This is a genomic window from Streptomyces viridiviolaceus (assembly GCF_014650995.1).
GTDB classification, from domain to species: Bacteria; Actinomycetota; Actinomycetes; order Streptomycetales; family Streptomycetaceae; genus Streptomyces; species Streptomyces viridiviolaceus.
In genome coordinates this window covers 1-113077 of the sequence record NZ_BMWA01000014.1, presented here as the reverse complement: position 1 = coordinate 113077, position 113077 = coordinate 1, and the positions used below count along the sequence as shown (strand labels likewise).

General features: G+C 71.4%; 107 protein-coding genes and 6 pseudogenes (1 of these 113 cut by a window edge). 59 read left to right on the top strand and 54 right to left on the bottom strand.

The features are described from left to right. The 4 genes in view from IE260_RS21710 to IE260_RS21695 are tightly spaced (at most 26 nt apart) and all read left to right on the top strand, a layout consistent with a single transcriptional unit that may run on beyond the window. Positions 1 to 11: the end of an extracellular solute-binding protein gene (locus tag IE260_RS21710; protein WP_189874371.1), read on the top strand. 1663 nt of this gene lie to the left of the window's left edge; only the last 11 of its 1674 coding nucleotides appear in the window; its start codon lies beyond the left edge, outside the window; the stop codon is at positions 9 to 11. Then, a complete protein-coding gene (locus IE260_RS21705; protein WP_189874369.1) occupies positions 8 to 1474 on the top strand; it encodes a M1 family metallopeptidase in 1467 nt (488 codons plus the stop codon). The genes IE260_RS21710 and IE260_RS21705 overlap by 4 nt, the downstream gene beginning before the upstream one ends. Beyond that, on the top strand, positions 1471 to 3681 hold the full coding sequence (locus IE260_RS21700; RefSeq protein WP_189874367.1) for a right-handed parallel beta-helix repeat-containing protein: 2211 nt from the start codon (positions 1471 to 1473) through the stop codon (positions 3679 to 3681). Before IE260_RS21705 ends, IE260_RS21700 begins: the two co-directional genes overlap by 4 nt. A gap of 26 nt (positions 3682 to 3707) precedes the next feature. Further along, positions 3708 to 4916, top strand: coding sequence for a Gfo/Idh/MocA family protein (locus IE260_RS21695; RefSeq protein WP_189874365.1), 1209 nt, complete (start codon positions 3708 to 3710; stop codon positions 4914 to 4916). On the opposite strand, the gene IE260_RS21690 is transcribed toward IE260_RS21695, so the two are convergent. Continuing rightward, positions 4891 to 5466: a helix-turn-helix transcriptional regulator gene (locus IE260_RS21690; RefSeq protein WP_229881064.1), complete on the bottom strand. Its 576-nt coding sequence runs from the start codon at positions 5464 to 5466 to the stop codon at positions 4891 to 4893. The genes IE260_RS21695 and IE260_RS21690 overlap by 26 nt on opposite strands. On the opposite strand from IE260_RS21690, the gene IE260_RS41750 reads away from it, so the two are divergent. Then, a complete protein-coding gene (locus IE260_RS41750; protein ID WP_229881061.1) occupies positions 5347 to 6033 on the top strand; it encodes a LysR family substrate-binding domain-containing protein in 687 nt (228 codons plus the stop codon). The two genes, IE260_RS21690 and IE260_RS41750, sit on opposite strands and share 120 nt — an antisense overlap. Positions 6034 to 6129: 96 nt before the next feature. Here the strand turns inward: IE260_RS41750 and IE260_RS21675 are convergent, their stop codons facing one another. The 6 genes from IE260_RS21675 to IE260_RS21650 all read right to left on the bottom strand — a co-directional run bounded on the left by IE260_RS21675 (position 6130) and on the right by IE260_RS21650 (position 12059). Continuing rightward, on the bottom strand, positions 6130 to 7059 hold the full coding sequence (locus IE260_RS21675; protein ID WP_189874361.1) for a GNAT family N-acetyltransferase: 930 nt from the start codon (positions 7057 to 7059) through the stop codon (positions 6130 to 6132). Positions 7060 to 7337: 278 nt separating this feature from the next. Next, a complete protein-coding gene (locus IE260_RS21670) occupies positions 7338 to 8411 on the bottom strand; it encodes an ACP S-malonyltransferase (protein ID WP_189874359.1) in 1074 nt (357 codons plus the stop codon). Then, entirely contained in the window at positions 8408 to 9628 is a 1221-nt protein-coding gene (locus IE260_RS21665) for a beta-ketoacyl-[acyl-carrier-protein] synthase family protein (protein ID WP_189874588.1), read from the bottom strand. Before IE260_RS21665 ends, IE260_RS21670 begins: the two co-directional genes overlap by 4 nt. Before the next feature lie 59 nt (positions 9629 to 9687). After that, positions 9688 to 9966, bottom strand: coding sequence for an acyl carrier protein (locus tag IE260_RS21660; protein ID WP_189874357.1), 279 nt, complete (start codon positions 9964 to 9966; stop codon positions 9688 to 9690). A gap of 329 nt (positions 9967 to 10295) precedes the next feature. Beyond that, positions 10296 to 11240, bottom strand: coding sequence for a zinc-binding dehydrogenase (locus IE260_RS21655; RefSeq protein WP_229881011.1), 945 nt, complete (start codon positions 11238 to 11240; stop codon positions 10296 to 10298). 171 nt (positions 11241 to 11411) lie between these two features. Beyond that, entirely contained in the window at positions 11412 to 12059 is a 648-nt protein-coding gene (locus IE260_RS21650) for a TetR/AcrR family transcriptional regulator (protein ID WP_189874355.1), read from the bottom strand. A 147-nt stretch (positions 12060 to 12206) separates the two neighbouring features. On the opposite strand from IE260_RS21650, the gene IE260_RS21645 reads away from it, so the two are divergent. Then, the gene (locus tag IE260_RS21645; RefSeq protein WP_189874353.1) at positions 12207 to 12572 is read left to right on the top strand and encodes a hypothetical protein; all 366 of its coding nucleotides are present in this window, start codon (positions 12207 to 12209) and stop codon (positions 12570 to 12572) included. A 65-nt stretch (positions 12573 to 12637) separates the two neighbouring features. Next, positions 12638 to 13285, top strand: a pseudogene (locus tag IE260_RS21640) (SRPBCC family protein). Here the strand turns inward: IE260_RS21640 and IE260_RS21635 are convergent. Next, positions 13274 to 13708: an NlpC/P60 family protein gene (locus IE260_RS21635; protein ID WP_189874351.1), complete on the bottom strand. Its 435-nt coding sequence runs from the start codon at positions 13706 to 13708 to the stop codon at positions 13274 to 13276. The pseudogene IE260_RS21640 and the gene IE260_RS21635 sit on opposite strands and share 12 nt — an antisense overlap. A gap of 62 nt (positions 13709 to 13770) precedes the next feature. Between IE260_RS21635 and IE260_RS21630 the strand changes: the two genes are divergently transcribed. From IE260_RS21630 to IE260_RS21620, 3 genes are all read left to right on the top strand, one after another. Further along, complete coding sequence (locus IE260_RS21630) at positions 13771 to 14211, top strand: GNAT family N-acetyltransferase (protein WP_189874349.1); 441 nt, start codon at positions 13771 to 13773, stop codon at positions 14209 to 14211. A gap of 276 nt (positions 14212 to 14487) precedes the next feature. Then, positions 14488 to 15138, top strand: coding sequence for a hypothetical protein (locus tag IE260_RS21625; RefSeq protein ID WP_189874347.1), 651 nt, complete (start codon positions 14488 to 14490; stop codon positions 15136 to 15138). Positions 15139 to 15976: 838 nt separating this feature from the next. Then, on the top strand, positions 15977 to 16819 hold the full coding sequence (locus IE260_RS21620; RefSeq protein ID WP_229881008.1) for a glycerophosphodiester phosphodiesterase: 843 nt from the start codon (positions 15977 to 15979) through the stop codon (positions 16817 to 16819). A 108-nt stretch (positions 16820 to 16927) separates the two neighbouring features. Here IE260_RS21620 and IE260_RS21615 read toward each other — a convergent pair whose 3' ends face one another. Both IE260_RS21615 and IE260_RS21610 read right to left on the bottom strand, forming a co-directional pair. Beyond that, entirely contained in the window at positions 16928 to 18415 is a 1488-nt protein-coding gene (locus IE260_RS21615) for a peptidoglycan D,D-transpeptidase FtsI family protein (RefSeq protein ID WP_189874343.1), read from the bottom strand. A 193-nt stretch (positions 18416 to 18608) separates the two neighbouring features. Continuing rightward, positions 18609 to 19034, bottom strand: coding sequence for a VOC family protein (locus IE260_RS21610; protein ID WP_189874341.1), 426 nt, complete (start codon positions 19032 to 19034; stop codon positions 18609 to 18611). A gap of 86 nt (positions 19035 to 19120) precedes the next feature. Between IE260_RS21610 and IE260_RS21605 the strand changes: the two are divergent. Beyond that, a pseudogene (locus tag IE260_RS21605) lies at positions 19121 to 19555 on the top strand (GNAT family N-acetyltransferase); the annotation flags it as partial. 75 nt (positions 19556 to 19630) lie between these two features. Continuing rightward, positions 19631 to 19999 (top strand): VOC family protein, encoded by a 369-nt coding sequence (locus IE260_RS21600; RefSeq protein WP_229881058.1) that lies wholly within the window; start codon positions 19631 to 19633, stop codon positions 19997 to 19999. A gap of 71 nt (positions 20000 to 20070) precedes the next feature. Here IE260_RS21600 and IE260_RS21595 read toward each other — a convergent pair whose 3' ends face one another. Then, positions 20071 to 20724: a maleylpyruvate isomerase N-terminal domain-containing protein gene (locus IE260_RS21595; protein WP_189874339.1), complete on the bottom strand. Its 654-nt coding sequence runs from the start codon at positions 20722 to 20724 to the stop codon at positions 20071 to 20073. 175 nt (positions 20725 to 20899) lie between these two features. On the opposite strand from IE260_RS21595, the gene IE260_RS21590 reads away from it, so the two are divergent. The 7 genes from IE260_RS21590 to IE260_RS21560 all read left to right on the top strand — a co-directional run bounded on the left by IE260_RS21590 (position 20900) and on the right by IE260_RS21560 (position 28232). Continuing rightward, complete coding sequence (locus IE260_RS21590; protein ID WP_189874337.1) at positions 20900 to 21997, top strand: hypothetical protein; 1098 nt, start codon at positions 20900 to 20902, stop codon at positions 21995 to 21997. Positions 21998 to 22355: 358 nt separating this feature from the next. Then, on the top strand, positions 22356 to 24134 hold the full coding sequence (locus IE260_RS21585) for a histidinol-phosphate aminotransferase family protein (protein WP_189874335.1): 1779 nt from the start codon (positions 22356 to 22358) through the stop codon (positions 24132 to 24134). After that, positions 24131 to 24934, top strand: coding sequence for a phosphatidate cytidylyltransferase (locus IE260_RS21580; protein ID WP_189874333.1), 804 nt, complete (start codon positions 24131 to 24133; stop codon positions 24932 to 24934). Before IE260_RS21585 ends, IE260_RS21580 begins: the two co-directional genes overlap by 4 nt. 65 nt (positions 24935 to 24999) lie before the next feature. Continuing rightward, on the top strand, positions 25000 to 25869 hold the full coding sequence (locus IE260_RS21575; RefSeq protein ID WP_189874331.1) for an SDR family oxidoreductase: 870 nt from the start codon (positions 25000 to 25002) through the stop codon (positions 25867 to 25869). 187 nt (positions 25870 to 26056) lie between these two features. Further along, positions 26057 to 26833, top strand: a complete 777-nt coding sequence (locus IE260_RS21570) for a sulfite exporter TauE/SafE family protein (protein WP_189874329.1) — start codon at positions 26057 to 26059, stop codon at positions 26831 to 26833. After that, the gene (locus IE260_RS21565; protein WP_189874327.1) at positions 26833 to 27783 is read left to right on the top strand and encodes an endonuclease/exonuclease/phosphatase family protein; all 951 of its coding nucleotides are present in this window, start codon (positions 26833 to 26835) and stop codon (positions 27781 to 27783) included. The genes IE260_RS21570 and IE260_RS21565 overlap by 1 nt, the downstream gene beginning before the upstream one ends. A 101-nt stretch (positions 27784 to 27884) precedes the next feature. Beyond that, complete coding sequence (locus tag IE260_RS21560; protein WP_189874325.1) at positions 27885 to 28232, top strand: DUF1330 domain-containing protein; 348 nt, start codon at positions 27885 to 27887, stop codon at positions 28230 to 28232. Between the two features lie 46 nt (positions 28233 to 28278). Here the strand turns inward: IE260_RS21560 and IE260_RS21555 are convergent, their stop codons facing one another. Beyond that, positions 28279 to 28872: a DinB family protein gene (locus IE260_RS21555; protein ID WP_189874323.1), complete on the bottom strand. Its 594-nt coding sequence runs from the start codon at positions 28870 to 28872 to the stop codon at positions 28279 to 28281. 133 nt (positions 28873 to 29005) lie between these two features. Beyond that, positions 29006 to 30076 (bottom strand): class I SAM-dependent methyltransferase, encoded by a 1071-nt coding sequence (locus tag IE260_RS21550; protein ID WP_189874321.1) that lies wholly within the window; start codon positions 30074 to 30076, stop codon positions 29006 to 29008. A gap of 278 nt (positions 30077 to 30354) precedes the next feature. Between IE260_RS21550 and IE260_RS21545 the strand changes: the two genes are divergently transcribed. Then, the gene (locus tag IE260_RS21545; protein ID WP_189874319.1) at positions 30355 to 31200 is read left to right on the top strand and encodes an MIP/aquaporin family protein; all 846 of its coding nucleotides are present in this window, start codon (positions 30355 to 30357) and stop codon (positions 31198 to 31200) included. Positions 31201 to 31233: 33 nt separating this feature from the next. Further along, entirely contained in the window at positions 31234 to 32751 is a 1518-nt protein-coding gene (gene glpK, locus IE260_RS21540) for a glycerol kinase GlpK (protein ID WP_189874317.1), read from the top strand. 19 nt (positions 32752 to 32770) lie between these two features. Here the strand turns inward: glpK and IE260_RS21535 are convergent, their stop codons facing one another. The 6 genes from IE260_RS21535 to ureA are packed head-to-tail and all read right to left on the bottom strand — an operon-like array spanning position 32771 to position 41209. Beyond that, a complete protein-coding gene (locus IE260_RS21535) occupies positions 32771 to 34201 on the bottom strand; it encodes an aminobutyraldehyde dehydrogenase (RefSeq protein ID WP_189874316.1) in 1431 nt (476 codons plus the stop codon). Then, positions 34194 to 35867 carry a thiamine pyrophosphate-dependent enzyme gene (locus IE260_RS21530; protein WP_189874314.1) on the bottom strand — a complete coding sequence of 558 codons (1674 nt, stop codon included), beginning with the start codon at positions 35865 to 35867 and terminating at the stop codon, positions 34194 to 34196. The genes IE260_RS21535 and IE260_RS21530 overlap by 8 nt, the downstream gene beginning before the upstream one ends. Beyond that, entirely contained in the window at positions 35864 to 37198 is a 1335-nt protein-coding gene (locus IE260_RS21525) for an MFS transporter (RefSeq protein ID WP_189874312.1), read from the bottom strand. The genes IE260_RS21530 and IE260_RS21525 overlap by 4 nt, the downstream gene beginning before the upstream one ends. Then, complete coding sequence (locus tag IE260_RS21520) at positions 37195 to 38913, bottom strand: amidohydrolase (protein ID WP_189874310.1); 1719 nt, start codon at positions 38911 to 38913, stop codon at positions 37195 to 37197. Before IE260_RS21520 ends, IE260_RS21525 begins: the two co-directional genes overlap by 4 nt. 14 nt (positions 38914 to 38927) lie before the next feature. Then, entirely contained in the window at positions 38928 to 40613 is a 1686-nt protein-coding gene (locus IE260_RS21515; protein WP_189874308.1) for an urease subunit alpha, read from the bottom strand. Beyond that, positions 40610 to 41209 carry an urease subunit gamma gene (gene ureA / locus IE260_RS21510; RefSeq protein ID WP_229881002.1) on the bottom strand — a complete coding sequence of 200 codons (600 nt, stop codon included), beginning with the start codon at positions 41207 to 41209 and terminating at the stop codon, positions 40610 to 40612. Before ureA ends, IE260_RS21515 begins: the two co-directional genes overlap by 4 nt. A 127-nt stretch (positions 41210 to 41336) precedes the next feature. Between ureA and IE260_RS21505 the strand changes: the two genes are divergently transcribed. Continuing rightward, entirely contained in the window at positions 41337 to 42563 is a 1227-nt protein-coding gene (locus IE260_RS21505) for a PucR family transcriptional regulator (protein WP_189874304.1), read from the top strand. A 47-nt stretch (positions 42564 to 42610) separates the two neighbouring features. Here IE260_RS21505 and IE260_RS21500 read toward each other — a convergent pair whose 3' ends face one another. From IE260_RS21500 to IE260_RS21490, 3 genes are read right to left on the bottom strand one after another with little or no spacing between them, the layout of a single operon-like run. Beyond that, on the bottom strand, positions 42611 to 43420 hold the full coding sequence (locus tag IE260_RS21500; protein WP_189874302.1) for an NmrA family NAD(P)-binding protein: 810 nt from the start codon (positions 43418 to 43420) through the stop codon (positions 42611 to 42613). Between the two features lie 53 nt (positions 43421 to 43473). Beyond that, positions 43474 to 43650, bottom strand: a complete 177-nt coding sequence (locus IE260_RS21495; protein ID WP_189874300.1) for a hypothetical protein — start codon at positions 43648 to 43650, stop codon at positions 43474 to 43476. Between the two features lie 10 nt (positions 43651 to 43660). Next, complete coding sequence (locus IE260_RS21490) at positions 43661 to 43837, bottom strand: hypothetical protein (RefSeq protein WP_189874298.1); 177 nt, start codon at positions 43835 to 43837, stop codon at positions 43661 to 43663. A 230-nt stretch (positions 43838 to 44067) separates the two neighbouring features. On the opposite strand from IE260_RS21490, the gene IE260_RS21485 reads away from it, so the two are divergent. Beyond that, positions 44068 to 44397 carry an antibiotic biosynthesis monooxygenase family protein gene (locus IE260_RS21485; protein ID WP_189874296.1) on the top strand — a complete coding sequence of 110 codons (330 nt, stop codon included), beginning with the start codon at positions 44068 to 44070 and terminating at the stop codon, positions 44395 to 44397. A gap of 160 nt (positions 44398 to 44557) precedes the next feature. Here the strand turns inward: IE260_RS21485 and IE260_RS21480 are convergent. After that, positions 44558 to 44944 (bottom strand): annotated as a pseudogene (locus IE260_RS21480) (IS701 family transposase); the annotation flags it as partial. A gap of 577 nt (positions 44945 to 45521) precedes the next feature. Here IE260_RS21480 and IE260_RS21475 point away from each other — a divergent pair. The 5 genes and pseudogenes from IE260_RS21475 to IE260_RS21455 all read left to right on the top strand — a co-directional run bounded on the left by IE260_RS21475 (position 45522) and on the right by IE260_RS21455 (position 50690). Then, a complete protein-coding gene (locus tag IE260_RS21475) occupies positions 45522 to 46937 on the top strand; it encodes a family 2B encapsulin nanocompartment shell protein (RefSeq protein ID WP_189874294.1) in 1416 nt (471 codons plus the stop codon). An 80-nt stretch (positions 46938 to 47017) separates the two neighbouring features. Next, entirely contained in the window at positions 47018 to 48331 is a 1314-nt protein-coding gene (tcp, locus tag IE260_RS21470; RefSeq protein WP_189874291.1) for a 2-methylisoborneol synthase, read from the top strand. Positions 48332 to 48346: 15 nt separating this feature from the next. Further along, a complete protein-coding gene (locus IE260_RS21465) occupies positions 48347 to 49222 on the top strand; it encodes a geranyl diphosphate 2-C-methyltransferase (protein ID WP_189874290.1) in 876 nt (291 codons plus the stop codon). Between the two features lie 1048 nt (positions 49223 to 50270). Continuing rightward, positions 50271 to 50459, top strand: a pseudogene (locus tag IE260_RS21460) (esterase); the annotation flags it as partial. Positions 50460 to 50522: 63 nt separating this feature from the next. Next, on the top strand, positions 50523 to 50690 hold the full coding sequence (locus IE260_RS21455; protein WP_189874288.1) for a hypothetical protein: 168 nt from the start codon (positions 50523 to 50525) through the stop codon (positions 50688 to 50690). A gap of 96 nt (positions 50691 to 50786) precedes the next feature. Here IE260_RS21455 and IE260_RS21450 read toward each other — a convergent pair whose 3' ends face one another. Together IE260_RS21450 and IE260_RS21445 are read right to left on the bottom strand one after the other, a co-directional pair. Further along, complete coding sequence (locus IE260_RS21450) at positions 50787 to 52478, bottom strand: amidohydrolase (protein ID WP_189874286.1); 1692 nt, start codon at positions 52476 to 52478, stop codon at positions 50787 to 50789. Positions 52479 to 52561: 83 nt separating this feature from the next. Further along, positions 52562 to 53980 carry a purine-cytosine permease family protein gene (locus tag IE260_RS21445; protein WP_189874284.1) on the bottom strand — a complete coding sequence of 473 codons (1419 nt, stop codon included), beginning with the start codon at positions 53978 to 53980 and terminating at the stop codon, positions 52562 to 52564. A gap of 168 nt (positions 53981 to 54148) precedes the next feature. On the opposite strand from IE260_RS21445, the gene IE260_RS21440 reads away from it, so the two are divergent. From IE260_RS21440 to IE260_RS21425, 4 genes are all read left to right on the top strand, one after another. Beyond that, complete coding sequence (locus tag IE260_RS21440) at positions 54149 to 54754, top strand: TetR family transcriptional regulator C-terminal domain-containing protein (protein ID WP_189874282.1); 606 nt, start codon at positions 54149 to 54151, stop codon at positions 54752 to 54754. Positions 54755 to 54835: 81 nt separating this feature from the next. After that, the gene (locus tag IE260_RS21435) at positions 54836 to 55465 is read left to right on the top strand and encodes a TetR/AcrR family transcriptional regulator (protein WP_189874280.1); all 630 of its coding nucleotides are present in this window, start codon (positions 54836 to 54838) and stop codon (positions 55463 to 55465) included. 22 nt (positions 55466 to 55487) lie between these two features. Then, positions 55488 to 56252 carry a glucose 1-dehydrogenase gene (locus tag IE260_RS21430; protein WP_189874278.1) on the top strand — a complete coding sequence of 255 codons (765 nt, stop codon included), beginning with the start codon at positions 55488 to 55490 and terminating at the stop codon, positions 56250 to 56252. 170 nt (positions 56253 to 56422) lie between these two features. Then, positions 56423 to 57094 (top strand): CBS domain-containing protein, encoded by a 672-nt coding sequence (locus tag IE260_RS21425; RefSeq protein ID WP_189874276.1) that lies wholly within the window; start codon positions 56423 to 56425, stop codon positions 57092 to 57094. A 43-nt stretch (positions 57095 to 57137) separates the two neighbouring features. On the opposite strand, the gene IE260_RS21420 is transcribed toward IE260_RS21425, so the two are convergent. Further along, positions 57138 to 57464 carry a sigma-70 family RNA polymerase sigma factor family protein gene (locus tag IE260_RS21420; protein WP_189874273.1) on the bottom strand — a complete coding sequence of 109 codons (327 nt, stop codon included), beginning with the start codon at positions 57462 to 57464 and terminating at the stop codon, positions 57138 to 57140. Here IE260_RS21420 and IE260_RS21415 point away from each other — a divergent pair. The 3 genes from IE260_RS21415 to IE260_RS41745 all read left to right on the top strand — a co-directional run bounded on the left by IE260_RS21415 (position 57435) and on the right by IE260_RS41745 (position 60640). After that, positions 57435 to 57701: an NAD(P)-dependent oxidoreductase gene (locus IE260_RS21415; protein ID WP_229881000.1), complete on the top strand. Its 267-nt coding sequence runs from the start codon at positions 57435 to 57437 to the stop codon at positions 57699 to 57701. The genes IE260_RS21420 and IE260_RS21415 overlap by 30 nt on opposite strands. Positions 57702 to 57897: 196 nt before the next feature. After that, positions 57898 to 59598 (top strand): amidohydrolase, encoded by a 1701-nt coding sequence (locus IE260_RS21410; protein ID WP_189874269.1) that lies wholly within the window; start codon positions 57898 to 57900, stop codon positions 59596 to 59598. A gap of 31 nt (positions 59599 to 59629) precedes the next feature. Further along, complete coding sequence (locus IE260_RS41745; RefSeq protein ID WP_229880996.1) at positions 59630 to 60640, top strand: helix-turn-helix transcriptional regulator; 1011 nt, start codon at positions 59630 to 59632, stop codon at positions 60638 to 60640. A 37-nt stretch (positions 60641 to 60677) separates the two neighbouring features. Here the strand turns inward: IE260_RS41745 and IE260_RS21395 are convergent, their stop codons facing one another. Beyond that, positions 60678 to 61484, bottom strand: a complete 807-nt coding sequence (locus IE260_RS21395; protein ID WP_189874267.1) for a DeoR/GlpR family DNA-binding transcription regulator — start codon at positions 61482 to 61484, stop codon at positions 60678 to 60680. A 301-nt stretch (positions 61485 to 61785) separates the two neighbouring features. Between IE260_RS21395 and IE260_RS21390 the strand changes: the two genes are divergently transcribed. From IE260_RS21390 to IE260_RS21350, 9 genes are all read left to right on the top strand, one after another. Further along, positions 61786 to 62859 (top strand): ABC transporter substrate-binding protein, encoded by a 1074-nt coding sequence (locus IE260_RS21390; protein ID WP_189874265.1) that lies wholly within the window; start codon positions 61786 to 61788, stop codon positions 62857 to 62859. A gap of 28 nt (positions 62860 to 62887) precedes the next feature. Continuing rightward, complete coding sequence (locus tag IE260_RS21385; protein WP_189874263.1) at positions 62888 to 63700, top strand: ATP-binding cassette domain-containing protein; 813 nt, start codon at positions 62888 to 62890, stop codon at positions 63698 to 63700. Beyond that, positions 63697 to 64947, top strand: a complete 1251-nt coding sequence (locus IE260_RS21380) for a sugar ABC transporter permease (RefSeq protein ID WP_189874261.1) — start codon at positions 63697 to 63699, stop codon at positions 64945 to 64947. Before IE260_RS21385 ends, IE260_RS21380 begins: the two co-directional genes overlap by 4 nt. A 5-nt stretch (positions 64948 to 64952) precedes the next feature. Then, entirely contained in the window at positions 64953 to 66452 is a 1500-nt protein-coding gene (locus tag IE260_RS21375; protein ID WP_189874259.1) for an FGGY-family carbohydrate kinase, read from the top strand. Further along, positions 66449 to 67936: an FGGY-family carbohydrate kinase gene (locus tag IE260_RS21370; RefSeq protein WP_189874257.1), complete on the top strand. Its 1488-nt coding sequence runs from the start codon at positions 66449 to 66451 to the stop codon at positions 67934 to 67936. Before IE260_RS21375 ends, IE260_RS21370 begins: the two co-directional genes overlap by 4 nt. Next, on the top strand, positions 67933 to 68568 hold the full coding sequence (locus IE260_RS21365) for a histidine phosphatase family protein (RefSeq protein WP_189874255.1): 636 nt from the start codon (positions 67933 to 67935) through the stop codon (positions 68566 to 68568). Before IE260_RS21370 ends, IE260_RS21365 begins: the two co-directional genes overlap by 4 nt. Further along, positions 68565 to 69599, top strand: a complete 1035-nt coding sequence (locus tag IE260_RS21360; protein WP_189874253.1) for a 2-hydroxyacid dehydrogenase — start codon at positions 68565 to 68567, stop codon at positions 69597 to 69599. The genes IE260_RS21365 and IE260_RS21360 overlap by 4 nt, the downstream gene beginning before the upstream one ends. Positions 69600 to 69995: 396 nt before the next feature. Beyond that, positions 69996 to 71111 carry a hypothetical protein gene (locus tag IE260_RS21355; protein WP_229881053.1) on the top strand — a complete coding sequence of 372 codons (1116 nt, stop codon included), beginning with the start codon at positions 69996 to 69998 and terminating at the stop codon, positions 71109 to 71111. 142 nt (positions 71112 to 71253) lie between these two features. Beyond that, positions 71254 to 72528 (top strand): SGNH/GDSL hydrolase family protein, encoded by a 1275-nt coding sequence (locus tag IE260_RS21350; protein WP_189874249.1) that lies wholly within the window; start codon positions 71254 to 71256, stop codon positions 72526 to 72528. Between the two features lie 100 nt (positions 72529 to 72628). On the opposite strand, the gene IE260_RS21345 is transcribed toward IE260_RS21350, so the two are convergent. The 7 genes from IE260_RS21345 to IE260_RS21315 all read right to left on the bottom strand — a co-directional run bounded on the left by IE260_RS21345 (position 72629) and on the right by IE260_RS21315 (position 80711). Continuing rightward, positions 72629 to 73822 carry an acyl-CoA dehydrogenase family protein gene (locus IE260_RS21345; RefSeq protein WP_189874247.1) on the bottom strand — a complete coding sequence of 398 codons (1194 nt, stop codon included), beginning with the start codon at positions 73820 to 73822 and terminating at the stop codon, positions 72629 to 72631. Between the two features lie 38 nt (positions 73823 to 73860). Continuing rightward, complete coding sequence (locus IE260_RS21340; protein WP_189874245.1) at positions 73861 to 75096, bottom strand: CaiB/BaiF CoA transferase family protein; 1236 nt, start codon at positions 75094 to 75096, stop codon at positions 73861 to 73863. Continuing rightward, the gene (locus IE260_RS21335) at positions 75089 to 76783 is read right to left on the bottom strand and encodes an acyl-CoA dehydrogenase family protein (protein WP_189874243.1); all 1695 of its coding nucleotides are present in this window, start codon (positions 76781 to 76783) and stop codon (positions 75089 to 75091) included. The genes IE260_RS21340 and IE260_RS21335 overlap by 8 nt, the downstream gene beginning before the upstream one ends. Positions 76784 to 76800: 17 nt before the next feature. Next, positions 76801 to 78216, bottom strand: coding sequence for an MFS transporter (locus tag IE260_RS21330; protein ID WP_189874241.1), 1416 nt, complete (start codon positions 78214 to 78216; stop codon positions 76801 to 76803). 170 nt (positions 78217 to 78386) lie between these two features. Continuing rightward, on the bottom strand, positions 78387 to 79313 hold the full coding sequence (locus tag IE260_RS21325; RefSeq protein WP_189874239.1) for a LysR family transcriptional regulator: 927 nt from the start codon (positions 79311 to 79313) through the stop codon (positions 78387 to 78389). Positions 79314 to 79347: 34 nt separating this feature from the next. Further along, positions 79348 to 79806, bottom strand: a complete 459-nt coding sequence (locus IE260_RS21320; RefSeq protein WP_189874237.1) for an SRPBCC family protein — start codon at positions 79804 to 79806, stop codon at positions 79348 to 79350. 305 nt (positions 79807 to 80111) lie between these two features. After that, positions 80112 to 80711, bottom strand: coding sequence for a DUF998 domain-containing protein (locus tag IE260_RS21315; RefSeq protein WP_189874235.1), 600 nt, complete (start codon positions 80709 to 80711; stop codon positions 80112 to 80114). A 163-nt stretch (positions 80712 to 80874) separates the two neighbouring features. On the opposite strand from IE260_RS21315, the gene IE260_RS21310 reads away from it, so the two are divergent. Next, positions 80875 to 81537, top strand: a complete 663-nt coding sequence (locus IE260_RS21310) for a phosphoribosyltransferase (RefSeq protein ID WP_189874233.1) — start codon at positions 80875 to 80877, stop codon at positions 81535 to 81537. Between the two features lie 173 nt (positions 81538 to 81710). Here the strand turns inward: IE260_RS21310 and IE260_RS21305 are convergent, their stop codons facing one another. Further along, positions 81711 to 82364, bottom strand: a complete 654-nt coding sequence (locus IE260_RS21305; RefSeq protein WP_189874231.1) for a dienelactone hydrolase family protein — start codon at positions 82362 to 82364, stop codon at positions 81711 to 81713. Between the two features lie 225 nt (positions 82365 to 82589). Between IE260_RS21305 and IE260_RS21300 the strand changes: the two genes are divergently transcribed. Both IE260_RS21300 and IE260_RS21295 read left to right on the top strand, forming a co-directional pair. Beyond that, a complete protein-coding gene (locus tag IE260_RS21300) occupies positions 82590 to 83468 on the top strand; it encodes an SDR family oxidoreductase (protein ID WP_229880994.1) in 879 nt (292 codons plus the stop codon). 63 nt (positions 83469 to 83531) lie between these two features. Then, complete coding sequence (locus IE260_RS21295; RefSeq protein WP_189874227.1) at positions 83532 to 83984, top strand: YbhB/YbcL family Raf kinase inhibitor-like protein; 453 nt, start codon at positions 83532 to 83534, stop codon at positions 83982 to 83984. 91 nt (positions 83985 to 84075) lie between these two features. On the opposite strand, the pseudogene IE260_RS21290 reads toward IE260_RS21295, so the two are convergent. Next, positions 84076 to 84837, bottom strand: a pseudogene (locus IE260_RS21290) (DMT family transporter); the annotation flags it as partial. Positions 84838 to 84939: 102 nt separating this feature from the next. On the opposite strand from IE260_RS21290, the gene IE260_RS21285 reads away from it, so the two are divergent. Then, the gene (locus IE260_RS21285; protein ID WP_229880992.1) at positions 84940 to 85518 is read left to right on the top strand and encodes a TetR/AcrR family transcriptional regulator; all 579 of its coding nucleotides are present in this window, start codon (positions 84940 to 84942) and stop codon (positions 85516 to 85518) included. Between the two features lie 27 nt (positions 85519 to 85545). Here IE260_RS21285 and IE260_RS21280 read toward each other — a convergent pair whose 3' ends face one another. The 7 genes from IE260_RS21280 to IE260_RS21250 form a co-directional block, all read right to left on the bottom strand. Continuing rightward, positions 85546 to 86196, bottom strand: coding sequence for a GntR family transcriptional regulator (locus tag IE260_RS21280; protein WP_189874225.1), 651 nt, complete (start codon positions 86194 to 86196; stop codon positions 85546 to 85548). A 174-nt stretch (positions 86197 to 86370) separates the two neighbouring features. Next, the gene (locus IE260_RS21275) at positions 86371 to 87096 is read right to left on the bottom strand and encodes an aspartate/glutamate racemase family protein (RefSeq protein WP_189874223.1); all 726 of its coding nucleotides are present in this window, start codon (positions 87094 to 87096) and stop codon (positions 86371 to 86373) included. A 23-nt stretch (positions 87097 to 87119) separates the two neighbouring features. Further along, on the bottom strand, positions 87120 to 88601 hold the full coding sequence (locus tag IE260_RS21270; protein WP_189874221.1) for an NCS1 family nucleobase:cation symporter-1: 1482 nt from the start codon (positions 88599 to 88601) through the stop codon (positions 87120 to 87122). A 260-nt stretch (positions 88602 to 88861) separates the two neighbouring features. Continuing rightward, a complete protein-coding gene (locus IE260_RS21265; protein ID WP_189874218.1) occupies positions 88862 to 90166 on the bottom strand; it encodes an amidohydrolase family protein in 1305 nt (434 codons plus the stop codon). A gap of 66 nt (positions 90167 to 90232) precedes the next feature. Continuing rightward, positions 90233 to 91513: an amidohydrolase family protein gene (locus tag IE260_RS21260; protein WP_189874216.1), complete on the bottom strand. Its 1281-nt coding sequence runs from the start codon at positions 91511 to 91513 to the stop codon at positions 90233 to 90235. Between the two features lie 242 nt (positions 91514 to 91755). Beyond that, positions 91756 to 92355 (bottom strand): carbonic anhydrase, encoded by a 600-nt coding sequence (locus IE260_RS21255; protein ID WP_189874214.1) that lies wholly within the window; start codon positions 92353 to 92355, stop codon positions 91756 to 91758. A gap of 114 nt (positions 92356 to 92469) precedes the next feature. Further along, positions 92470 to 93132, bottom strand: a complete 663-nt coding sequence (locus IE260_RS21250) for a TetR/AcrR family transcriptional regulator (RefSeq protein ID WP_189874212.1) — start codon at positions 93130 to 93132, stop codon at positions 92470 to 92472. Between the two features lie 88 nt (positions 93133 to 93220). Here IE260_RS21250 and IE260_RS21245 point away from each other — a divergent pair, with 88 nt between their 5' ends. The 6 genes from IE260_RS21245 to IE260_RS21220 all read left to right on the top strand — a co-directional run bounded on the left by IE260_RS21245 (position 93221) and on the right by IE260_RS21220 (position 99040). Continuing rightward, positions 93221 to 94654: a purine-cytosine permease family protein gene (locus IE260_RS21245; RefSeq protein WP_189874210.1), complete on the top strand. Its 1434-nt coding sequence runs from the start codon at positions 93221 to 93223 to the stop codon at positions 94652 to 94654. Beyond that, positions 94563 to 95267, top strand: a complete 705-nt coding sequence (locus tag IE260_RS21240) for an amidohydrolase family protein (protein ID WP_308434681.1) — start codon at positions 94563 to 94565, stop codon at positions 95265 to 95267. Before IE260_RS21245 ends, IE260_RS21240 begins: the two co-directional genes overlap by 92 nt. Continuing rightward, positions 95267 to 96367 (top strand): C45 family autoproteolytic acyltransferase/hydrolase, encoded by a 1101-nt coding sequence (locus tag IE260_RS21235; RefSeq protein WP_189874206.1) that lies wholly within the window; start codon positions 95267 to 95269, stop codon positions 96365 to 96367. Before IE260_RS21240 ends, IE260_RS21235 begins: the two co-directional genes overlap by 1 nt. Before the next feature lie 119 nt (positions 96368 to 96486). Next, the gene (locus tag IE260_RS21230) at positions 96487 to 97479 is read left to right on the top strand and encodes a GlxA family transcriptional regulator (RefSeq protein WP_189874204.1); all 993 of its coding nucleotides are present in this window, start codon (positions 96487 to 96489) and stop codon (positions 97477 to 97479) included. Positions 97480 to 97570: 91 nt separating this feature from the next. Further along, a complete protein-coding gene (locus tag IE260_RS21225) occupies positions 97571 to 98188 on the top strand; it encodes a cysteine hydrolase family protein (protein ID WP_189874202.1) in 618 nt (205 codons plus the stop codon). A 318-nt stretch (positions 98189 to 98506) separates the two neighbouring features. Further along, on the top strand, positions 98507 to 99040 hold the full coding sequence (locus tag IE260_RS21220) for an SMI1/KNR4 family protein (RefSeq protein ID WP_189874200.1): 534 nt from the start codon (positions 98507 to 98509) through the stop codon (positions 99038 to 99040). 445 nt (positions 99041 to 99485) lie between these two features. Here IE260_RS21220 and IE260_RS21215 read toward each other — a convergent pair whose 3' ends face one another. Beyond that, positions 99486 to 100643 (bottom strand): FAD-dependent monooxygenase, encoded by a 1158-nt coding sequence (locus IE260_RS21215; protein ID WP_189874198.1) that lies wholly within the window; start codon positions 100641 to 100643, stop codon positions 99486 to 99488. An 85-nt stretch (positions 100644 to 100728) separates the two neighbouring features. On the opposite strand from IE260_RS21215, the gene IE260_RS21210 reads away from it, so the two are divergent. Then, on the top strand, positions 100729 to 101319 hold the full coding sequence (locus IE260_RS21210) for a TetR/AcrR family transcriptional regulator (RefSeq protein ID WP_189874196.1): 591 nt from the start codon (positions 100729 to 100731) through the stop codon (positions 101317 to 101319). 13 nt (positions 101320 to 101332) lie between these two features. On the opposite strand, the gene IE260_RS21205 is transcribed toward IE260_RS21210, so the two are convergent. Beyond that, entirely contained in the window at positions 101333 to 102592 is a 1260-nt protein-coding gene (locus IE260_RS21205; RefSeq protein ID WP_373303375.1) for an MFS transporter, read from the bottom strand. Between the two features lie 95 nt (positions 102593 to 102687). Here IE260_RS21205 and IE260_RS21200 point away from each other — a divergent pair, with 95 nt between their 5' ends. Both IE260_RS21200 and IE260_RS21195 read left to right on the top strand, forming a co-directional pair. Continuing rightward, positions 102688 to 103140: a winged helix-turn-helix transcriptional regulator gene (locus IE260_RS21200; RefSeq protein WP_189874194.1), complete on the top strand. Its 453-nt coding sequence runs from the start codon at positions 102688 to 102690 to the stop codon at positions 103138 to 103140. A gap of 151 nt (positions 103141 to 103291) precedes the next feature. Continuing rightward, a complete protein-coding gene (locus IE260_RS21195; RefSeq protein ID WP_189874192.1) occupies positions 103292 to 103894 on the top strand; it encodes a TetR/AcrR family transcriptional regulator in 603 nt (200 codons plus the stop codon). A 77-nt stretch (positions 103895 to 103971) separates the two neighbouring features. Here the strand turns inward: IE260_RS21195 and IE260_RS21190 are convergent, their stop codons facing one another. Together IE260_RS21190 and IE260_RS21185 are read right to left on the bottom strand one after the other, a co-directional pair. After that, complete coding sequence (locus tag IE260_RS21190; protein ID WP_229880990.1) at positions 103972 to 104283, bottom strand: hypothetical protein; 312 nt, start codon at positions 104281 to 104283, stop codon at positions 103972 to 103974. A gap of 51 nt (positions 104284 to 104334) precedes the next feature. Continuing rightward, positions 104335 to 105030 (bottom strand): SGNH/GDSL hydrolase family protein, encoded by a 696-nt coding sequence (locus tag IE260_RS21185; RefSeq protein ID WP_229880988.1) that lies wholly within the window; start codon positions 105028 to 105030, stop codon positions 104335 to 104337. A 128-nt stretch (positions 105031 to 105158) separates the two neighbouring features. Here IE260_RS21185 and IE260_RS21180 point away from each other — a divergent pair, with 128 nt between their 5' ends. After that, positions 105159 to 105851: a maleylpyruvate isomerase family mycothiol-dependent enzyme gene (locus IE260_RS21180; protein ID WP_189874190.1), complete on the top strand. Its 693-nt coding sequence runs from the start codon at positions 105159 to 105161 to the stop codon at positions 105849 to 105851. 220 nt (positions 105852 to 106071) lie between these two features. On the opposite strand, the gene IE260_RS21175 is transcribed toward IE260_RS21180, so the two are convergent. The 3 genes from IE260_RS21175 to IE260_RS21165 all read right to left on the bottom strand — a co-directional run bounded on the left by IE260_RS21175 (position 106072) and on the right by IE260_RS21165 (position 108053). Then, a complete protein-coding gene (locus tag IE260_RS21175) occupies positions 106072 to 106791 on the bottom strand; it encodes a leucine-rich repeat domain-containing protein (RefSeq protein ID WP_189874188.1) in 720 nt (239 codons plus the stop codon). Further along, entirely contained in the window at positions 106776 to 107207 is a 432-nt protein-coding gene (locus IE260_RS21170; protein WP_229880986.1) for an NAD(P)H-dependent oxidoreductase, read from the bottom strand. Before IE260_RS21170 ends, IE260_RS21175 begins: the two co-directional genes overlap by 16 nt. Before the next feature lie 420 nt (positions 107208 to 107627). Then, the gene (locus IE260_RS21165) at positions 107628 to 108053 is read right to left on the bottom strand and encodes a MarR family winged helix-turn-helix transcriptional regulator (protein WP_189874186.1); all 426 of its coding nucleotides are present in this window, start codon (positions 108051 to 108053) and stop codon (positions 107628 to 107630) included. 161 nt (positions 108054 to 108214) lie between these two features. On the opposite strand from IE260_RS21165, the gene eno reads away from it, so the two are divergent. Continuing rightward, a complete protein-coding gene (gene eno, locus IE260_RS21160) occupies positions 108215 to 109522 on the top strand; it encodes a phosphopyruvate hydratase (RefSeq protein WP_189874184.1) in 1308 nt (435 codons plus the stop codon). Positions 109523 to 109816: 294 nt separating this feature from the next. On the opposite strand, the gene IE260_RS21155 is transcribed toward eno, so the two are convergent. From IE260_RS21155 to IE260_RS21145, 4 genes and pseudogenes are all read right to left on the bottom strand, one after another. Continuing rightward, positions 109817 to 110161, bottom strand: coding sequence for a MerR family transcriptional regulator (locus tag IE260_RS21155; protein ID WP_189874182.1), 345 nt, complete (start codon positions 110159 to 110161; stop codon positions 109817 to 109819). 865 nt (positions 110162 to 111026) lie between these two features. Further along, positions 111027 to 111111, bottom strand: a pseudogene (locus IE260_RS41740) (IS21-like element helper ATPase IstB); the annotation flags it as partial. A 77-nt stretch (positions 111112 to 111188) separates the two neighbouring features. Continuing rightward, positions 111189 to 111722 carry a CbrC family protein gene (locus IE260_RS21150; protein WP_189874180.1) on the bottom strand — a complete coding sequence of 178 codons (534 nt, stop codon included), beginning with the start codon at positions 111720 to 111722 and terminating at the stop codon, positions 111189 to 111191. Positions 111723 to 112387: 665 nt separating this feature from the next. Next, positions 112388 to 112711, bottom strand: a complete 324-nt coding sequence (locus IE260_RS21145) for a hypothetical protein (protein WP_229880982.1) — start codon at positions 112709 to 112711, stop codon at positions 112388 to 112390. Positions 112712 to 113077: the final 366 nt, after the last annotated feature.

Here is a 113077-nt window from a genome sequence, read left to right as displayed (position 1 = left end):
GGAAGAAGTGACGACCCGCCGCTCCGCCCTCGGATTCTGCGGTGCCGCGGTCGCCGCAGCCGTGGCCGTGCCCCTGTTCGATCCACCCGCCGCCGCACACAGCTCCGGCTTCGACCCGGCCCCCGGCTCCGACGGCGTCGGCGATCCCCTCTTCCCGACCCTCGGCAACGGCGGCTACCAGATCGTCCACTACGACCTGACCTTCGACTTCACCCCGGTGACGTACGACTTCACCGCCGTCGTGCGGATGCACGCCAGGGCCACCCAGGACCTGTCCGCGTTCAACCTGGACACCGACGGCCACACCATCGACTCCGTCACGGTGAACGGCAGCCCCGCCACGTGGGCGATCGCACCCGGCAAGAGCGGTCAGGAACTCACCGTCACCCCGGCGTCCCCCCTGCGCGACGGCCGGCCCTTCACGATCGGGATCCACTACCACGGCAACGGCAAGGCGCCCCGGCTCGGCCTCACCGGCTGGAGGTTCGGCAGCGACGGCGGCTTCGCCTCCGCGGCCCAGTCCTCCCGCGCCGACACCTTCCTGCCCTGCAACGACACGCCCTCCGACAAGGCCACCTGGACCTTCCACATCAGTGCGCCCGAGGGCTTCGTCGCCACCGCCAACGGCGAACTGCTGCACAAGACCCCCGGCGCGAACGGCTCCACCGTCTGGCACTTCGGCCTGCGCGAGCGGATGGCGACCGAACTCATCGGCATCGCCGTCGTCAAGGGCACCTACCTGTACGGGACCAGCCACCGGGGGCTCCCGCTGCGGCACGTCGTCCCGCAGGGCCGGGAGGACGAGTACGCGCCCGTGGTCGCCCGCACCGCGGACCATCTGGCCTGGCTGGAGGCGAAGTTCGGCCGCTACCCGTTCTCCGTCTACGGCGTCCACATCTACGACGGGTACACCGACGCCCTGGAGAACCAGACGCTCTCCCTCTTCTCCACCAACTGGTTCAGACCGAACGCCAACGGCCGTCCGACGTACGAGAGCACCATGGTCCACGAGCTGGTCCACCAGTGGTTCGGCGACTCCGTCACCCCCGCGGACTGGCAGCGGGCGTGGCTCAACGAAGGCCCCGCCGTGTACTACGCCGCCCTGTACAGCGAGGAGCGCGGCTGGTCCGTGCTCACCGACAAGATGAAGGCGACCTACGGCAAGCTCGACGCGATCCGCGCCAAGGACGGCCCGCCCGGACTGCCCAAGGCCCTCGGCGGCACCAACATCTACGACGGCGGCGCGCTCGTCCTGTACGCCCTGCGCCGGCGGATCGGCGACCGCGCCTTCGACCGTGTCATGCGGATCTGGCCCGAACGGTTCAAGGACCGCAACGTCTCCAGCGAGGACTTCATCGCCCACACCGTCCACGTCGCCGGTGACCGGTCCCTCGACGGCTTCCTGCGCGACTGGCTCTTCGGAGCCGTCAATCCGCCCATGCCCGGGCACCCGGACTGGAGGGCCGACAGGTGAACCACGCGACGAAAGCCCTGCGGCTGACCGCCGCCGCCTGCGCGGCGGCCCTCGCCGCCCTGCTCACCGCGCCCGCGGCCCAGGCCGCCCCACAGCCCCGCACCCTGTACGCGTCCCCGGACGGCGGGGGCTCCTCCTGCACCGTCTCCCGGCCCTGCACCCTGAAAGGCGCCCGGGACACGGCCCGCGCCGAGACCGGCCGCGATGTCCGCGTACTTCTCGAGGACGGTACGTACGAGCTCACCCGACCGCTCCGGCTGGGCGCCGCCGACTCCGGTGCGCAGGGCCGCACGGTCACCTGGGCGGCGGCTCCCGGCGCCCGTCCCGTCCTGTCCGGCGGCCGGGCCGTCACCGGCTGGACGGAGAACAGCGACGGAACCTGGACCGCCGACGTTCCGGCCGGTGTCACACCGCGCCAGCTCTTCGTCGACGGACAGCGCGCCGTCCGCGCCCGCGGAGAGTCCTGCGCCCCCACTGTCTGCGACGCCACCGGAACCGGCATGACCGGGGCGAACGCCACCGGCATCGCCGAGTGGCAGCGCCCCACGGACGCCGAGGCCGTCATCCGGATCCGCTGGCGCAACTACCACTGCCGGATCGCCGGCGTCAGCGGCGACCTCCTGACCTTCGCCCGGCCCTGCTGGACCAACTCCTCCAGCGGCACCGGCCGTACCGGTCCCGCCTGGGACTCCACGACCGTCGACTCCACCCGCTACAGCGGGGTCGCCTTCTTCGAGAACGCGCGGGAACTGCTCGACGAACCGGGCGAGTTCGCCTGGAACTCCCACGAGCGCACCGTGACCTACCTGCCGCGCGAGGGCGAGGACATGCGGAGCGCCAGGGCCGTCACCCCGCACACGGAACAGCTCCTCGTCCTCGACCGCGCCCACGACATCACCGTCAGCGGAATCGGCTTCGCCCACGCCGCCTACCGTCAGCCCGACACCGACGAGGGCTACGCGGGCACCCAGGCCGGTCTCACCCTGACCGGCACCACCGGCCCCGTCGACCACGCGGGTCGCCATTACACGAAACCGACGGCCGCCGTCACCGTACGCGGCGGACAGCGCGTCCGTATCGACCGGGCGAGTTTCGGACGACTCGGCGGCGCAGGGGCGATCCTGGAAGCCGGCACCAAGGACAGCTCCGTGACCCGGTCGGCCTTCAGCGACCTGTCGTCGGGCGCGATCTACGTCGGAGACACCGAGCCACTGCCCGGGGAGGCACTCGCCGGCGAGCGGAACACGGTCGCGTACAACACCATCAGCCGCATCGGCGTCGAGTACACCGACTCCGTGGGCATCTGGGCGGGCTACGAGGCGGAACTCGCCGTCGAGCACAACACCCTCAGCCGGCTCCCGTACTCCGGGATCTCCATCGGCTGGGGCTGGAACCAGCCCGAGGCGCAGACCTCCGTCATGCGTGACAACAAGATCACCGCCAATCGGATCACCGACGTCATGGAGGTCGCCCACGAGCAGCACGACGGCGGCGCGATCTACACGCAGGGGGCACAGCCGGGAACCATCGTGTCGGAGAACTACGTCAACCGCTCCGCGTTCGGCAACACCGAGCGCGACGGCAACGGCGTCTACCTCGACGAGCAGTCCTCGCACATCCTCGTCGAGCGGAACGTCATCACCCGCATCGGCTACAAATGGGTGTCGAACTGGGCCGACTACGGCATCGAGAACACGGCCCGGTCCAACTGGACCGACACCGCGGCGCCGGCCCTCTCCGGCCGGGGCTCGGTCATGACGGACAACCTCACCGGCCTGGACCGGCTGCCCGCCGCGGCGCTCGCCGTCGCCGCCAGGGCCGGCGCCCACGGCGGCCCGGTCGAGCGGCTGCGCACCGACCTGGCCCGCACGGGCACGGCCACCCAGTCCTCGACCGACGGAACCGGCACCGCGGAACTGGCCCTGGACGGCGACACCACCACCGACACCCGCACCCTGTCCGAGCCCGGTGCCTGGTGGCAGGTCGATCTCGGCGCCACCCACCGGGTCCGCCGGATCGAGATCTGGAACAACTCCTCGATGACGACCGCCGACTTCGACGTCATCACGGACGACGAGACGATCCACGTCAGCGGAAAGTCACTGCGCCCGACGGTTGTGGACCTGGACAGCAGCACCCGCACCGTGAAGATCGCGGTGTCCGGAAGTGGACGCGTGGCCCTTTCCCACGTACTCGTCCACCCCTGACCAACCCACCGAGCGAAGGAAGACCCATGACCGACCTCCGTCTGGGCGTCCTCGGATACGGACTGCGCGGCTCGCTGGCCCGCACCGCCCACCGGCCCGGCTCCGGCGCCCGCGTCACCGCACTGGCGGAGCCGGATCCGCGCGCCCGTGCGGAGGCGGCCGTGGCCTTCCCCGAAGCGCTGCTGACCGCCGACCACCGCGAGGTGCTCGCGCACACCGGCATCGACGCGGTGCTGATCCTCACCCCTGACCACACCCACGCCGACCTGGCCTGTGAAGCGCTCCGCGCGGGCAAACCCGTCTTCGTCGAGAAGCCGCTCGACATCAGCGTCGAGCGCTGCGACACCATCCTGCGCACGGCGTACGAGACCGGTACCCGGCTCTACATCGGTCACAACATGCGTCACATGCCGGTCGTCCGGCTGATGCGCGACCTCGTGCGGCGCGGTGCGGTCGGCGAGGTCAAGACCGTCTGGATCCGGCACTTCGTCGGCTACGGCGGCGACTGGTACTTCAAGGACTGGCACGCCGAACGGCGGTACACCACAGGGCTGTTGCTGCAGAAGGCCGCCCATGACATCGACGTCCTGCACTGGCTGGCCGGCGGGTACGCGCGGGACGTACAGGCACTGGGCGACCTGATGGTGTACGGCGACAATCCGCACCGCCGCGAGCCCGGTGAGCCGAAGGCAGACGACTGGTACACCAAGGACGGCCACTGGCCGCCGCACACCCAGCGGTCGCTCAACCCCGTCATCGACGTGGAGGACGTCTCGCTCCTCAACATGCGCCTGGACAACGGGGTGCTGGCCGCCTACCAGCAGTGCCACTTCACGCCCGACTACTGGCGCAACTACACCGTGATCGGCGACGCGGGCCGGCTGGAGAACTTCGGTGACGGACCCGGCGGATGCGTCAAGGTCTGGAACGCCCGCCGCTCCGGCTACCGTCCGGAAGCGGACGAGGTGCACGGCATCCCGGCCGCCGAGGACGAGGCGGGCCATGGCGGAGCCGATCCGCTCCTGGTGGACGAGTTCCTGCGGTTCGTCCGGGAGGGCGGCCGCACGGACACCTCTCCGGTCGCGGCCCGCATGGCGGTCGCGGCGGGCGTCCGGGCCACGGCGTCCCTCCGCGACGGCGGCACGCCCCGCCGCGTACCTCCGCTGGACGCGGACCTGGCGGAGTACTTCGAACGCGGTCAGGTCCGGGTCAGCCGGCCGGCGACGCCTCCCTGAAGGTCGCGGCGAGTTCGCTGCGGGAGCGGATCCCGAGCTTGGCATAGACGTGCGTCAGGTGGTACTGCACCGTCTTGACCGAGATGAACAGCTCCAGCGCCGCCTGCTGATTGGTCGCCCCGGCGGCGACCAGTCGGGCCACAGCCTGCTCCTGCGGCGTGAGCCGGGCCATGCCGGGAGCGGCGCGGCTGAGCTGCAGTCCGCCGGCCTGCAGCTCCCGGTCGCAGCGCTCCACGTAGGTGCCGACGCCCAGGGTCGCGTAGGCGTCGCGGGCGTTCTTCAGGACGGTGTCGGCCTCACGCCGTTCACCGGCCCTGCGCAGGGTCTGGCCGTAGGCGGAATTGACCCGTGCCCGGTCGTAGGGAACACCGAGATGCTCACGCCCGCCCAGGAGTCCGCGCTGCTCGAGCGGCGCCTGGACGTGGGGGTTCTGCGCCCGCCGATCCGCCGGGAGGACATCGCCCCCCGCCTGCTCGCCGACGAGCCGCTGATCGTCGCCGCGCCGGAGGAGCACTGGCTCGCCGGGGCGGACACCGTCCGGGTCGAGCAGCTGCGGCACGAGGACTTCATCATGTACGGCGCCCCGCTCGGCTCCGTGGTCAACGACGCCGTCGTCCGCAGCTGTCTCGCGTCGGGTTTCCACCCGCACTGCGCGTACGAGGTCACCGAGACCTCGGCCGCCCTGGCCCTGGTGGCCGCCCGGCCTCGGCATCGCCGCTCACCGTGCCGCTGGTCCTGGCCTGGCGCGCGGACGACGAGTCACCGCTGCTGCGGAACGTGCTGCGGGTGCTGGAGCGGAACGACGTGTTTCCCGAAGGACTTGAAGGAGTGGCATGAAGATCGTGGACGACGGGACGACCATGACCGAAACCACCACCTTCGAGCAGGCCACCGCGGCTGCGTCCGGTGCCGCCGCCACCGAACAGTTCCGCAGCAAGCAGCGGACCGGGACCTCCGACGTCGGCACCGGGCGCGTGGACACCCTGGTCTCCGACCTCCAGCCCCGGGCGTTGTACGCCGCACTGTCCGCCCACCTGGTCGCCGCCGGTACCGGGGACGGGGCACGGAGGTCGTCGGCGGCGTCTCCGGCCGTCACACTCCCCGCGCCGAGCAGTGACAGCACGTGGTGGCCGTAGGCGACGCGGCAGGGGAAGCACGCGCCGTGGCGCAGCACTTCGGACGCGGCTTCGGCCCGTCGTCGAGCGGGAGGGCGTCAGGCGATCACGGCCTCCCAGGTGTCGACGGCGTAGTGGACCGTCATGCCGTGGCGCCCGTACAACCGGGGAGCACCGGTCGCGTTGGCCGTGTCGACGCCGAGGCCCACCGTGTCCCGCCCACGTGCGGCGAAGCCCGCGAAGGCGTGCCGGAGCAGGAAGCCGCCCAGGCCGCGGCCGCGGGCCTCGCGCAGGACGCCGACGCTGCGTATCCAGCCCATGGCCTCGCGGTCGTTCCGGGCCAGCAGGAACCCGGCGTCCCCCAGGTCGTCGGTCCCGGCGATCCACACCAGGGACCAGTCCAGCCCTTCGGCGTCGACGTCGCTCAGCCACCGGCGGTAGTCACGCGGCTGGAAGTCGAAGTGGTCGGCGAACGTCGCCTGGTACAGCTCGTGCACGCGGACGCGGTCCGCCTCGGTGGCGCAGGCCCGCACCCGCACGCCCGCCGGGGGCTCGGGCGGGAGGTCCTTCGCCGGGTCCAGGGGCCGGTGCAGCACGTGGTGGCGCCGGACGGTGCTCCAGCCCCGCGCGGCGAGGAGGGCGGTGTCGGTCGTGGGCCGGACGTTGAGGTGCAGGTGGACGACGGCCCGTTCGGCGCCGTTGTCCCGTGCCTTGGCCAGGGCACGGGTCTCCATCGCGGCGAGGAGGCGCAGCCCGGTCTGCTGGTGGTCGGGCAGCACGTAGTGGTCGATGTCGACGCGCTCCCCGCCGGACTCGTCCCACAACAGCCCGTACGCCACCAGCCGGTCCTCGTCGACGGCCACCCAGGAGTCGCGCCGCAGGTCGGTCTCCGGATGCTTCAGGTCGGCTTCGACGGTGTGCTGGTCGGTCTCGGGGCGGCCGATCTCGATCCGGTCGATCTCGTTGAGGAGTGCCGTGACGGCGGGAGCGTCGTCGAGGGTGGCCGGGCGCAGGAAGGCAGGGGACATGACGGCAGGGTCCGGGGCGCAGGCGGGCGCCCGCAACAGGTTTTCCGCGACCGGCTCGCCGTCCGCCCGCTCCCGCAAGGCGCGTTCCTCCCGTATGCGCTCACACGGCCGTGCACGGTGGCGCCGCGTCCTGGTTGCCGCGCAGGACGTGGTCGCGGCGGTCATGACCGGACGCGCCGCAGCCGGCCGCACACGGGCGGGCGACGGTGCGACGGCCGGCGGTGGCACCGGGACGCTGCCGATCGGTCGGGGTCGCCCGATGCGCGCTGTCGTACCGCTCAGTTGCCGCCGTCTGCGCCGGCCGGGCTGCGTGGCGCGGGGGCGGAACGCTGCCCGGGCATTACCGCGGCGGCGGCGCGCAGCGCGACCGTGAGCCGGTCGCGTATCCGCCGGACGTCGGCCGGTGTGCGCTGAGGAGCGGCGGCGGCGCAGGCGGGCAGGTTGGCCTTGGCCAGTGCGCTCAGCACGGCGCGCGGGCCGCTGTCGATGTAGGTGGTGAAGCCGGCCCCGTGCATCGCGTGCAGGGCCTGGCGGAAGTCCATGGGTTCGGCGAGATGGCAGACCGCGGCTGTGCGCAGTTGGGCCGGGGTGTGCGCGCGCCGGCCGGCGGCGGTGTACACGGCCAGGGCGGGCGGCTTGACCGGCTGCGCTCGCAGCAGGCTGCGGAAGGCTCGTTGGACGTCGGTGAGCAGTGGGTGGTGGTAGGCGGTGCGGCTGGTCAGGGGGGTGGCGCGGTGTCCGCGGGCATGAGCGCCGTGCCGGACGAGTGCCAGGTCGTCGTCAGGGCCCGCGAGGACGGTCTGCGTGGGAGCGTTGCGGGCTGCGATCCGTACCTGCGGTGTGCCGCAGGTACGGATCAGCCCTGCCGCTTGGTCGTCGGTCATGTCGACGGCCAGCAGACCGGCCGGGGGCAGCGCGGCCTCGCGCAGCAGCCGGTCACGGACGCCCAGGAGAGCGGCCCCCTGGTGCACGGTGATGACGCCGGCGACGGTGAGAGCGGCGAGGTCGCCCATGCTGTGCCCGAGGACGGCGTCGACGGGTGTGTGCGTGAGGGTGAGCAGCACGGTGGCGGAGGCGACGACACAGGAGTAGGTGGCGAGGTCGAAGGCGAGAGGGCTGGCGGACAAAAGTTCACCGGGGGCGGGCGCGCCGTCCTCCGTGAGCAGGCGGCTGACCGGTGGGACGGTGCTCACCGGGCCGGGGATGCGGGCGTCCACGGTCTGCAGCACCCCGCGGACAGCGGGGTGGTCGCGCAGGTGACGCAGTGCCCCGGGGACGTAGGCGCCCTGCCCCGGACACATCAGCACGGTGCGGGGTCCGCCTCCGCCGGGGACGGGCCTGTCGGGAGTCATGACGTACTGGTGAGGACGAGCGCGACGTTGTGTCCGCCGAAGCCCACACTCGTGCTGAGGGCCGCCAAGGGGCCGGAGGGCAGCGGTTCGGGTCCGGGCCCGACGACGTTCAGGTCGATGTCCGGGTCGAGGCGGTCGAGGCTGCGGACCGGGGGCGCTGTTCTCTCCTTCACCGCAAGGACGGTGGTGATGGCCTCGATGGCTCCCGCGGCACCCAGTGTGTGGCCGAGAGCGGCTTTGGGCGCGCTGACCGCCACGTTCTTCAGCGCGTCACCGAACACCTGGTGAAGGGCCTGCGCTTCGGTGAGGTCCCCGACGGGTGTGGAGGTGGCGTGGGCGTTGATGTGCTGGATCTCCTCCGGCAGGAGCCCGGCGTCGCGCAGGGCGGCGCTGACCGCAGCGGCACAGCCCGTTCCGCCCGGGGCGGGCTGCGCCACGTGGTGGCTGTCGTTGGTGATGCCCGCGCCCGTCAGTCGACCGTGGACGCGGGCCCCCCGCGCTGCGGCGTGCTCCACGCTTTCGAGCACCAGGATCCCGGCGCCCTCTCCCATCACGAAGCCGTCCCGGGCCTCGTCGAACGGCCTGGACGCCCGCTGGGGGTCGTCATAGTGCCGGGACAGCGCCCGCAACCGGGCGAACCCGGCGAGGGCGAGCGGGTGCAGGGCCGCCTCGGTGCCGCCCGCGACCACGACGTCGGCACGCCCCTGACGGATCATGTCGAGGGCCTGGGCGACGGCCTCGGCACCGGAGGCGCAGGCGCTGACCGGGGCGTGGACCCCGGCTCGCGCACCGACCAGCAGGCCCACTTCGGCGGCGGAGTGGTTGGGCAGCATGACCGGAATGGCACGCGGGCTGACCCGGCCGACGCCCCCGGTCTCCAGCCGCCTGTTCTGCTCCAGGATGCTGGTAAGTCCGCCCAGTCCCACTCCCACCACCACGGCAAACCTGGAGCCGCCCTCGGTGCGGGCAGGCTCCTCCCCCAGGCCGGCGTCCCGCAGCGCTTCGCTTGCGGCGACCAGCGCGAACTGCGCCGAGCGATCGCAGTGCGAGGCCTTCGCGGCCGACAGGACCGTGCCGGGGTCCACCGCCGCCGGCGCCGCCAGATACACCTGCGCGGGGCCCTCGGGGGCGCCGAAGTCGATTCTGCGGACTCCGCAGCCGCCTGCCAGCAGGGCCCGCCACGTGGTCCGCACGTCGCCGCCGAGCGCCGTCGTCATCCCCAGTCCGGTGACGGCGACGGCGTGTGCGCGGGCGGAGCCGGACCGCCGGCTCGAGCTCACGGCGCTTCACCGGCGGGGGCAGGGGCGGCTGCGGCGAGGTGGGCGGCGATCTGACGGACCGTCGTGAGCTGCGCCGCCTCCTCCTCCGGGACCTGGATCTGCCAGCGGTCCTCGATCGCGGCGACCAGTTCCAGGAAGGCCAGCGAGTCCACGCCGAGGTCGTCCTTGAGCGAGGAGTCGGGTTCGACCTCCTCGACGGTCAGGTCCTCGACCGTGGCGGCCAGCAGCTCGCGCAACTCGTCGAGCAGTTGGCGTTCGTCCGCGTGAGACGGCATGGAAGGTTCCTCCTTGGTTCGCCCACAGCGCGCCGGGGCAACGGGCCGGCACACGGCTCTTCCGGATGCGCCGGCTGAAGCAGCGCACCGGCACCGTGCCGGATGCACGCCGTCAGCCTTTCCTCGCATCCGGCACCGCACGCGTCACGTGGGGAGGAGGGCGAAGCGTGGGGAGCACCTGGGGGGCGCCAGTCGGCCGGTCACAGCATCAGCACGCGTACAAGCGCCCCACCCGGGACCGAGGGTTCGCCCCCTCCGCGGCGCACGGCCTTGTCAGCCGTGGTTCGCCCTGCCTCTGCCACCGCGGAATCACCGAGGGACACGAACTCCTAGGAGGGGGAGACCTCGAGCACGGCCTTGCCGGAGACGCGGCGACCGCGCAGGGCGTCGGCGGCCTCGTCGAAGCGTTCCCAGGACCCCTGCCAACCGATCTCCACGGCCAGGTCCCCCTGGGCGGCCAGCTCGGTCAGCACGGCCAGATCGGCACCGGCGGGGCTGTCGATGACGAAGGAGGTCAGCGACTTGGCGGGGCCGACGGTGGCGTACGGCGGGAACACGGCCGGCTCCCCGGAGGTCCAGCCGACGCTCTGGACGCTGCCGCCGGGGGCGAGCAGATTCCACGCGGCGACCAACTGCGGTCCCCCGACGCCGTCGACGACGATGTCGACGGCCTCCTCCAGCCCGTCCAGCCCGATCAGCACCTCGTCGGCACCGATCTCCCCGAGTCCCTCGCCGCGGGCGGCCGAGCCGACGGAGGCGATCACATGGGCGCCGGCCCGCGCCGCCAACTGGACGGCGAACCGGCCGACACCGCCCGAGGCACCGGTGATCAGCACTCGCTTGCCCGCGTCGAGCCCGGCGTTGCGCAGCGACCGCAGCGCGGCGACACCGGCCACGGGCAGACCGACCGCCCGCGCCGGCTCGAGTTCCTTCGGCACTTCGGCGAGCGCGGACACGGGGACCGCGACCCGCTCCGCGAACGCCCCCGAGGTGAGCGCCACGACCCGGCTGCCGACGGCCGGGCCGCTCCCGTCGGCGGCGGCCCGCACCACGACTCCGACGGCGTCCGACCCGAGCACCGCTCCGGCCGGAACCCGCCCGGACCGGGCGTCGTTGAGGTCGCCGTAGTTCAGCGACACGTGCGTCACGTCCACCAGTACCTCGCCCGAACCGGCCTCGGGCTCGGGCACCTGTGACAGGCGGACCGCGTCGGGCGCGGACGGATCGACGACAAGGGCCCGGACGGGCATGGCTTCCCCCTCGACTGGCGACACACGGCAACACCTTGCTCCAGCCATGATCAACAACAAGCCCGCCCGGCGGAAGCCTGCCCTGCGCTTCTCCACAAGCGGACGGTGCGTGCCTCACTCCCCGACGACCTCGGACAGGGGCTTTGCGACGAGGGCGTGGGCGAGCGACAGTCGAGCCCGCCCGGCCATCCGTGCTCAGTGCGCCAGCAGATCGTCCAGTTCGGCCGCGAAGAGCAGAGCGGGGTCGAAGCCCATCCCGGTGAAGTGGCCGGCGAGTTCCAGGGACAGGACACCGTGCAGCCGGGTCCAGAAGCGCAGGGCCCGGTGCAGGACCGCGGGCGGGGCGGGGTGGCCGTCCGCCCAGTCGCGGTGATCCGCGAGGTGCGCGTCGAACGGCGTCGCGGGACTGTCCGGGGGCAGCTTGGCGCAGGCGTCGAGCAGGGTCGCCATGGTCTCGGACGAGATGCGCGTGATGTCGTCGGGCGCGTGGTAGCCCGGGACCGGGGTGCCGTAGATGAGGAGATAACGCTGGGGGTCCTCCAGCGCCCAGGCACGCAGGGTGTGCGCCAGTACGGCCAGGTCGGCCCCTTCGGCGAAGGCCGAGTGGAGACGGTCGGCGAGGCTCCGGTACGCGTCCCTGATGAGCTCGGTGATCAGCTCGTCGCGGCCGGCGTAATAGCGGTAGAGCGCGGGCCCGCTCATACCCATCCGCTTGGCGATCGCGTTGAGGGACAGCGCGGACGCTCCCGCCGTGGCGATCTGCTCCCAGGCGTGTTCCTTGATCTCCGCGCGCACCTGAGTGCGATAGCGCTCCCGCGGGGTCTGCGCGTCCGACTTCGCCATGGCCCACCGCCTTCCCGGCCCACCCGGGTACATCGTCAAAGTTCCGTTAGAAGTTATCACGCAGCCCATTGACCTCTCGACCCGCGAACCGCTATATCTTCTAACGAAAGAAGGAGGTTATAAACGCACCGTCGGTCAAGGGGCTTCATGACCAGCACAGTCGTGACACACCGCACCCGCACGGGCCGGCCCGTTCCACGGTCGGTGACCGTCGCCTCCTGGACGGTCCCCGTCATGGTGGTCGGCCAGTTCGCTCTCGTCGCCGCCCTCCCGGTCGGGATCGCGCCGGCCGGCGCTCTGCGTCACGTCCACGACCGGGCGGTGCGCGGGGCGGCCACCCTGCTCGCCGTCAGCTACGCGGTCCCGCTCGTCGTGTGGGTGACGCGGCCCGACGGGGCGCAGAGCCTGTCGAAGGACATGCACCCCGCGCTCGCCGGACTGATCGTCGCCGCGTCCGCCGCACTCGTCGTCACGATCCACCGCACCCGCGCCCGGAGCCGTGCCGCGCGATGACGCGATACGCATCCGGCACCCGACGGGCGAGCGACGCTCTCCCGGCAACCGACAAGGGGAACCCCATGCCCGGCATCCACAGCACCGGCATCCGCGCCTCCCTCTTCACCGTCCCGCTCGTCGCCGTCGGCCTCCTCGGCACCGCCGTGGCGCCCGCCGGGGCCACCGCCTCCCACCCCCGCCGAGTCCCTGACGTGCCGCGGGAAAGGCGTCGACCCCGAGGCGCGAGTCCGCCACAGGACCGAGACCGTCATCCACGCGCCGCTGAGGACCGTGTGGAAGCTGCAGACCGACGTGGAGCGCCGGCCGTCCTGGCAGGCGCACGTCGCAGCCGTCCACCGCCTCGACCACGGGCCTTTCCGGCAGGGCTCGGCGTTCCGGTGGACGACCCCGGTCCCCCCAACCCCGCGACGCCCGCCACCGGCCTGGACATCACCTCGACCGTCCGGCAGCTCGAGCAGCGCTCCTGCATCCGCTGGACCGGCCCCGCGGTCGGAGAAGGACTGCGCATCGACGGCGTCCACGTGTGGACCTTCACCAAGGTCGAGGGCGGCGTCCGCGTGGGCACCGAGGAGACCCACACCGGCGACCAGGTCGATGCGGACGTGCCCACCGCGACCGAGATCCTCGCCCAGGGTCTTCGAGCCTGGCTGCGCGACCTCAAGGACGCCGCCGAAGCCCGCGGCGACGTCGGTGGCTCATCACGTGGGTGACCGGCGGACGATCACCCGCTTGATGCCGATCAGGACCCGGTAGCGCTGCCGTGCGGCGAACTGCGTCATCGTCCAGACTGCCGGGCGCCCTGCCTCCGCGCACAGGTGCAGCACCCTTCCTTCGCCCACCCAGACCCCGACGTGAGCGCCGTAGGCGTCGTCGGTGGCGTTGAACAGCAGTAGGTCCAGGGGCTGGGCAGGCGAAACACGGATCGTGGCCCGGGTGTCCGCCCAGAGGTCGCTCGAACGCAACGGCGGCGGAGCCAGGCCGAAGTGCCGGAGCACCTCGTAGGCGAACAGCTGGCAGTTCGCCCCCGCCTCGACGCCGGGCCGATCGGCTACGGCCGGCGACCCCGGATACCGGCGGCCCGCGTAGGGAACGGTCCAGAAGGCGGCCGGCAGTTGGTCCAGCACCGGATCCATGGCCCCATCATGCCCGGCCCGGCGAGCTTGACGTCCATGACGTACTCGGGTCTTCTACTGCGATGCCCGAGCTTCGCATCCAACAGCCCGACGACGACGTCACTTTCAGGGACTGGCAGCACGTCCACAACGTGATCATCCCCACGCACCACCTGTCCCTGGAGGAGATACGGGAACGCGCACGGCGCCACCACCTGGAAGTCGCGTACCAGGGCGACGTCCTCGTCGGCTGCAGTACCGTGCGCCCTCCGTCGGACGACGCCCTGACGGCCACGGTGATCGCCCGCGTGCTCGGCCCTCACCGCGGGCGGGGGTTCGGCGAGGAGTTGTACTCACGCGGACTCGCCCGGGCACGGGAGCTGGGCGCCGAGGTGATCGAAACGGTGGTGCTGTCCTCCAACGAGGACGGCCTGCGGTTCGCCCTCAAGCACGGGTTCGTCGAGATCGACCGGTACGTGCTGCCCGGGGAGAGCATTCCCTGGATCGATCTGCGCCGTTCGTAGCCGCGGTCCGCGAAGAGCTCGCGCGGGCCCTCGCTCGGCGATGCGCCAACCGCGGTGGTGCGGGCCGGAGCCCGGGTACGCCGGGTGCTCGGCACCGGGCCGACCAGGGGTGAAGCCCTGGTCGGCCCGGCGGCGGTAGCGGCTCATCGTCCGAGGACACGAGCCATTCTGGGAACGGACCTTGCCGCCGGGAGAGACGCGGAAGCGCCGTTCACAGACGGGGAACTCACTGGACCGGCACCGACACTGTCTGCAGAGGCAGCGTGACCTGCTCGGGTGCAACTGTCGGGGTCACGGTGCCCGGGGCCATCCCAGCCGGAGCGGTTCCACCAGGAGCGGTTCCACCAGGAGCGGTCCCACCAGGAGCGGTCCCACCAGGAGCGGTCCCACCAGGAGCCGTTCCACCAGGAGCGGTCCCACCCGGAGCCGTTCCACCCGGAGCGGTCCCACCCGGAGCCGTTCCACCCGGAGCGGTCCCACCCGGAGCCGTTCCACCCGGAGCCGTTCCACCCGGAGCCGTTCCACCCGGAGCGGTCCCACCCGGAGCGGTCCCACCCGGAGCCGTTCCACCAGGAGCCGTTCCACCCGGAGCGGTCCCACCCGGAGCCGTTCCACCCGGAGCCGTTCCACCCGGAGCGGTCCCACCCGGAGCGGTCCCACCCGGAGCGGTCCCACCCGGAGCCGTTCCACCAGGAGCCGTTCCACCAGGAGCGGTCCCACCCGGAGCCGTTCCACCAGGAGCCGTTCCACCAGGAGCGGTCCCACCCGGAGCCGTTCCACCAGGAGCCGTTCCACCAGGAGCCGTTCCACCCGGAGCCGTTCCACCCGGAGCCGTTCCACCCGGAGCCGTTCCACCCGGAGCGGTGCCGGCAGGAGCCGTACCGGCCCCCTGACCGCTTTCCTGGCTCGTCGGGCCGCCGGCCGTGATGTTCGAGCCGATGACGGTCGAACCGATGATGTTGTTGATGTTGTTCACTGTCTGATTCGAGATCTGGGTGATCTGCGTCGGCGGCAGGCCGGCTGCCCGCGCCTGCGCCTGGGCCGCCGCTACGCCTGCTGCCCTCGCCTGCTCAGGGCTGGCACCCCTGGCGGCTGCCGCCTGCGCTGCATTCGTTCCGGCGGCCACGGCGGTGGCTGCTGCGTTGCCTCCGGCCGCTGTCGCTTGTGTTGCGCCGGTGCAAGCCACAGAGCCTACGGAGACGGGCCCCGATGCGGGTACCGCCGTGGCCACGACACGACCGTCCGCTGTAGTGGTCACAGTCGTCCCCGTGGGAGAAAGCATGAGCGTCTGATTGGGGGGAAAGTTGGCGCCCGTCAGAGTGCCCCCTGCAACCTCACAGGTCTGGACCGGGACGGCGGAAGCCGGCGCGACGGCCATCCCGGCCGCCCCTCCCACCAGCGCAACTGTCACGGCGGCGCTCCGTGCGATCTTGCCTCTCATGGGTTCCTCCTCCTCGGCACTGCGCTTGTGTCTCCGGGACATCCTGGGCAGCCGGGCATCACCGCGGCGTTGCCCTGGCGTGACGCCGCCGTGCCGGGAGGGGGCGGAGTGTCCGGCCGAGCCGCTCTCGTCGGGGCACCACGTCGCCCGCACGGGCGGAAACGGCGCGCATGCACGTAATCGCCCCTTCGGACACGGATGGCCGATTCACCGGTCCGCTCCACTGGCTGATTGGGGCGCCGCCAGACCGCGGCAGGTTTCCCGTAACCGCCGTGCGGCAGCCTTCCGGCAGTCATGGGAACCCGGGAGGCTGTAGTGAAGCATGTGAGCAAGAAGCGCGCCGGTGTGGTCGCGGCCGTGCTGAGCGGTCTGGCCCTGGCATTCACCTCGACGGTCGCGCATGCCGACGAGGGGCTGGACGTCATCGCGCACCGCGGATCGTCGGGCATGGCACCGGAGAACACCGCGGCGGCGATCGACCTCGCCGTCGATCAGCGGGCCGACTTCGTGGAGATCGACGTGCAGCGCACGAAGGACGGCAAACTGGTCAACTTCCACGACTGCACCATGGAGCGGACCACCGACGTCGAGGAGGTCTTCCCGAACCGCCCCAGTTACCGCGTCTCCGACTTCACCTGGGCCGAACTGCGCAGACTGGACGCCGGCTCCTGGTTCCACGACAACTTCGCCGGCGAACGGCTCATCACCGTCGACGACGTCATCTCGCACATCAGGAACACCGACACCGGACTGCTGGCCGAGATCAGTCCTTGCGGCCACTACGTGGGTATCGCGACCGATTTCGCGCAGAACCTGACGGGGAAGCCGCGCTACGTCCAGCGCGCCCTCGCCAGGGAGCAGCTCGCCGTCCAGTCCTTCCAGGTGGACGACGCCCAGGAGTTCCACGCACTGATGCCCGACGTCCCGATCGGTTTCCTGGACGCCGATCGCCCCACCGAGCAGGAGCTGGTCCAGCTCAGCCAGTGGGCGGACCAGGTGAACCCGCAGCACACGGTGACCGACCAGGCCCTGGTCGACCGCGTGCACGAACTGGGCATGGACATCAACGTCTGGACGGTCGACGAGCCCGGTGCCATGCGCAGGATGGCGGGCCTGGGTGTCGACGGAATCATCACCGACTTCCCCCAGTCCCTCACCCAGCGCTGACCCGCGCCGACGCGGTGGGCCCCGGGACCGGATCCCGGGGCCCGCCGCGTCGGGCGTGGAGTCGACCGTGCGGCGGTGCGTCGTCCCCACGCGCCGCCGGTGCCCGGCTCATCGCTGCAGGACTGCCTGCATGACGCTGCGCGCGATGGGTGCTCCGAGCCGGCCGCCGGAGATGTCCTCGCGGGAGATGTCCATGTCGGTCGGGTCGATGAAGACGGCCACGGCGACCGAGGACCCGTCCTGCTTCTTGCCGTAGGAGACGAACCATCCGTACGGCACCTGCTCGGCCACGTCGACGCCACGCTGGGCGGTGCCGGTCTTGCCGCCGACCGTGATGCCGTCGATCTGTGCGCGGCGTGCGCTGCCTTCCTTGGCGGTGAACTCCATCATCTGCTGGACCTTCTGAGCGGTGGCGGCGGAGACCGCCTGGCTCATCACAGCGGGTTCGGTCTTGTCCAGGGTGCTGAGGTCCGGGCCGCGGATCTCGTCGACGACATAGGGCTGCATCAGCTTTCCGTCGTTGGCCAGCGCGGCGGTGACCATGGCCATCTGCATGGGAGTACTGGTGAGGCTGCCCTGTCCCATACCGGTCAGCGCGGTCCCCGGCTTGTCGAGGTCCTGCGGGTAGAGGCTCTTCGTGGCGAGCAGGTCGCCGAAGTCTTCCGAGTAGACGTCGTCGTTGAAGCCGAACTTCTCCGCCGTCTCCCGCAGCCTGTCCTGACCCAGTTCTGCCGCGGCATCGAGGAAGACGTTGTTGCACGAGTACTGCATCGCCGTCTTCATCGACGCCTTGCTGCAGACCGCGTCGCCGGCCTCACTGCCGATCTTGTTGGTGGACTGCGGCAGGGGGTAGGGAGAGACGGCCTTGGTCGGTGCGTCGACGTCGGTGACGATCCCGTGCTCCAGCGCGGCCGCCGCGGTGAGGATCTTGAAGGTGGACCCCGGAGGATAGGTCTCCCGCAGCGGGCGGTTGGCCAGCGGCTTGCGCTTGTCCTTGTCCATCGCGACGAACTTGTCGGACTCCTTGAACGTGTTGCCCGCGAACACCGACGGATCGTAGGAGGGCGCCGACACCAGGGCCAGCACCTTCCCGGTCCTCGGGTCCAGGGCGACCACGGCCCCCCGTGCGCCCTTCAGATCGGTCAGCCCGTCGTAGGCGGCCTTCTGCGCCTTGGGATCGATGGTCGTGACCACCGATCCGGGACGCCGTCCCTCGCCGGTGACCACGTCGGCGAACCGCTGGAAGGCCAGCCGGTCGTCCTGTCCGGTCAGGATGCCGTCGTAGGTCCGTTCCAGCAGCGTCATGCCCTGCGCCTGCGAGGCGTACCCCGTCACGGGCGCGTACATGGGCCCGTTGACGTAGGTCCGCTTGTACTTGAGGTCCGTGCTGGACGCCTCGGCAGAGCCGGTGATCGCCCGGCCGCCCACGATGATGTCCCCGCGGGGGGCGGCGAACCGCTCGATCTGAACCCGTCGGTTGTTCTGGTCGGTGGAGAGTTCCGGGGCCTGGAAGTGCTGCAGCCAGTTCGCGCGCAGCAGCAGGCCGAGCATCAGCAGCCCGCAGAAGATCGCCACAGCCCTCAGCGGCCTGTTCACCGGCGTCCTCCGCCAACGCACGCAGACTCAGCGATCTTGACGGGCAAGCCCTCGGGTCTGCCGAGTCCGGCGGATATGGAGATACGTCGTCGCAACATGGGGACACCCTAGCCAACCACGGAACTCCGCCGTCGCCACGGGGAGTTGCGGTCCCCGTCGCCCGCGGCGTGGCGCCGCGCCGGGCGCCGCCCGTTCAGACGACGGGCTGGCCGATGCCCAGCAGGTTTCCCTCGCTGTCGCGGAACCAGGCGCCGCGCTCGCCCCGAGCGCCCTTGCTCGGGTAGTTCCCGTCGATCTCCGCGATCCCGTCCTTCGTCCGCAGCCCCGGCATGTCGACTTCCTCGAAGACCACACCGCGCGCTTTGAGTTCCGCCACGACGGTCTCGATGTCCTCGACCTCCCAGGCCATCTGAGTGAAGGTGCCGGGCGAGGCTCCCGCCGATCGGAACAACGCGAAGTCCACACCTCCGCACCGGTAGAGCAGCCCACCGGGCCGTTCATCGACCGGCTCCAGGCCCAGCCGTTCGGAGTAGAAACGCCGCGCCCGGACCAGGTCCTGGGCCGGAAGCCTGGTGGCAGTACGTGCCCGGGCCAGCAAGCCCCTGTGATCCGCATGCATGGCCCCACTATGCCGTGATCGGTGGCCGCAGAGGCGGAGGCAACCCGCGCGCACGCCCGAAGAGCCTGCCCGGTAGCGTAGCGATCATGGTGGACTGGGACACCCGACCGGCCTCGGCCGCAGACGTCGAGGCGGTGGCCGAGCTGCGCGCCGTGGTGCTGCGGGCGGATCTGGAGCGTCTCGGCCGGTACGACGAGCAGCGCGTGCGGCAACGGCTGCGCGACGGCTTCGATCCGGCGTGCACCAGGGTGATCGAGGTCGGCGGCGCGTTCGCCGGCTGCGTGGCTCTGCGACCGGCCGGGGACGCCCACTGGCTGGAGCACTTCTACCTGGCCCCGCACGTGCAGGGCAGCGGGATCGGCTCGGGCGTGCTGCGCTCGCTGCTGGAGCGGTGCGACCGCGACGGCGTACTGGTCCGTCTGAACGTGCTGCGGGGCAGCCCGGCCCGGCGGCTGTACGAGCGGCACGGGTTCACGCTGGAGTCGGAGGACCCGGTGGACGTGTTCATGGTGCGCGAACCGTCCCGCGAGCAGCGGAACAGCCGGGCTGGCCAGGGTGTGCCATCGTCGCAGGCCACCGAACGACCCGGAGGGGGCGTGCCCCTGCGGATGAAGTTGACCGCGGTCACACTCGACTGCCCTGATCCGCCGGCCCTGGCGGCGTTCTACCAGCAGGCCACCGGCCTCGAGCCCCATCCGGAGTCGGACACCGACTTCGCCGGCCTCAGCCGCGGGGACGGACTCTTCATCGGCTTCCAGCGTGTCGACGACTACCGGGCTCCCCGCTGGCCGGACCAGACCGTCCCCCAGCAGTTCCACCTCGACTTCGCGGTCGAGGACCTGGACGAGGCCGAGACCCGGCTGCTGGAACTGGGCGCGGTCAAGCCGGAGCACCAGCCGGGTGGGGACAGGTGGCGGGTCTTCACCGATCCGGCTGGGCATCCCTTCTGCGTGGTCAAGGGCTGACGGCCTTGCGCCGCTCCGCTGCGAGGCGGCGTACCGGAGACCGCGCCGGCCCTTCGGGAACAGACGGACCTTCAGCCGAGGACGAACGGGAGCCTCGCCGCCAATTCACCCAGTTCGGCCGTCTCCGTTTCGGCCGGGGCACGACGTCCGGTGCCGATCAGCAGAGCGTCCTGGTCGGAGAACGAGGGGGGAAACGCTGCGCCGGCGATCTTCTCCAGCAGTTCGCGTGACCGGGCGAGCCCCTCGGCGGGCGGCTCCGCCGCGTCCGGGAGGTGCGCGATCAGGTCGAGGTGGTGCAGCGTCCACTCCAGGACGTACGCGGTGAGGTAGTCGCCCGCGGTCAGCACCTCGTCGCGGGTACCGACCCGGAGTTCGGGATCCGCGAGTCCGGCGGCCCGCCCGGCGGCGGATCCGACGTCGTCGAGGTGGAACTTGAGCAGCCAGGGTTCTTCGTAGGCGGCGGCCAGGCGGACGGTCAGCGCGTCGAGCGGGTCGTCGCCGGCCGGGGGCTCGACGATGTCCCAGTACGTCACAGCGTCCCGTGTCGGTTCCGTCGCCGCGGGGGTGACCAGTGTGATCAGGACGTCCTGGGCGTCGATGATCAGGTGGCACACCAGGTCCCGCACGAGCCAGCCGGTGCAGCCGGACGGCCGTGTGAAGTCCTCGTCGGCGAGCTCGGCGACCGCTGTGCGCAACGCCGCCCAAGAGCGTGAGAAGAGATCCACGGCCGCAAGCTAACAACAACTGGCTCGCAGAGCGACCGACTTCGCCCCGCCGCCACGGGTTCCGCTGCTTCAAGGGGCGGCCCTGATCAGGGCCTCCCGAACTGTGTGATGATGCACAGACAAGCGACGGGGCCCTGGGGAGGGGCCTGGTCCGAGGGAAGGGACGGGAGCACACGTGGGCAAGGGCGGGGCGTCCATTCCGGACGAGGAGTGGGAGCGCTTCCTGCGGGAGTCCGAGGCCGGGGCTCAGGGCGCGCCCGAGGAGCCGTCGGCGCGCGCTCGGATGGTGGCGCGGCGGCTGCAGGAGGAGACCGGCCGGCCGGAGCCGTGGCGGGCTCACCAGCCGGCGCGGCGACGAAGGGGCAAGGGCTGGTACGCGGTCGGTCTGCTGGTGGCGCTCGCCTTGGTGGTCGTGGCCCTGGATCCCGGGCGGGTGGCCGACTGGTTCGGAGGCGGGGGCGGCGAGGGCGCGCAGGCGGCCACGGAGTCGCAACGTCCGGGCCAGGCGCCGCCGACGGAGGCGGCAGTCCTGCTTCCCACGGTGGAACAACCGTTCAGGGGCTCGCCTGCCGCACGATGGGGCGACGGGACGGCGGGGATCGGCCTGCCCGAGGCCAGGGCGACCGGCTGGATGAGCAAGGCACAGGTCGCGCAGGCGCTCGATCGGACCCGGGACTTCCTGGCCGCGTCCAGTCTGGATGCCGGTGTGCTGCGCGGGGAGCGACCGCGGGCGGCGATCGCGCTCATCAACCCGCATCAGCGGGATGTCCAGGACTACCTGGCGACCGCGTTTCGCGCGCCCAGCCGGGAGAACGATCCGCTGCTGCTGTTCAGCCGGTTCGACAGCACGAAGGTGCGTCTGGTCGGGGACGTGGTCAAGGCACGGGGACGGGTCACGTACGAGGAAGGTGACCGCGGTGCGGTCGAGGTGACCAGCGATGTCACCTACGTCTATCCGGTCGTACGCGCCGCGGCGGGGAGCGACGAGGTGGTGCGCACCATCGTGCGCCGCGAGATCGTGATGAGCTGGGACCACCCGGCGAAGGTGGTCATCGAGCCGGGGACCTTCTCCCTCGTCTCCTACAAGATGGACACCACCAACGGCGGCTGCGACACCGTCACCGGTTACCTCACCCCAGAGTTCGGCGCCGAGCGCGCGGCCGCGCCCCCGGGGGACGGCCCCGAGGTCGACCCGTACGACCGGAGCAAGTCGATGGACGCGCGCATGCGCGAGGCCGGCGATGCGGGGTGCGGGAGGGCCACACGGTCGTGAGCTGGGGTGGCTCGGGCACCCACTCATTGACGTGGTCGGTGGTCGGCATCGCCGGGCCGGGCCCACAGCCCGGCGAACGGCCGGCTGAACGACAGTCCGCCCGAGACACGGCGGCGCCTGTCCGCGAGCCGTATGAACTCGTACCGCTGCAGCGCCTTCGCGGACGAGACCGCGCCGGCTGTACCGGACCCGGGTCCAGGACCGGAGTTGCGTGCCGGCGCCCGGCACGCCGCAGCACGCGAGGGGACGGCCCCGCCTGAGTACGCGTACTCATGTCGGTTGTGTCGCCCGGCTCTGACGCGCCCGGCCCGTGTTCCGCACGATGAGACCGCCCCACCCCGCGTCGGAAGAGGAACCCATGGGCCGTGACCTGCAGCTGCGCGCTGCCACTGCGGAGGATCTGGAATGGATCCACGAACTGCGTCACCGGGTCTACGCCCGGGAGTTGGGGCAGCACGCGCCGGATCCGTCCGGGCGGCTGTACGACGGGCTGGACGGCGGCAACGTCTATCTGGTCGCGGCGCGCGGCGCGGCCCGGATCGGCTTCGTCAGCCTGACTCCGCCCTGGCTGGGGCGGTACGCGCTGGACAAGTACCTGACCCGCGGCGAGCTGCCGTTGCTGGACGAGGGTGACCTGTTCGAGGTGCGCATCCTCACCGTCGAGCCGCGCTGGCGGGCCACCGCGGCGGCCCCGTTGCTGATGTACGCGGCGCTGCGCTGGATCGCCGCCCGGGGTGGCCGGCGGGTGGTGGCGATGGGGCGCACCGAGCTGCTCACCATGTACCGGGCCGCCGGCCTGCGCCCGGTCGGTCGCACCGTGCACAGCGGGGCGTTGACGTTCGAGGTGCTGACCGGCGGCGTGACCGAGCTGACGGAGGTCACGCTGGACCGCTACCGCACCACGTTGGAACGCCTGCGGTCCGCGGTCGACTGGCGGCTGGACGCGGCGTTCTTCCCCCGGCCCGACGGCTGCGAGCACGGTGGTGCCTCGTTCACCGCCGTCGGCACGGACTTCCGCAGCCTGCACCGGCGCCGTCAGGTGGTCGCGGCCGATGTGCTGGACGCCTGGTTCCCGCCGGCTCCGGGGGTGCGTGCCGTGCTCGCGGAGGATCCGGCGTGGGCCGCCCGGACCTCGCCGCCGGCCGGGGCCGAGGGCCTGCTGGCGGAGATCGCCACGGCTCGGGCGCTGCCGGCGGAGGCGCTCGCGGTGGGCGCGGGTTCGTCCGACCTGATCTTCAGGGCGTTCGGCCGGTGGCTGACGCCGGACAGCAGGGTGCTTCTCACAGACCCGGGCTACGGCGAGTACGCCCACGTCACGGAGAGGGTGATCGGTTGCCGGGTGGACCGGTTCCGGTTGCGCCGCGACGACGGCTGGCGGATCGATCCGGACCGGCTGTCCGCTGCCGTCGGGTCCGGTCGCTACGACCTCGTGGTGGTGGTGAACCCGAACAACCCGACCGGACGCCACGCGCCGGCCCAGGAGCTGCGCTCCGTGATCGCCGCCGCACCGGCTCGTACCCGGTGGTGGGTGGACGAGGCGTACCTGGGCTATGTCGACCTGGCCGAGTCGCTCGCCGGCCTCGCCACGGTCGACCCGCGGGTGGTGGTCTGCAGCTCGCTGTCGAAGATGTACGCGCTGTCCGGCATGCGGGCCGCCTACCTGGTGGCCGAGCCGGCCACCGCGGGGCGGCTGCGCCGGTGGACGCCGCCCTGGCCGGTCAGTCTCCCGGCGCAGCTGGCCGCGGTGGCAGCGCTGCGCGACCCGGCGTACTACGGCGACCGCTGGCTTCGCACCCACGCGCTGCGCCGGCAACTGGCCGCCGATCTGGCGGAGCTGGACGAGTCCATCGCGGTCGACGAGGCCGTGGCGAACTTCCTCACCGTGACCCTGCCGTCCGGCGGACCGAGTGCCGCACAGCTGGTGAACGAGTGCCGCCGCCACGACGTCTACCTGCGCGACCTGTCACCGTTGTCGCCGGAGTACCAGGGGCGCACCGTACGCATCGCGGTGAAGGACACCGACGAGAACGCGCGCATCGTGGCCGCCTGCCGGGCTGCCCTGGACGCGCTGCGGCCGCGTACGGTCCCGCTCGTCCCGATGTCCGAGGGCGTGCCGGCCGCGGGAGCCGCTGGGTGATCACCGTGGCTTCTCTGGCGCCCTACCTCGGTGGGGCGCTGGCGCTGGGCGGCGTCGCGGTGGCGGCGTCCCGGCGCCGCGAGCTGCTGATCCGCTGGTGCGCGTGGGCGGTCGGAGTGCCACTGGTCACCGGCGCGTTCTGGCTGGGCCGGCCGGGCACCGCGGCCGTCGCCGTCGTGGTCGGGGTGATCGCGGTGCTGGAGTTCGGCGGGCTGATGCTGCTGGGCTGGGTGGACCGGGTGGTACTGGCGGCGGCGGTGGCAGGCGTGGTGCTGGCCGCGTGGCTGGCGCCCGGACAGGTGCTCCGGGTCCTCGCGATCGGGGCGCTGGCGGTGGCCGCGGTGCCGCTCCTGGCCGGTGACGCCGAGCATGGCCTGCGCCGGCTCGGCGCCGGCCTGCTCGGGCTGGCCTGGCTGAGTGTGCTGGCCGCGCTGGTGGTGCTCGGGGCGAGCGCGCTCGCGCTGTTCGTGGCGGTCTCGATCGCCGACATCGTGGCGTACTTCGCCGGACGAGGGCTGGGCGGGCCACGGCTGTCGCCGCTGTCACCGGCCAAGCGGTGGAGCGGGACCCTGGCCGGGGCCGCGGCCGGCGTCGGTGTGCTCGCCGTGCTGTCCGCGCTGAGCTGGCCGACGGCGGTGGCGGTGGCGGTCGGTGGCCCGGCCGGCGACCTGCTCGAATCCATGGTCAAGAGAGGTGCGCAGGCCAAGGACGCCGGCCACTGGCTGCCCGGGTCCGGCGGTCTGCTGGACCGCATCGACTCGCTGCTCATCGCGCTGGCCGTCCTGCTCGTCCTGCGCTGAGGCGTACGGCTGCCGCCCGGGTCTTGCGGACAGAAGCTGACCGCGAGGCTTCCTACGGTGGTGCCATGACTCAGACGCAGAAGATTCTCGTCACCGGCGCCACCGGCACCGTCGGCCGCCAGGTCGTCGCGGAACTGCTCGCCCGCGGCCACGACGTCCGCGCCCTCACCCGGGATGCGGCAAGGGCCGTCTTCCCGGACGGCGTCGAGGTCGTCGAGGGCGATCTCACGGAACCCGACAGCCTGGCCCCGGCTCTTGAGGGCGTCACCGGCCTCCATCTGATCACCTTCGGCGGGGCCTACTTCGCGCCGCTGGAGACCGGCCCGCGGATCCTGGAGCTGGCCCGCGCGGCCGGCGTACGCCGGGTCACCGTGCTGCACGGTGGCGGACCGTCCCTGCTGGAAGACGCCGTGCGTGCCGACGCGGGCGTGGACTGGACCGTACTCATGCCGGTCGAGTTCATGGCCAACTCCCTCGAATGGGCGGAGCGGATCGCGGCCTCGGACGAGGTCGGCGAGCCGTTCGTCTCCCGGCTGAGCGCCATGGTGCACGAGGGCGACATCGGGGCCGTCGCCGCGGTCGCGCTCACCGAGGAGGGACACGGGGGCCGGGAGTACGTCATCACGGGCCCCGAGCTGCTCACCGTCGCCGACAAGGTGGCGACGATCGCTGCCGCCCGGGGCCGGGACATCGCCCTGGTCGAGCTGACCGAGGAGCAGGCCGTCGCGCAGTGGCGGGCGGCCGGGCACCCGGAGGACGTGATCGGCTTCCTGCTCGAGGCGTACGGGAACACTCCCGAGGTGGGCCGCACGGTCGTCGACACCGTCCAGAAGGTCACCGGCCGCCCGGCGCGCACGTACGCCCGGTGGGCTGCGGAGCATGCGGACGCCTTCGTCGCGCAAGCCCCCGTCGTCGCGGCACGGTCCACCACGTAGCCCGCAGGCCGGACGCGGACGAACCCGCAGCAGGCGCAGGGGACTTCGCGTCCGGCCCCCGACGGGGCCTGCGATGACGTGTCCGCCGGAAGCAACCCCTGTCGACGGACGCGCGCGTCCATCGTGCATGATCGGTGAAGCCCCTCGACCTTCAGGGCGGGGAGGCCTCTCACCAACCGTGAAGGAGATGGCTTTGCCCATCTGGGAGTCACTGGCGGTCTTCGCCGCCGGAGTCGGCGCCGGCACCATCAACACGATCGTCGGCTCGGGGACGCTGATCACGTTCCCGGTGCTGCTCGCCACCGGTCTGCCACCGGTGACCGCGACGGTGTCCAACGCCCTCGGACTGATCCCGGGTTCCGTCAGCGGAGCCATAGGCTACCGGGAGGAACTCAAGGGCCAGCGCCCCCTGGTCCTCAGGCTCGGCGTCGCCGCGGCGATCGGCGGACTCGCCGGTGCGGTACTGCTGCTCGCGCTCCCCGCGACCGCCTTCGAGACGATCGTGCCCGTCCTGGTCGGGCTCGCGCTGGTACTCGTCGTGCTCCAGCCCCGCATCTCCGCGGTCGTCCAGCGGCGCCGTCGACTCACGGGCACCGTCACCAAGACCGACGGCGGCCCCGTCCTCTTCGGCGGACTCCTGCTCGCCAGCGTCTACGGCGGCTACTTCACGGCGGCTCAGGGAATCATCTACCTCTCCCTGATGGGCATGCTGCTCGACGACACCCTGCAGCGCCTCAACGCGGTGAAGAACGTCCTCGCCGCCATCGTCAACAGCATCGCGGCGCTGTTCTTCCTCTTCGTCGCCGACTTCGACTGGACCGCCGTCCTGCTCATCGCCGTCGGGTCCGCGATCGGCGGCCAGGTCGGCGCGAAGGTGGGGCGCCGGCTCCCCCCGCTCGCTCTGCGGATCTTCATCGTCGTCGTCGGCACCGTCGCCATCGTCCAACTGCTCCTGGAGCGCTGATGGAGCGGGCGGACGTGAGGGGCCGGCCGTGGAGGCGGGGAGGAGCGCTCGCCGTGTCCGCGGTGCTGACCGCCGCCCTGCTCGCGTTCCACCGGACGGTCCCCAACTCCCCGGGTGGACTGGGGAGTCTGCTGGAGTCGTTCCTGCCGTGGCTCGGCCTGGTGGTCGTGGTGCTGCTCGCCCTGGCGCTGCTGCGCCGATCGGCCGTCGCGCTGGTGGCGCTGCTCCTGCCGGTGGCGGCCTGGACGTACCTCTTCGGCGGGCTGCTGCTGCCCGGGCCGCAGCCGGGAGCCGGCGACCTGGTCGTGGTGCAGCACAACGTCAGCGACGAGAACACCGACCCGGCGGGCACTGCCCGCGCCCTGGCCGAGGCGGGTCCCGACCTGATCGCCCTCCAGGAACTGGTGTCCCCGGCGCTCGCGGTCTACGAGAGGACCCTCGCCGCGGACTACCCGTACCGGACCGTCCGCGGCACTGTCGGTCTCTGGTCGAAGCACCCGGTCACCGATGTGCGGCTGTTGGACATCAAGCCGCGGGGCATCACGGAGAACTGGAGTCGCGGACTGCGGGCGGTGGTGCACACGCCGCAGAGGGAGGTCGCGGTGTACGTCGCCCACCTGCCCTCGGTCCGCGTCCGGGCGAGCGGCCTCGCGTCCTCCTGGCGCGACGAGAGCGCCGCGCTGCTGGGCAGGGCCGTCGCGGCCGAGGAGCTGCGTACGGTGATCCTGATGGGCGACCTCAACGGCACGGTCGACGACCGTGCTCTGGATCCGCTGACCGCACGGCTCGACGCGGCCGAGCGGGGCGTCGCCTTCAGCTTCCCCGCCGCCTTCCCGGTGACCCGGATCGACCAGGTCATGGCCCGTTCGGCGACCGTGCGCCACATCCGCTCCCTGCCCGCCACCGGCAGCGACCACCTCCCGGTCGTCGCACGGATCACCCCGCACTGAGGCGCACGGGGCCGGGCTGCTTACCTCAGAGGTCATCGACCGCGGCGCGGGCCGACGGCAGGATGGTGGACATCGAGAGCCCCATCGGCCGGAAGGACCTCATGTCTGCCTACGCGATGGCTCACCTGCAGGAAGCCGCGCCGCACCCGGAGATCGCCGAGTACATCGAGCGCATCACCGCCACCTTCGAGCCGTACGGCGGCCGTTTCCTCGTGCACGGCGCGCAGCACGAGGTGAAGGAGGGCCACTGGCCCGGTCATGTCGTCGTCATCGGGTTCCCCTCGCTCGCCGAGGCGCGGGCCTGGTGGGACTCGGCCGAGTACCAGGAGATCGCGCCGCTGCGCTCACGGCACATCGAGGGGGACATCATCCTGGTGCCGGGCGTGGGCGACGACTACGACGCGGCGGCCACCGCCCGGGCGATCCGCGGAGCGGTGCCCGGGCAGTGAGCGGGACCGACGGGACGCGGGGGCGGGGCTCCGGCCCCGCCCGGGGTCACGTGTCGCGATCGGCTTCCCGCGCTGCACGCTCCAGTCGGCTTCGATGGCTCTCCCACCACTCCGGGTCCCCCGGTGCCATGCTGTCGTTGCCCCGGCTCATCCCCACGGCGCCGTCCGTGAGTTCGCGGATGATGTCGGCGTGCCCGGCGTGCCGCTGCGTGTCGGCGACCACTCGCACCACCGCGTGATGCAACGTCACCTTGTCCCTGTCGTCCGGCCACCACGGCACTCTGCCGATCGTGTCCAGCGCCAGCGCGTCGATCGTCGCGTCCGCGTGCGCCCACGCCCGGCGGTAGAGCTCCACGATCCGGTCGCGTGACTCGTCGGCCGTGGCCCACATGTCCGCGTTGGGTTCGGCACCGTCCTCCAGCCAGGGCAGCGGCTCGCCGGAGGGCCGTCCGAAGGTGTCGCCGAGGTAACCGAGTTCCACGCCGGCCGCGTGTTTCACCAGGCCCAGGAGGTTGGTTCCGGTGGGGGTCAGCGGGCGGCGGATCTGGTACTCCGAGAGCCCTTCGAGCTTCCACAGCAGGGCGTCACGGGCGGATTGCAGGTAATAGTGGAGGTCTGTCTTGGGATCCGATCCGGTCATGGGGTCAGTCTGAGCCATCGAGGTCCGGGCGATCCATGCCGCCGCGGAACCGTCCGGGGCCGCCGGCACCCCGGCCACGATGGACGCACCGCGCCGGCCCGCTCGGTCACGGGCGGGCCGTCGGGAGGCCGGTCTACGGCTTGATGTCGTAGAGGACGTTGAAGGGGTCGTCCGCCGTGGACCGGGCCACCTCGCCGAAGCCCGCCTCGGCGCACAGACTGCGTACCACCGCCTCGGGCATACCGCACGTGCCGAGGGCGGCTCCGCCGTCGGCGAGGGACGTGGTCATGCAGTAGAACATGCTGAACCCGTAGAGCACCGACGCGACGGGGCCCACGTTGTCCTCGGGGCGGTCCTCGCAGTTGACCTCGAGCATCAGGTAGTCGCCGTCGTCCTTGACCGCGGCCCTGAGGGCGGCGAGGAGCCGCTTCGGTTCCGCCGCGTCGTGGACGACGTCGAAGGTGGTGACGAGGTCGTAGCGTCCGGGCAGCCCCCGGACGGCATCGGCCGTCTCGAAGCCCACCCGGTCGGCGACACCGGCCCGCTCGGCGTTCGCCCGGGCGCGTTCCACCTGGACGGGGAGGATGTCGAACCCCGTGAAACGGGAGCGGGGAAACCTCCGGGCGAGCACGATCAGGGCCCGGCCCGCGCCGCACCCCACGTCCGCGACGTCGATGCCGCGCTCCAGCCTTTCGACGACGTGGGGAAAGGTGCTCAGCCAGTCGTCGACCATCACGCTCTCGAACCAGCTGCCGGTGAAGCGGCTCATGCCGTCCCACAGCAGGTCCGGGTAGTCGCTCTGCCGTACGCCTCCGCCGCTCCGGAACGCCTCGATCAGCCGTTCGTACGGCGTCAGAGCCGCGGGCATCATCTGGTAGATGCCGCCGAGGAACATGGGTCCCGACTCGTCGGCCAGAGCGGGGGCGTGCTCGGCGGGGAGGACGAAGCGGCCGGGCTGCGGTTCCTCCAGGTAACCGGCGGCGGTGAGACCACGCAGCCACTCGCGTACGTAACGCTCGTCCAGGTCCAGCCGGTCCGCGAGCTCCTGGCTGCCGGCGGGGCCGTTGGCCGCGAGGTCCTTGAACAGGCCCAGCCGGTCACCCAGGTGGCACTGGCCCACGGTCATCATCCCGCTGATGTCCCCGAGCGCCTTTTGCATGAAGGCTTCGACCTTCGCTTCGTCCACTGCACGCTGCGCCGCCACGGTGTCCCTCCTGGCCGACCACGGTCACGGAATGCGACCGGCCAGCAAAGCAAAGCACCGCCCTGCTCGCTCGCGTCGCCCGCCACGGCGGACGGAGCGGCCCTCTCCGATTCGCCTCACCCGATCCGAGTACCGACCCGAGCAGGGGATCTCCGCGGGACCTCACGGCGCAGGAAGGGCATCGGCTGTATATGCGGTTTGTCCTATACCGTCCTAGTCTGTCCGGTGAGCGGCTCGGAAAGTCGACGGCCGGTAGAGCCGGCGGAAGGTGAGCTTCCATGGCTGAGCGCCCAAAAAGGTCCGGCTCGATCGGGGAGCTGTCGGCCGAATTCGCGGGCACGATGATCCTCATCCTCTTCGGCTGCGGCGTCGTGGCCCAAGTGGCCGCGGGTGGTGCCCTCACGGATCCGGCCGGCGGCCTCGGAGACCACGACAGCATTTCCTGGGCATGGGGACTCGGGGTCACCCTGGGCGTCTACGTGGCGGCGCGGCTGAGCGGTGCCCACCTCAATCCCGCGGTGACGGTCGCCCTCGCCGCCTTCAAGGGGTTCCCGTGGAGCAAGGTGGCACCCTACGCGCTGGCACAGACGGCCGGCGCCTTCGTGGCGGCCCTCCTCGTCCGCTGGAACTACACGGAAGCGCTGGCGAAGGCCGACCCCGGCCACACCTTCAAGACCCAGACCGTCTTCTCCACGCTCCCGGCCAACGGCAACACCAACCTGCCCGTGTACGAGTGGGGCGCCTTCCGCGACCAGGTCATCGGCACCGCGATCCTGCTGCTGATGATCTTCGCCATCACCGACCTGCTGAACTCACCACCGGGTGCGAACCTGGCCCCCTTCATCATCGGCCTGGTCGTGGTGGCGATCGGCATGGCCTGGGGGACCAACGCGGGCTACGCCATCAACCCGGCCCGTGACTTCGGCCCCAGGCTGGCCAGCTTCCTGACCGGATACGGGGGAGCGTGGCGAGACCAGTACGGAAACCTCTACTTCTGGGTGCCGATCTTCGGCCCGCTGATCGGCGGCCTGCTGGGGGCGGGCCTGTACAAGGTGCTCGTCGGCCGGTTCCTGCCGAGAGCGGAGCCCGAGCCGCCGGGACGCGTCCCGGCACCGAAGGACTGACACCGGCCGGACAGGCGGGAGAGGCGGCACGACATGGCGGACTTCGTCGGTGCGGTGGATCAAGGAACCACCAGCAGCCGATTCATGATCTTCGACCACGGCGGCAACGAGGTGGCGAAGCACCAGCTGGAGCACGCGCAGATCCTCCCCCGCTCCGGATGGGTGGAGCACGATCCGGTGGAGATCTGGGAGCGGACCAACTCGGTGATGCAGAACGCCCTGCGCTACAGCGGTCTGTCGGGGACCGATCTGGCGGCCATCGGCATCACCAACCAGCGGGAGACCACCGTCGTCTGGGACCCGCGCAACGGCCGCCCCCACTACAACGCCATCGTGTGGCAGGACACCCGCACCGACGCCATCGCGGCGAACCTCGAACGCTCGGGCCAGGGCGACGTTATCCGCAGGAAGGCCGGACTGCCGCCGGCGACCTACTTCTCCGGCGGCAAGATCCAGTGGATCCTGGAGAACGTCGACGGCGTCCGCGAAGCGGCGGAACAAGGCCACGCCCTGTTCGGCAACACGGACGCCTGGGTCCTGTGGAACCTCACCGGCGGCCCCGACGGCGGCATCCACGCCACCGACGTGACCAACGCCAGCCGCACCATGCTGATGAACCTGGAGACCCTCGACTGGGACGACGAACTGCTCGGCTTCTTCGGCATCCCCCGGGCGATGCTGCCCACCATCAACCCCTCGTCGCACCCGGAGGCGTACGGTGTGGCCCGGACCTCCCGGCCGCTGCGTGCCGCCATCCCCATCGGCGGGGTACTGGGCGACCAGCAGGCGGCCACCGTGGGACAGGTGTGCTTCGCCCCCGGCGAGGCCAAGAACACCTACGGCACCGGCAACTTCCTGGTCCTCAACACCGGAACGCAACTGGTCCGCTCCCGGCACGGCCTCCTCACCACGGTGGCCTACCAGTTCGGCGACAGCCCGGTGGTCTACGCGCTGGAGGGCTCCATCGCGGTGACCGGGTCCGCCGTGCAGTGGCTGCGCGACCAGATGAAGATCATCAAGACCGCGGCCGAGAGCGAGAACCTCGCCCGGACCGTCGCCGACAACGGCGGGATGTACTTCGTCCCCGCCTTCTCGGGCCTGTTCGCACCCTACTGGCGCTCCGACGCCCGAGGGGCGATCGTCGGCCTCGCCCGCTACAACGACAACGCGCACCTGGCACGAGCGACCCTGGAGGCCATCTGCTACCAGAGCCGCGATGTGGTCGAGGCCATGGAACAGGACTCCGGGGTGCACCTCGACGTGCTCAAGGTCGACGGCGGGGTGACCGCCAACGACCTCTGCATGCAGATCCAGGCCGATGTCCTCGGCGTCCCGGTGAGCCGTCCCGTCGTCGCCGAGACCACCGCACTCGGCGCCGCCTACGCGGCGGGACTGGCCACCGGGTTCTGGCAGGACACCGAAGAACTGCGCAGCCACTGGCACGAGTCGAAACGCTGGGACCCGCAGTGGTCCGACGAACAGCGCGCGGAAGGCTACGCCGGGTGGAAGATGGCGGTGGAACGCACACTCGACTGGGTGAAGATCCCGTGACTTCCGGGATCCCGGAGTCTCAGGGCGCGGAGTGGGCGGCCATGACGTGCTTGACGCGTGTGTAGTCGTCGAACCCGTAGCGGCTGAGGTCGCGGCCGACACCGGACTGCTTGTAGCCGCCGTGGGGCGTCTCGGCGGGGAGCACCTGGTGGCAGTTGAGCCACACGCAGCCGAAGTCGAGTTCGGCGCTCACTCGCATGGCCCGGCCCAGGTCGGTGGTCCAGACGCTGGAGGCGAGACCGAAGTCGACGCCGTCCGCCAGCGCGATCGCCTCCTCCTCGGTGTCGAAGGGCTGGACGGTGACCACCGGGCCGAAGATCTCCCGCTGCACCACGTCGTCCTCCTGCCGGACACCGGAGACCACCGTGGGCGGGAAGAAGTGGCCGGGGCGGTCCAGGCGGACGCCGCCGGCCTCGATCCTCGCGTGCGGGGGGAGGTTCGCCAGGACGGACGCGACGCGTTCGGCGTGAGCGGCGCTGTTGAGCGGACCGTGGAAGACACCGTCCTCGTCGGGCGATCCGGTCCTCGTGTTCCGCGCCGCCTCGACGAGCGCCGCCAGCAGGGCGTCATGGGCCTCGCGTTCGACCAGGACGCGGGTGACGGCAGTGCAGTCCTGGCCGGCGTTGAAGAAGGCCGCGGCGGCCAGGGCGCGGGCCGTGCGCACGGGGTCGACGTCGGCGAAGACGACCGCCGGGGCCTTGCCGCCCAGCTCCAGGTGGACGTTCTTGACCTCCCGCGCCGCCTCGGTCATCACCTCGGAGCCCGCGCGGGTGCTGCCGGTGATGGCGACCATGTCGACGTCCGGATGGGCGACGAGGGCACGGCCGGTGTCGCGGTCGCCACAGACGATGTTCACGACACCGGGCGGAAAGGCCTCCTGGGCGAGTTCCCCGAGCAGGACCGTCGACCAGGGCGTGGTGTCGGAGGGTTTGAGGACGACCGTGTTGCCGGCGGCGAGTGCGGGACCGAGCTTCCACACGGCCATCATGAACGGGTAGTTCCAGGGGGTGACCTGAGCGACGACACCGACCGGCTCGCGACGCACGTAGGAGGTGTGGCCCTCGGCGTACTCCCCTGCCGCGATGCCCTCCAGGACACGGGCCGCTCCGGCGAAGAAGCGCAACTGGTCGGCGCCCCGGAGTATTTCGAGGGTTCGGGTGGTCCCGCGTGGCTTGCCGGTGCTGCGCACCTCGGCGTCCAGGAGCCGGTCGGCGTGTTCGACCACGAGGCCGGCCAGATGCAGGAGGGCCTCCTGCCGACGGGCCGGGGTGCTGCGACGCCAGGCCGGCAGGGCCCGGCGGGCGGCGGCCACGGCCGCGTCCACCGCGGTGGCCGAGGAACGGGGTGCCGTGCCGTAGACCTCTCCGGTCGAGGGGTCGGTCAGCTCCATGCGGTCCGCGACCTCGGCGGCACGGCCGTCGACGATGTTGTGCAGGGTGAGGTCAGACATGGGCGCTCTCCTCGCGCAGGGAAGCGACGGTGACACCGGGAGCGAGCCGGCCCTCGGTCACCTTCAGTTCGATCAGGGCCGCTCTGCCGCAGTTCAGGGCGCGCTCCAGAGCGGGCCCGAACTCCGCGGTGGTGGTGACGGTTTCGCCGTGGGCGCCGAAGGCCCGGGCGTAGGCGGCGAAGTCGGGATTGCCGAGGGCGGTGCCGCTGACCCGGCCGGGGTAGGTCTGCTCCTGGTGCTGGCGGATGGTGCCGTAGGCGGAGTTGTCGAGGACGAGGATCAGCGGTGCGGCCCCCTCCGCGACGGCGGTGGCCAGTTCCTGACCGTTCATCAGGAAGCAGCCGTCACCGGCGACGGAGACGACGCGGCGGCCCGGGTGTGCGAGGGCGGCGGCCACGGCGGCGGGGATGCCGTAGCCCATGGAGCCGTTGCGCGGCGCGAGCTGGCGTCCGCCCTCGCGGTACCTGAGGAATCGCTGGGCCCAGATGGCGTGGTTGCCCGCGCCGAAGGTGACGACGGCGTCCGCGGGCAGGCGGGCGTCGAGGGCGGCGAAGACAGCGCCCAGGTCGAGCAGGTCCCCGTCCGGCTCCGGGGTGCGGAAGGCCAGATGCGCGGCGCGGTCCTGCTTGGTGCGGACCGCCCACCGCACCGGTGCGGAGGGGCGCAGCGTACGGATCGCGGCCCCGAACGCCTCCGGGGCCGCCAGCACGGTCAGGGCGGCCGGGTGGAGGACGCCCGGCGGCTGGGCCTCGGGCAGTACCTGTACGAGGCGGGGGCCGGTGCCGTCGTGCGGCAGGAGGGCGTAGCCGTCGGTCGCCACGTCGCCGGGTGCCGTGCCGACGCAGAGCAGCAGGTCCGCCGCGCGCACCCGGTCGGCCAGGGCGTCGTCGCGGCCGTAGCCGAGGTGCCCGACGTAGGTCTCCGCCTCGTTGTCGATCAGGTCCTGGCAGCGGAAGTCGACGGCGACGGGCAGCGACCAGGCCTCGGCCCAGTCGCGTACGTCGGAACGCGCCCGGGGCGTCCAGCGGCTGCCGCCGAGGAGGACCAGGGGTCGTTCGGCGTCCGACAGCAGGTCGCTCAGCGCCACGAGTTCGCCGGGTGAGACGGCTCCGTCGGGGATCGGCAGGGGGATGGCGTCGGCGACGCGCGTGGTGTCGGTGAGCATGTCCTCGGGCAGGCCGAGGACCACCGGGCCGGGGCGCCCGCTGCTCGCCACGGCGAAGGCCCGGGCGACGTGTTCGGGGATGCGGGCGGCGTCGTCGATCGTCTCGACGAGCTTGGCACTGGCACCGAACGTGCCGCGCAGGTCCAGCTCCTGGAAGGCGGCGCGGTCGGCGTGGCCGCGTGGCACCAGGCCGATGAAGAGCACCAGCGGGGTGGCGTCCTGGTGGGCGGTGTGCAGGGCGACCAGTGCGTTGGTGGCACCGGGCCCCCGCGTCGTGAAGCAGACGCCGGGACGCCCGGTGAGCTTGCCGTGGGCCTCCGCCATGTAGGCGGCACCGCCCTCGTGGCGGCACACCACCATGCGGACGGCGGAGTCGTGCAGGGCGTCGAGCGCGGCGAGGTAGCTCTCGCCGGGCACGCCGTACACGGTGTCGACGCCGTGGACGACGAGCTGGTCGATCAGGACCTGTCCGCCGGTGCGGGCAGGGTGGGGCGCTGTCATGCGGGAACCTCGACGTTCTGGGCGGGGCTGGAGAGGGCGGCGCCGCGCCGGCGCAGAATCGTGCCGGCGCCGAACGAGCCGGCGACGGTACAGGCGGCGATGGCGATGAGCAGCAGGGCGGCGCCCCAGGAGGCGCCGTCGGCGGCGCTGGTGAGGGAGGTGGCCATGAGCGGCACGAAGCCGGAGAGGACGCCCGCGAGGTTGTACGACATGGCGACGGCGCTGTAGCGGAACTCCTCGGGGAACATCCCGGAGACGACGGCGCCGATGGGCGCGTAGGGGATCGAGAGCGCGCCGATGCCGAGCGAGACGCCGAGGTAGACCAGACCGGTCTCCTTGGTGTCGACGAGCCAGAACGCGGGGAACGCGGCGACCATGGTGACGGCGGCGCCGAGGGCACACACCCGCCAGGCGCCGATGCGGTCGGCGAGGCGTCCGGCGAGCACGAGCACGACGATCTCGACGACGGAGCCGATGACGGTGGCGTTGAGCATCGTCTGTTTGTCGATGCCCAGGTCGTCGGTGCCGTAGGAGATGATGAACGTGCTCATCAGGAAGAAGCCGCCCACGCCGAGGAACGCGGCGCCGACACCCACGATCATGCGGCCCCAGGTCCGCCTGAACGCCTCGACGAGCGGGGCCGGCTTGGGCCCGTTGCGCTCGGCGTCCTCCAGCATGGCGCGGAAGACCGGGGACTCCTCGATGTGCATGCGCAGGTAGAGCGCGAAGCCCAGCAGCGGGAAGGCGACGAGGAAAGGCAGGCGCCAGCCCCACGAGTAGAACGCGTCGTCCGGCAGCATGCCGACGATGGCGAAGGCGCCGCTGGAGAGCAGGGTGCCGACGGGCGAGCCGAGCTGCGGGACGGAGGAGTAGCTGCCGTGCTTCTCCTTCGGCGTGTGCTCCAGGGTGAGGAGCATGGCGCCGGACCACTCTCCGCCGACGGATATGCCCTGCAGGAAGCGCAGGAGCGACAGCAGCGCGGGCGCCCAGAGGCCGATGGTGTCGTACGTGGGCAGCAGGCCGATGCAGCCGGTGGTGGCGCCCATCATCACGACGGTGATGATCAGTGAGACCTTGCGTCCGTAGCGGTCGCCGATGTGTCCGAAGACGGCGGCGCCGATGGGCCGCGCCACGAAACCGACCGCGAACGTCACGAACGAGGCGAGGGTGCCGACCGTCGGGTCGAGTTCGGGGAAGAACAGCTTGTTGAAGACGAGCGCGGCGGCGGTGCCGTAGAGGAAGTAGTCGTACCACTCCAGGGCGGTGCCGCTGAACGCGGCGGTCAGCAGTCTTCTGATGTCCTTGAGGTCGGGCTTGGGTGGCGTGCTCACGCGTTCTCCTGGGGAGCGGCGGCCGCGGTGGCCGGAGGGGACGGGGGACCGGAGCGTGCGGGGGTGCGGGTGAGGCCGTGCGGATCGTGTGCGGGGTCGCCGCCCACGACGGTGGCGAGGACACCGATCGCGCCGATGCGGTCGGGGTCCGTGCGGACGGGGTCGCCGTCCAGGACGGTGAGGTCGGCGAGCTGCCCGGGGACGAGCCGTCCCTTCCGCCCGCCGAAGCCGGTGGCCACGGCGGAGCCTTCGGTCCAGGCACGCAGCGCGGCCATGACCGGAACGCTTTCGTCCGGACCATACGGCATGCCTGTCTCGGTCAGCCGCGTGACCATCGACTGGATCGCGGGCAGGGGCGCGCCGGGGGCCACCGGCCGGTCGGAGCTGCCGGGCACCGGCAGCCCGAGGTCGGTGAAGGAGCGCATGCGGTACGACCACGCGGTGCGCCCGGGGCCGAGAGCGGCGGCCATGGCGTCGCCGAAGGTGTGCAGGAAGTTGTGCTGCGGCACCGGTACGACGCCCAGATCGGCGAAGCGGGCCGGCTGGTCGGGGCGTACCACCCCGGCGTGCTCGATGCGGTGCCGGACGCCGGGGCGCGGCCGCTCACGGTGGGCGCGCGCGAACGCGTCGAGCGCCAGGTCGACGGCCCGGTCGCCGATGGCGTGCGCGGCCACGGTCCAGCCGGAGCGGTGCGCGGCGACGACCAGGTCCGTCATGGCGCCGGCGTCGCCCTGGAAGTAGCCGGTGGGCCGGTCCTCGTTGTGCGGGCAGCCGCAGAACGGTTCGGTCACGGCGGCCGTGCGCCCGAGCAGCGATCCGTCGAGGAAGATCTTCACCGGGCCGAGCGAGAGCCGGTCGTCGCCGAAGCCGGTGCGCATGCCGAGGTCGAGGCCGAGCGTGATGTCGTCGTCGGCGTGCGCGGTCAGCGGGTGCAGCACGTCGGAGGCGGCCATCAGCTGGGCGCGGGTGTGCAGCCGCCCGGTGTCGCGGGCGAGCTGGTAGGCGGCCAGTTCCACGGGCGTGTGCCCGATCCAGCCGCCGCCGATCCCGGCCTCGGTGAAGCTGGTGACGCCTTCGGTGAGGTAGTGCCGGGTGGCCGCGTCGACGGCGTCGGCGACGGTCCGGACCGGGTACGGCAGCACCTGCCGCTGCACCAGCCGCTGCGCGGTCTCCTCCAGCAGCCCGTCGGGGCGGCCGTGCCCGTCTCGGGAGACGACCCCGCCGACCGGGTCCCGGAACCCGTCGTCGAGCGCGCCGGCCGCGCGCAGGACGGGCGTGTTCACCACGCAGGCGTGGCCGGAGGTGTGCTTGAGCCAGACGGGCCGGCCGCCCGCCGCGCGGTCGAGGGCGTCACGGTGCGGGTAGTGGCCGCCGAGCCTGTTGTGGTCGAGTCCGGCACCGATCACCCAGGCGTCCGGGGCGAGTCGGCCGGCGTGCGCGGAGACGGCGGCGTACACCTCGTCGACGGAGCGGGCCGTGGAGACGTCGAGCTGGGTGAGGGTGAGGCCGAACCAGGCGGTGTGGCAGTGTGCGTCGTTGAAACCGGGCAGGACGGTGGCACCGCCCGCGTCGAGGACGCGCCGCGCGGGCAGGTGCGCCACGTCCTCGTCGAGGCCGACGACGGTGCCGTGCAGCACGCCGAGGGCGTGGGCGGTCGGCCGCTCGGGATCGAGCGTGTGGACGCGGGCGTTGCGGACGAGGAGGTCGAGTCGCATGTCGGGAGCGCCTCTCAGGCGAGGTGGTGCAGTTGTGCGAGGGGCACTTCGGTGGCGGGCGCGGTGCCGGTGGGTACGCCGTCGACCAGGACCGGCGCGGGCTCACGGGGCACCACCACGCGGGGCGTCGCCGTGTTGTGCAGCATGTCGGCGCGGGTCAGTCCACGGCTGCCGCGGATCGGGGCGTAGGTGAGTCCGGTGGGCAGGGCGGCGCGGGCGGCACGGTCGGCGAGCGCCGCCTCGGCGACGAAGACCTTGGCGAGCCGTGCCGGAGCGGCGCCGAGCGCTCCGTAGTAGGGCCGGTAGACACGCGGCTGGGTCAGCCGGGTCGACCCGGAGCCCGAGCCCGTGTTGCCCCACGCCACGAACCCGGCCTTGATGACCAGTTCGGGCTTGCTGCCGAACCACTTGGGGTCCCACAGGACGAGGTCCGCCATCCGCCCCGCCTGCACGGTGCCCACCTCGTGGGCCAGGCCGTGCGCGACGGCCGGGTTGAGCGTGATCTTCGCGAGGTAGCGCAGCGCGCGGGCGTTCTCCGGTCGCTCCACTCCCCCGCCGCCGTTCGCGAGGGCCTGCACGTGGGCGAGCTGCCAGGTCCTGCGCACGGTCTCCGCGATGCGGCCCATGCCCATGGAGTCGGAGTTGACGATCGAGATGGCACCCAGATCGTGCAGGGCGTTCTCGGCGGCGATGGCGTGCCCCCGGATCCGGCTCCGGGAGATGGCGACGTCGCTCTCGGAGTGGTGGTTCTGCCGGTGCACGGTCATCGTCATCGGGAACAGCTCGCCGACCGTGTTCGGGGTGTACGGCACGGTGGGTGTCGTCGACGACGGCAGGATGTTCGGCTCGGACAGGATCTCCAGGAGGTCGGGATGTCCGCCGCCGCCCTCCACGTGGTAGGCGTGCACGGTGCGGCCGCGCGTCGCGCCGATGGTGTCGCGCAGATAGCCGGACTCGTTCATGGAGTCGGTGTGCAGCGCGACCGGCAGGTCGGCCTGGTCGGCGGTGTCCAGGCAGGTGTCGATGATGCGGGGCGTCGCCCCGAAGTCCTCGTGGATCTTGAAGCCGCCGGCCCCGGCGAGCGTGATCTCCTCCAGCAGCGCCCGCGAGCTGGACGACCCCCGCGCCAGGAAGGCGATGTTGAGCGGTGTGCCCTGCCAGGCGCTCATCAGGGTGTGCAGGTTGTGCGCCGGGTTGCAGCCGATCTCCCAGACGCCGCCGAGTCCCATGCCGACGAGCGTGGTGACCCCGGCGGACAGCGCGGCCGGCGCGACCTCGGGCGAGGACAGGTGGACGTGGCTGTCGACGATGCCCGGCGTGGCGATCAGCCCCTCCCCCGGCACGACCGAGGTGTGCGAGTCGACGGCGTACTCGACGTCCATGACGTCCGGGTTGCCGACGCCGCCGACGGCGACGACGCGCCCGTCCTTGATCCCGATGTCGGTCTTGCGGATGCCGAGCACCGGGTCCATGAGGACGACCCCGGCGACCACCATGTCGAGCGCGGAGTCGCGGTCGGAGCGGGGCGAGGCGAGCAGTCCGTCGCGGACCGTCTTGCCGCAGCCGCCGAGCAGTTCGTCGCCCGGGGTGCCGTCGTCGGCCTCGACCTCGACCCACAGGCAGGTGTCGCCGAGCCGGATGCGGTCGCCGGTGGTGGGCCCGTAGAGGGCGTTGTACGTGCGGCGGTCGACGTGGGTCATCGCTGCGTCTCCTGTGCGTCGCCGGTGGTGTGCCGGGCGGCGACCACCTCGACCTCCCGTTCCGTTCCCGGCTCGAAGGCGAGCGCGGTGCCGGCCGGGATGTCGAGGCGCATGCCGGCGGCGGCGCGGCGGTCGAGGGCGAGGGCGGCGTTGGCCTCGGCGAGCGGATAGTGGGACGAGAGGTAGACGGTGCGGTCGCCGGTGTTGCGGATGCTCAGCCGGGCCCGCCGTCTGCCGGTGTTGATCTCCACCGGTTCGGCCGCGGGTCGCACGGCTCCGGGCGCCGGGCCGGTGCCGGTGGCGGCGATGGGCCGGTCGACGGCCACGAGGGAGGTGCCCGAGGGAAACAACGCTTCGACCTGGACCTGCGGGATCATCTCCGGGACGCCTTCCCGTACGTCGTCCTCGGTGAGCACTCCGCGGCCGACCTCGACGACCTCCTCCAGGCTCAGTCCGTCCCAGGCCGCTTCGAGCACCTCGTCGCAGATGAGGGCGATGGCCTCCGGCACGTTGAGTCTGCGGCCGCGGGCGAGTCGCCGGCGGGCGAGTTCGGCGACGGTGAACAGCTCCAGCCGCTCCCGTTCGCGAGGAGTCATGTGCACAGGAGCGCCACCTCCGTGTGTGGGGATCAGGCCACGGCCTGTCGGACGGTCCAAGGATTTCGGGGGAACGACATTCAGCCAACGTTGAAATGACTCCGGTGCGACGGTGAGGATTGTGCACATGCACACCGACCCCGCCTTCTCCACTCCCCCGCCCTCACCGCTCTTCCCTCCCCCCGACCCACGGGTCGCCGAGCTCGCCCGGCAGTGCCTGGAGGAGATCGACGGCCTGGTCGGGGTGTGGGTGGAGTACGTACGGCCGGTGCGCGCGGCCTATGCCGACCGCGTCTCGGACGAGGAGTTCCGCGAGACCGCCTGGCAGGCCTTCGAGCTGCTGCTGCGCACCGTCGCCCGCATGCCCGTGCCCGAGCCGATCGCGTCGGTGTCGGAACGCGTCGGCGAGCAGCGCGCCCGCCAGGGCGTCCCGCTCTCCTCACTGCTGGAGGCCGCGCGCCTGGACTTCCGCGTGGTGTGGGCGGCGCTGGTGCGCAAGGCGGGCGAGAAGGACAGCGCCCAGCTGGTCAACTCCGCCCACCAGGTGTGGGAGGCGGTCGAGCTGCACGTCACCGGCATCATGACCGCCTATCAGCGCACGGTCCTGGAGATGGGGCGCCGCACGGAGGACGAGCGGCGGATGTGGTTCGCCCGGCTGCTGGACACCGAGGGCCGCAATCCGACGGTGGTGGGCGACGCGGCCCATGCCCTCGGCTTCGCACCGGACGGCCGGTTCCTGTGCGCCGTCACCGCCCCTCAGCACGGGGCGGGGATGCGCAGGGCGACCGCCGAACTACGGGCGCTGGACGTGCCGGTGCAGCTCCAGACGGTCGCTTCGGACACGGTGCTCACCGTGCAGCTGGAGCGACGTACGACCGTGGAGAAGGTCCTGGCCCGGCTGGACGGCACACCCTGCGGTGTCGCCCCCGCCCGCAACGGGCTCAGGTCCGTGCCGCGTGCGGTGCTGCTGGCGACCGCCACCGCACGGGTGCTGCCTCCCGACGCCGCTCGGCCCCGCCGGCTGGAGGACAGCTGGCTCGACGTGCTGGTGCAGCGGGCCGACGACGTCGCCCGCGATCTCGCCGACGACGTCCTCGGTGGCCTGCGGTCGGACGGCGTGGCGCAGGCCGAGGCGGAACGGCTGCTGGAGACGGTGCGCGTCCATCTCGCGGGAGCGGGGTCCGTGGCCGACACGGCCACCGCTCTCTACTGCCACCGCAACACCGTGCAGCACCGTTTCGCCCGGTTCGCCGAACTCACCGGGCGGGACGTGCGCCGCCCGGAGGACGCGGCGCTGGTGACGCTGGCGTTGCGCGCGGCCGGGCGGCGTACCGGTGCGGAGGCCCAGGCGTGATCCCGTCCGGCCCGGTCCCTCGCGCTCCGGTCGGCCATGCCGCGGGGTTACCGGAAGCGTTCCGCGTGCTCGTCCACCCACTGTGCGAACGTGCGCGCCGGGCGGCCGGTCACCTGCTCGACGGTGTCGACGACGGTCGTGGCGTCGTCCGTGGGCTCGGCGTACCAGCCGACGACGTAGTCGGCGTCGGCCCGGGACACGCCGGTGGCCATCAGCCTGTCGACGGCCTGTTCGTGCGTGATCGGGACGAAGGTGATGTCGCGGCCGATCGCCCGGGACAGGATCGCGATGCGTTCGCGCGGGGTCAGCGTCTCGGGGCCGGTGAGGTTGTACGCACGCCCCGCGTGCCCGTCGTCGAGCAGCGCGACCGCGGCCACCGCCCCGATGTCGGCCTCGTGGACGAGGGCGCTGGGATGGTCGTACGGCTCGCGCACGACACCCTCGTTCCGGATCGATTCGGTCCAGGTCAGCGTGTTGGACATGAATTCCTGCGGTTCCAGACGGGTCCACTCCGCCCCCGAGGCCGCCACGGCCTCCTCGACCGGCCCCACCCAGCCACCCCACACCACGGTGAGGCGCTGCACACCCGCATCCACCGCGCGCCGCACCAACTCGGGCCCGGTCTCGGCGAGCCCCGCCGTCACGGTGATGTGCAACCGGGTGACGCCTTTGAGGGCGGCGTCGAGGCTCTCCGGTGCCGTGTGCGTGCCGGCCACCAACTCCGCTTCGGCCGGGAGCTTGCCCGCGGCCGCGGCCGGGTCCCGTGTCAGCGCCCGGACGCTCTCTCCTCGGCGGACCAGCTCGGCCACCACCTGCCGGCCGGTGTTCCCCGTCGCACCCGTGACCAACGTCGTCATGGTCGGACTCCTTTCGTCTGCCGACGACCCTAGAAACCCAACCGCACTTGAGGTCAACGAGTCTTCACGGTGAGGATCCGCTGAGCGGCCTTGACCGTGTCCTCGGGGCCGAGTTCGACCCGGTGGCCGGGTGCTGCGCAGCCGACCAGCAGCCCCAGGGTGGCGAGCAACAGCCCCGGGAGCGCCCGTTCGTGGTGCGCCGGACGCCGTGGGGTACGTGCCGTGGGCACGGCGGGTGCCTCAGCCGGGTTGGCAGTCGGTGGGCCGGTTGCGCTGGACACCGTCCAACTTGTCCCACCATTCGCAGGGGGCCTCGGCGTAACCCGTGCCGTCGTAGCACCAGCCTCCGCCGGGGCCCGTCTCGTCCGGCTCGGGCCAGAAGCAGACGTGTCCGGGCAGCAGGGCCGGTTCGATCACGGGCGTCGTGCGCGCGGGCCCCCGAGTCCGGTGAGCGGCAGTTGCCCACGCAGGCTCGCACGTCCAAAGCCGCAGGCAGATGCCACATCACCGGCATCGGTGAGTAGTCGTACCGCAGCCGTCACACCGGCCCCACCGACGTACTCGCCCACGCCCGCACCGCGGCACGACACCGTGTGTCGGACGGGCCGATCCGCGACTGCCGACCGGCATGCGGCAGGATGAGGTGCATGAGCGTAGTCAAGATCAACGTGCTGACCGTCCCCGCCGAGCAGCGGGAGACCCTGGAGAAGCGCTTCGCCTCCCGAGCGCACGCCGTGGAGAACTCCGACGGGTTCGAATGGTTCGAACTGCTCCGCCCGGTGGAAGGCACGGACACCTACCTCGTCTACACCCGGTGGCGTGACGAGGAGTCCTTCAACGCCTGGATGGAAGGCCCCATGAAGGCCGCCCACCAGGGGCGCCCGACGGACGGCGGCGAGCGCCCCGCGCCCGCGGCGAGCAACTCCACGCTGTGGTCGTTCGAGGTCGTGCAGCAGGCGGCGCCGAAGAACGCCTAGTACTGCAACGGTGTTTGCAGTGACTGATGGCCAGGTCAGGGGCTGTGTCCGCGTCGTTTGCAGTGACTGGTGCGGCCTTGGTACTGACGTCGTCGGCGCACATGTGACCAGTGCAGGATGTGCTCGACGGGTGCGGGGCGTCGGCCGGTGAGGCGGGTGATCAGCCGTCGTACTCGGCGAGGCCGGGGTGGATGAGCCGGGAGGATCCGTTTCTGCTTTCCCGGCATCCAGCTTGGCGCTTTGGAAGCATTCCTCGATGGCCCACCGGCTGACCGGGATGCGGATCAGCTCATCGAGGTGGTCTCGGCTGGGCAGTAGGCGATGCAGCAGGAGATCTCCTCGGGCCGGCCGACGGTGCGGCGGGCGAGTACCCAGTGCCGGCGGTCGGGTCGGTGCCAGGGCCCGACCTCGACTCGCGCCCAGTCGTGGATGCGTCGGCCGTGGGCGCCGTTCCCGCAGGAACGGCGCTTCCACTTCTGCCTGGGCAGGCCGGAAAAGAGGTCGTGCACGGGGTGATGGCCCAGTGGGTGACGACGGTGTCGTGGCGGCAAGGGCGTGTGGGCGCGGCGGTAGGGCTCGGTGCCGGTCTGGATGACGGCGCCGTGGAAGGCCGGGCGGTCGACGATGAGCCCGACCGATAAACATAGAGCTGCAGGTCAGAAGGCCCGTGTCGCTGTGACTCCACTTTGCCGGGGGTTCGCGTGATGCGAGGCCGTGCGCCATCCGGGGATGATCGCAGAGTCGTACGAACCGGCACATGGGAGTTTCCCGTACGTCCTCTCCCGCCGCGGTCACCTACGCCGCACACCAGGAGGCTGCCGCACCGGAGGAAGGCGCTGGGAGGAACGAAAGGAACGGCGGGGAGCCTGCTCGGTGCGGCGTTCCTCCCCCAGGCGTGGAGCGGCTTGGGAGCAGATCGGCGCTGATAAACCACACTCAACCGATTGTCACTGCTTCGGGGTAAGCATCCCGTCTCCCTGGTGGATGCGGCCAGTCCAGCGGATACCTTCTGCAGGTGGACGGAGCCCCGCGATCCCTCCCGCTCGATGCCCACTCCTCCCTGTCTCCCGGTCGGCGCACCCGTGTGCGCCGGACGACCCGTCGTGCAAGGAGAAATCCCCCCGATGTCCGTCGACAGCATGCCGGAAGCTCAGACCACTCCCGACGCGCCGCAGCAGTCCCTGAGTACCGCCGCGGCCCGCAACCTCGCCACCACCACGAAGTCCGCGCCGCAGATGCAGGAGATCACTTCCCGCTGGTTGCTGCGGATGCTGCCCTGGGTCGAGGCCGAGGGCGGCGCCTACCGGGTCAACCGGCGTTTGCGCCATACGCTCGGCGACGGGCGCATCGAGTTCGTCCAGGAGGGCGCCACGGTCCGGGTGATCCCCCGGGAGCTCACGGAACTGGCCCTTCTGCGCGGCTTCGAGGACACGGACGTTCTCACCACCCTCGCCGACCGCTGCACGCAGCGCGACTTCGCGGCGGGCGAAGTCCTCGTCGAGCGTGGCAGCCCCGCAGACGGAGTCCACCTGATCGCCCACGGTCGGGGCAGCCAGACCTCCGAGGGCAAGTACGGCGGAGAGATCGCCATCGCGGTGCTCGCGGACGGCGACCACTTCGGTGAGAAGGCCTTGTCGGACTCCGACGCCCGCCACGACTGCACGGTCACCGCCGAGACGTCCGGAACCCTTCTCACCCTCTCCCGTGCCGACTTCTCCGCAGTCCAGGCCTCTGCGCCGCACCTTCGGGCCCACGTGGACGAGTTCGGCGCCCGCACGCGGCAGCGGCAGAACAAACACGGTGAGGCCGAGATCGCCGTGTCGGCCGGCCACGTCGGCGAGGCCGAACTGCCCGGCACCTTCGTCGACTACGAACTGCACCCGCGCGAGTACGAGCTCTCCGTCGCACAGACCGTTCTGAGGATCCACACCCGGGTCGCCGACCTCTACAACGGTCCGATGAACCAGAGCGAGGAGCAACTCAGGCTCACCGTCGAGGCCTTGCGTGAGCGTCAGGAACACGAGCTGATCAACAACCGCGAGTTCGGGCTGCTGCACAATGCCGATTTCAAGCAGCGGATCCAGCCCCGCACCGGCCCGCCGACCCCGGACGACATGGACGACCTGCTCTGCCGCCGGCGCGGCACCAAACTGTTCCTCGCCCACCCCCGGACCATCGCCGCCATCGGACGCGGCTTCAACGCCTGCGGTCTCTACCCCGATCATGTCGACCTCGGCGGGCAGTCCGTCCCAGCCTGGCGCGGGGTCCCCATCCTGCCCTGCAACAAGATCCCGATCAGCAGGGAGCAGACCAGCTCCATCATCGCGATGCGTACCGGTGAGAAGAACCAGGGCGTCATCGGCCTGCGGCAGACAGAACTGCCGGACGAGTACGAACCGGGCCTGTCCGTGCGGTTCATGGGCATCAACGAACAGGCGATCATCTCCTACCTCGTCAGCACCTACTACTCCGTCGCGGTGCTCCTGCCCGACGCCCTCGGCGTGATGGAGAACGTACAGATCGCCCCCGGTCCGCGCTGAAGCCCTGATCCGCTGCAGGTCCCCGCATGACACGCGCCACGCCGACGGAGCGCCCACCCCACCGCAGCAAGGAGCCGCCGATGCCCGACGCCGGGCCCCTCGGATCATCCCCACCTGAGCAGCGGCCGACGCCGCCCGCAGCCGTGCCGGACACCCCCGCCCCGGGGAGCTTGGACCTTCCGGCCACGCCGACCGCCTCAGGTTTCCTGGCCGCACTGCATCCACCGGTCACGATCCCCGACCCGCCACCGCCTCCGGTGCCCGCCCCCGGCGTCGGGGACACGCCCGACGCGACCGCGGCCGGCTCCGCCCTCCAGCGGATCCTGCGCGGACCGACCGGACCGGGCACGACCTCACTCGCCCTGACCAGCCGGTACGAACCCGCACGGGATCCGGCACCCGCTCCAGCCGCCGCCGGACGAGCCGTCCCCGGTCTCTACTACCACCCCGTCCCGGAACCCGACCCCGTGCGCGTCGAGGAGGTGAGCCGCCGTATCAAGCGCTGGGCCGAGGACGAGGTCCAGCTCTATCCCGAGGAGTGGGAGGGGCAGTTCGACGGCTTCTCCGTCGGCCGTTACATGGTCGGCTGTCACCCCGACGCCCCGACGGTCGACCACCTGATGCTCGCCACACGGCTGATGGTCGCGGAGAACGCGGTGGACGACTGCTATTGCGAGGACCACGGCGGGTCGCCCGTCGGTCTCGGCGGGCGCCTGCTCCTCGCGCACACCGCGATCGACCACTTCCACACCACCGCGGAGTACACGCCGGCGTGGCAGGAGTCGCTCACTTCGGACGCCCCGCGCCGGGCGTACCGCAGCGCCATGGACTACTTCGTCCGCGCGGCCACGCCCTCCCAGGCCGACCGCTACCGGCACGACATGGCCCGGCTGCACATGGGCTACCTCGCCGAGGCCGCCTGGGCACAGACCGGACACGTCCCGGAGGTGTGGGAGTACCTGGCGATGCGTCAGTTCAACAACTTCCGCCCCTGCCCCACGATCACCGACACCGTCGGCGGATACGAACTGCCCGCGGACCTGCACGCCCGGCCGGACATGCAACGGGTCATCGCCCTCGCCGGCAACGCGACCACCATCGTCAACGACCTCTACTCGTACACCAAGGAACTCGACAGCCCGGGCCGCCACCTGAACCTGCCGGTGGTGATCGCCGAACGCGAGCAGCTCTGCGAACGCGACGCCTATCTCAAGGCCGTCGAGGTCCACAACGAACTCCAGCACGCCTTCGAGGCCGCCGCCGCCGACCTCGCACAGGCCTGCCCCCTGCCCACAGTGCTGCGCTTCCTCAGGGGCGTGGCCGCCTGGGTCGACGGCAACCACGACTGGCACCGCACCAACACCTACCGCTACAGCCTGCCCGACTTCTGGTAAGGAACGGACATATCTGTGACCACTGAGACCACCTCCGCCACCACCGCGAAGATCCCGGCCCCGGCGACGCCGTACCAGGAGGACATCGCCCGCTACTGGAACAACGAGGCCCGGCCGGTCAACCTCCGCCTCGGTGACGTGGACGGGCTCTACCACCACCACTACGGCATCGGTGCCGTGGACCATGCCGCGCTCGGCGACCCAGCACACAGCGAGTACGAGGAAAAGGTCATCGCGGAGCTGCACCGGCTGGAGTCGGCACAGGCGGAGTTCCTCATGGACCACCTCGGCCCGGTCGGTCCCGACGACACCCTCGTCGACGCCGGCTGCGGACGCGGTGGGTCCATGGTCATGGCCCACCGCCGCTTCGGCTGCCGGGTCGAGGGCGTCACCCTGTCCGCCGCCCAGGCCGACTTCGGCAACCGGCGCGCACGGGAACTGCGTATCGACGGCCACGTCCGCTCCCGCGTGTGCAACATGCTCGACACGCCCTTCGGCAAGGGCAGCATCACGGCCTCGTGGAACAACGAGTCGACCATGTACGTCGACCTGCACGACCTGTTTGCCGAGCACTCCCGCTACCTGAAGGTCGGCGGCCGGTACGTGACGATCACCGGCTGCTGGAACCCCCGCTACGGCCAGCCGTCGAAGTGGGTCTCCCAGATCAACGCCCACTTCGAGTGCAACATCCACTCCCGCCGCGAGTACCTGCGCGCCATGGCCGACAACCGGCTCGTGCCGCACACCATCGTCGACCTCACCCCGGACACACTGCCCTACTGGGAGCTGCGGGCCACGTCCTCGCTGGTCACCGGAATCGAGAAGGCGTTCATCGAGTCCTACCGCGACGGCTCCTTCCAGTACGTCCTGATCGCGGCCGACCGCGTGTGAGCCCGGCCGCGCGGGGCCGGGCCTCTCACCGGCGGCTCCGGCCCCGCGCGCCGGGGCCACGTTCACTCGTACGCCGACAGTTCCACCCTCGACCACACGAACCTACTGGTCTTCTGCCGTGACGAACGCTTAGGGGCACCCCCGGCGCCTCCCGGCCCGCACCACGCCCTGCCGCACCCAGCCATCCGCGCCGCGCCTCCGCAGGCCGGGCGGCCCACCAATTGGTGCGCCGACGCGGACACCGCCACACCCACCCCCGCAGCAGCGGACCGGTCGCTCCTCGCGCGGAAAGCAGAAACGGATCCTCCCAGCTCATCCACCTCGGCCTCGCCGAGTACGACGGCTGATCACCCGCCTCACCGGCCGACGCCCCGCACCCGTCAACTCCGTCAGGTCTGTCTTGATCTTGGTGTGGTCCTGCTGGGCAGGGGCCGTGAGTTCGCGGTAATCGTGTTCGATGCGCCAGCGGATCTTTGCCAGGCGGACCAGCTCCGGGATCGTCATGCTGTCGGTCGCAGGGCCGGCCTTGCCGAGACGGGCGACGGGGCCGGCAGCGTGATCGCGTCGTCCAGTCCCGGCAGCGCGGTGCAACACGTCGTGGCTGCCATGGCGGCCTCCGCGTCCCGCCGGCGCGGAGAGCCCGTGCTCGCCGGCGCGGGCAGGCCGGACGAACGCCTCGGGGACAGGGGCCCCGGCCGGCCGTGGACCACGCGGCCGAGGGACGCCGGCGATCCGGCGTACACCCGATCGGCGCACAGTCACATCAGGACGGGCAGGTCGTGGCCGGCTGTCGGTTGCTGCCGGGGGCGGAAGCGCGTTGAGTCGGATACGGCGCGCTCGTGACCCCTGCACGAGCGGTCAGCGGCTGAATCGGAGGCACCATGTCCGAGGCACCATGTCCGACATACCCCCGCCCGTCACTGCCTGCCTCGACCCGGCGGCGAAGGCACTGGCCGAGGCCACCGGTCCGCACCCCCGACGCCGGTCGCGTCGCGGTGACCGGCGGCTCGGTGGGCGCCTGCATGTCGGCCGCGCCCAGTACTCCGCACCGGCCCGGCGCACCGAGGTGCACGCCTCGCCTCTGCGGGCCGGCCTCGACGTGGACGTCGCCTGCGTCCGAGTGACCGGTACGGTCCATGACTTCCTGATGCCGGACAGCCCGCGCGACACCCGCGCGGCCGATGTCGCACGGCACCTCGCCATCGACGCCCTGCACACCGCCCTCCAGGACGACTGAGCAGGGGGCCCGGACGTCGTCCGGGCGTCTTCCGAACCACCGACGACGTTGGGACGTCACATCATGAACGACACGAGCGACCTGCTCGAGCCCTGGGTCGACCGGCTGCTGCGCCTCGCCGAGGGCATTCCCGCCGACGAGGCGCGGCGATTCGTGCACGACCTGTACGCCCACGCGCAGTCCGACCTCGACGAGGAGCGGGCCGAGGCCGACCTGGAGCGGGAGGAGTGAGCACGGCACACCGCCGACGTGCGTGGACGTGAGCGGCCGCCGAGTTCGGTGCGGGTCACCGCCCCCGCCGGCCTCCCCGGTCCCCGTTCCGCGGGCTCACCCGGCCGCCGGGCACGGCACACTGAGCGGTGTCGCTCGCCCCCCGTACTCGACACGCCCGCCGACCACCACGGTCTCCGCGACGGTGCCGGGGATGTCCTCCGGCGCCGAGCGCAGGATGTCCCGGGAGAGGACCACGAAGTCGGCCGCCTTTCCGACCGTCAGCGAGCCCCGGTCGTGTTCCAGGAAGTTGGCGTACGCCGAGCCCATCGTGTAGCCGTGGACCGCGGTCTCCACGCTGATCGTCTCCTGGGGCATCCAGGGTTCTCCCCCGCCCAGCGGACGCCGGGTGACGGCGGTGTAGATGCCGACCATCGGGTCCATCTCGGCCACGTTCCAGTCGCTGGACAGGGCGAGCACGGCGCCTGCGGTGTGCAGGCTGCGCAGCGGCCACGCCTTGTGCCAGCGTCCGGCACCGACGTTCTCCGCCCAGTCCTTGCCGGGACCCGCGACCTCCGGGGCGGCGTGTCGGGGCTGCATGCACGCGACCACGCCGAGGTCGGCGAAGCGCGGCGTGTCCTCCGGGTCGAGGCACTCGACGTGGACCACCTGATGCCGGGCGTCCCGCGGTCCGTTGACCGTACGGGCGTGTTCGACGGCGTCGAGGACGGTCCTGATGCCGCGGTCGCCGGTCGCGTGCACGAAGCACTGGAAGCCGCGTGCGTCCAGCTTCGCCAGCAGGGCCGCGAACTCCTCGGGCGGGTAGAAGGTGTCGCCGCGGTGGTGGCGGCAGCCCGCGTACGGTTCGAGAAGGGCCGCCGTACGCGGTTCGACGACGTCGTCGATGTAGAGCTTGAGGGGGCCCACTCGCAGCCGGTCGTCCGCGTACCTGCGTGCGGCGGCGGCGAAGTCGTCGAGGTCGGCGTCCGTGGTACCGCGCGGATGGAACAGTGCCGCGACGATCCGGGACCTGAGCCGGCCCTCGGAGCGGGCGCGGTCGAACAGCGCGAGGTCGTCGAGCGAGTTCTGCGGCTCGACGACGGTGGTGATGCCGAAGGCGATGGCGTCGTCCAGGGACGCGGTGAGCCGTCCGTACTGCCGGTCGGCCGACGCCCAGGGAAGACCGAGTTCCCGCAGGGCGCGGTGACCGTCACGGGAGAGGCCCTTGACGGCGAAGTCCTTGATGAAGCCGGTCGGTTCGCCCGTGGCCGGGTCGGTGACCGCCTCGCCGAAGGGCAGGTGGGTGTGGTCCCGGTCGATGCCGAGCCGCTGCAGGGCAGCGGTGTTCACCCACGCGGTGTGCACGTCGTAGCTCAGGACGAAGGCGGGCACGTCGCCCGTGACCGGATCGAGGTCGGCGACGGTGGGCATGCGGCCGCCGGGGATCGCCGAGTAGTCGAAGGCCTCCGCCTCGATCCACGGCGCATCGGGGTGGGCCGTGCGCCAGGCACGGACGCGGGCGTGGACCTCGTCGAGAGTGTCGGCGCCGGCGAGCTGCACACAGGCGTCGTCGGAGCCGAGCCGGACGTGGTTGTGCGCGTCGATGAACCCCGGAAGGACCAACTTCCCGGCGGCGTCGATCACCTGTGTGTGCGGTCCGGTCCACGCCGCGGCGTTCTCGTCGGAGCCGAGCCAGGCGATCCGGCCGCCGGACACCGCCAGGGCCTGTGCCTCGGGGAGGGCGGGGTCGACGGTGTGGATCCGGGCGTTGCGCACGAGTAGGTCTGCGGGGCGTGCGGCCAGGGTCATGTGAGGAAACTCCAGTGGTGGTGCGGTGGTTCGGGTCTTGAGGGCTTCGGCGCGGAGCGGGGCGCGCGCCGCGCGACTGCGGCTCAGCCGGGGGTGGTGTGCGGGACGACCGTGCGCCGGGCGAGGACCCAGTACACGCCGCCGGAGACGAGCGAGCCGAGGAGGGTCAGGTCGGCCCCGCCCAGCGGGGCCACCAGCGGCCCGGTCCACAGTTCCGAGTCGCAGGTGAGGGCGGCGAAGACCATCCCCGCGAGCAGAGCCGCCATACCGGCGGGGTGGTGGCCGGACCGGTACCAGTAGCCGCCGTCGCGTCCCGCGTGCAGAGCCGGCGCGTCGTAGCGGCAGCGGCGCATCAGCATGTCCGCGAGGAACACGCCGCCCCAGGGCGCGAACACGATGATCAGCAGGGAGAGGAACGACAGCAGCGAACTGGTGAAGTCGGTGAGGAAGAGCGCGTAGAGCGATCCCGCGGCGGTGACGGCCGCGCTGATGAGGATGGCCTGGGAGCGGCTCCAGGGGACGCCGAGCACTTGGAGGTTCAGACTCGACGAGTACAGCGTGATGATCGAGTTGGTCACGGAGCCGCCGAGGACGAGGGCGAGGAAGAGCGGCTGGAACCAGCCCGGCAGCAGCGCCTCCGTGCCCGCCACGGCGTCGGTCATGTCCGTCTGCGTGGCCGCGGCCACCCCGGCCACGCCCAGGGCGACGGACGAGACGAAGCCTCCCAGGGCCCCGTACCAGGTCAGCGACCGCAGCGAGGTCGTACTCGGCAGGTAGCGGGTGTAGTCGGCCGGCATGGGGACGTAGCTGAACGGTCCGGCCAGCATCACGACGAAGGCCAGGCTCCACCCGGAGGCACCGGGGGCGGCGGCCGTTGTGGTGCCGGTGTCGGCGCCGGGCAGCAGGAAGACGAGGAGCACCGCGAAGCCGGCGGCGAGGACGTACGCGATCCAGCGCTCGGCGAACTGGACCGTGGCGTGCCCCCAGAGCGCGACGGCGAACGTCAGCGCGAGCGTGATCAGGAGCGCCAGAGCCCGTCCGGCGTCCTTCGACGCCCATCCGAGGTCGGCGAAGAAGGCTTCGAGAGCGAGCACGCCGACGACCGTGTTCACGATGGTGTAGCCGATGCTGACCACCCAGTTGAGCATCCCGGCCGGCCAGTTGCCGCGTACGCCGAACGCCGCGCGGGAGACGACCAGGGTGGCGGTTCCGGTGCGGACGCCGCTCAGGCCGGCCGCGCTGATCGCGAAGAACGACAGGCCGCCCAGGACGACGACGGCGGTCGCCTGCCAGAAGGACAGGCCGAAGGCCACAGCGAGGGCACCGTTGATGACGTACGTGAACGTGAGGTTGGAGCCGAACCAGAGCCAGAACAGATCCTTCGCGCCGCCGTGGCGCTCCTCCACGGGGATGGGGTCGATACCGTGCCGCTCCACCTGGAAGACCTGGTCGGTGGAGGCGTTCCCGCCGGCTGGTCCCGCACTCGTGTCCTGCTGAGCCATACGGCCCACCTCTCATCCCTGCGCGTCACCGGGCGATGCCGATAGTTTGAATGCCGTTCTAGGAGTTAGAACGGCATTCAAGATGCGCTGCGGAGGCCCGGCCGTCAAGACCCCTGCAGAATTCGGCGGCTAAGGTCATCTCCAGCCGTAGCGAGGAGGAGGCGCGACGTGGCAGCTACTGCGCGGCGACGCGATGGGCACGACGCCCGGGAACGGATGCTGAAGGAGGCGATGGCGGCCATCGCCGAGGACGGGCTGGCGACGCTCACCATGTCCGCTCTCGCCAAGCGCCTCGGCACCAGCGGCGGACACATCCTCTACTACTTCGGCAACAAGGACCGGCTGCTGCTGGAGGCGCTGCGCTGGAGCGAGAACGCACTCGCCGAGGAACGTCGAGCCCTGCTGGCGCGCCGGGTCGCCACCGAGCGCAAACTCGATCTCTTCCTGGAGCTGTACCTTCCCGTCGGCCCGCGCGACCCGCGATGGACCCTGTGGATCGAGCTGTGGGCACGCACGGGGTCGAACGAGCAGTTGCGCGCGGCTCAGGCCGAGCTCGACGTCGGCTGGCAGGAGGACCTCGAGTCGCTCCTCGCCAAGGGCGTGCGGCAGGGCCGTTTCGCCGCCGGACTCGACGCCGCCGCCGTGGCCTCGGCGCTGCTGGCACTGCTCGACGGGCTGAGCACCCGCGTGGTGCTCGGACAGCACGGCGCGGACCGTGCCGGCGCGCTGGAGGCGGCGCGATCCGTGGCGGCACGACTGGTGGCAGAGGCCTGACCACAGCCCGCTCAGGCGGCAGGACCTGCCGTGGAGGGGAGCCGCTTCCGGTTTTCTAATGTCGAGCATTACCATGAGGCCGTGGCAAGGACGTCCGGACCCGAGACCCGGGACAAGCTGATCCGTGCGGCGGAGGAGATCTTCGCCGCCCAAGGCGTTCACGGGGCGCAACTGCGGGACATCGTGGCGCTGGCGGGGCAGGGAAACCCGTCCGCCGTGCAGTACCACTTCGGCTCCCGCACCGGGCTGCTCGACGCGGTCATGGCCGGTCGCCAGGAACGCACCGAGCGGGTGCTCGCCCCGCTCCTCGACGCCGCCCCCGACGCACTGCACGCGCTCGTCGGAGCACTGGTCACCGCGGAGGCGAGTGAGCTGCGCACCGACCGGGGCCGGCGCTGCCTGCGAATCTCCGCCCAGCTCAGCCACGAGAGCGGGGTCCGCACCGGCACCCCCCATCCCACGCTCGCCGACACGGCCTACTGGCGCCTCATCGAGCGGATCGAGGCGTGCCTGGCCGCCGACGGGCTGCCCCGGCCGCTGCGCCTGGAGCGCCTCGACCTGGCGCTGACGATGGTGGGCGCGGCCATGGCGGACCGGGCCCGGCAGTACCTCGACGGCACCGAACCACTGACCGGCGAGGCGCTCTTCCTCGCCGATCTGGTCACGACCACCACCGCGCTGCTCCGGGCCGCACAGCCCCGGAGCGTCTGAACGCCCCCCGAAAGGACTTCTCATGAACGATCTCACCGGCAAGACCGTGCTCATCACCGGCGGCGCCCGTGGCCTCGGCGCGGAGGCCGCCCGTCAGGCGGTGGCCGCCGGCGCGAACGTGGTGGTCACCGACGTGCTCGACGAGGACGGCAAGACGACCGCCGAGTCCCTCGGCGAGCGGGCGCGCTTCGTCCACCACGACGTGACCTCGGAGGAGGAGTGGGCAGCCGCCGTCGAGTACGCCGTGACGGAGTTCGGCGCCCTGCACGGCCTGGTGAACAACGCCGGCATCTCCACCGGCGCCCTGCTGGAGGCCGAGTCCGTCGAGCACTTCCGCAAGGTCCTCGACATCAACCTGACCGGTGTCTTCATCGGCATGAAGGCCGCCATACCGGCGATGAAGGAGGCCGGCGGCGGCTCGATCGTCAACATCTCCTCCGCCGCGGGCCTGATGGGCCTGGCCCTGACGGCCGGCTACGGCGCCTCCAAGTGGGGCGTCCGCGGGCTGACGAAGATCGGCGCGGTGGAGCTCGGCACCGCGAGGATCCGCGTCAACTCCGTCCACCCGGGCATGACCTACACGCCGATGACCGCCGCCGTCGGCATCGAGCGCGGCGAGGGCAAGTACCCGAACACCCCGATGGGCCGCGTCGGCGAAGCGCCCGAGATCGCCGGCGCGGTCGTCTTCCTGCTCTCGGACGCCGCCTCGTACGTCACCGGCGCGGAGCTGGCCGTGGACGGCGGCTGGACCACCGGCCCGACGGTGAAGTACGTCATGGGCCAGTAGGTCCGCCCGGCCGCCGTCCTGAGCACGCCGTGGTCCGTTCGGGTGCATCTCGGCCCCGTGCACTGCCACGACCTGGCATGGGGCACCCCTGGGGCCCGCGAAACGTTTTCCCATGGCAAGCAGGACGGACGCCGGTCGACGCAGGCCGGCAGCGGAAGGGAAGACCCTCGATGAAGCACCAGAAGGTGTGCGATCTGATGAGCGACGCAGTGGTCCGCGTCCAGCGCGGGACACCGTTCAAGGAGATCGCCCACCTGCTGCAGGAGTACGACATCACCGCGGTGCCCGTCGTGGACGAGGAGAACCGGCCCGTGGGTGTCGTGTCGGAGGCGGACCTCCTGCAGAAGATGTGGGGCGGGGAGCCGGACCCCTTCCCCGCGCACGGGGAACAGTCCCGGCCCTCGGGAGCGAAGGCGTTCGCCACGGACGCGGCGGGACTGATGACCTCGCCCGCCGTCTGCGCGAGCGAGAACTGGAGCGTCGTCGACGCCGCCCGTGCGATGGCGAGGTACGGGATCAAGAGGCTCCTGGTGGTGGACGACACGGGGCGGTTGATCGGTGTCGTCAGCCGAAGCGACCTGCTGCGGGTCTTCCTGCGCACGGACCGGGCGATCCGTACCGAGATCATCGAGGAGGCCCTGGTCAAGACCCTCGGCTTGGCTCCCTCGTCGGTGCAGGTGGACGTCACGCACGGGCATGTGGTCCTCAGCGGCGGGCTCCCGCCGCACGTGTCCGTCACCGTGCTGGAAGAACTGTGCCGACGCGTCGACGGCGTCGTCGCCGTGGAGTTCAGGCCGACGGGCGAAACCGACGCCGAGGGCTCCGCATCCGCCGGCCTGTGACCGTGCGCCCCCGCATGCGCCGGCCACCGCTCGATCGCGTGGCTCACGAGCCCCGGTGGCGGTGTGCTCCCTCCCCCGGCTCCGGGTCGGCGTCCCGCTGACCGGCCTCGTCGCGAACCCCGGACAGCTTGTCCGGGTTCGTGACGAGGTAGACGCCCGAGACCTGCCCGTCCTGCGGGATCAGGTCCACGACCATGACGGCGTAGGGGGAATCGCCGGTGAAGATCACCGCGGCGGGACCTCCGTTCACGCTGCGGTAGCGGATGTCCAGGCCCTCCGGCGGCCGGGAGGCGTAGCCGGTCAGCGCGCGTGCCGCACGGTGTACGACGACATGCGGCGCATGGAGGCGGTGCTCGTCGACGGCGATCACGACTGGACCGTGCTCCGCCCCGCGGGCCTCTTCGACACCCCGGCCGTCAGCGACTACCGGCCGGCCGGCGCGCGACTGTCCGGCCGGTACACCGCGCGGGCCGACCTCGCGAACGCGCTGCTGCGCCACGCGGTGGGCGACCTGCGCGGTCGTCACCTGCGCACTTTCGTCGACGTACGCACCACGGACGGCGTGCCCCGCCTGTTCGACGTCATCCGGAAGGAGGCGTTCGGGTAGGGCGCCGCGCACCCGCACAGGTCCCGGCCCGGGCGGTGCCGCCCGGCCTCCCGCCGGCACCGCCCTCGCGTATCGGCAGGACTGCCGATGCGCGGGCCCGCCCGCGGCCTGCACAGTCGTCTCAGCCCCGGCTGCGATCGGCGTTCCCGGCGTCTCGGCAGCTCGGGTGGCAACTGCACGTACGAAGGGACCACTCGTGTCTACCCACTCGGACCTGGTTTTCCTCAACGGTTCCGTCCTCACCGTCGACCCCGACTTCACCGTCGCGTCGGCCCTCGCCGTCACCGACGGCCTGATCAGCGCCGTCGGCGGCGACGAGGACGTGTCGGCGTCCATCGGCCCCACGACCCGGGTCGTCGACCTGAAGGGTGCGACGCTGCTCCCCGGGATCAACGACGCCCATCTGCACGGCTGCTCCTTCGGGCTGACGACACCTCCGCTGTCCCTGGACCTCACTCACCCGACCGTGAAGTCCCTGGCCGACGTGGCCAGGGAGGTCGCCGCGGCGGCCGAGCGCGTACCGGCAGGTCAGTGGATCGTCGGGAACGGCTGGGACACCGGATACCTCGACGAGTGCGTGGCCGACCCCTCCCGCATGCCGACGCGTCACGACCTCGACGCCGTGAGCCCGCACCACCCGGTCCTGCTGCACTCCTTCTCCGGCCATGCCAGCTGGGTCAACTCGGCGGCGCTGGCCCTCGCCGGCATCGACCGCCACACGGAGGTCCCGCCCGGGGCGTTCATCGTCACCGACGACGCCGGCGAGCCCACCGGCCTGCTGTACGAGGGGGCTCAGGAACTCGTCCAGCGGGTCCTGCCGGCGCTGGCTCCCGACATACGCGCGGCCGCGATCAAGTCGACACTGGCCACGCTGGCCCGCCTCGGGATCACCAGTTACACCGAGCCCGGCCTCGGTCCGGGCGGTGACTCCCTCTATCGCGGTGCCCTCTCCACCAGCACTTTCGACGTCTACCGCCGGTTGCTCGCCGACGGCGAACTGACCGCGCGCGTCAGTGTGCTGCTGCTGCCCACCGGTATGGCGAGCACCGCCGAGGAGTTCGTCGAGGCGTTGGACGGGATCGACACGGCGGTCAGCGATCCGCGCCGGCTCAACGTCCTCGGGGTGAAGCTGTTCGCGGACGGGATCGTGCCCAACAAGACGGCGTGGATGCACGAGCCCTACACGGGCGGTGGATGCGGCTCCCTGTGCGTGGGCGGTGACACCGACGAGGACCGCGTCGCCGAGCTCCGCGCGATGGTCCGGCACGCGCACGCGGCCGGTCACCAGTTGGGGGTCCACGTCACGGGCGACCGCGGGATCGACGCCGTCGTGGACGCCTTCGCCGCCGCGACCGCCGAGCACCCGCGCCCCGACGCACGGCACTACGTGATCCACGGTGACTTCCTCGGGGCGCGCAGCATGAAGACACTCGCCGAGCACGGATTCGGGGTCTGCATGAACCCCACGATCAAGTGGACCGTGGCCGACATGGAGGTCGAGTTCGTCGGGGCCGAGCGCGCCGCGTACGCCTGGCCCTACCGGGACGCCGTGGCCGCCGGTGTGCCGGTGACCAGCGGGTCGGACGCCCCCGTCACCTTCCCCGACTGGCGCCAGGGCATCGCGACGATGCTGCTGCGCGAGGCGAAGGCCAGCGGCCGGGTCAGCGGTCCCGACCAGCGGATCGGACTCGCCGAGGCGGTGCGCACCTACACGATCCGTCCCGCCTGGCAGGACTTCGCCGACGACTGGAAGGGCAGCCTGGAGGTGGGCAAGGTCGCCGACCTGTGCGTCCTCGGCGGAGACCTGCTCTCCGCAGATCCCCACGACATTCCGCACATGCCGGTGCTCCTGACCGCCGTGGACGGCGAGATCGTGCACGACACCCTGGCGGATTGACTGCCGTCCGCCGGTTGATCATCCTGACCGCATGGAGACCGAGCGGAGTACGGCCGACGTCCTGGACGCCGCCCTGCGCGTACGCAGGGCGGCGACGGAGGTCTCGGAACAACCCGGCAGCGGCGCCGGGAGGGTGCTGGAGGCGTTGTCGGGTGTGATCGACTACGACCACGCCTCCCTGTCCCGCTGGGATCCGCTGCACCGGCGGCACCGCACACTGGCGAGCAGCTACCCGGCCGAGACCACGGCCTACATCGAGACGAGGCTCCACGACGACCCGGTGTTCTCCCTGATCCGCAGGTCGGGCGGGGATCCGTTGTGGCTCCGGGACGTGCCGGAGCCACAACGGCTGACCTCTCCCGGGTTCCGGGAGGAACTCCAGCCGCTGGGCATCGAGGACGGGGTGGCGCACTGCCTCTTCGCCCCTGACGGCAGGTACGTCGGCATGCTGAACGTCAGCACGAAGCGGGTGCAGCGCCGACGGCATCCGGCGCGGGCCGCGGTACCACTGCTCACGGAGTGCCTGGCGTCGGTCGCGGATCCGGTGACCGGTGCGGGCACGGACCCGGCAGCTCAGGACGGGTCCGAAGGGACCGCGGCGGCAGCCTGCGCGGTGGCTCTCGCGGACTGCCGGTCGACCGCCCCGACTCCGGTCAGCGGGGACGTTCCCCCTGGATTCGAGGAGGCCGACTCCCCACTGACCAGGCTCGTACGGGACGCGCTGACCCGGCGGTCGCTCCCCACGACGCTCCTGGTCCCGCTGGAGGGGAGGCTGCTCGAACTGCGGCTGTCGCGCCGGAACGCCTCGACCGTCGTCGTGTGCCGTCCGGTCGCCTGTCCGGCCGGCCTGTCCCCGCGCGAGCTCCAGGTCCTGGCCGAGCTCACCCACGGGCGCACCAACCGCGAGATCGCGGAGCGTCTCTTCGTCACGCCCCGGACCGTCGCGACGCACATCGAGCACATCCTGACCAAACTCTCCCTGCCCAACCGAGCCGCGGCGGCCGGTCGCGCCGCCGCCTGGGGCGTCGAACCGCCGCCCTGACGGGCGTCCCGCCCCCTCACGGGCACCGCGCACCGGATCAGTCCCGGCCGGCGACGAGGACGTCCACACCTTCCGCCTGGAGCGCATCGAGGTTGGCCGACGGAATGCCGGGGTCGACGATGACGAGGTCGAACGCCGTCACGGGGGCCAGCTGGTAGAGGCCGCGGCGCCGGAACTTGGTGTGGTCCACCAGCAGGACCTTGCGGTGGCACGCCGCCATCAAGGCCCGTTTCACCGCCACCGTCTCCTGTGATTGGTGGTAGCAGTGGCCGCGGGTGATGGCGGTCGTCGAGGCGAAGAGCGTGTCGGCGTGCAGGCTGCTCGCGGCGTCGACGGTGCGGACGCCGAGGAAGGCGTCGTAAGCGGGGTAGTAGGTGCCGCCGAGTGAGATGAGCTCGATGCCCGGGCTGCCGGCGAGGATCTGGGTCGCGGGTACGAAATTGGTGATGACCGTCAGCGGCGCACGCTGCACGAGCAGCCGGGCGAGGGCGAGCGCCGTGGTGCTGTCGTCGACGATGACCGACTGCCCGGGCTCGACCAGGGGCAGCGCGGTGCGGGCGAGGGCCTCCTTCTCCTCCGCCATGGTCCGCGTGCGGTGGCGGACGTCCCCGTGGAACGCCGTCGAGGGCTGCGCCGTCGCCCCGCCGCGCACCTTGCGCAGCCAGCCCTCGCCCTGGAGGTGGTCGAGGTCGCGGCGGATGGTCATCGGGGTCACGCGCAGCTCCTCGGCGAGCTGTTCGATCCGGACGAAACCCTCGTCCACGACGCGGCTCTTGATCTGCTCCCGTCGCTCGCGCGGCTTTCGTCCTCCCCCGTCGGCCGCCGACTGCGTTTCTTCCCCCATGGAAGACTCCTGTTCGTTTTCTGTGGAGAGAACATATTCGGGCGCGTCGGTTTCGTCCCTCCTGTCGTGATCCCGCGAAGCGATAGGGGCACAACTGGGCTGCATCACCGCACAGTTGACAACAAACACGGCACACCGATGTTCGATACCACCGACTCAACGAACATCGTAAGCAGTCAAATGCCAACCCTGAATGTTCAGTTCGAGGGATTAGTTGACACTTTTGCGAGTCCACAGGTTACGTGTGTGTTACCTCACAGCAATCTACCGTCCCCGGAACGGCCCCACGAAGGAGTGGAACATGAGGAAACTGCCCGGGTTTGCTCTCTCCGGCATCCTCGCGCTGGGCGCCCTCACCGCGTGCGCCGAGGAGCCGGGCACCGCGGGATCCGCGCAGGGCGGGGGTTCGGGTTCAGGCAGGGTCGCGTTCCTGATGCCCGACCTCGCCTCCACTCGCTACGAGCAGTACGACGCGCCGCTGTTCAAGAAGCGCATGGCCGAACTGTGCGCGGACTGCAAGGTCATCTACCAGAACGCCGACAGTGACGCCTCGCTCCAGCAGCAACAGGCCAACTCCGCGATGGCCCAGGGCGCCAAGGTGCTCGTGCTCGACCCGGTGGACTCGGGGTCCGCGGCGACGATCGTGCAGACGGCACAGGCACAGGGCGTCAAGGTGGTCGCCTACGACCGTCCCATCCCCGCCAAGCCGGCGGATTTCTACGTGTCGTTCGACAACGAGGCCATCGGCGAGTCCATCGGCCGGTCCCTGGTCGACCACCTGAAGAAGACCAAGGCCGAGGGCGGGTTGCTCCAGGTCAACGGCTCGCCCACGGATGCGGCCGCCGGGCTGATCAAGAAGGGCATCCACAACGCCGTCGACGACAGCGGCCTGGAGCTGCTCGCCGAGTACGACACGCCGGACTGGTCACCGGAGAAGGCCCAGCAGTGGGTGAGCGGGCAGATAGCCCAGTACCGGGGCCGCATCGCGGGCGTGGTGGCGGCCAACGACGGCACCGGCGGAGGCTCGATCGCCGCGTTCAAGGCCGCGGAGGTGGACGTCCCGCCGATCACCGGCAACGACGCCGAGCTGGCCGCCGTCCAGCGCATCGTCGCGGGTGACCAGTACAACACCATCTCCAAGCCGCTCAAGATCGTCGCCGAGGCCGCCGCCGACGTCGCGTACGACCTGATGCAGGGCGAGAAGCCGAAGGCCGACACCACGCTCTTCGACACACCGTCACAGCTGTTCGAACCGACGGTCGTGACGCGGGAGAACCTCAAGGAGGTCATCTTCGGACCCGAGGGAGTGCTCGCGGTCGAGGACGTGTGCACCCGCCAGTACGCCGCCGGCTGCGAGCGGCTGGGCATCAAGTAGCGCACCCCCCGAGCGAGAAAGGGCCACGATGACAGCCTCCGCTCCCCGCGCGGCCACGGACGCCGTGCTGTCGCTGCGCGGGATCTGCAAGCAGTTCGGCGCGGTCGCCGCGCTGACCGACATCGACCTCGACGTCGCGGCCGGTGAGGTCGTGGCCGTCGTCGGGGACAACGGCGCCGGCAAGTCGACGCTGGTGAAGGTCCTCTCGGGCGTCTACACACCCGACGCGGGGACCATCCTCTTCCGCGGCGAGGAGGTCCGCCTCGACTCGCCGGCCGCTGCCCACGACATGGGCATCGCCACTGTCTACCAGGACCTGGCACTGTGCGAGAACCTCGACGTCAAGGCCAACCTCTTCCTGGGCCAGGAGCTGCGTCCCTGGATGCTGGACGACGTCGCGATGGAGAAGGACTCCTGGCGGCTGCTGCGCGAGCTCTCCGCGAAGATACCCACGCTCGACGTGCCGGTGGCCGCCCTCTCCGGCGGTCAGCGTCAGACCGTCGCCATCGCCCGGTCCCTGCTGGGCAACCCCGAGGTCATCCTCCTCGACGAGCCCACGGCCGCCCTCGGCGTCGCACAGACCGCCGAGGTGCTCGACCTGATCGAGCGGCTCCGCGAGAACGGGCTCGGCGTGGTGATGATCAGTCACAACATGGAGGACGTCCGGGCGGTCGCCGACCGCGTCGCGGTGCTCAGGCTGGGCCGCAACAACGGCGTGTTCGATGCCGCGGACGTCTCGTCGGAGGACGTCGTGGCCGCGATCACCGGCGCGGCAGACAACGTGGTCGCGCGACGCGCCGCCCGCCGTGCCGCCCCGCGGACAGAGAAGGAAGTGCCGTGACCTCTCTCGACACCCCGGTGGCACCGGCCACCGACCCGCAGGACGAACGCCTCGCCGCCCCGCAGGGCATCGGCGGGAACATCCGTGCCGCGGCCCGCCGCGTCCGCGACGGCGACCTGGGCATGCTGCCCGTCGTCGCCGGCATCGTGGTGATCTGGACGATCTTCCAGGCGCTGAACCAGACGTTCCTCTCCAGCACCAACCTGGTGAACCTGTCCTTCGACATGGTCCCGCTCGGCGTCATCGCGCTCGGCATCGTCTGTGTGCTGCTGGCCGGCCAGATCGACCTCTCCGTCGGCTCGGTCAGCGGCGTCTCCGCCGCCACCACGGCGGTCGTCATGGTCCGGTACGAACAGCCCATGGTGCTGGCGATCCTCGTGGCCGTGGCCTCCGGCTGTCTGATCGGCTGGATCTACGGGCAGGCGTTCAACCGCTTCGGTGTGCCCAGCTTCGTCGTCACCCTGGGCGGGCTGCTGGCCTTTCTCGGCGCCCAGTTGTGGCTGCTGCGCGGGCAGAACGCGATCAACATCCCGTACGACTCCGCCCTGGTGAAATTCGCCCAGGTGTGGTTCGTCCCCGGCTGGCTGTCCTATCTGCTGGCCGTCGCCGCCGCCGGCGGGTTCCTGGCCGTCGGGTGGGCGCGCAGCCTCAGGCGCCGCCGCGCCGGCCTGTTCTCCTCGTCGGTCCAGTGGCTGCTCGCGCAGTCGCTGCTGCTGCTCGCGGTCCTGCTGTTCGCCGTCTACTACCTGAACCGCACGCGCGGCGTCTCCTGGATGTTCGTCCTCTTCGTCGCCCTGGTGCTGGGAGTGCACTACACGCTCGGCCACACCAGGTTCGGCCGGTCGATCTACGCGGTCGGCGGCAACGCGGAGGCCGCCCGCCGGGCCGGCATCGACGTGCCGCGCGTCTACACCTCGGCGTTCGTCATGTGCTCCGGCCTGGCCGCGCTCGGCGGCATCCTCTTCGCCTCCCGGCTGGCCGCGGCCAACCAGAGCACCGGAACCGCGGACGTCAACCTCAACGCCATCGCCGCGGCGGTGATCGGCGGGACCAGCCTGTTCGGCGGGCGCGGCTCGGCCTTCGCCGCGCTCCTCGGCGTGCTGGTCATCCAGTCGATCTCCAGCGGCCTCACGCTGCTCAACCTCGACTCCTCGTACCGGTTCATGATCACGGGCGCGGTGCTGCTCGTCGCCGTCGCCCTCGACTCCGCCGCCCGCCGCTCGCGGCGGGCACACGGAAGGGGGTGAGGCGGGTGACCGCGATCGCCATCGACGCCGGCACCACGCTCGTCAAGGCCGTCGGCTACACCGACGACGGCACCGAACTGGCCGTCGGCCGCCGCCCGACCCGGGTGCTGCGCCCGCACCCGGGCTGGTCCGAGCAGGACATGGCCGAGGTGTGGGCCGCGGTGGCCGACGCCACCCGCGAGGTCGCCGCCCGGCTGCCCGAGCCGCCCGGCATGGTCGCCGTGACCGCCCAGGGCGACGGTGCCTGGCTCGTCGACGACCGGAGCCGCCCCACCGGGCCGGCCGTGCTGTGGAACGACGGCAGGGCCGCGGACCTGCTCACCGCCTGGGAGCTCGACGGCACCGTGGAGGAGGCGTTCCGCGTCTGCGGGTCCCGTCTGTCCACCGGCATGCCGCATGCCGCGCTCGCCTGGTTGCGCGCCCACGACCCCGAGCGGATCGAGCGCTCCAGCCATGTGCTGACCTGCGGCGGCTGGCTCTTTCTGCGGCTGACCGGCGAACCGGCGATCGACGAGTCGGACGCCTCGGCGCCGTTCCTGGACGTGCGCAAGCGCGCATGGTCCGACCGGCTGCCCGAGCTGTACGGCATGCCCTGGGCCCGGCGGCTGCTGCCCGACCTGCGTGACGACGACCACCGCGTCACCGCTCTGACCGCCGCGGCGGCCGAGGAGACCGGACTGCCGGCCGACATCCCCGTGGTGCTCGCCCCGTACGACATCTGCGCCACCGCCATCGGCGCCGGCGCGGTGTCCGCGGGACAGGCCTGCTGCATCCTCGGCACCACCCTGTCCACGGAGATCGTCACCGACGAGGTGGTCACCGAGGAGCCGGTGGGCATCACCGTCACCCTCGGGGTGCCGGACCGCTACCTGCGCGCGTTCCCCACCATGTGCGGCGGCGACGTACTGGACTGGGGAACCCGGATGCTCGGCCTCGACTCCGTCGCCGACCTGATGGCCCTGGCCGCGCAGGGCCGGCCCGACGCGGCCGGGGTGCGGTTCCTGCCGTATCTCTCCCCCGCCGGCGAGCGCGCGCCGTTCTTCGACCCGGCCGCCCGCGGCTCGCTGGCCGGCCTGTCCCTGGAGGCGGGCCGGGAGGACGTGGCCCGCGCGCTGGTGGAGGGGGTGACCATGGCGATCCGCGACTGCCTTGCCGCATCGCCCGCCCTGCCGGACCGGCTGGCGCTCTGCGGCGGCGGCACCAGAAGCGACTTCTGGATGCGGCTCATCGCCGACGTCACCGGGCTGCCCGTGACCGTCCCCGCCGACGCCGAGGTCGGCGCCCGCGGCGCCTGGCTCACCGGCCTGGTGGCCACCGGCCGCGAGCCGGACTTCCGTACCGCCGCCGCCCGGCATGTGCGCACCGCCGCCACCTACGAACCGGACGCACAGGCCGTCGACGGTTACGGCGACCGGTACCGCGGCTTCCTGCGGCTGCGGCGGACGCACCGGCCGGCCTGGCACGACGGCGGCGGGAGCGGCCCCACCGGTGGTGTCGGCGCATGACCGAGCACGACGAGGACGCCTGGCTGGGCATCGATCTGGGCACTCAGGGCGTCCGGGCCGTGGTCGCCGCCTCCGGCGGCCGGCTGCTGGGCGAGGGCTCCGCCCCGCTGAGCAGCCTCCGCCGGGGCGACCGCCACGAGCAGGACCCGCAGTCCTGGTGGCCGGCGGTGTGCGTGGCGCTCGGCCGGGCCCGCGCCGCCGGCGCCGACCTCGGCCGCGTCCGGGGCATGGCCGTCGACGCCACCTCCGGCACCATCGCCCTGATGGACCGCGGCGGCCGGTGCCGGACCCCGGCCCTGATGTACGACGACGGCCGCGCCTCCGCCGAGGCGGACCAGGTCAACGCCGTCGGCGAACGGCAGTGGAAGAAAGCCGGCTACCGCCGGATGCAGCGCTCCTGGGGCCTGCCCAAGCTGCGCTGGCTGCTCGACCGCCACCCCCGGGCCGGCGCCGAAGGCTGGCGGCTGGTCCACCAGAACGACGTGGTCAACCGCGCGCTCGTCGGGCACGACGTGCCCACCGACACCAGCAACGCCCTGAAGACCGGCGCCGACGCCGCGGCCGTGGCGTGGCCCGAGGAGGTGCTCGCGGCGCTGGACATCGCGCCCGGGCTGCTGCCCGGGCTCGTCCTGCCCGGCACGGTCATCGGCAGCGTCTGCGCGGCCGCCGCCGCCGAGTCCGGCCTGGCCGAGGGCACCCCCGTCGTCGCCGGGATGACCGACGGCTGCGCCGCGCAACTCGGCTCCGGCGCGACCGCCGTCGGCAGCTGGAACTCCGTCATGGGCACCACCCTGGTGCTCAAGGGCGTCAGCAGGAGCCTCGTACGCGACCCGCACGGCGTCGTCTACTCCCACCGCTCCCCCTCGGGCCACTGGCTGCCCGGCGGCGCCTCCAGCGTGGGCGCCGGGTTGATCGCCCGGGACTTCCCGCACGCCGACCTCGACCGGCTCACCGCCGAGGCCGCGCCGCTGCTCCCCACCGACCTGCTGCGCTACCCGCTGGTCTCTCCGGGGGAGCGGTTCCCCTTCGCCGCCCCGGACGCCCGCGCCTTCTCCAGCCGGGAGCCCGCCTCACCGGCCGAGGCGTTCGCCGCGCTGCTGCAGGGGGCCGCGTACGTCGAACGCCTCTGCTTCGACTACCTGGACCACCTCGGCGCACCGACGGACGGCGCCGTCGTCCTCACCGGCGGCGCGACCCGGAACCCCGTGTGGAACCAGCTCCGCGCCGATGTGCTGCAGCGTCCGGTGACCCTGCCGCGCCACGCCCAGCCGGCGCTCGGCATGGCCGTCCTGGCCGCGTCCACCCGGGACACCCTCGACGAAGCCGCCGCCGCGATGGTGCGCCCCGACCACACCCTCGAACCACGGAGCTCTGTGAAAACCATCCACGAGGAGCGCTACCTGAAGCTGCTCGACCTGCTCGCGGAGCGCGGCTGGCTCCCCGGCGCGGTCGCCGCACACGCGCGAGAGAGGACCGCGCGATGACCCTCCACGTCGTCTTCGTACGGCACGGGGAGAGCGTCTGGCACGCCGAGAACCGGTATGCCGGCGGCACCGACATCGCCCTGACCGAGCGCGGCTACGCCCAGGCCCGCGCGCTCGCCGAATGGGCCGGGCAGGCGGGGCTGACCGCCGTCTGGGCCTCCCCACAGGTGCGGTCCCAGGAGACCGCGCGGGGCAGCGCGACGCACACCGGGCTGCCGCTGGAGGTGGACCCGCGGCTGCGCGAGCTCGACTTCGGCATCGCCGAGGGCCTGACCCGCGACGAGATGAGCCGGCGCTTCCCCGACCACCTCGCCGCCTTCCAGGACGACCCGGTGCGCAACCACTTCCCCAAGGGGGAGGACCCGCTCGCCGCGACCGACCGCTATCTGGCGTTCCTCGCCGACCTGAAGGCCGCCCACCCCGAGGGCGGCCGCGTGCTCGTCGTGGCCCACTCCACGGCGATCCGGCTCACCCTCTGCCGCCTGCTGGGACTGCCGCTGCGCTCCTACCGCCAGGTGTTCCCCTTCCTGGCCAACTGCGCGCTGAACGAACTGATCCTCCGCGACGGCGTGCCCTCGCTGCTGGCGCTGAACCGCCCCGTGACCTCCGTGATCCCAGGAGCACCCACGTGACCACCATCCTGACCGCCGGCGACCACTTCGTCGGCAACTCCCTGTTCCGCGACCGGCTGCGCCCTGTCGCCCCCGACGCCACCGTCCGCGAACTCACCCTGCCCTGGCCGGTCGAGCCCTTCGGCGACGTCGCCGAGGTGCACGAGGCGTCCGGCACCGAGGACCAGCTCATCGAGGCACTCGACGGGGTGGAGATCTGCGTCACGCAGATGGCGCCGCTCACCGAGCGGGTCCTGAAGGCCAGCCCCGACCTGCGGCTGTTCTGCGTCAGCAGAGGCGGGCCGGTCAACGCCAACCTGGACGCGGCGACGAGGCACGGCGTCGCGGTCTCCTTCGCGCCCGGCCGCAACGCCTCGGCCACCGCCGAGCACACCGTCGGCCTCCTGCTGGCCGCGGCCCGCCGTGTCCCCGCCACCCACGCGGACCTCACCGCCGGCACCTGGCGCGGCGACTACTACATGTACGACAAGGTCGGCCCGGAGCTGGCCGGCAGCACGGTCGGCATCGTGGGCCACGGCGCCGTCGGCTCCCGGGTCGCCCGCATCGTCAGCGGCTTCGGCGCCCGGGTACTCGTGGCCGACCCCTTCGCCGCAGCGGCCGACGTCGCCCCGTACGAGCTCACCGACCTCGACGACCTCATGCGGCGAGCCACGTTCGTCACCGTCCACGCCCGCGCCACCGCGGAGACCGCCGGCCTGCTGTCCCGGCGGCGGATCGAGCTCATGCCCCCGGGCGGCGTACTGGTCAACTGCGCCCGCGGTTCCCTGGTCGACTACGACGCCGTCTGCGACGCCCTCGACGCCGGCCGGCTCTTCGGCGCCGCCTTCGACGTCTACCCCGTGGAGCCGCTTCCCGCGGACTCGCGCCTGCTGACCACCCACAACCTCGTCATGACGCCGCACCTCGCCGGTGCCAGCCGGCAGACCGCGCTGAACGCCGCCGCGATCGTCGCCGCGGAGGTGGACCGCTACCTGACGGGCCACCCCCTGCAGCACTGCGCCAACCCGCAGGCCCTGACCCGTCCCGCCTGATCCGCCGTCCTCGAACCCCGCCCGCCGCCTGCCGCGCGAGCCGGTCCCGTCGGCAACCGCCCTCGCGGGGCACCTGTTCGTACCACGTGAAGTGAACAGAGCTTCACGTGTCCGTTTCGTCCCCCGTGGCCCGTTCTCCGTGTGGGTGCCCTCCGCCTCGCGGAGCGGTGCTGCGCCACGTCCTGCGAAGGAGGTACGACGCATTCGATGTTCGTGAACACCGGCTGAGCGAACATGACGGGCGAACAGAGCAGCACCACGACTGTGCAGTTCCGGGGATCGGTTGACACCCGTGTGGTTGCCGGATCTCTTGTGAACTGCCTCATGGTCGTCCCCACCACGTACCCGACGAAGGGAACACTCGTGCGCACACGCAGAGCAGTGGTCGTCGCCGCGATGGCCGCAGCGGTCTTCCTGCCGGCACCGGGCGTCGCCGCCACCGCAGATCCGAAGCCGGCCGCCCCGTCGCTGCCGACGCACATCCGCGGCGGGGCGTGGCCGACCAGTCATGTGCAGGGCGTCACCGTGGACACCAGGAAGGGCTTTGCGTACTGGTCGTTCACCCAGATGCTGGTGAAGACCGATCTGCAGGGCAATGTCGTCGGCACGGTCGAGGGCCTGACCGGCCACCTCGGCGACATCGACCTCAACGGCCAGGACGGGCGCGTCTACGGGTCGTTGGAGTACAAGGCGGAGGAGGCGTTCTACATCGCCGTCTTCGACGTGGACCGGATCGACCGGGTCGGGATGGACGCCGAGACCGACGGCATCATGACCGCCGTCCATCTCGACGAGGTGGTGGAGGACTTCACCGCCGACATGGACGGCGACGGCGTCTTCGACGGTGACACCGCCGACACGGCGGACCACCGCTACGGCTGCAGCGGCATCGACGGTGTCTCCTTCGGTCCTGGCTTCGGCGAGCACGGCGGTCGGCAGAAGCTCATGGTCGCCTACGGGATCTACTCCAACACCTCCCGCACCGACAACGACCACCAGGTCGTCCTCGAGTACGACATCGGCGACTGGCAGGAGTACGAGCGGCCGCTGACCCAGAGCGCACCGCACCGCAGCGGCCCCGAGCGCCCCGACGGGAAGTACTTCGCGTACACCGGCAACACGACCTACGGCGTGCAGAACCTGCAGTACGACCCGTACACGAAGAACTGGATCATGGCCGTCTACCGCGGGAAGAAGGAAGGCTTCCCGAACTACTCCTTCTTCACCGTCGACGCCACCGCCGAGCCCGAGCGCGGCGAGGTCGTCGGGCAGCCGGAGCCCGAGGCCGGCAAGCTGCTGACCCTCCGCCCGGACGGGCTGCACGACCCGGCCACCGGGATCCGGGGCTGGGAGTTCCACGGCAACCACGGCTTCGAGGCCCTCGGCCGCGGCTACTACTACGTGGCCGAAGGCCGGCCCGTGGACGACGGCGGCGTACCGAAGTCGGAGGGCGAGGCCTACCTCTACCGCTGGACAGGCAAGGCCCCCACCCCCTTCGAGCGGGTGCGATGAAGACCTCCGGGGCATCCGAGTCCCGGGCCGACCCGTTCCACCGACCGCCGGGTGACGGCACGTCACCCGGCGCGTCGTCTCCCGCCCTACGGCACGTGCGCGACCGCAAGCCACCTACGCCAGCATCGGATCAGGAGGCGCCATGACCAGACCGAGCCCACGCACCGCCGTCGTCGCCCTCGCCACCGCACTCGCCGCGGCTGCTTCACTCGCCGTGGCCGCCCCTTCGTCCGCCGACTCCGGGGCCGCCGCCGGCCCCTGGTCGACGGCCTGGGCCGGCAGCCCGGTGCGGGGCAGCACCTCGACCTCCACGTGTCCCAGTGCCGAGGGCCTGACAGACCGGACGGTCCGCAACATCGTCACCACCGGAGCCGCCGGAGACCGCATCCGCGTCCGGCTGAGCAACTCGTTCGGGACGAGCGACCTGCACGTCGGCCACGCCACCGTGGCCCGTCAGGGCACCGGTGCCTCCCTTCAGCCCGGCACGCTGCGCGAACTGACCTTCTCGGGCAAGAAGTCCGTCGACGTGCCGGCCGGAGCGGAGCTCTTCAGCGACCCGGTGAACCTGAGCGTCCAGGAGCTCGCGCACCTGTCGGTGAGCGTGTACGTACCGGGCTCCACCGGCCCCGTCACCAACCACCGCCTCGGCATGCAGCACAGCTTCCTGTCCGGCGCCGGCGACCACGCCGGCAGCAGGGGCGGCTCCGGCTACCCGACGTCCATCACCTGCATGATGCTGGTCGACGGCGTCGACGTGGTGCGCAACCACGACGCCGACGGCACCGTCATCACCCTCGGCGACTCCATCACCGACGGCGCCGCCTCCACACTGAACGCCGACCGCCGCTGGCCGGACCACCTGGTCCGCCGCCTCTCGGCGCTGCCCGGCCCCGTCCCTGCCGTGGCCAACGCCGCCATCAGCGGCAACGAGGTGCTGGTCGACCGTGTCCCGGACTACTTCGGGAGCAGCGCCCTGAACCGCCTGGACCGTGACGTGCTCGATCAGAGCGGCGTCAGGTCCGTGATCGTGCTGGAGGGGATCAACGACATCGGCGCGGCCGGTGCCGGCGCGCCGTCCCTGATCTCCGGGTACCAGGAGATCATCGACCGCGCGCACGCCCGCGGGCTGAAGGTCTACGGCGGCACACTGGTGCCCTTCATGGGTTCCAACGGCCGCTTCGGCGGCGACTACGGCACCGCCTACGGTGAGCAGCAGCGCCTGGCCGTCAACCGGTGGATCCGTACCAGCGGCGCGTTCGACGGCGTCATCGACTTCGACAAGGCGGTGCGCGACCCCGCCGACCCGTCGTCCATGCTCCCGGCCTACGACTCGGGCGACCACCTGCATCCGGGCGATCTGGGCTACGAGGCCATGGCCGACGCGATCGACCTCGACATGATCCTGCGCAATCGCTGAGGCAGCCCGGTCGGCGGCGCCGCCGAGCGGTTGGCCCGGGGGCACCTTCAGGACACCGGCGTGAGCCGGACGTCCGTCGGGCCCCGGGCCACCTTTCGAGTCAGCGGAAGGCCGCGTGTCCCGTGAGCGCCTGGCCGAGGGCGAGCGTGTGCATCTCGGTGGTGCCCTCGTAGGTGAGGACCGACTCCAGGTTGTTCATGTGCCGGATCACCGGGTACTCCAGCGAGATGCCGTTCGCGCCGAGGACCGTGCGTGCGGTGCGGCAGATCTCGATGGCCTCACGGACGTTGTTCAGCTTGCCGAAGCTGATCTGCGCCGGGTGGACGCCCGTGTCCGAGTCCTTCAGCGCCGCGAGATGGAGGGCGGTCAGGGTGCCCTTGTGCAGTTCGAGAGCCATGTCGACCAACTTCTGCTGGGTGAGCTGGAAGGCCGCGATCGGCTTGCCGAACTGCTCGCGCTGGGCCGCGTAGTCGGCGGCTGCCTGCCACGAGGAGCGGGCGGCACCGAGCACGCCCCAGACGATGCCGTAGCGGGCCTCGTTGAGGCAGGTCAACGGGGCTCCGACGCCGCGGGCCCCGGGCAGCATCGCCGAGGCGGGCAGCCGCACCCCGTCCAGCACCAGTTCGCTGGTGACCGACGCCCGCAGCGACAGCTTGTGCTTGATCTCGGGCGCCGAGAAGCCGGGTGTGTCGGTGGGCACGACGAAGCCGCGCACCTTGTCGTCGGTCTGTGCCCACACGACGGCCACGGACGCGACGGAACCGTTGGTGATCCACATCTTGCGGCCGTCGAGGATCCAGTCGTCGCCGTCGCGGCGGGCCCGGGTGCGCATCGAGGCCGGGTCGGAGCCGTGGTCGGGCTCGGTCAGTCCGAAGCATCCGATCGCCTCGCCCGCGGCCATGCGCGGCAGCCACTCCCGCTTCTGCTCCTCGGAGCCGAAGCGGTGGATGGCGAACATGGCCAGCGATCCCTGCACGGAGACGAAGGAGCGCAGACCTGAGTCGGTGGCCTCCAGCTCCCGGCAGGCGATGCCGTACGCACGCGCCGACATGCCCGCGCAGCCGTAGCCCTCCAGATGCATGCCGAGCAGGCCCATCTTGCCGAATTCGCGGGCGAGTTCGGGCAGCGTGGGCAGCTCGCCGGACTCGAACCAGCCGGCGATGTGCGGCTCGACCTTCTCGTCCAGGTACTGCCGCACGGTGTCGCGGACGGCACGCTCCTCGTCGGTGAGCAGGTTCTCCAGACCGAGCGGGTCGGACGGGGTGAGCGGGGTCCGGGGGGAGCTTGCGGACATGGTGTCTCCTGAAGGGGTGTCGGGTGACCGGACGGCGGTCAGGTTCGGGGATGCGTGTCGTCGAGCAGGCGGGCGATGTCGGTCTCGCCGTAGCCGAGTTCGGCCAGGATCTCGCGGCTGTGCTGGCCCAGGGTGGGTGGTGCGCTGCGCACCGGCGGGCGCTCGCCGCGGAAGTTGACGGGGAAGGCGACCTGCTGGAGGGGGCCGACGTCGGGGTGGTCGACCTTCTGGACCATGCCCAGCGCCTCGGTCTGCGGGCAGTCGTAGACCTCGTCGAGGCCGCGGATCGGGGCGACCGGGACGCCCGCCGCCTTGAGCACCTCGCACCAGTGGGCGACGGTGCCGGATGCGAGCAGCGCCATCAGTTCGGCGTTCAGCTCGTCGCGGTGGACGACGCGGGCCCGGTTGGTGGCGAAGCGCGGGTCGTCGGCGAGCGCGGGACTGCCCAGTGTGGTGCACAGCCGCCGGAAGAGTCCGTCGTTGCCGACCGCGATCACGAAGTGGCCGTCGGCCGCCGGGTACGCCTGGTACGGGACGAGGCTGGGGTGTCCGGAGCCGAGCCGGGCCGGGCGCTCGCCCGTCGCGAAGTAGCCGGTCGCCCAGTTGATGTGCAGGGCGAGCTGCGACTCGTACAGCGAGGTGGTGAGGTACTGTCCGCGCCCGGTGCGCTCGCGCTCGACGAGTGCGGAGGTGACGCCGATCAGGCCGAACAGGGCCGCGCCGAGGTCGCCCATCGCGTACCCGGCCTTCACGGGCGGGCCCGCGGGCTCACCGGTCAGCGACATGAGTCCGGCGGAGGCCTGGGCGACCATGTCGTAGCCGGGCTCGTCGCGCAGCGGCCCCAGCTCGCCGAAGGCCGAGATGTGCAGCAGGACCAGGCGCGGGTAGCGGGCGCTCAGCTCCTCGTAGTCGAAGATCCTCGCCAAGGAGCTGCCGGGGCGGAAGTTCTCCACCAGGACGTCGGCGTCGGCGAGCAGCCGGTGGACGACCTCCTGGCCCGCCTCGGACTTGAGGTCCAGGGTGATGGAGCGCTTGTTGCGGTTGGCGGCGAGGTAGTAGGTGGCGTCGGGGCCGTTGAAGGGCGGGCCCCACTGCCGGGTCGGGTCGCCGCCCTCGGGGTGCTCGACCTTGACGACCTCCGCTCCCAGGTCGGCGAGTGACATGGTGACGTACGGACCCGCGAGGATCTTGGAGAGGTCGACGACCTTCATACCGGCGAGCGGGGACGCGGGCTGTGCGCGGTCTGGCTCCCGCACAGGATCGGTCTCAGGCATTCAGGGCCTCCTCGGCGGCGGAGAGGGGCACTTCGCCGCCGTCGGCGAGGGCGGCGAGGTGGTCCAGGGCAGTATGCGGCAGTGTCTCGGGGTCGGTCAGCAGGCGGAGGCTGGTGTGGGCGACGAGCAGCGCCCTGCCGTCGTACGGCCTGTGTGCGGCCTGCTCCACGAGGAGCGTCGCCATGACGGTGCGGGTCAGCTCGTCCGCGTACCGGCCGATACGCATCTGCTGCTCGCCGGCCGGGGCGTCGAGGAGCCGGTCGCCGCGGACGCTCACCTCGGCCCAGCGGGCGACCAGGAGCTCGGCGGCGGGCAGGGGCAGGTCCACGAGACGGTCGGTGTAGGTGCCCGCCAGGGCGCGGTGGGCGTTCTGGCGTCGCATGCAGCGCAGCACGTCGAGGGCGATGACGTTCGACGAGCCCTCCCAGATGGAGCCGAGGTGGGCGTCGCGCAGCAGGCGCGGGTTGACCCAGTCCTCGATGTAGCCGTTGCCGCCGCGGATCTCCATGGCCTCGCCGGTGACGGTGCGGGCGCGCTTGCAGATCGTGTACTTGGCGAGCGGGGTGAGGACGCGGACCAGTTCACGTGCTTCGACGTCGCCGGCGTCGGCGTCGTCGAGGCGGGCCGCGGCCTCCAGGACGAGCGCGAGCGCGGCCTCGGCGTCCAGAACCATCGGCAGCAGGGTCACACGCATCAGCGGCTGTTCGAACAGCGGGACACCGAAGACGTGGCGTTCCCGGGTGTGGTCGACGGATTCGCGGACCGCGCGGCGCATCAGCGCCGTGGAGCGCATCGCGTTGGACAGCCGGGAGACGTTGAGCATCTCGGCCATCTGCCGGAAACCGCGGGTGAGTTCACCGACGGGGGTGGCGTAGGCGTCCTCCAGGGTGACCTCGCCGCTGGCGATCGAGCGGGAGCCGAGCTTGTCCTTGAGCCGGTCGATCCGGACGGCGTTGCGGCTGCCGTCGGGACGGGTCCTAGGTACGAGGAACATGCCGAGGCCGCGGGTGCCCTCGCCCTGTCCGGGGACCCGGGCGAGGGTGAGGACGACGTCGGCGCCGGGATTGGAGGCGAACCACTTCCGGCCGCTGAGGGTCCAGTGCGTGCCGTGGTCGGTGGCGACGGTCTCGGTCAGCCCGACGTCGGTGCCGCCCTGCCTCTCGGTCATGAACATCGCGCCGGTGGCCCGGTGCCCGGGGTCCGTGGAGGAGAGCGCGGCGATCTCGTCGGCGTACCGCTCGGGGTCGAACAGCCGCAGGATGCGGGCGGCCGAGTCGGTCATCGACAGGGGGCAGGCCATGCCGAACTCGGACTGGACGTAGAGGTACGACAGCGCGTACTTGACGGTGTGCGGGACGCGGGTGGGCCAGCCGTGGACACCGGTCCGGTGGGACATCGCGGCGAGCCCGAAGCGCTCGTACGCGAAGTGGGCGAGCCGGTCGTGCGCGGGGTGGTACTCGATCGTGTCGACGCGCTCGCCGTCGGGCGTGTAGCCGTGCAGCTTCGGCGGGTTGGCGTCGGCCACGGCGGCCTGCCGGTCGATCTCGCCTGCGGCGAGGGCGCCCAGTTCGGCGAGGAGCGGTTCGATCCGGGCACGGTCCTCGGCGGTCAGGAACCGGTCGAGCAGGGGACGCAGGGCGGGGTCGCGGTCGGCGAAGTCGACGGGGCGCGCGGTGTCGGCGGGCATGTGTACGTTTCTCCGGGTCAGATGCGTGCGGTGGCGGGGGTGGGGGCCTGCTGCGCCTGGGTGTCCTCACCGGTGCGGGCGAGCAGCGGCAGGACGCCGAGGAGGGTGACGGCCGTGTAGCCGAGGCCGAGGGCGACGACGGGCCAGGTCGAGCCGGTGGCGGTCAGCAGGTACTGGGAGACGATCGGTGCGGTGCCGGCGAAGAGTGTGGTGCACAGCTGGTACGAGAGGGACATGCCGGTGTAGCGGACCTCGACGGGGAAGACCCGGGCGAGGATGCCGGCGAGCGCCGAGTAGTACATGGCGTGCGGGGCGGTGGCGAGGCCCATGCCGAGGACGGCGAGCCAGAAGTCGCCGGTGGAGACGAGCAGGAACATCAACGGCAGCAGGACGAACTCGGGGACGAGCATCCACAGCACCGCCTTCCGCACCGGCCACTTGGTGGCCAGGACCGCGCCGAACGGCTGGACCAGGACCTGCACGACGAGCGCGATCGAGATGACGGTGAGGAACGACGTGCGGTCGAAGCCCAGATCGGCGGTGGCCCAGGACAGGGCGAACGTCGTCTTGACGTAGGTGATGGCGACACCGGCGGTGCCGGCCAGCATGCCGAGGACGACCAGCGTCGGGTAGCGGGTGAGGACCTCCTTCACCGGCAGTTTCGTGGTCTGCCGGCGTTCCAGGGCACGCACCATCTCCGGGGTCTCGGCGAGCTTCAGCCGGATGAAGAGGCCGACGACGACGAGGACGGCCGAGGCGAGGAACGGGATGCGCCAGCCCCACGACTCGAAGGCCGCGTCGGACAGCTGCGCGATGCCGAGGAAGGCCAGGGTGGCGAGGAGATTGCCGACCGGGGAACCCTGCTGGGCGAATCCGCCGTACAGCAGCTTCCGTTTGGGCGGGGCGTACTCGGTGGCGATCAGGACCGCGCCACCCCATTCGCCGCCCATCGCGACGCCCTGGATCATGCGGAGCAGCACCAGGAGGATCGGTGCGGCCGCGCCGATCTGCGCGTAGCCGGGGAGCAGGCCGACGCAGAAGGTGGCCGCGCCCATCATGGTGAGCGTGGTGACGAGGGCCTTCTTGCGGCCGTAGCGGTCTCCGAAGTGGCCGAACACGAGACCGCCGAGGGGGCGGGCGAGGAAGCCGACCCAGAAGGTGGCGAAGGCGGCGAGCGTGCCCACGGCGGGCGACGCCTCGGCGAAGAAGATCTTGCCGAGGACGAGGGCGGACGCGGACCCGTAGATGTAGAAGTCGAACCACTCGATGGTCGTGCCGATGAACGCGGTGATGCCGGCGCGCTTGGCGTCGCGGGCGGAGGGCGGATCGGGCCGCGCCGGCGGTTCGCGGTCTTCCGCCGCCGCGGTCCCCTCCGTCTCCGCGGATCGTGCGGTGCGCGCGGCTTCCTCGCCTGGTTCTGCGTCGTGCTGCATGAGACGTCCTCTCGTAGCGAGCATGTGCTCGCCACAGGGCGCGGCGCCGCCGCTCCCGCAAGGGGCGCGGCGGGTGCGCTGCACGCTCCGTCGCGAGACGTCGATCACTCTGCATCACGGGATTATGCGGAGTCCAAGACCAATAAGCGTCTCCGATGAGACGTGATCCGTCACAATGCCCTGGAGTCGTCAGGTGCACCGTGATAGTCGTCCGGGGTGGGCAGGACGCGTTCGGCGACGCGCAGTACGGCCGCGAGGGCCGCGGAGCGGTTGCCGGAGCGCCAGGCCAGGGCGATGGGCAGCACGGGGACCTCGCCGGCGAGGTCCCGGAACACCACGTGTTCCAGATGGATGTTCCGCGCCGACTGGACCACGACCGCGATGCCCATGCCCGCGCCGACCAGGGCCAGCAGGTTGTAGGAGTCGGGGGCTTCCTGCACGATGCGCGGCGCGAACCCGGCCTCGTGGCAGGCCTGCACCATCGCCTCGCGGACGGCGGAGCCGCGCGCCACGGGGAAGGTCACGAAGCGCTCCCTGGCGAGGTCGGCGAAGCCCACCCGGTCCCGCTGGGCGAGCGGATGGCTGTCCGGCAGGGCGACCAGGAGGCGTTCCATGCGGACCACCCGGGCGAGGACACCGCGCCGCACCGGGAGCGCGACGAACCCGACGTCGAGTGTGCCGTCGGTGATGCGGCCCATCGCCTCCCCGGTGTACATCTGGCCCTCCAGGACCAGCTCGATGCCGGGAAGTTCGGAACCGACCGCCCGGGTGAGCAGCGGCAACGCCGAGTAGCTGCTGGCGCCCGCGAAGCCGACGGTGACCCGGCCGACCTCGCCGTGGTGGGCGGCCTGCACCGTGCGGCGGACCGCGGACGCCTCGGCCAGCAGGTGCCGGGCGGGCTCAAGGAGGGCCTGCCCGGCGGCGGTCAGCCGCACCGACCGGGTCGTCCGGTCGAAGAGCTTGACCCCGAGGTCACGCTCCAGCAGCCGGATCTGCTGGCTCAGCGGGGACTGGGCGATGTGCAGACGTTCGGCGGCGCGGCCGAAGTGCAGCTCCTCGGCGACGGCGACGAAGCCGGAAAGGTGGCGTAGCTCCATCCCCCGACCTTGCCACTCGCCCGCACCGCCCGGTTCAGGAGGATGCCTGGAGCGCTCTGTCGTGCTCCCGGACGGCGATCCGGGCCAGTTTGGTCAGCATCATGCCGTTGCGGACCTCGACGAAGTAGTCCACGGGGAGTCCGTGCATCCGGATGCCGGGGCCCCGCAGAGCGTGCCAGTCGAGGACGAAGAGCGTGCTCTCGCCCCAGGGCACCAGGTTCATGGCGATGCGGGCCGCGCCGAACGGGGCCGCCTTCGCTTCCAGCTCCAGGCGGCGCTCAGGTTCGCAGATGCGGACGACGCAGGTGTCGTCGAGGGTCAGCCGGCCGACTCCGACGCGGACTCGCAGGCAAGCGCCCACCTGTGGCCAGTTCGGGTCCGCGGCGAGGATCTGCTGGGTGCCCGTCACCCACTCCCCGTAGCGGTGGCCGTCGGACAGCAGGCTCCACACCTCGGACGGTGTGCTGAGGATCAGACGGCGGTTCCGGGCCAAGCTGAACACGCTCCTTCAGGGGGACGGGGGACATGCGGGGGATCGGTCGCGGCTCCCGGCGCGTCCACGACGAGGACGGCCCGGTGCAGCCGGCGCCGGCGGTCCTGGAGCCTCGCGTCCGCCCGGCCCGATCCCTTCGGCGCGCTCTTCGACACTAGCCCGGTGGCCCGGTGGTATCAGGGAACGCGCCGTGGCGTGAAGCCGTCCGTGGGAGTGCCGGAGGGAGCGTCGGCGAGGCGGCCGTCGAGGGCACGGGTGCGGTACGGGGTGAGGCGTTCCCCGGGACGATCCGGACCCGGGCACGGTCAGGAAGCCGGACACTCCCGGGCCGAGTGGTGGAGGCAGGAGGCGGTGACCACGAAGGGCCACACCGACTGAACGGACGTCACGACGCGTTCCGCGACGCCGGCGTCACCGTGTCGGTGCATCTCGATCAGGAACCATGCCCCACCGACGGCCATCAGGACGGTCACCGCGACCGAGGGCGCGGGCCGCAGGGCCCACGGAGCGGCTCCGCCGCCCTGGGCCGCCAGTACCGGCCACACCGCCAGGAGGGTGAACCCGACCGCCACCACCGTGCCGTGCCGCAGGGAACCCCCGCTGCTCGGCGCCGGAAGCAGTACCACGGCCACCGCCGACAGACCCCCGCCGCCCAGCGCCACACGTCCGGCGAAGGCAGCCGCCTTCAGCCCCCAGGCGGTCAGCAGGTGGCAGGCGCCCAGAGCCAGGAAGGCCACCGTCATCACCCAGAATCCGGAAGCTCCGTAGGCGCCCAGGACGCTGATCGTTTGACTGACGGGGTCGTAGGCGGGCCCCTCCAGCACGGCCGCGACCGTCCAGCCTCCGATCAGCAGGGCGGGCGCACACCCCGACGAGAGCAGGACCCATCTCGGGACAGGACGCATCGAGCCACCATAAAGCGGCCGATCATTCCCCCACCATGCACACGCAGGGGGAACCAGTCCTTCGGCCGTTTCACGGGCGTCCTGCGGGAGACCCCGGACAAGGACAGGACAACGCCGGCGTCGGCGCGTCGGCACATCTGTCGAGGAAGGCAGAGATCAGGTCATGCGATTCCACGACCGCCGGGAAGCCGGCCAGGAACTCGCCCTCCGGCTCATGGAATGGGCAGCCGACGGAGAATTCACCCACCCCATCGTCCTGGCGCTGCCCAGAGGCGGGGTTCCGGTGGCCGCTCCGGTCGCCCAGGCCCTCTCCGCTCCGCTGGACGTGCTGGTCGCGCGGAAGATCGGCCTTCCCGGAAACCCGGAGACGGGGATCGGTGCGATCGTGGGCGACGATCCGCCGCTCTTCGACCGGCGTGCGGTCGAGATGCTGGGGCTGAGCGAGGACCGGCTCGGTCCGCAGGTGGCCCACGAGCGGACCGAACTGCACCGCCGGGAACTGCTGTACCGGGGCGACCGGCCCGCGCCCGATCTCTCGGACCGGACCGTGATCGTCGTCGACGACGGCCTCGCCACCGGCGTCACCGCGCGCGCCGCCCTGCGTCACCTGCGCGGCCGCAACCCCGGGCGGCTGATCCTGGCCGTCCCCGTCGGCGCCCCCGAGTCCGTCTCCTCGATGCGCCCGGAAGCCGACGACGTGCTCTGCCTCTACCAGCCGTCGGCCTTCTGGGCGGTCGGCGAGTGGTACGAGAACTTCGACCAGACCAGCGACGACGAGGTCATCGACACCCTGCGACGACACAGCGCCACGACACCCGAGCGCTGAACCCGGCGCCGGCGCCGCCCGGACGGCGGGGCCGCATCCTCGTCCTGGACGAGCCGACGGCCACCCCGGACGCCCGCGCCGAGCTGGAGTTCGACAAGGTCCGCGCCGTGGTCGGCAACGGCCGGACGGTCGTCGGCACGCGGGCCGGCCGGGCACGTCGCGCGACCTGCGGTCTACTCCGGCCCGGGTGCCGACCGCAGCTGCTCGTCGCACCAGTCCCCGGCCATCGTGACGACCTGATCGAGTGCGCCCGGCTCCTCGAAGAGGTGAGTCGCCCCGGTCACCACGCGGACGGCGTGCGGAGCCTCCAGACGGTGGGCCGCCTCCTCGGTCAGCCGCAGCAGCGCCGGTTCCTGGCCGCCGACGATGAACAGCACCGGTATCCGGAGCCGCTGGATCGCGTCCGCGTCGGGATCGGGCCGCGCGCCCCACAACACGACCGTCAGCACGCCGTCCGGCAGGTCTGCCGCGGCCTCGAGCACGACGTCGGCCTGGGTGCCGGCTCCGAACAGGACGACGGGAAGTTTCCGTGTGTCCGGTTGTGCCCTGACCCAGTCGACCGCGGCCACGATGCGGCGGGGCAGCACGCCCGCGTCGAAGCCCGGCTGGGTGTCCGCCTGGACCTCCCTCTCACTGAGCAGGTCGACCAGCAACGTGGCGAAGCCGGCCGTGTGCAGCCGGTCGGCGACGGACCGGCTGCGCTCGTTCCGCCAGACCGTGTCGGCGCCGTGCGGCAGCAGGACCACCGCCCGGGCCGACGCGGGAACGGCGAAGTGAGCGTCGAGCGTCACGTGGTCGGCGGGTACCGACACAGTGTCGGAGATCATGGGCATCACCTGCTCCGCTAGGCGCTGGTCCGTGGACGGACATGTCCGCTGCCCGGCGAGTACCCGCCGAGGATGAACCGGATCGCTCCCAGAGGTTTTCCCGAGCGCGTCGTCCCGGGGAACCGCGCCGACTCGTCCACCTGTCGTTTTCGGCGCTTCCGGGGCGGGAACCCGGGGCCGGCTCCGGAAGGGGAGCCCGTGCCACCGACGAGGAAGGACAGAGCCGTGAACCAGCCCCAGAACCCCGCACAACAGCATCCGCAGCCCGAGTTCCCCGCCCAGGACCAGCCGCATCCCGGCTGGACCGGCCCGATGGACCCGCCTCCGGACCACGGTGAGCGGTCCTACCGGGGCAGCGGACGCCTGGAGGGCCGCAAGGCCGTGATCACCGGCGGGGACTCGGGGATCGGGCGGGCGGTGGCGCTGGCCTTCGCCCGCGAGGGGGCCGACGTGCTCTTCACCCACCTGGACGAGGAGAAGGAGGAAGCACGCGAAACCGTCCGGTGGGTCGAGGACGCCGGCCGGCGTGCGGTCCCCGTCTCCTGCGACATCCGTGAAGAGGCCAACTGCCGGTCGCTCGTCGAACAGGCCGTGGCCGAGTTCGACCGCATCGACATCCTCGTGAACAACGCGGCCTACCAGATGTCGCAGCCCGAGGGCATCGAAGCGATCTCCACGGAGCAGTTCGACCGCGTGATGCGCACGAACCTCTACGGCATGTTCTGGTTGTCGAAGTTCGCCCTGCCGCACATCCCCGAGGGCGGCAGCATCATCAACTCCACGTCCGTGCAGGCCTACAAGCCCAGTCCCCATCTGCTCGACTACGCGATGACGAAGGGCGCGATCGTCACCTTCACCCAGGGGCTGGCGCAGATGCTGGCCGACCGGGGCGTGCGCGTCAACGCGGTCGCGCCGGGACCGGTGTGGACGCCGCTGATCCCGGCGACCCTGCCGGACACGGTCGAGTTCGGCAAGCAGGCACCGCTGGGCCGGCCGGCCCAGCCCGCCGAGATGGCACCGGCCTACGTCTTCCTGGCCTCCCCCGAGGCGTCCTTCATCACGGCCGAGATCGTCAACGCGACCGGCGGCACCCCACTGCCGTGATCGACCCGGAGGTGCCCCCATTGGCGAGGTATGCCCGACTTTCACAGGGGTACCCCGTGACCCATGGCTGACATCGACCTCAGCAGCAGCGCGTTCAGCGACCACGCCCTCATCGCACGCCGGTACGCGTACGAGGGGGAGAACGTCTCCCCGCCGCTGGCCTGGAGCGGCGTGCCCGACGACGCTGCCGAACTGGTGCTGTTGTGCGAGGACCCCGACGCCCCTTCCGGCACCTTCGTGCACTGGATCGTGGTCGGCATCGAGGCCCGCACCGACGGCGTCGCCGCGGGGCAGTGCCCGCCCGGCGGCACCGAACTGGTCAACGGCTACGGCGAGCGCGGCTGGGGCGGGCCGCATCCCCCTCCGGGGGACGAGGCGCACCGGTACTTCTTCCGTCTCTACGCCCTGGCCCAGCCGATCGTCCTGCCCGACACGCCCAGCGCCGACCAGGTGCACCAGGCGGTCGACGCCCACCAGCTCGCGAGCGGCACCCTGGTGGGGCTGTACCAGCGCTGACCGGACCGCTCCGCACCGGCCTCGGGCCGTGCACGACGGCGACCGCCGAGAGGGCCACCACCAGTCCGAGGGCGGTCCGGGGGGTGAACGGTTCGCCGAACATGGCGGCGCCCCAGACCGTCGTGACCGGGGCCATCAGGAACATGAGTGTGTTGACGCGGGTCACGCCGGAGCGCTGGAGCACGAGCCAGTAGAGCCCGTAGCCGCCGAACGTGGACAGTGCCACCAGCCACACGATCGCCGTCCAGAAGGCCGGCGCGGAGGGTGGTACGGCGCCGCCCACCGCGAGGGCGGCGCCGGTGAAGACGAGCGCGCTGGTGGTGCAGTGGACGGTCATCGACACCGACGGCGTGACCTGCGTCCGGGAACGCTGGTCGAGGAAGGTGGCGGCGACCAGCGACAGCATCCCGGCGAAGGGGATGAGGTAGGCCCACCACGCGACGGCGGAGGAGGCCGAGGCGTCGGCCGTGGCGACGATGGCGACACCACCGAGCCCCAGGCACAGGCCGATCCACTGCCTGCGCGAGACGTACTGGTGCAGGAGCGGTCCGGCCAGGGCGCCCACGACGAGGGGCTGGGTGCCGTCGATCAGGGCCGTCGTTCCGCTGGAGACGCCGAGCTGGATCGCGTAGTAGACGGTGAGCAGGTAACCGCTCTGGGAGAGAAGCCCGATCACGGCCTGCCGTCCGACGTCGTGCGCGGCCAGCCCGCGCCACGCCGCTCGACGGCGGCCGACGGCCACGGCGACGAGGACGACCGCCAGCGGAAGGAACCGCCACATCAGGATCGTCACCGCCGCCGCTTCCTCGGCGCCCAGCTTGGCGCCGACGAACCCCGAGCTCCAGCAGAGCACGAACGCGGCCGCGAGGAGGAGCTCCACGGTTCATCACCCGCCCGTCACTAGACAGATCGGTTTACCTCACGGTTCCACTATACAGATCGGTATAGTGGAACCATGGCCGCACGACGGATCGCGATGACACCAGGGGCTCGCCGCGTTCTCGCGGCCGCGTCACGCCTGTTCTACGAGCGGGGCATCCACGCGGTGGGAGTGGACCTGATCGCCTCCGAGGCCGGGGTGACCAAGAAGACGCTCTACGACCGGTTCGGCTCCAAGGACCAGATCGTCGTCGAGTACCTCGCCGCGCGCGACGAGCGCTGGCGGGCGTTCGTCGCCGAGCGGCTCGCGCGCGTGGAACCGGGGTCCGCCGACCGCGTGCTCGCCGTGTTCGACGCCTCGAGGGACTGGATGGCCGAGAGCAGCCCCAAGGGATGCAGCATGGTCAAGGCACACGCCGAGATCAGCGACGCGTCCCACCCGGCCTACGAGATCATCATCGGGCAGAAGCAGTGGATGCTGACACTGTTCACCGATCTGGTCCGGGAGTACGCCGCCCCCCGGGCGGACGAGCTGGCCCGCACCCTCATGATCCTGCACGAGGGAGCCCTGGTCGCCCACGGCCTGGGCATCTTTCCCGACCCGGCCGGCCACGCCCGCGACCGGGCGGCCGAACTCCTCGCCGCCTCCTGCTGACGGGTCCGGGCCGATGAGCCGGTCCGCTCAGGTCCGGTTCTGTTTCCGGTGGTCCATGGCCGCTTTGCGGCTGCTGGCCAGGTGCTGCACCACCAGGGCCTCGACCCGTGGCACGTCGCGTTCGGCGATGGCGTCGTAGAGCGCCTCGTGTTCCCTCGCGACGGCCAGCAGGTCGTCGTGCTGACCGAGGAGCCAGCGAAGCCTGCTGCGCAGGACACGTTCGAGTTCGGTCAGCAGGTCGTTGGCGGCCAGTGAGGTGACCGTCTGGTGGAAGTCCGCTGCCGCACGCCGCGCGCGCACCGCGTCACCGGCGCGAGCGGCCTCGAGTTCCGCGTCCACGTCGGCCCGCAGCTTCTCCAGTCCGGCACGTGTGTGCCGCTGCGCGGCCAGCCGGAACGACAGTGCCTCCAGAGCCGACCGCACCTCGTCGAGGTCGGCCACGTCGCTGGCGGTGAACTCCCGTACGACCGCCCAGGTCCGTGGCCGCGGCGTCACCAGGCCCTCGGCCACGAGCGCCTTCAGGGCCTCCCGTACGGGGAGACGGCTCACGCCCAGCGCCTCGGCCAGTTCCCGTTCGACCAGCCGGCTGCCGGGCTGTCGCACTCCGTCGAGGATCTCGTCACGCAACTGCCGCGTCACCCGCTCCGACTCGGGTGCGAAGTCCCCTGACGCAGTCATCCCCGTCCTTCTTCTCTCGTCGACGCCCCGCGGTGCACCGTGGATCCGCCTGCGGTGGACCGTGAGCCGCGGGATCCGCGGCACAGTGACCTTAGCGAACGGTGCCTCCGGCACACACGCGGCGACCGGGGCGCGGCGACGGACAGGTCCCCCGGCCGGTGGCGGTCCGGCCTGTCAGCCCGCCTTCGGCGGCCAGTTGACGATCCGCTTGGGCCGCGGCGGTGCGTAGGTGCGCACCTTGGACGTGGACAGGCCGAGGCGGACCAGTGACTCGGCGATCGTCACGGCCGCGGTCACCCCGTCGACGACGGGCACACCGGTGCGCCGGACGACGGCTTCCGCGAGGCTGGCCATGCCTCCGCAGCCCAGGCAGATCACCTCGGCCCTGTCCTCGCGCACGGCGCGGCCGGCCTCCTCCGCGATGGCGTCGACGGCGGCCTTCTCGTCGCGCTCGAGGTCGAGTACGGCCAGTCCGCTCGCGCGCACGGAGGCGCAGCGGGCGCTGAGCCCGGCGATGTGGAGGCGTTCCTCGATCAACGGGACCGTGCGGTCGAGGGTCGTCACGACGGAGTAGCGGCGGCCGAGGAACTGGGCCATGCTCGCGGCGGCCTCGGTGATGTCGACGACGGGGACCTCGAGCAGTTCCTGCAGCCCTTCTCGGCCGTGTTCGCCGTATCCGGCCTGGATCACCGCGTCGAAGGGCTCGGGGTGGGCACGGACGGCTTCCATCACGGCGACCGCGGCGAGGTAGCTCTCGTAGTTGCCCTCCACCGACTCCGCGCCGAACGAAGGGGTCAGCGGGACGATCTCGGTTCCCGGGGAGGCCACGCGGGCCGCCTGTTCCCCGATGGAGTCGGTGATGGACCGGGTGGTGTTGACGTTGACGACGAGGATGCGCATGGATCAGCCTTCGGTCCGATGGTCTATTCGGCGTCGACCGCGATGAGTTCGCCGTCGACATCGCGGATCGGGGTGGCGCGGTCGGCGATGACCGTGTAGAGGCCGGCGGCGAGGACGGCTCCGAGGAACCAGGAGAATCCGGCCACGTCCTGGAAGGCCGGCACCAGGGCGACGACCACGGCGATCGCGGCGCTGGGCACGAAGGCGGCGACGGCGCGCGGGTTGTAGCCGCGGCGGTAGTGGTACTCGCCCCGCTCGTCCTCGGTGTACAGGTCGGGCACGTTGACGCGGGCCCTGCGCAGCAGCCAGTAGTCCGCCATGATCACGCCGAACAGCGGGCCGAGCAGGGCACCGAGTCCGCCCAGGAAGTAGTTGACCACGATCGGGTTGTTGTAGAGGTTCCAGGGCGTGATCACCAGGCCAAGGACGGCGCTCACGAGGGCGGCCCGCCGGAAGTTCAGCCGGCGCGGGAAGAGGTTGACGAGCGCGTAGATGGGCGCGACGAAGTTGGCCAGCAGGTTCACCGCCACCGTCAGGGCGATGAGCGCGAGGGACGCCGTCGCCAGCAGGAACATGTTCGGGATCGTCCGGACGATGTCCGTGGGGCTGGTGATGACGCGGCCGTCCAGCTGGAACTGGGCGCCGCTGAGTACGGCCACGATGACGGCGAAGAAGAGCATGTTCACCGGGATGCCGACGACGTTCCCGCGGACGATGGAGGTACGGCTGCGGGCGGACCTGGTGAAGTCGCAGAAGTTCAGGACGAACGTCCCGTAGATCACCACCCACAGGGCGGCGGCCTGCAGGATCTGCAGCCACATCGCGCCGCCGGTGAGCGGAGCGTCGATGGACAGCGAGATCGAGCCGTCGGCGCGGACGAACATCCACACCGCGAGGGCGCACATGGTGATCAGCGTCGTGGGCGCGGCGAACGCCATGTAACGGCGGATCATCTGCATCCCGTAACTCACGATGAGCACCTGCAGGGCCCACAGCGCGAGGAATGTGATCCAGCCGAGCGTCGACTGGCCGAGCACGGAGTTGGTGTCCAGCCGGCTGAGCTCCGGGAACATCGCCACCAGTAGGGCGCTGAGCACCACGGCGGCGAGATACGTCTGGATGCCGAACCAGGCGATGGCGACGGCGCCGCGCACGCCGGCCGGGATCCTGGCCCCGTTGATGCCGAACGCGATGCGGCTCATGACCGGGAAGGGGACTCCCGTCTTGTGTCCCATGAACCCGGACAGGGTCAGCAGGAGGAAGAGCAGGACGGAGGCGAGGGCGAAGGCCGCGAGGATGCCCCACACGCTCAGTCCGAGCGCGAAGAGACCGATGGCGAAGGCGTAGTTGCCGAGGCTGTGCACGTCGTTGGCCCAGAGGGTGAAGACGTTGTAGGCGCCCCAGCGGCGCCCTTCCCGCTTCGTCGGGGCGAGGTCGTAGGTGTAGAGGCCGGGGCTCACGGCGGTGCGGGTCTCCACGGGCGACTGGTCGTCCAGGGCAGTCATGGGGGCTCCTGGGATCGGGGTCGGGAAACAGAATGTTCCACACATCGGAAATTGGTTTCCGGTTCGCAGAACGTAGGTTTCACCGATCGGCGGAGTCAAGGGGTCTGCCACGCCGTTCACCAGGCTTTTCACCAGCTCGCAGACGGTCCGGTTCGAGGCATGCGGAAGCGCCGCCCGGCCCCATCGGGCACGGCCGGACGGCACTTTTCACACAGGCCTGGCGGGCCCTCCCGGAAGGCGAAGCGGAAACGGGCGACGTGTCAGACGAGACGTCCGTCGCGGGCCACGACGGTCCCGCCGTGCACCACAATGTCCCGTTGCGGCATGTCGACCACGACCTGCGGCACGCACTCGCCCCGCACGAGGACGAAGTCGGCCGGGCTGCCGGGCGTGAGTCCGGCCCGGGGCAGACCCATGACGTCGGAACCCCCGTGGGTGGCAGCCTCGTAACAGGAGGACAGTTCCTCGTCGAGACGCATGTCCGTGACCCAGCCGAGGATGTGCGCGCGATGCATCATGTCCGCGTTCCCGAAGGGACTCCAGGCGTCACGCACTCCGTCCGAGCCCAGTCCGACCTTGACCCCGTGCTCGCGCAGCCGGGCGATGGGCAGCACGAGGTCGCGGCTGGGCGCCACCGTGGTGAGGGAGATGTCCAGGTCACCCAAGTCCTCGGCCAGTGAGGCGAGTTCCGCGTCGGGCAGACCGGGCAGGCAGAAGACGTGACTGACGGTCACCCTGCCCCGGAGGGACAGTGCCCGCGTGCGGTCGATGATGGCCCGCAGCACCGTCACGCCCTTGGCGTCGGTGTCGTGGAGATGGATGTCCACACCGACGCCGTAGCGCTCCGCCAGCCCGAAGACGAGGTCGAGCTGTTCCTCCAGGGCGTTGTCGAAGCTGATCGGGTCGATCCCGCCGATGTGGTCCACCACACCGCTGCGCGCGGCCTCTTCGAGCAGGGCGGCCGTCCCCGGGGTACGGACGACGCCGTGCTGCGGGAAGGCGACGATCTGCACGTCCAGCGCGTGCCTGAGCCGCTCGCGCGCCTCGGCGATGCCTTCCACACCGGCCAGCCCGTAGGCGGGAGCGACGTCCGCGTGGGCCCGCATCGCACGGGTCCCCCGTGTCACGGCGTGCGCCATGAGCCCGTACGCCCGCTCCCCGACGCTCCGGCTCTGGCTGTTGAACAGCTCGACGTCCTGCGCCACGAAGTCCGCGATGGTGGACGCGGGCCTGCGTGACACCCAGGAGCCGCCCCATGACGTCTTGTCCGGGTGGATGTGCGCGTCGACCAGGGACGGCAGGGCGATGCGGCCGCCGCCGTCGATCACTTCCGCGCCCCTGGGCGCGGCACGGTCGCTGATACGGCCGTCGACGACGGTGAGATCCACGGGCTTACGGGCCCCGAAGGGCCTGACGTTCCGGAAGACCACTGCGTTGCGGGCCGGCTTCGCCGTGCCGGCGGCGGCCGGCGCGGCGCCCGCGGACAGCACCGTGCCGGCGCCGGCCACGGTGGCCGCGGTGGCGAGCACGGAACGGCGGGACGGCGAAGAGGATGCAGGCGTCATGGGTACTCCTTCGGCGAGGGGAGGAAAGGAACGGGGCCCGCTGTGCGCGGGGTGCGACCGGGACGTTCAGCAGATCCGGCCGGCACGCACGACACGCACGGGCCGGGAGAGCGCCGAGACATCGCCGAGCGGATCGGAGTCGGCGACGAGGACGTCGCCCGCGTACCCGGGCGCCAGCCGGCCGACGGCCCCGGAGAGTCCGAGCAGCCGCGCCGCGTTGGTGGTGGCCGTGCGGATCGCGTCCAGCGGCGACAGCCCGGCCGCGTGCATGAGCTCGATCTCGCGTCCCACGGGGGTCACCTCGCCGCCGGACGAATCGGTACCCGCGGCCAGGGGCACACCCACCTCGTGGGCGGCCCGGACGGCGTCCTTGAGGAGGGGCAGATACGTGCGGCCCCGCTCGGCCAGCACCGGGTCGGGCGACTCCGCCAGCCCCGCGATGGCGGCCAGGGTGGGCGTGAAGTACGTTCCCCTCTTCCGCATCTCGTGCAGGGTGCGCTCACCGACGAAGACACCGTGCTCGAGGGAACGGATTCCGGCGCGGACCGCGTCGTGGCAGCCCTGCTCGCTGTAGCTGTGGCAGAGCACGCCCTTGCCGCCGCGCCGGGCCGCCGCCACGACCTCCGCCAGCTGCTCGTAGGAGTACACCTGGGTCAGCGGATCCTGGTCGGGCAGCCCTGCACGCTCGTTGACGCGCGTCTTGATGACATCGGCGCCCCGGGCGACGTTCACGTCGACCACACGCCTGAGCGCCTCGGCGGAACGCACGCCCCCCTTGAGGCCGACGAGAGGAGCCAGTTCGGGGTCGGCGAGCACCGAGTCGCCCATGTCGGGGGTGACGAACACCCCAGCGGCTCTGAGCCGGGGCGCCTGGACGGGCAGCCGGCGGGCGAGTTCCCGTACGGCGACGTCCTGGTAGAAGGTGGTGGACCCACTCCGTGCGCTGGTGGCTCCCTTCGTCACCGCCTCGCGCGCCTCGGCCACGGTGCTGAGGTGGATGTGAGCGTCGACCAGACCGGGCAGCACCCAGTGACCCCGGGCGTCCAGACGGGGAAGACCTGCGGGGACGGCTCCGCCCCGGCGCGGGCCCGCCCGGTCCACCTTGCCCGAACGGATCACGACGACCGCGTCCTCGGTCACCCGGCCCGTGGCCGGGTCGAGCAGCGTGCCGCCCTCGATCACCAGGTCGCCGTACGGGGCCGCCTCGTGCGCCGGGTCCGCCGGGCGTGCGGCGGCAGGTGCCGCGGCGGAGAGGACTGCCGCGGTTCCCGCGAGTGCCGCGGCACCGGCGATCACGCCACGCCGTGTGAACCGGCTCGGGGGTGGAGGGGCGGGCTCAAGACACATGACATCTCCGGTGTCCAGATGGGATGCAACTAGCCCACGTTTTGTATACCAAAATTGTCCGACGGAACAAGGGTCCGTACCGCTACCGCTTCGACGCTGTCCGCTCAATATGCGATTTCTCCGCAGGAGATCCACACGCGAGCGAAGACGGGACCCGCCAGAACTGGTATCCCAAAGATTCCGAGCACGCGGGCGCTCGACCGGTGCACGGACGGATCCCGCGCACAAGAAGGGAGGAGCGGTCAGGCGACGGCCACGGCGTCGTCGACGGTCTCGACCGTGCCGCTCGCGATGTCGAAGACCCAGCCGTGCAGGGCGAGCGCACCCTCGGCCAGGGCGCGGGTCACCGAGGGATGGGTCGCCAGATTCTGGAGCTGCGCGGCGACGTTCGCCCGCACCAGGGTGGTCACCCGGGCCGGGCCGGATACGGCGGGGGCGGCGGCAGCGCGGGCGCGGGCCGCGTCCGCGTGGCGCAGCCAGTCGGCGATGACCGGCGCCGCGCCCAGGTCGTGCCCCTCGGCCAGGGCGGTCATCGCCCCGCAGGCGGTGTGACCGCACACGACGATGTCGCTCACCCCCAGCACGGCGACCGCGTACTCGATGCTCGCGACCACGCCGTCCGCGCCGGGAGCGTATGCGGGCACGAGGTTGCCCGCCGTGCGGATGACGAACAGCTCACCCGGGTCGCTCTGGGTGATCAGTTCCGGCACGACGCGCGCGTCGGAGCACCCGATGAACAGCGCCCTCGGCCGGTGTTCCGTGGCGAGACGCGAGAACAACGGCGCCTTGGCCGGGTAGACGGTGTCACGGAACCGCGCGTAGCCGTCCTGCAGCTCGTGCACGATCGCTCCTTTCGTGGGGTGGGGTGCCCGCGCCGCGGGCTGACGTCGTTCACCCTGCACGACCAGGAGCTATAGCGTCCAAGACTTGCTGTCGATACGTTCCATGGTTGGCATCTATGGCGCCGGGTCGGCCGATCGGGCCCGGACGCGCGTCCGGAGCGTGCCGGGGGCCAGCCCGAGCCGGGTCTCGGCGGTCTCCACAGCGACGTCGCCGATCTCCGGGCCGTCCTGCGGTGGTGAGTCGTCGTTGGCGTAGGACCCCAGGCCGTCGACGGCGACGAGGATGTACAGAGCCGCCTTGAGCGCGTCGTCCGTCTCGAACTCGCCGGTCCGCACCCCCTTCTGCACGAGCGTCACGAGGGCGGCGCGCGTCACCGATTCCTGCGTGCGCACCGCGAGGCGCAGGGATTCCTTGAACCTGCTGAGGTGCCGCGCGTTGAGCCACAGGCGGCTCAGGTCGAGGTGGTCGCCGTCCGCGAGACCCACCACGAAACGCGCGAGCCGGTCGACGGGCGGGAGGTCTTCCTCGGCCGGCGGCAGGAGCGACTCGCGTTCCCTGGTCGTGGCATGGGTGAACGCCTCGCTCACCAGATGGTCCGCGACCGGGAAGTAGTGGTGGATGAGGCCGGGGCGGACGCCCAGCTCCTCGGCGATGCGCCGCAGCGTGACCAGCTCCAGCCCCTCCCCCAGCGCGATGTGTGCGGCGGCCTCCACGATCTCGGCGCGGCGCTGGTCAGGCGACTTCCGGGTTCGTTGCGACCGAGGTCTTGACGTCATGGATCAAAGGTTATTGGATCGGTGACCAATAAGCGGTTGGCCGCCTGACCAATAACGGCACCGCCGCCGGCGCACCCGAGAGGCCTCGATGACGACACACCCCAGCCCCACCTCCGCACGACCTCTCGACGTCCAGGGTTCGGAGCGGGCGGGACATCCGGAGACCCGGGGAATCGACCTGGTCCCCGCCGACGAGCGCGAGGGCCGCCCGCGTCAGCTCTTCGCGGTCTGGGCGGCGCCGAACGTCAGCTACCTGAGCCTGGCTGTCGGCGCCACGCTGATCCTCATGGGGCTCACGCTCCCGCAGGCGATCGCGGTGATCCTCGTCGGAAACCTGCTGTGGATCTTCACCGGGATCGTCGCGGCGAGCGGTCCGGCCGCCGGAACGAGCGGCTCGGTCGTCTCCCGCGCGTTCTACGGGGTCAGGGGCAACAAGATCGTGCTCGTCCTGACCGGCTGGCTCATCGCCGCGGCCTATCTCGCCCTGAACTGGTCGGCCGCCTCGGTCGCGGGCATCGGCCTGGCCAAGCGCATGGGGCTGCCGGACAGCCCGGTCGTGAACGCGACCGTCATCTGCCTCATCGCCGCGGCGACCCTACTGATCGCGATCTACGGGTACGCGACCATCGTCCGGCTCTACAGCGCGCTCAGCATCCTGCTGACCGTCGTGTTCGTCGTCGTGACGGGCTACGTCCTCGCCGAGACCGACTGGTCCTACGCCCCGGCTGAGCCGCTCCGGGGCGCCGCCCTCGCCGCCACCCTCGGCATCGGCTTCACCATCGTCGCCTCCACGCCGCTGTCCTACAGCAACAGCCCCGACCTGGCCCGGTACCTGCCCCGCGACAGCAGCCCGGTCGCCGTCGCCGGGTGGACGGCTTGCGGCGCCTACCTGCCCAGCGTCGTCTTCACCTCCGTCGGCGCGCTCGCGGCCACCCGCCTCGACATGACCGACCCGCAAGCCGCGCTGGAGAGCATCCTGCCGGGGTGGTTCGTCCCCGTCTTCGTCATCGCGGTCGTCGTCAACACCATGACGAACAACGGCATGACCGCCTACAGCGCCGGCCTGTCGATCCAGTCGGTCGGCGTCCGCCTGGCCCGTATCCCCGCGGTCCTGATCATCGGTGTCCTCGGCACGGCCATGACGTTGTACGCGATCCTCGTCTGGGACTTCCTGACCGGCGTCAACACCATGCTGCAGCTCGTGGTCGTCGTGACCGGCCCGGCCATGGCGGTGGCCGTCACCGACCTCGTCATGCGGCGCAACCGCTACAACGGTGCGGACCTGCTCGAACAGGAACAGGGCGGGCCCTTCTGGTACCACCGCGGCGTCCACTGGTCCGGCGTGCTCGCCCTCGTGGCGGGCGGACTCACGTCCCTGATGTGGGTGACCACCAGCTTCTGGACCGGCCCGATCGCCGCGGCCATGGGCGATTTCGATCTCGCCATCCCCTCAGGCATGGCCGTCGCCGCCGCCGTCTACGGGGCGTCCGCGCGGCTCCTGCGGACCGTTCCGCGCTCCTGACACCAGATCCGGCCCACCCGTACCCGCGTGGCCGGACCAGCGGGCCCGGCCCGCGCACAGCACCAGAGGAAGGGAACCCATGCACGCCGACGCCATCGTGCCGGCGCGCCACGTCGAGACCCTGGCCGCCGAGGCGTCCGGCCCGTCGGCGAACGCCGTCGCCATCGTCGGCGGCCGCATCGTCGCCGTGGGCGACATGACGGAGTCGGCCGACCCTGCCGCCCGCGGCCGGCGCACGCGCGGTCTGCTGGACCACGGCGCCGTCGTGGCCCTGGGCTCCGACCGGCCGATCGGCCCCGGCGACCCGCGCATCGGCCTCGCCGACTGCCGGCTGCGCCGGCCGGTCGAGGAGCCGGGCACCGCGCCCGTGCGGCCCGCGCAGGCGATCTCCGCCCGCGAGGTCTACACCGGCATGACGGGAGCGGCCGCCCACGCCGCCGGCGCGTCGCACGACCTCGGCAGGATCGCGCCGGGTCACCTCGCCGATCTCACCGTGCTCGCGGCGAACACCCTCGACCTCGCCCCCGAAGCACAGCCCGGCGACACCGTCCTCGCGGCGGTCGTCGGCGGCGCGGTCCAGCACCACACGAACAGCGCAGAAGGAAACCCGTGATGACCCCGACCCCCATCCCCCGTCCCATGCACCGCCCGCACGTCGCGGTCGCCGCCACCGACCCGTACGACCGCGGCGTCGCCCGGGGCGGGCAGTTGCGCGACGGCATCCCCGCGGCGGCTCAGGTGTACGACCGGCTCTACACGCTCGGCGGCATCACCGCGGCCCAGGTGGCCGAGGACGCCGAGCGTGCCCTCGACGCCATCGGACGGTTCCGCCCCGCGGCCCGCGCCGAGATCTCGGGCATCGCCCGCGGAGCCGGCATCGAGGAATGGCGGGTGGCCGCCCTCAACGCCCGTACGGAGATCCTGGCCCGCAGCGCCGCCGTGCCGCCCGGAGAGTGCACCACGATCGTGCGTCGCATCCCCGGCGACGACGGTTCGCCGCGCACCTTCGGTGTCCAGACGTGGGACTGGCACGTCGAACTGGGGTCCATGTGGCACACGGTGGAGTCGCGCGGCGGCCGGCACGACGTAGTCGGCCTCACCGAGAACGGCATCCTCGGGAAGATGGGCGTCAACAGCGCCGGTCTCGCCCTGCACTTCAACATCCTCGGGCACGTCCGCGACGGCATCGGCGGCATCCCCGTGCACGTACTCGCCGCCATCGTCCTCGAAGAAGCGGGAAGCGTGGCCGAGGCCGCCGAGATCGTGCGCAGTGCGCCCCTCGCCTCCTCCGGGTCGTTCGCGCTCTTCGACGAGACGGACGCCGTTCTCCTCGACCTGAGTCCGGTCGGAGTGTTCGAGGTGCCGTCCTCGAACGGCACGTTCGTGCGCACCAACCACTTCCTGACACCGGTCCTGGCCGCCGACGAGAAGTCCTGGCTCTACCAGCCCGATTCGGGTGAACGCCACGACTTCGTCCGCGCCCGCCTCGCCCGCAGGCAGCCGACGACGGTCGACGACCTCGCGGCCGTACTCGTGACCGGCGACGGCGAGCCGCCGGTGACCTGTGTGCCCGACCCGGACGCGCCACTCGGCCGGCGTTGGGCCAGCCTCGCCACCCTCACCCTCGAACCCGCGACGCGCACGGCCAGGATCCTCGACGGCACCCCCGCCGACATCGGCTCACGCGACTGGCGCGTCCTCACCGCCGCCTGAACCCGGTCGACAGCGCCCGGGACCTCGTCCGGAGCCGCGGGGGCCGCGCGATCCCCGTGTCCGGATGTGACAGGGAATCGTCATTGCGGCCATCCCGGTGCCGCGGTGAGGATGGGGCCATGCCCCTTACGCACCGTGTCGTGATCGCGGTCTTCCCCGACGTCGATCTCCTCGACGTCACCGGCCCGGCCGAGGTCTTCGCGCTGGCCAACCGGGAGACCGCGGGCCGCGCCGGCTACCAGGTCCGCCTTGCCGGGCCGACCGCCGGCCCGGTCCGGACGTCGGCCGGCGTCCGTCTGGTCACCGATGTGGCGTTCGACGACGTCGGCGGGCAGGTGGACACCCTGCTGGTACCGGGCGCGGTCGACATGACCGACGACGGGCCCGTGGCCCGCGTCGACGGCGATGTCGTGGCGTGGGTGAAGGAGACCGCCCCGCACGCGCGGCGGGTGGCGTCGGTGTGTGTGGGCGCTCACCTGCTGGCCGCGGCGGGGTTGCTGGACGGGAAGACGGCCACCACCCACTGGTCCACGGCCGCCCAGCTCGCCGCCGACCACCCCGGCATCACGGTCGACCCCGATCCGATCTTCGTCCGTACCGACCGCGGCCGGTTGTGGACGGGGGCCGGGATCAGCGCCTGTCTGGATCTCGCCCTGGCCCTGGTGGCGGAGGACGCGGGCGAGCAGACGGCGCTGGCCGTGGCCCGGCAACTGGTGATGTATCTCAAGCGGCAGGGCGGCCAGAGCCAGTTCTCGGTACCGCTCAGCCGTCCCGCCGCCGGCCGCCGAAGCATCGACGAGCTGCGGCTGTGGATCGCCGACCACCTCGACGCGGATCTGTCCGCTGCCGCGCTGGCCGCCCGGATGTGTCTCAGTGAACGGCACTTCGCCCGGGTCTTCACCCAGGAGACGGGCCGTACTCCCGGCGCGTACGTCGAGGCGGCCCGCGTCGAGATGGCCCGGCGCCTGCTGGAGACCACCGACTGCCCGCTCGACCAGGTGGCGGCCGCCACCGGGCTCGGTTCGGCGCAGACCCTGCACCGGGCCTTCAGGCGGCAGCTCGCCACCACCCCGGCGGCCTACCGCCGCCGCTTCCGCACCCAGACCGACTGATCTGTCCCACCCACGGGTTCGTCCCCTCCCGGCACGTCCGCGAGCGGACGACTTCACCATGCCCTGTCACCACCTCGACGAAAGGCCCCCGATGAGCACGCATGCCCCCTCCGCGACCCTGCGCGACGTGATCGGACTGGACAACCGGCCGCCCGCGCTGAGCGAGTCCGCACTTGTCCTGGTCGACTTCCAGAACACCTACCGCACCGGCGTCATGGCCCTGGACGGCGCCGAGGAGGCCCTCTCGGCCGGCGCCCGCCTGCTGGAGCGCGCCCGCGCCGTGGGCGCCCCCGTCATCCACGTCGTCAACGACGGCGGCGAGAACACGCCCTACGACATACGCGCCCACATCGGCGCCATCAGCGACGAGGTCGCCCCGGCCGACGGCGAACCGGTCGTGGTCAAGCGGTTCCCCGACGCCTTCCACGCCACCGAGTTGGAGGCAACGCTGCGCAAGCTGGGCCACGGACCCGGCAAGGACCTCGTGCTCGCCGGGTTCATGACCCACATGTGCGTCACCTTCACCGCCCAGGGTGCCTTCAACCTCGGCTACCGGCCCACCGTCGTCGCCGAGACCACCGCCACCCGTACCCTCACCGCCCCGGACGGCACCGTCGTGCCCGCCGCGAGCCTGCAGACCGCCGCCCTGACCACCATCAGCGACCTCTTCGGCCTCGTCGTGCCCACCGGCGAAGCCCTCCCCGACTGAGCGGGCTCCCCGTCGGACGCGCCGCGCGGGCGATCAGGGGCGCTGCCTGGCCCGACAGGCCTTCCAGAACTCGCGGCAGATCCAGATGCCCGCGACGGCGACACCCGCCGGCACCATGAGGCCGACGAGGAACGGAACGATCATGCCGTCAGCATGACAGACGCCGCGGCGGCCTGTCGTACTCGGGCACGGCCGTCCACCGGGTGTTCGCCTCGTGCGGCCCATGGGCATCCTGCGGGACCGGCACTGGCTCCGATCGCCTCGCCGACCGACGAGCCCGGGACATCGGTACGAACACCGATGCTGAAAGATCGTTGCATGTGGGTTCAACGAGTGATCGAACTGACCGGGTGGGAGCCTCTCGGGTTCTCCGTCGACTGGGCGGCGATCGAGGGCGAGCTGGGGGTGCCGCTGCCGGCGGACTACAAGGAGCTCTACGAGGCGTTCGGCGGCGGCGTCTTCAGTGATTCCGTCTACTTCCTCGCGCGCGACGAGGGCGACTCGTTCGACTTCCTGACACAGTGGCGGGTCTCCCTGTCGGTCGACCAGGACAGCACACTCGGAGACGTCTCCGCCGTCGATCCCTGTGCGATCTACGCGCCGGGCGGCAAGGGGCTGCTCGAGTGGGGCGCCACCGAATGGGCCGACGAGTACTGCTGGCTGATCGACGCCGAGCGGCCGGGCGATCACCCCGTCCTTGCGCGGTCCGATGGCGGCGCATGGCACCGGTACGACATGTCCACCTCCGAGTTCCTCTACCGCGTCCTTGCCGATCCCGCTTTTCAACCTTTCGGGATCGCGCAGTACGACCTCGGTACGAGGTTCAAGCCCGGCTCCGGCCGGCCGCTCTGACGGGCGGCCGGCCGTCCCACGTTCGTGGACCTGAAGGGACACCCTGGGCGCTGCTCGCGGCGACCTGCAATCGTGGCGCGCTGTGTGCGAGCCGCCGCTCTGGAGGGGACGGCTAGAAGATGCGGGCGCGCATGTGCTGCGTGAGGTGGTCGAGGATCTCCCGTCAGGTGAACCGGATCCGGAACCGGGGCCGTGTCATCGGCCCCTGTCAAGGTCCGGGCACCGGGCCCGCGTCGCCACGGCTCTGTCACTGCGCCGGGTGTCGGTGCCCGGACTCGTCGCCCGGCTACGGAACGCAGTGGCCAGCACCGGACCGGGCCACGTGATCGTCACCGAGTCGGGTGATGAGTACGAGTCCCTCTTCGAGACGTTCCTGCCCACCGACAACCCGGGCCGGCGATGATGGACGACTGGGCTCGCGGCGCCAGGCGCGGCTCCGGTGCCGTCAACGCAGGGTCGGCGGTGTCCAGTCGGCGTGCCGCAGGATGGCGCGGACGGTCGCGCGGGAGGGAGCCAGCCGGAGTGCGGTGTTGCGCAGAGTGACAGCCAGGGGGTTCCTGAGCTGCTGGCCCATGCGGCCGGCCTGGCGGGCGGCGCGTGCGACGGACTGGCTGCGGGGGCGGCGCTCGGTGTCGTAACGGGCCAGTGCGGATTCGAGGGTGGGCTCGGTGGCGAGCGCGGCGGCCAGTACGGCTGCGTCTTCCAGGGCCTGGCAGGCGCCCTGGCCGAGGTTCGGGGTCATGGCGTGCGCCGCGTCACCGAGCAGGACGACGCGGCCCGCGGTGAAGGCGGGCAGGGGCGCGGCCAGTTCGTGGATGTCATGGTGCAGCACGGCGTCGGGGCAGGTCGCGTCCAGCAGGGTGGGGATCGGGTCGTGCCACTCACCGAAGCGGTGGCGCATCTCGGCCAGGGCGTCCGTATGGCGTACGCCGGGCGGCGAGTTGAGCACCGCGTGCCACTCCGCCCGGCCGTCGGTGAACGCTATGTGCCCGAACTCCGCTCCCCCGCCCCAGGTCAGTTCGAAATCCGTGTCCAGCTCGACCGGGCGCCGGGTGATGGCGCGCAGGACGGTCGACCCGCTGTAGACGGGGCCGGGGTGGTGTGGGAACAGCTGGGCGCGCAGGCGACTGCGCACTCCGTCGGCCGCCACGACCAGATCCGCCTCGAGGACGCCGTCCCCTGTCGACACCCGCACCCGGCTGGGGTCGGAGCGGTCGACGGAGGTCGCCTCGGCGCGGACGACCAGGCTCTCGGGCGGCAGCGCCGCACGCAGCAGCCGGTGCAGCGCGGCCCGGGGGATGCCGACGATCGGCATCCCCAGCTCACGCTCCAGCACGGCCCCGTCCATCCGGGCCAGCCAGCCGCCGCCGGGGACCCGGGTGCCCCCGGTGTACTGGGGGCGCGCGGCCGCGCGCACCGCTTCTCCGACGCCGAGGACGTCCAGGGCCCGAATGCCGTTGGCGTGCAGGGAAATACCCGCGCCCGCATCACCGAGAACCGGGGCGCGTTCGACGACTGTCACTTCCCAGCCGACCGACCGCAGCCCGATCGCTGCGGCCAGCCCACCGATACCCCCACCGATCACCACCGCAGTGCCGCCCATGCCGGGCCCCCTTGTCCATCCCGCCGACCTTCTACAGATGTAGAAGGAGTGTACCCCCGCGTCTCTACAGGTGTAGAAAAGGGGCATGCCCACCGACCGACGCACCCTCCTCGCCGATGCGGCCATCGACGTGCTCGCCGCTACGGGGATCCGAGGGCTGACCCATCGCGCGGTGGACCGGGCAGCGAACCTTCCGCCCGGCACCACCTCCGCCTACTACCGCACCCGTCAGGCACTGCTCACCGCACTGGTGAGGCGGCTGGTCGCACTCGACCAGGCGGAGCTGCAGGCCATCGGGGAGCGGACATCGGTGCCGCACAGCGTCGAAGAACTGACCACCGCGATCGCCGCCTTCATCGAGCTACGGCTCACGGGGGAGGGACGGCGACGCTCCCTCGCGCGCTACGCCTGCGCCCTCGAGAGTGTGCACCACCCCGAACTGCGGGAGATCCTCGTGGCGCGCGAGAACGCGGGACGCCAAGTGGTACGCGACTTCCTGGCCGCGCAAGGCGTGATGGACGCCGACGACCGAACAGTCACACTGCTGACCTGCGTGGACGGATTGGTCTTCGACCGTCTGGTGGCCGGCGGAACGGTCTCGGACCGGGAGATCCACGGACTGGTGGCGGCAGCGCTCCGTCAGCCCGCCCCTGGGGAAGGAACGCGAGCCCCTTGACGGAGCGGGAAAGTCATGACGACACCACGGTCTTGGTGGCGGGGTCCGGGGTGTTGTGTCGTGTGAACGCCCACAGCACGAACCCGAGGCAGCTGAACGCGGCACCCAGGGCGCACACGGCGCCCCAGCCGGCCACCGCGTACAGGGAGGTCGCGGCGATGGCGCCGGTGGCGCTGCCGATCGAGTAGAAGACCATGTATCCGCCGATCAGCCGGCTGCCCGCGTCCGGGTGCAGCGCGTAGATCAGGGTCTGGTTGGTTACGTGGACCGCCTGCACGGCGAGGTCGAGAAGGATCACCCCGAGGAACAGGACCCAGAGCGAGCTGCGGGTGAAGGCCAACGGCAGCCACGAGACGGCGAGCAGCGCCAGGGCGATGCCGGTGGTCCGCCGGGAGAGTCCGCGGTCGTTCAGGCGGCCCGCCACCGTCGCGGCCAGAGCGCCGGCGACACCGATCAGCCCCAGCGCCCCGATCGCGCCGTGGGACAGGGAGTACGGGGCCTCGCTGAGCGGCAGCGCGACGCTGCTCCACAGGGTGCTGAAGGCAGCGAAGATCAGCAGACCGAACACGGCCCGCAGCCGCAGCAGCCGTTCCCGCGCGAACAGGGAGATCGTGGAGCGCAGGAGCTCTCTGTAGCGCAGGGTTGTCGGCGGAGCGCCACTGTGGCGCGGCAGCACTCGGTACAGGACCAGGGCGAGCAGAGCGGTGAGCGACGCCGAGGCGAGGTAGACGGAGCGCCAGCCGGCGAGGTCGGCCATGAGACCGGATGCGGTGCGGGCGAGCAGAATTCCGATGACCACGCCGCTGGTGACCAGACCGACGACCCGTCCACGCCCGGCGGGAGGGGCCAGCGATGCAGCGAAGGCCACCAACGTCTGCGTGACGACCGCGAGAAGCCCGGTCACGGCCATGCCCGCGAGCAGGATCGCCGCCGTGCGGGCGGCTGCCACTGCGGTCAGGGCCACCACCAGGAGCAGCAACTGGACCACGATGAGCCGTCTGCGGTCGGCCACGTCGCCCAGCGGCACGAGGAAGAAGAGTCCCAGCCCGTACCCGACATGCGTGAGGGTGACCACGCTGCCGACGAGTGCCGGGCTCATGGCGAGGTCGTGGCCCATGGTCACCAGGAGCGGCTGGGAGAAGTAGACGTTGGCCACCGCGGCCCCACAGGCGACGGCGAACAGGATGACGACGCCACGGGACAGGACGAACGCGGGGCCGTCCCCGCTTCGGACCTCGGCCCGTCGTGTCACAGCCTCACCGTTGCCGGTCATCAGCACTCCCCCGCATTCTGGTTTCATGTTGCTACCATCGGCGACGATAACCTCCTTGGTAGCATGTTGCAACCAACGTGAGAGTGAGGAACGCCATGGTCACCAGGACGCGCTTCGACGACAGTGAATGTCCCGTCGCCCGGTCGGTGGACGCGATCGGCGATTGGTGGTCCCTGCTGATCGTGCGGGACGCCTTCGACGGAAGTCGGCGCTTCGGGGAGTTCCAGCGCAGCCTCGGCGTGGCGAAGAACATCCTCACCGCGCGTCTGCGCACCCTTGTCGCCGGCGGAGTCCTGGAATCCGTCCCCGCCTCGGACGGCAGCGCCTACCGCGAGTACGTACTGACTCCGAAGGGCAAGGCGCTCTTCCCCGTCATCGTGGCACTGCGGCAGTGGGGCGAACAGAACTTCTTCGCCCCCGGCGAACCGCACTCACAGTTGGTCGACCGCCGACAGGGACATCCCCTCCGCACACTGGAAGTGCTGTCCGCGGACGGGCGACGGCTGGACCCCGACGACACCACCGTCCACAAGGTCTCCGCCCGGTGATCCGAGTCGGGGCCCTGGTGCCGGCACGCCGCTCTGCCGCCGGTTCCGAGGCCGGGTGAGGGGCCTGGGCAGCCTTCATTGCTCCGGTCCCGCACCTGCTCACCGACCGGGCCCGGCGACCTGGGATACGATCGGCCGTATGGGTAGTGCCATGGCAGATGTCACCGACAAACGCCTCCTGCGCGGCGCCCGGACCCGGAAGGCCGTGCTGGAACGGGCGGTCGACATCGCCTCGCTCGAGGGCCTCGAAGGTGTCAGTTTCGGCCGTCTGGCCACGGACACCGGGCACAGCAAGGCGGGCATCCAGACGCTCTTCAAGACGAAGGAAGCGCTGCAGCTGGCGGTCGTCGACTTCGCCCGCGAGATGTTCGTCGACCACGTCGTCCGGCCGGCCGGGTCCGCGCCGCGCGGTGTCGCACGTCTGCGCGCGCTGCTCGACGGGTGGGTCGTCTACGCCTCGACGCCGCTGTTCGCGGGTGGTTGCTTCCGAGTCGCGAACCTCGCGGAGTTCGACAGCAGGACCGGGCCCGTCCATGACGCGCTCTTCCGCGACCAGCAGGAGTGGCTCGACGTCATCGCCGGCGAACTGCGGCACGCCATCGAGGTCGGTGAGATCGCGGACCTGGACGTCGAACTCGCGGTCTTCCAGATCGATGCGCTGCTGTGCGCCGCCAACACGGCTCTACGGCTCGGGGACGACAGTGCGGTGGGCAAGGTCCGCCGCATAGTCGAGGGTCTGCTGACCGCCCCGTAATGGCCCGGCCCCGACATGAGGATGCGGGCGGGCCTCGGTCCGCACCGCATCCTCACGTCAGGACACTTGGGTCCGCTTCAGCCGCACTCCGGCCATGGCCGGTGATCCTCGCACTCAGACCTGGTCGCCGGCCGCTTCGACAAAAGAAGAACGGCTAGGCCCACGACGACAGCGAAGACCGCGACGGCGAAGGCGTGGCCGGCGGCGGCAACCCTGCCGACCGCAGCGGGATGGAAGGAGCTGAAGAAGACCGGTCCGATGACGGCAACGCGCAGCGCTCCGCCAACCTGCTGGGCGGTGGACAACACCCCTGACGCGACACCGGCCGACTCCAACTCGCGGCTCGGCACCGTGTTGAGCGCCGGCGTGATGTCGCCATCGTCCTCCACGGAACAGCGGCAGCTTTCGCCGCCATTGATGGCCGGGTGGCCGATTGCTGACTACTTGCCGCGACCAGAGACCTCTCTGCTCTTCAGTGCCAGCTTCTTGACCATCTCGGCCGCCATCACGGCCTGACCCGACGTCGAGAAGTGGATGCGGTCCTCACTGAGCAGATCGCTGCGGTCGTTGACCGGGTGATCCCACATGTCCACCACGATGGCGCCGTATTCGGAAGCCAGCCCGCGCACGATCTCGTTGACCGCGGCGATCCGCTGCGGCCAGTCAGGGAAGACCGGGACGACGTACGCCCTGCCGAGCGTGAAAGTGGTCAGCAGGGCGCCGGTCTCCTTCGCCAGGTCGTACATCTGCCGAAGCGTTCGCTCTATCTCAGCGAAGTCCGGCCTGCGCCGCACGATGTCGTTGGCCCCGCAGGGCAGGTGGAGCAGGTCCGGGGAGAACTCGACCATGCGTGCGGCCTGGTTCTCGAGCGTCTGGGCGGTCGTCGCCCCGGTCTCGGAGACATTGAGGTACTCCAGATCCGGCCGGACCGACCGCAGGACACCGGCAACCCGGTCCGACCAGCCCTGGTCCTGGTAGCCCGGGGTGGGATCTCCGGTTCCCGCCGAAAGGCTGTCTCCGACAACGGCATACCTGCCCCACGGGGCACCGGTCAGCAACGCCACGGCATCCGCCTGGTTCAGGCAGAACGGGTCGGTGGCCTCAGTGAATACGGGTTGCTCCATGAAGAAGAACATACAGTCGGACGTATGCTTTCTCAAGGGCCGTTCGAGCCGCCCTCGGCCGCGCGCAGGCCGACGCGGGCCTCGGCGGCACAGGCAGAACGTCCGGTGGGCCGCTCGCAGCAATCGGTTAGGTTCGCCGCATGGAACCCTCTTCGCTTCTCCGCCACCTGCGCAGCGAGTTGGATGCCTTCCGGGAGTGTCTCGACGGCTGCCTGACCACCCCCGTCGTGCACTGCGGCGACTGGACCCTGCTGGATCTCGCACGTCACTTGGGCGGCTCGAACCTCTGGGCGGCCGCCGCAGTCACCGACAGGCGCGGTGACTACGAACCTCCGGCCGCACCAGGCGAGCGCGCCGCCCTGCTGCGGTGGTTCGACGACGCGTCGCGGAAACTGTACGAGGCACTCGACACCGATCCGGCCACTCCCGCATGGACGTTCCACCCGCCGCACACCGTCGGTTTCTGGCAGCGGCGCCGGTGCCTGGAAGCGCTCGTCCACCGCTGGGACGCCGAATTCGCGGTGGGCACCCCGCGACCGCTCGACGCGGAACTCGCCGGCGAGGGGGTGGCCGAGGTCTTCGACACGATGGCGCCGCGCCAGATCGCCCGTGGACGCGCCCGGCCGCCTGAGCTAGCTCTGCGCTTGACCGCCACGGACACCGGCGCCAGCTGGGACTACGGCCCTGGCACACCAGTGGCCGAACTCGCCGCGCCCGCGTCGGCGTTGCTGCTGATGCTGTGGGGCCGGGTGCCCCTCGATGGCGGGGCGTTCGTCTGGAACGGCGACAAGGAGGCTGGGCGGCGGATCCTGCAGGGCCCGTTGACTGCCTGATCGTGGGTCGGGGCGCGGAGCGCAGCGTGACGCCTGCCGCCGCGCACCCATCGATAGGGACGCCTCACTCTGACACGGAACCGCCTCCGTCGAACCCGACGCTCTTGCGGACGATCTCCGCTCGATGCACCCGGCGCACCAGGTGCATGACGGGTGTCGTTGAGCGAACGGGCTCGCGGCCGTGTGGTGACCGAGCGAAGGCGCGCTGTGGTTCTCCCGTCTACAGGAGGACGACGCACCCTCGCCGCTCCAGTTCGGTCAGCAGTGACCGGGAGGGCTCGCAGGTGTTCCAGCGCAGGTCCAGCTTCTCCAGCGCAGGCATGTCGACGACCCAGTCCGGCAGTCGCGTGAGGCGGTTGCTTCGCAGGTCGAGTTGGCGCAGTCGGGGCAGCTCGGCCAGCGGCTCCGGCAGTTCGGCCAGGGCGTTCTCCCGGAGCTCCAGACAGCGCAGTTCGCGGAGCTCGGCCACGGACGCCGGCAGGCACTGGACCGCGTTGCCCCGGAGCCAGAGCTCGCGCAGGCTGCGGAGCCGGCCGATGCTCTCCGGCAGCGTGGCCAGTCGGTTGTGCTGCGCCCGGAGCTCGATCAGACCGGTCATCCGTCCCACGGCCTCGGGCAGGGCGGTGAGGGCGTTGTCGCCGACGTTGAGGTAACGCAGCCTCGCCAGGTTCCCCAAGGCGTCGGGGATCTCGGTCAGGTCGTTGTCGTGCAGGTAGAGGAAGTCGCTGAGGCCGGCCAGGTCTCCGAGTTCGTCGGGCACCGAGGTGAGGTGGTTGTGGCCGAGGTCCAGGGTGGTCAGCCGGTGCAGCCGCCCGATCTCGGGTGGGAGGTGTGTGAGCCCGTTGTCGGCGAGGATCAGTACCTGGAGTTCGGTGCGCTGCCAGACCGACCCGGGCACCCTTCCCAGCTGTTGACGCCACAGGTTCAGCACATACGGCACGGCGTGATCCCTTCCTCGGTATGCCGACCGGACACGGTGGCCCGCTCCCCGGAGGCCGCCGGCAGGCCCAGCGTTTCGCCGAGTCGCCGACGGGCCTCCGGATCGGTGACGAGTCCGTCCTCGCCGACCGTCCTCCGGTCCACCGGGATCCTGGCACAGGCCGACTCCACGATGTCGGCGTCGGTGTGGTCCGGTACTGCCCGCAGTGCGGCCTCCGCTCCCTCGCCGCGGCCCGGGGCGGCCGCGTTGATCCAGGCGGTCGGCTTGTCGCAGATCTCGGTTCCACCGACCGTCCGGTCGAGCAGGTTCTTGAACGAACCCGGCAGTGTGCCTGCGCACTCCGGCGTACAGACCAGGATCCGGCCGCCTCGCCGATCCCCGCGCGCAGTTCGGCCACGGCAACGGGCAACGGGCAACGGGCAACGGGTCGGTGTCGTCGTCAGGGTTGACGTGCGGAAGCTCGGCCAGGCCGTCGTGGACGACGGCACGCACGTTCACGGATGGCGCCACGACCTGCGCGGTACGCGGCACGGACTCGTTGGCGGAGCCGCTCGCAGGCTCCCCGACAGCAACAGAATCACCGGCACGGCAGACATCTGCTCAACCTGCTTGCCGGACCGGATGGATCATCAGCACCGAGCGGCCCTGCGACGCCCAGCACGTGTCCGGCGTCCCAGCGGTGGACCCGGATGCTCCACCGGGAACGGCTGTGCAGCGCGGCCATCAGCGATGCGGGGTCGATGCGCGCGGCACCGTCGCCTCGGGTCCGGGCCTCGTGGGGCACACATCGGGCAGTCCCCGACGGGCAACGCACTCGCCGGGTGCCCCTCTCCGCATCAGTAGCGTGTGGCGAGCCGCTCCAGCAGGGCAGCGCTCCGGGCCAGCACCGCCTGCTCCTCATCCGTGAGTTCGGCCTCGATGGCCTGCGCGAGCCAACCGACCCTGCGACCGCGCTCCGCCTCGAGCGCGGCCCGGCCCGCGTCCGACAGCTCGACCAGCGACTTGCGGCCGTCCGTGGGGTGCGCCCGGCGAGTGACCAGGTTCTGTTCCATGAGCAGCCCCACCGCCCGGGCCATCGACTGGGGGCGTACGCGCTGATCGGTGGCGAGGTCGCTGGTGGTCATGGCGCCGTTGCGGTCGAGTGCGCCGAGCACGGCGACCTGACCCAGCGGGATGCGGTCCTCCTGGTTGACGCGTCGGGTGAGCTTGCCCATCGCGGTGCGCAGTTCAGCGGCGATGGCGGCGGCTTCCGAGGTGGGCATAGGGCACTCTACCTCGCTGGTCAGCATTGCCGTGAACCCGACTGTACAGCAATGCTGTACAGCAAAACTGCGCAGCATTGCTGTAGGATTTGGCGCTGTCGGGCTCAGCGCCAGCGTTGTCGCAGCCGGGGCCACGGCACACGACAACGGAAGGACCTCGCATGTCCGCAAAGGCAGTCGGAACCGTCGACGCCGCCATCGGGACCGTCACCGCCCGCCGGGTCATCGACAGCCGCGGCAACCCCACGGTCGAGGTCGACGTCGTCCTGACGGACGGATCCCTGGGGCGCGCGGCTGTCCCCTCCGGCGCCTCCACCGGGGCCCGGGAGGCCGTGGAACTGCGCGACGGAGACCCCGCGCGCTGGCACGGCAAGGGCGTCGACCGCGCGGTGGCCCACGTCAACGGAGAGATCGCGGCGTCCGTGCGCGGCCGGGACGCCGCGGACCAGGCGGCTCTCGACGCGGCGCTGGTCGCCCTCGACGGCACGGCCACGAAGTCCCGTCTCGGCGCCAACGCGGTCCTCGGCGTCTCCCTCGCCGCCGCCAAGGCCGCCGCGGCGGCCCATCGCCAGCCCCTCTACCGCTACCTCGGCGGCGCCGACGCCCACCTCCTGCCGCTGCCGATGATGAACATCGTCAACGGCGGCGCCCACGCCGACAATCCGCTGGACTTCCAGGAGTTCATGATCGCGCCCGTGGGCGCGGACACCTTCGCCGAAGCCGTCCGCATGGGCAGCGAGGTCTTCCACACCCTGCGCCGCGACCTGCTGGCCGCCGGGCACTCCACGGGCGTCGGCGACGAGGGTGGCTTCGCGCCCGCGCTGCGTACCGCGGAGGAGGCGCTCGACTTCGTGATGGCCGCCATCGAGCGCACCGGCTACCGCCCCGGCACGGACATCGGCCTTGTCATGGACCCGGCTTCGTCGGAGTTCTTCCGCGACGGGGTGTACGACTACACGGGCGAGGGGGTGCGCCGCTCCCCCTCCGAGCACGCCGACTACCTGGCCAAGCTCATCGACGCCTACCCGATCGTCTCCATCGAGGACCCGATGGCGGAGAACGACCTGGACGGCTGGCGCGAGCTGACCGACCGCGTCGGCGACCGCTGTCAGCTCACCGGCGACGACGTGTTCTGCACCAACGAGACGCTGCTGCGCGAGGGCATTCGCACCGGCGTCGGCAACTCGGTCCTGGTCAAGGTCAACCAGATCGGGACCCTGACCGAGGCACTGGCCGCGGTGGCCATGGCCCACCGGGCGGGCTGGACGGCCGTCATGTCGCACCGCTCGGGCGAGACGGAGGACACCACCATCGCCGATCTGGCGGTGGCGACCGGCTGCGGTCAGATCAAGACCGGCTCGCTCTCCCGCTCCGACCGTACGGCGAAGTACAACCAGCTGATCCGGATCGAGGAGGAGTTGGGCGACTCGGCGCGCTTCGCGGGCCGCTCCGCGCTGCGCCAGGGGTGAACAGCAGACAGAGGTAGCGACCACACAGGCCCCCGAGCGCGATCGGGGGGCCTCCTTGGGGGTGTGGTGCGGGGCCGCGAGGCCGTACCCCGCACCACACAGTCAGCGAGACGATACGGGAGAACGGCGGACGAGGACCGTCCACTCCTGATCCATTGGGACGGGCAGACCGGACCACCGCTCGGCGAGCTCGGTGAGGATCGGCTCAAGCCCGGGCCGACGAGCCTCACCCCTGCGCTGGACGCCCCGAGCCGCCGAGAGCAGCAACGTCGTCTCATTCACGCCGGGTTCAACTCAGGCCGTGGTCTTCGGCTGTGACTCGCCGCCCTGGGTGCGCAGTTGCTCGTTGATGCGTTGGGCTTCTTCGAGCTGATCTTCGAGGATGATGATGCGGCACGCGGCCTCGATCGCGGTGCCCTGGTCGACGAGTTCCCGGGCACGGGCGGCGATGCGCAGCTGGTAGCGGGAGTAGCGGCGGTGGCCGCCTTCGGAGCGCAGGGGGGTGATCAGGCGGTGTTCGCCGAGGGCGCGGAGGAAGGCGGGGGTGGTGCCGAGCATTTCAGCGGCCCGGCCCATGGTGTAGGCGGGATAGTCATCGTCGTCGAGGGGGGCGACGGAACGGGTACTGCGAGGGGGCATAGACCTCTTCTTCCAGGGGACGCGTCGGGGGGCCCGGGTGCCGTGCCGGCACCCGGGCCCCGAGCTTTCAACACCATCTACCGGCTGACTGCGCCGGCTTCTTGTTCCGCACGCTTCGCCCAGGAGGGCGGGGGCTGCGGGGATCGCGGATGCGTGACCGGGGACCACCTTCCAATCCGGGGTCTGCGGTACCCGGGCGGACTGCTTCCTCGCCCGGGCGATCCTGATGGCGTCTGCTCCTTACCTTCGGTTACTCGGTTGTACTGCTGGAACCGCGGGTACTGCTCGCGGCCTCTGCGAGGCCGCGTCCTACTTGACGTGCATGCGCGGCAGTTCGTCTCTGCCGCGCCCTCTTCGACTTCCTGTGTACAACAGAAACAGTAGCCCTGCAATGCGGAAATATCTATTACCGCCACAGAAGATTTTTCGGGATCTACATGGCAAGGCTTCTGGCACAGCTACACCCGATGTCAAGGGTTGGACAGCGCGCCGGGGCAGCCCTTGTCCGCCGTCTGACGGCGGTCGGTAGGTGGCTGCCAAGGGGGAACGCGGATGTCCATGGCCCGGCGGGGACCTGGGCAAGGCCATGGCCGGGCTCCATGGTCGGACCGACCACGGTGGCCGCAGGGACCAGGTCCCTCCTCGCCCGTCCGGTTCGTCCCTTCCGGTGTGAGGGGTGAGATCTCCGTCCACTGTCCTGGAGCGCGGCGCCTGCCGTCGGTGCATGCGCCGCGTCGACCCCTGCCTGCATCGAACACGGCAGTGGCAGTTCCTCAAAGCATGTGGGCCTGCGCGGCTGTCTCCACGACGGCACGGTCGATCCCGCCTCCGGGGCCACTCCCCGCTGCGCAACATCGCGGCTGGCGGCCGCGCAGAGCCTGGGGTCGGTGATGGTCTTGGTCCAGCCGCCGAACGACTCGTTGGAGGCGAATGGCGACGCTGTTCCTCTCCGGCGCTACGAACGCAAAGCCGAGCACATCGCTTGCACCCTCATCTGTTACCGCAGACTCATCAAAGCAGACCGTCTTCAGGATGCGTCGGCGTAGGCGAGGTGGGCGCCGCAGACGGTGCAGCGGAAGAGCATGGCGGTTGCCCCCTCGCCCAGGTGGGTCAGGAAGTGCTCAAGTCGGTTTTCGTCGTGCCAGCCGTCGAGGCGCATGTCGGTCCGCAGCTGGTCGAGTGCTTCGGGATGTGCCGTCAGCTCGGTGTATCCGACTTCGCCCACGAAGGCGGCCGCGTCCTGGCAGTGGACGAGCCAGTGCGAGTCCTGCCAGGCGTGGAAGCCGGGGGTGCGGTGGGTAACCTCACGCAAGACGTCCTCGCTGACACCGTCGAGTCCGTATGAGTCGGTGAATTCACCGGCGAAACGTTCAGCCGCGCTCCCATCTGCGATGCACCATGGGCAGAAACGTCCGCTGACGTCGTGGGCGGTGTAGAAGGATGCCGTGTAGATCCAGCCTCTGCTGCGCTCGCAGCAGGCGCATGTCTCGGCGGCCGGGCGGATGGACCCGCTGGCGAGGGGGTCTGGGTGATAACGAAAGAAGGGCAGGCTGGCACTCATCGCCGCTTCCCGATCCGCGCCTTGGTGGCCATGCCCACCGATCTCATGGAGAGCAGTCTGTCTGCGTGGATCCCCCTGATCAAGCAGCGACGTCGGACTCCTACTGGCCCAGCCAACTGAGACAGCTTGTTCACGCCGGTCCGGCCGGGGGCCCCGGTGCTCGTGATCGGCACCGTAGACTCGGCGGCGCAGCAGCTGCTCGTCATCACGGTCCGTCCGCTCAGTCTTGCGGCCGCCACTGCCGTCCGGGTCTGGTCGCGTCAGCTGCGGAAGGGCGAGAGCCAGGTGCCTCCGGGCTTCTGCTCGGGCAGGGCCTGGCCCTGCTCCTGGTGCCCGTACTCGGCGTGCTCGGCATGGCGTTCGGCGGTGATGGCCTGCTGCTTGCAGTCATCGGACAGGTGCAGGTGGGTCTCCCGTGGGGCGTCCCACCCGGCGGGCTCAACGGCCTTCTACCGCTCGTCGGTGAACGGGGTGCCGCAGTCGGCGCACACAGGGTAGCGGGCCTCCCGTTCGGCCTTTCGCTCCTGCGCCACGCGTCGCAGCTGCTCCAAGACGCAGCACCGGCTGGCGTGTGCGGCGAGACCGCCACAACGTCGACGCGGCAACAGTGATCAAGCAGTGCAGACGCCCCGTACCCTGGTGACAGTACTCCGACGTGAGCCGGTCTACTGGAGGTCTGTGCTTGGTTGGCGACGCCAGTCCCAACCGGGGTATCGGTCCAGCAGCGTGAGGAACTCGCTCGCCTGCAGGATCTCGTGGTGGTTGGTGTCGACAAGACCATCCACACCAGGCAGGACCTTGCGGAGGAAGGCCCGGGCAGCGTCCATGGACTGGCACGACACATAGACCGCGTACGGTTCACCGATCCGGGTCCTCACCTGGCCGAGCTCCTCCGGCTCGTAGTCCGCCAGGATCCCGCCCGAGAGGTCGATGTAGTACGAGTACCCGTGCCGGTGCAGCCTTTCGTCGCCCGTCACGGGATCCGGCACGAGCTCAAGGGAACGGATGCACCCTTCAAGCGACGGGCGTCGCTCCGCGGGGACAAGGATGATCACAGATGGCCAGGACACGGTACCTCCCCGGCGACCATAGTCGGTCCCCTCGGGTCGCCAGATTTCCGTTCCAAGGAGACATGCTCTAGTCGTCCCCGCCGGGGACCGCTCGGCAATCCGGTATCGCTGCTGTCCAGGCAGCCCGGCGCCGAACGTACCGTCAGGATCGGGTCCTTGTCTTTCACTACCGGTACAGCGCTGGGGCGCCGTCAGGATCGTTGCCGGGCTAGGTCCTGTCTGACAAAGGATCTTGGTTGGGTTCGCGGAGCCAGAGGATGAGTGCGGCGAGGTGGACTCCGGCCT

What these genes read in the sequence shown, in the direction of transcription:
- IE260_RS21425 (WP_189874276.1), top strand. Translation starts at nt 56,423, where the DNA reads ATGAAGCACCAGAAGGTGTGCGATCTGATGAGCGACGCAGTGGTCCGC.
- IE260_RS21195 (WP_189874192.1), top strand. Translation starts at nt 103,292, where the DNA reads ATGGCAGATGTCACCGACAAACGCCTCCTGCGCGGCGCCCGGACCCGG.
- IE260_RS41745 (WP_229880996.1), top strand. Translation starts at nt 59,630, where the DNA reads ATGGAGACCGAGCGGAGTACGGCCGACGTCCTGGACGCCGCCCTGCGC.
- IE260_RS21485 (WP_189874296.1), top strand. Translation starts at nt 44,068, where the DNA reads ATGAGCGTAGTCAAGATCAACGTGCTGACCGTCCCCGCCGAGCAGCGG.
- IE260_RS21650 (WP_189874355.1), bottom strand. Translation starts at nt 12,059, where the DNA reads ATGGCGAAGTCGGACGCGCAGACCCCGCGGGAGCGCTATCGCACTCAG.
- IE260_RS21305 (WP_189874231.1), bottom strand. Translation starts at nt 82,364, where the DNA reads ATGATCTCCGACACTGTGTCGGTACCCGCCGACCACGTGACGCTCGAC.
- IE260_RS21385 (WP_189874263.1), top strand. Translation starts at nt 62,888, where the DNA reads ATGACAGCCTCCGCTCCCCGCGCGGCCACGGACGCCGTGCTGTCGCTG.
- IE260_RS21220 (WP_189874200.1), top strand. Translation starts at nt 98,507, where the DNA reads ATGTGGGTTCAACGAGTGATCGAACTGACCGGGTGGGAGCCTCTCGGG.
- IE260_RS21205 (WP_373303375.1), bottom strand. Translation starts at nt 102,592, where the DNA reads ATGACCGGCAACGGTGAGGCTGTGACACGACGGGCCGAGGTCCGAAGC.
- IE260_RS21545 (WP_189874319.1), top strand. Translation starts at nt 30,355, where the DNA reads ATGGCTGAGCGCCCAAAAAGGTCCGGCTCGATCGGGGAGCTGTCGGCC.
- IE260_RS21335 (WP_189874243.1), bottom strand. Translation starts at nt 76,783, where the DNA reads ATGCCCGCCGACACCGCGCGCCCCGTCGACTTCGCCGACCGCGACCCC.
- IE260_RS21370 (WP_189874257.1), top strand. Translation starts at nt 66,449, where the DNA reads ATGACCGAGCACGACGAGGACGCCTGGCTGGGCATCGATCTGGGCACT.
- IE260_RS21355 (WP_229881053.1), top strand. Translation starts at nt 69,996, where the DNA reads ATGGCCGCAGCGGTCTTCCTGCCGGCACCGGGCGTCGCCGCCACCGCA.
- IE260_RS21280 (WP_189874225.1), bottom strand. Translation starts at nt 86,196, where the DNA reads ATGACTGCGTCAGGGGACTTCGCACCCGAGTCGGAGCGGGTGACGCGG.
- IE260_RS21430 (WP_189874278.1), top strand. Translation starts at nt 55,488, where the DNA reads ATGAACGATCTCACCGGCAAGACCGTGCTCATCACCGGCGGCGCCCGT.
- IE260_RS21185 (WP_229880988.1), bottom strand. Translation starts at nt 105,030, where the DNA reads ATGTTCTTCTTCATGGAGCAACCCGTATTCACTGAGGCCACCGACCCG.
- IE260_RS21340 (WP_189874245.1), bottom strand. Translation starts at nt 75,096, where the DNA reads ATGCCTGAGACCGATCCTGTGCGGGAGCCAGACCGCGCACAGCCCGCG.
- IE260_RS21210 (WP_189874196.1), top strand. Translation starts at nt 100,729, where the DNA reads ATGCCCACCGACCGACGCACCCTCCTCGCCGATGCGGCCATCGACGTG.
- IE260_RS21520 (WP_189874310.1), bottom strand. Translation starts at nt 38,913, where the DNA reads ATGCGACTCGACCTCCTCGTCCGCAACGCCCGCGTCCACACGCTCGAT.
- IE260_RS21575 (WP_189874331.1), top strand. Translation starts at nt 25,000, where the DNA reads ATGACTCAGACGCAGAAGATTCTCGTCACCGGCGCCACCGGCACCGTC.
- IE260_RS21695 (WP_189874365.1), top strand. Translation starts at nt 3,708, where the DNA reads ATGACCGACCTCCGTCTGGGCGTCCTCGGATACGGACTGCGCGGCTCG.
- IE260_RS21585 (WP_189874335.1), top strand. Translation starts at nt 22,356, where the DNA reads ATGGGCCGTGACCTGCAGCTGCGCGCTGCCACTGCGGAGGATCTGGAA.
- IE260_RS21310 (WP_189874233.1), top strand. Translation starts at nt 80,875, where the DNA reads ATGCGATTCCACGACCGCCGGGAAGCCGGCCAGGAACTCGCCCTCCGG.
- IE260_RS21505 (WP_189874304.1), top strand. Translation starts at nt 41,337, where the DNA reads ATGCACACCGACCCCGCCTTCTCCACTCCCCCGCCCTCACCGCTCTTC.
- IE260_RS21560 (WP_189874325.1), top strand. Translation starts at nt 27,885, where the DNA reads ATGTCTGCCTACGCGATGGCTCACCTGCAGGAAGCCGCGCCGCACCCG.
- IE260_RS21230 (WP_189874204.1), top strand. Translation starts at nt 96,487, where the DNA reads ATGCCCCTTACGCACCGTGTCGTGATCGCGGTCTTCCCCGACGTCGAT.
- IE260_RS21295 (WP_189874227.1), top strand. Translation starts at nt 83,532, where the DNA reads ATGGCTGACATCGACCTCAGCAGCAGCGCGTTCAGCGACCACGCCCTC.
- glpK (WP_189874317.1), top strand. Translation starts at nt 31,234, where the DNA reads ATGGCGGACTTCGTCGGTGCGGTGGATCAAGGAACCACCAGCAGCCGA.
- IE260_RS21330 (WP_189874241.1), bottom strand. Translation starts at nt 78,216, where the DNA reads ATGCAGCACGACGCAGAACCAGGCGAGGAAGCCGCGCGCACCGCACGA.
- IE260_RS21535 (WP_189874316.1), bottom strand. Translation starts at nt 34,201, where the DNA reads ATGTCTGACCTCACCCTGCACAACATCGTCGACGGCCGTGCCGCCGAG.
- IE260_RS21630 (WP_189874349.1), top strand. Translation starts at nt 13,771, where the DNA reads ATGCCCGAGCTTCGCATCCAACAGCCCGACGACGACGTCACTTTCAGG.
- IE260_RS21445 (WP_189874284.1), bottom strand. Translation starts at nt 53,980, where the DNA reads ATGGCTCAGCAGGACACGAGTGCGGGACCAGCCGGCGGGAACGCCTCC.
- IE260_RS21155 (WP_189874182.1), bottom strand. Translation starts at nt 110,161, where the DNA reads ATGCCCCCTCGCAGTACCCGTTCCGTCGCCCCCCTCGACGACGATGAC.
- IE260_RS21450 (WP_189874286.1), bottom strand. Translation starts at nt 52,478, where the DNA reads ATGACCCTGGCCGCACGCCCCGCAGACCTACTCGTGCGCAACGCCCGG.
- IE260_RS21500 (WP_189874302.1), bottom strand. Translation starts at nt 43,420, where the DNA reads ATGACGACGTTGGTCACGGGTGCGACGGGGAACACCGGCCGGCAGGTG.
- IE260_RS21415 (WP_229881000.1), top strand. Translation starts at nt 57,435, where the DNA reads ATGGAGGCGGTGCTCGTCGACGGCGATCACGACTGGACCGTGCTCCGC.
- tcp (WP_189874291.1), top strand. Translation starts at nt 47,018, where the DNA reads ATGCCCGACGCCGGGCCCCTCGGATCATCCCCACCTGAGCAGCGGCCG.
- IE260_RS21645 (WP_189874353.1), top strand. Translation starts at nt 12,207, where the DNA reads ATGACCAGCACAGTCGTGACACACCGCACCCGCACGGGCCGGCCCGTT.
- IE260_RS21150 (WP_189874180.1), bottom strand. Translation starts at nt 111,722, where the DNA reads ATGAGTGCCAGCCTGCCCTTCTTTCGTTATCACCCAGACCCCCTCGCC.
- IE260_RS21345 (WP_189874247.1), bottom strand. Translation starts at nt 73,822, where the DNA reads ATGTCCGCAAGCTCCCCCCGGACCCCGCTCACCCCGTCCGACCCGCTC.
- IE260_RS21235 (WP_189874206.1), top strand. Translation starts at nt 95,267, where the DNA reads ATGACCCCGACCCCCATCCCCCGTCCCATGCACCGCCCGCACGTCGCG.
- IE260_RS21315 (WP_189874235.1), bottom strand. Translation starts at nt 80,711, where the DNA reads ATGCGTCCTGTCCCGAGATGGGTCCTGCTCTCGTCGGGGTGTGCGCCC.
- IE260_RS21395 (WP_189874267.1), bottom strand. Translation starts at nt 61,484, where the DNA reads ATGGGGGAAGAAACGCAGTCGGCGGCCGACGGGGGAGGACGAAAGCCG.
- IE260_RS21260 (WP_189874216.1), bottom strand. Translation starts at nt 91,513, where the DNA reads ATGTGTCTTGAGCCCGCCCCTCCACCCCCGAGCCGGTTCACACGGCGT.
- IE260_RS21250 (WP_189874212.1), bottom strand. Translation starts at nt 93,132, where the DNA reads ATGACGTCAAGACCTCGGTCGCAACGAACCCGGAAGTCGCCTGACCAG.
- IE260_RS21455 (WP_189874288.1), top strand. Translation starts at nt 50,523, where the DNA reads ATGAACGACACGAGCGACCTGCTCGAGCCCTGGGTCGACCGGCTGCTG.
- IE260_RS21675 (WP_189874361.1), bottom strand. Translation starts at nt 7,059, where the DNA reads ATGTCCCCTGCCTTCCTGCGCCCGGCCACCCTCGACGACGCTCCCGCC.
- IE260_RS21555 (WP_189874323.1), bottom strand. Translation starts at nt 28,872, where the DNA reads ATGACCGGATCGGATCCCAAGACAGACCTCCACTATTACCTGCAATCC.
- IE260_RS21245 (WP_189874210.1), top strand. Translation starts at nt 93,221, where the DNA reads ATGACGACACACCCCAGCCCCACCTCCGCACGACCTCTCGACGTCCAG.
- IE260_RS21610 (WP_189874341.1), bottom strand. Translation starts at nt 19,034, where the DNA reads ATGCATGCGGATCACAGGGGCTTGCTGGCCCGGGCACGTACTGCCACC.
- IE260_RS21635 (WP_189874351.1), bottom strand. Translation starts at nt 13,708, where the DNA reads ATGGATCCGGTGCTGGACCAACTGCCGGCCGCCTTCTGGACCGTTCCC.
- eno (WP_189874184.1), top strand. Translation starts at nt 108,215, where the DNA reads ATGTCCGCAAAGGCAGTCGGAACCGTCGACGCCGCCATCGGGACCGTC.
- IE260_RS21670 (WP_189874359.1), bottom strand. Translation starts at nt 8,411, where the DNA reads ATGACTCCCGACAGGCCCGTCCCCGGCGGAGGCGGACCCCGCACCGTG.
- IE260_RS21285 (WP_229880992.1), top strand. Translation starts at nt 84,940, where the DNA reads ATGGCCGCACGACGGATCGCGATGACACCAGGGGCTCGCCGCGTTCTC.
- ureA (WP_229881002.1), bottom strand. Translation starts at nt 41,209, where the DNA reads ATGACTCCTCGCGAACGGGAGCGGCTGGAGCTGTTCACCGTCGCCGAA.
- IE260_RS21180 (WP_189874190.1), top strand. Translation starts at nt 105,159, where the DNA reads ATGGAACCCTCTTCGCTTCTCCGCCACCTGCGCAGCGAGTTGGATGCC.
- IE260_RS21165 (WP_189874186.1), bottom strand. Translation starts at nt 108,053, where the DNA reads ATGCCCACCTCGGAAGCCGCCGCCATCGCCGCTGAACTGCGCACCGCG.
- IE260_RS21200 (WP_189874194.1), top strand. Translation starts at nt 102,688, where the DNA reads ATGGTCACCAGGACGCGCTTCGACGACAGTGAATGTCCCGTCGCCCGG.
- IE260_RS21530 (WP_189874314.1), bottom strand. Translation starts at nt 35,867, where the DNA reads ATGACAGCGCCCCACCCTGCCCGCACCGGCGGACAGGTCCTGATCGAC.
- IE260_RS21565 (WP_189874327.1), top strand. Translation starts at nt 26,833, where the DNA reads ATGGAGCGGGCGGACGTGAGGGGCCGGCCGTGGAGGCGGGGAGGAGCG.
- IE260_RS21275 (WP_189874223.1), bottom strand. Translation starts at nt 87,096, where the DNA reads ATGCGCATCCTCGTCGTCAACGTCAACACCACCCGGTCCATCACCGAC.
- IE260_RS21365 (WP_189874255.1), top strand. Translation starts at nt 67,933, where the DNA reads ATGACCCTCCACGTCGTCTTCGTACGGCACGGGGAGAGCGTCTGGCAC.
- IE260_RS21570 (WP_189874329.1), top strand. Translation starts at nt 26,057, where the DNA reads ATGGCTTTGCCCATCTGGGAGTCACTGGCGGTCTTCGCCGCCGGAGTC.
- IE260_RS21325 (WP_189874239.1), bottom strand. Translation starts at nt 79,313, where the DNA reads ATGGAGCTACGCCACCTTTCCGGCTTCGTCGCCGTCGCCGAGGAGCTG.
- IE260_RS21390 (WP_189874265.1), top strand. Translation starts at nt 61,786, where the DNA reads ATGAGGAAACTGCCCGGGTTTGCTCTCTCCGGCATCCTCGCGCTGGGC.
- IE260_RS21270 (WP_189874221.1), bottom strand. Translation starts at nt 88,601, where the DNA reads ATGACTGCCCTGGACGACCAGTCGCCCGTGGAGACCCGCACCGCCGTG.
- IE260_RS21350 (WP_189874249.1), top strand. Translation starts at nt 71,254, where the DNA reads ATGACCAGACCGAGCCCACGCACCGCCGTCGTCGCCCTCGCCACCGCA.
- IE260_RS21215 (WP_189874198.1), bottom strand. Translation starts at nt 100,643, where the DNA reads ATGGGCGGCACTGCGGTGGTGATCGGTGGGGGTATCGGTGGGCTGGCC.
- IE260_RS21665 (WP_189874588.1), bottom strand. Translation starts at nt 9,628, where the DNA reads ATGACGACGGCGCTCGGCGGCGACGTGCGGACCACGTGGCGGGCCCTG.
- IE260_RS21265 (WP_189874218.1), bottom strand. Translation starts at nt 90,166, where the DNA reads ATGACGCCTGCATCCTCTTCGCCGTCCCGCCGTTCCGTGCTCGCCACC.
- IE260_RS21475 (WP_189874294.1), top strand. Translation starts at nt 45,522, where the DNA reads ATGTCCGTCGACAGCATGCCGGAAGCTCAGACCACTCCCGACGCGCCG.
- IE260_RS21515 (WP_189874308.1), bottom strand. Translation starts at nt 40,613, where the DNA reads ATGACCCACGTCGACCGCCGCACGTACAACGCCCTCTACGGGCCCACC.
- IE260_RS21660 (WP_189874357.1), bottom strand. Translation starts at nt 9,966, where the DNA reads ATGCCGTCTCACGCGGACGAACGCCAACTGCTCGACGAGTTGCGCGAG.
- IE260_RS21225 (WP_189874202.1), top strand. Translation starts at nt 97,571, where the DNA reads ATGAGCACGCATGCCCCCTCCGCGACCCTGCGCGACGTGATCGGACTG.